This window comes from Pseudomonas linyingensis (assembly GCF_900109175.1).
Taxonomy (GTDB): Bacteria; Pseudomonadota; Gammaproteobacteria; order Pseudomonadales; family Pseudomonadaceae; genus Geopseudomonas; species Geopseudomonas linyingensis.
Window position 1 is genome coordinate 1 of record NZ_FNZE01000020.1, and the last position, 87,935, is coordinate 87,935.

84 protein-coding genes, 2 tRNA genes, 1 pseudogene and 2 riboswitches are annotated in these 87,935 nt (G+C 67.7%); of the genes and pseudogenes, 50 read left to right on the forward strand and 37 right to left on the reverse strand.

Annotated features, from left to right (window positions below; genetic code table 11):
- The coding region (locus tag BMZ19_RS19200; protein WP_139214714.1) for an IS3 family transposase at positions 1 to 327 on the forward strand (327 nt) is incomplete at its 5' end.
- Positions 328 to 584: 257 nt separating this feature from the next.
- Here BMZ19_RS19200 and BMZ19_RS19205 read toward each other — a convergent pair.
- The 5 genes from BMZ19_RS19205 to BMZ19_RS19225 all read right to left on the reverse strand — a co-directional run bounded on the left by BMZ19_RS19205 (position 585) and on the right by BMZ19_RS19225 (position 9,274).
- The gene (locus BMZ19_RS19205) at positions 585 to 1,829 is read right to left on the reverse strand and encodes a ribonucleotide-diphosphate reductase subunit beta (protein ID WP_090313194.1); all 1,245 of its coding nucleotides are present in this window, start codon (positions 1,827 to 1,829) and stop codon (positions 585 to 587) included.
- A 235-nt stretch (positions 1,830 to 2,064) separates the two neighbouring features.
- A complete protein-coding gene (locus BMZ19_RS19210; protein WP_090313195.1) occupies positions 2,065 to 4,917 on the reverse strand; it encodes a ribonucleoside-diphosphate reductase subunit alpha in 2,853 nt (950 codons plus the stop codon).
- A 590-nt stretch (positions 4,918 to 5,507) separates the two neighbouring features.
- On the reverse strand, positions 5,508 to 6,239 hold the full coding sequence (locus BMZ19_RS19215) for a 4'-phosphopantetheinyl transferase family protein (RefSeq protein WP_090313196.1): 732 nt from the start codon (positions 6,237 to 6,239) through the stop codon (positions 5,508 to 5,510).
- 29 nt (positions 6,240 to 6,268) lie between these two features.
- A complete protein-coding gene (locus tag BMZ19_RS19220) occupies positions 6,269 to 7,660 on the reverse strand; it encodes an adenylate/guanylate cyclase domain-containing protein (RefSeq protein ID WP_090313197.1) in 1,392 nt (463 codons plus the stop codon).
- 159 nt (positions 7,661 to 7,819) lie between these two features.
- On the reverse strand, positions 7,820 to 9,274 hold the full coding sequence (locus BMZ19_RS19225; protein ID WP_090313198.1) for a TrkH family potassium uptake protein: 1,455 nt from the start codon (positions 9,272 to 9,274) through the stop codon (positions 7,820 to 7,822).
- A 167-nt stretch (positions 9,275 to 9,441) separates the two neighbouring features.
- On the opposite strand from BMZ19_RS19225, the gene BMZ19_RS19230 reads away from it, so the two are divergent.
- Complete coding sequence (locus tag BMZ19_RS19230) at positions 9,442 to 9,813, forward strand: YkgJ family cysteine cluster protein (protein WP_090313199.1); 372 nt, start codon at positions 9,442 to 9,444, stop codon at positions 9,811 to 9,813.
- A gap of 40 nt (positions 9,814 to 9,853) precedes the next feature.
- The gene (locus BMZ19_RS19235; RefSeq protein ID WP_090313200.1) at positions 9,854 to 10,438 is read left to right on the forward strand and encodes a nitroreductase family protein; all 585 of its coding nucleotides are present in this window, start codon (positions 9,854 to 9,856) and stop codon (positions 10,436 to 10,438) included.
- Here the strand turns inward: BMZ19_RS19235 and BMZ19_RS19240 are convergent.
- From BMZ19_RS19240 to BMZ19_RS19260, 5 genes are all read right to left on the reverse strand, one after another.
- Complete coding sequence (locus tag BMZ19_RS19240; protein ID WP_090313201.1) at positions 10,409 to 11,737, reverse strand: sensor histidine kinase; 1,329 nt, start codon at positions 11,735 to 11,737, stop codon at positions 10,409 to 10,411. The two genes, BMZ19_RS19235 and BMZ19_RS19240, sit on opposite strands and share 30 nt — an antisense overlap.
- 70 nt (positions 11,738 to 11,807) lie before the next feature.
- Positions 11,808 to 12,260 (reverse strand): Spy/CpxP family protein refolding chaperone, encoded by a 453-nt coding sequence (locus BMZ19_RS19245; RefSeq protein ID WP_090313202.1) that lies wholly within the window; start codon positions 12,258 to 12,260, stop codon positions 11,808 to 11,810.
- A gap of 106 nt (positions 12,261 to 12,366) precedes the next feature.
- Positions 12,367 to 13,059, reverse strand: a complete 693-nt coding sequence (locus BMZ19_RS19250) for a response regulator transcription factor (protein WP_090313203.1) — start codon at positions 13,057 to 13,059, stop codon at positions 12,367 to 12,369.
- 43 nt (positions 13,060 to 13,102) lie between these two features.
- Positions 13,103 to 13,402 (reverse strand): YciI family protein, encoded by a 300-nt coding sequence (locus tag BMZ19_RS19255; RefSeq protein WP_090313204.1) that lies wholly within the window; start codon positions 13,400 to 13,402, stop codon positions 13,103 to 13,105.
- A 1-nt stretch (position 13,403) separates the two neighbouring features.
- Positions 13,404 to 14,000, reverse strand: a complete 597-nt coding sequence (locus BMZ19_RS19260) for a septation protein A (RefSeq protein WP_090313205.1) — start codon at positions 13,998 to 14,000, stop codon at positions 13,404 to 13,406.
- Positions 14,001 to 14,066: 66 nt separating this feature from the next.
- Here BMZ19_RS19260 and BMZ19_RS19265 point away from each other — a divergent pair, with 66 nt between their 5' ends.
- The 5 genes from BMZ19_RS19265 to rluB all read left to right on the forward strand — a co-directional run bounded on the left by BMZ19_RS19265 (position 14,067) and on the right by rluB (position 18,480).
- Entirely contained in the window at positions 14,067 to 14,927 is an 861-nt protein-coding gene (locus tag BMZ19_RS19265) for a PHP domain-containing protein (RefSeq protein WP_090313206.1), read from the forward strand.
- 9 nt (positions 14,928 to 14,936) lie between these two features.
- Positions 14,937 to 15,566 (forward strand): L-threonylcarbamoyladenylate synthase, encoded by a 630-nt coding sequence (locus tag BMZ19_RS19270; RefSeq protein ID WP_090313207.1) that lies wholly within the window; start codon positions 14,937 to 14,939, stop codon positions 15,564 to 15,566.
- Between the two features lie 141 nt (positions 15,567 to 15,707).
- Positions 15,708 to 16,457: a segregation and condensation protein A gene (locus BMZ19_RS19275; protein ID WP_170847814.1), complete on the forward strand. Its 750-nt coding sequence runs from the start codon at positions 15,708 to 15,710 to the stop codon at positions 16,455 to 16,457.
- Positions 16,454 to 17,260, forward strand: a complete 807-nt coding sequence (scpB, locus tag BMZ19_RS19280) for an SMC-Scp complex subunit ScpB (protein WP_090313209.1) — start codon at positions 16,454 to 16,456, stop codon at positions 17,258 to 17,260. Before BMZ19_RS19275 ends, scpB begins: the two co-directional genes overlap by 4 nt.
- A gap of 128 nt (positions 17,261 to 17,388) precedes the next feature.
- A complete protein-coding gene (gene rluB, locus BMZ19_RS19285; protein ID WP_090313210.1) occupies positions 17,389 to 18,480 on the forward strand; it encodes a 23S rRNA pseudouridine(2605) synthase RluB in 1,092 nt (363 codons plus the stop codon).
- Between the two features lie 83 nt (positions 18,481 to 18,563).
- Here rluB and rdgC read toward each other — a convergent pair whose 3' ends face one another.
- Positions 18,564 to 19,484: a recombination-associated protein RdgC gene (gene rdgC / locus BMZ19_RS19290; RefSeq protein WP_090313211.1), complete on the reverse strand. Its 921-nt coding sequence runs from the start codon at positions 19,482 to 19,484 to the stop codon at positions 18,564 to 18,566.
- A gap of 189 nt (positions 19,485 to 19,673) precedes the next feature.
- Here rdgC and BMZ19_RS19295 point away from each other — a divergent pair.
- From BMZ19_RS19295 to BMZ19_RS19320, 6 genes are all read left to right on the forward strand, one after another.
- Positions 19,674 to 19,749, forward strand: a tRNA-Val gene (locus tag BMZ19_RS19295).
- Positions 19,750 to 19,764: 15 nt separating this feature from the next.
- Positions 19,765 to 19,841, forward strand: a tRNA-Asp gene (locus BMZ19_RS19300).
- A gap of 188 nt (positions 19,842 to 20,029) precedes the next feature.
- A complete protein-coding gene (gene bamJ, locus BMZ19_RS19305; protein ID WP_090313212.1) occupies positions 20,030 to 20,737 on the forward strand; it encodes a BamJ family beta-barrel-assembly machinery protein in 708 nt (235 codons plus the stop codon).
- 498 nt (positions 20,738 to 21,235) lie between these two features.
- Positions 21,236 to 21,565 (forward strand): helix-turn-helix transcriptional regulator, encoded by a 330-nt coding sequence (locus BMZ19_RS19310; RefSeq protein ID WP_090313213.1) that lies wholly within the window; start codon positions 21,236 to 21,238, stop codon positions 21,563 to 21,565.
- A complete protein-coding gene (locus tag BMZ19_RS19315) occupies positions 21,562 to 21,930 on the forward strand; it encodes a hypothetical protein (RefSeq protein ID WP_090313214.1) in 369 nt (122 codons plus the stop codon). The genes BMZ19_RS19310 and BMZ19_RS19315 overlap by 4 nt, the downstream gene beginning before the upstream one ends.
- Positions 21,927 to 22,403, forward strand: a complete 477-nt coding sequence (locus BMZ19_RS19320) for an SEL1-like repeat protein (RefSeq protein ID WP_090313215.1) — start codon at positions 21,927 to 21,929, stop codon at positions 22,401 to 22,403. The genes BMZ19_RS19315 and BMZ19_RS19320 overlap by 4 nt, the downstream gene beginning before the upstream one ends.
- A gap of 33 nt (positions 22,404 to 22,436) precedes the next feature.
- Here BMZ19_RS19320 and BMZ19_RS19325 read toward each other — a convergent pair.
- Both BMZ19_RS19325 and BMZ19_RS19330 read right to left on the reverse strand, forming a co-directional pair.
- Positions 22,437 to 23,174 (reverse strand): annotated as a pseudogene (locus BMZ19_RS19325) (EAL domain-containing protein); the annotation flags it as partial.
- Between the two features lie 116 nt (positions 23,175 to 23,290).
- Positions 23,291 to 25,375: a carboxy terminal-processing peptidase gene (locus tag BMZ19_RS19330; RefSeq protein WP_090313217.1), complete on the reverse strand. Its 2,085-nt coding sequence runs from the start codon at positions 25,373 to 25,375 to the stop codon at positions 23,291 to 23,293.
- 184 nt (positions 25,376 to 25,559) lie between these two features.
- Between BMZ19_RS19330 and BMZ19_RS19335 the strand changes: the two genes are divergently transcribed.
- Entirely contained in the window at positions 25,560 to 26,522 is a 963-nt protein-coding gene (locus tag BMZ19_RS19335) for an NAD(P)H-quinone oxidoreductase (RefSeq protein ID WP_090313218.1), read from the forward strand.
- A 59-nt stretch (positions 26,523 to 26,581) separates the two neighbouring features.
- Here BMZ19_RS19335 and BMZ19_RS19340 read toward each other — a convergent pair whose 3' ends face one another.
- From BMZ19_RS19340 to minC, 6 genes are all read right to left on the reverse strand, one after another.
- Positions 26,582 to 27,235: an HAD family hydrolase gene (locus tag BMZ19_RS19340; RefSeq protein WP_090313219.1), complete on the reverse strand. Its 654-nt coding sequence runs from the start codon at positions 27,233 to 27,235 to the stop codon at positions 26,582 to 26,584.
- A gap of 16 nt (positions 27,236 to 27,251) precedes the next feature.
- Complete coding sequence (locus BMZ19_RS19345; protein ID WP_090313220.1) at positions 27,252 to 28,541, reverse strand: M18 family aminopeptidase; 1,290 nt, start codon at positions 28,539 to 28,541, stop codon at positions 27,252 to 27,254.
- A 90-nt stretch (positions 28,542 to 28,631) separates the two neighbouring features.
- Entirely contained in the window at positions 28,632 to 29,267 is a 636-nt protein-coding gene (locus BMZ19_RS19350; protein ID WP_090313221.1) for an RluA family pseudouridine synthase, read from the reverse strand.
- 61 nt (positions 29,268 to 29,328) lie between these two features.
- A complete protein-coding gene (gene minE / locus BMZ19_RS19355) occupies positions 29,329 to 29,583 on the reverse strand; it encodes a cell division topological specificity factor MinE (RefSeq protein ID WP_090313222.1) in 255 nt (84 codons plus the stop codon).
- On the reverse strand, positions 29,580 to 30,395 hold the full coding sequence (gene minD, locus BMZ19_RS19360; RefSeq protein ID WP_090313223.1) for a septum site-determining protein MinD: 816 nt from the start codon (positions 30,393 to 30,395) through the stop codon (positions 29,580 to 29,582). The genes minE and minD overlap by 4 nt, the downstream gene beginning before the upstream one ends.
- Before the next feature lie 54 nt (positions 30,396 to 30,449).
- Positions 30,450 to 31,199, reverse strand: a complete 750-nt coding sequence (gene minC / locus BMZ19_RS19365; RefSeq protein ID WP_090313224.1) for a septum site-determining protein MinC — start codon at positions 31,197 to 31,199, stop codon at positions 30,450 to 30,452.
- Between the two features lie 131 nt (positions 31,200 to 31,330).
- Here minC and BMZ19_RS19370 point away from each other — a divergent pair, with 131 nt between their 5' ends.
- Positions 31,331 to 32,254 (forward strand): lipid A biosynthesis lauroyl acyltransferase, encoded by a 924-nt coding sequence (locus BMZ19_RS19370; RefSeq protein WP_090313225.1) that lies wholly within the window; start codon positions 31,331 to 31,333, stop codon positions 32,252 to 32,254.
- Between the two features lie 22 nt (positions 32,255 to 32,276).
- Here the strand turns inward: BMZ19_RS19370 and BMZ19_RS19375 are convergent, their stop codons facing one another.
- From BMZ19_RS19375 to BMZ19_RS19390, 4 genes are all read right to left on the reverse strand, one after another.
- Positions 32,277 to 33,137, reverse strand: coding sequence for a pirin family protein (locus BMZ19_RS19375; RefSeq protein ID WP_090313226.1), 861 nt, complete (start codon positions 33,135 to 33,137; stop codon positions 32,277 to 32,279).
- Positions 33,138 to 33,239: 102 nt separating this feature from the next.
- A complete protein-coding gene (locus BMZ19_RS19380; RefSeq protein ID WP_244517285.1) occupies positions 33,240 to 33,995 on the reverse strand; it encodes an MlaA family lipoprotein in 756 nt (251 codons plus the stop codon).
- Positions 33,996 to 34,008: 13 nt separating this feature from the next.
- On the reverse strand, positions 34,009 to 35,304 hold the full coding sequence (locus BMZ19_RS19385; RefSeq protein ID WP_090313228.1) for a serine/threonine protein kinase: 1,296 nt from the start codon (positions 35,302 to 35,304) through the stop codon (positions 34,009 to 34,011).
- Between the two features lie 260 nt (positions 35,305 to 35,564).
- Positions 35,565 to 35,909: a pilin assembly protein gene (locus tag BMZ19_RS19390; RefSeq protein WP_090313229.1), complete on the reverse strand. Its 345-nt coding sequence runs from the start codon at positions 35,907 to 35,909 to the stop codon at positions 35,565 to 35,567.
- Positions 35,910 to 36,038: 129 nt separating this feature from the next.
- On the opposite strand from BMZ19_RS19390, the gene ppc reads away from it, so the two are divergent.
- The 7 genes from ppc (at position 36,039) to BMZ19_RS19425 (ending at position 43,742) form a co-directional block, all read left to right on the forward strand.
- A complete protein-coding gene (ppc, locus tag BMZ19_RS19395; protein ID WP_090313230.1) occupies positions 36,039 to 38,675 on the forward strand; it encodes a phosphoenolpyruvate carboxylase in 2,637 nt (878 codons plus the stop codon).
- Positions 38,676 to 38,839: 164 nt separating this feature from the next.
- The gene (gene adk / locus BMZ19_RS19400) at positions 38,840 to 39,487 is read left to right on the forward strand and encodes an adenylate kinase (RefSeq protein ID WP_090313231.1); all 648 of its coding nucleotides are present in this window, start codon (positions 38,840 to 38,842) and stop codon (positions 39,485 to 39,487) included.
- A 162-nt stretch (positions 39,488 to 39,649) separates the two neighbouring features.
- The gene (gene tsaB / locus BMZ19_RS19405; protein WP_090313232.1) at positions 39,650 to 40,324 is read left to right on the forward strand and encodes a tRNA (adenosine(37)-N6)-threonylcarbamoyltransferase complex dimerization subunit type 1 TsaB; all 675 of its coding nucleotides are present in this window, start codon (positions 39,650 to 39,652) and stop codon (positions 40,322 to 40,324) included.
- Position 40,325: 1 nt separating this feature from the next.
- Complete coding sequence (locus tag BMZ19_RS19410) at positions 40,326 to 41,186, forward strand: DUF72 domain-containing protein (protein ID WP_425287188.1); 861 nt, start codon at positions 40,326 to 40,328, stop codon at positions 41,184 to 41,186.
- 75 nt (positions 41,187 to 41,261) lie between these two features.
- Positions 41,262 to 42,107: a DMT family transporter gene (locus BMZ19_RS19415; RefSeq protein WP_090313233.1), complete on the forward strand. Its 846-nt coding sequence runs from the start codon at positions 41,262 to 41,264 to the stop codon at positions 42,105 to 42,107.
- Between the two features lie 61 nt (positions 42,108 to 42,168).
- Positions 42,169 to 42,942, forward strand: a complete 774-nt coding sequence (locus BMZ19_RS19420) for a class I SAM-dependent methyltransferase (RefSeq protein ID WP_090313234.1) — start codon at positions 42,169 to 42,171, stop codon at positions 42,940 to 42,942.
- Positions 42,943 to 42,977: 35 nt separating this feature from the next.
- Positions 42,978 to 43,742, forward strand: a complete 765-nt coding sequence (locus BMZ19_RS19425) for an NYN domain-containing protein (protein WP_090313235.1) — start codon at positions 42,978 to 42,980, stop codon at positions 43,740 to 43,742.
- Position 43,743: 1 nt separating this feature from the next.
- Here BMZ19_RS19425 and BMZ19_RS19430 read toward each other — a convergent pair whose 3' ends face one another.
- Entirely contained in the window at positions 43,744 to 44,550 is an 807-nt protein-coding gene (locus tag BMZ19_RS19430; RefSeq protein ID WP_090313236.1) for a formate/nitrite transporter family protein, read from the reverse strand.
- 267 nt (positions 44,551 to 44,817) lie between these two features.
- Between BMZ19_RS19430 and BMZ19_RS19435 the strand changes: the two genes are divergently transcribed.
- Positions 44,818 to 45,144, forward strand: a complete 327-nt coding sequence (locus BMZ19_RS19435; RefSeq protein WP_090313237.1) for a ComEA family DNA-binding protein — start codon at positions 44,818 to 44,820, stop codon at positions 45,142 to 45,144.
- 67 nt (positions 45,145 to 45,211) lie between these two features.
- Here BMZ19_RS19435 and BMZ19_RS19440 read toward each other — a convergent pair whose 3' ends face one another.
- Both BMZ19_RS19440 and BMZ19_RS19445 read right to left on the reverse strand, forming a co-directional pair.
- Complete coding sequence (locus tag BMZ19_RS19440; RefSeq protein ID WP_090313238.1) at positions 45,212 to 45,661, reverse strand: bacteriohemerythrin; 450 nt, start codon at positions 45,659 to 45,661, stop codon at positions 45,212 to 45,214.
- Positions 45,662 to 46,053: 392 nt separating this feature from the next.
- Positions 46,054 to 46,503, reverse strand: coding sequence for a bacteriohemerythrin (locus tag BMZ19_RS19445; protein WP_090313239.1), 450 nt, complete (start codon positions 46,501 to 46,503; stop codon positions 46,054 to 46,056).
- Between the two features lie 237 nt (positions 46,504 to 46,740).
- Positions 46,741 to 46,965, forward strand: a riboswitch (cobalamin riboswitch).
- 124 nt (positions 46,966 to 47,089) lie between these two features.
- Between BMZ19_RS19445 and btuB the strand changes: the two genes are divergently transcribed.
- The 11 genes from btuB to cobC all read left to right on the forward strand — a co-directional run bounded on the left by btuB (position 47,090) and on the right by cobC (position 57,876).
- On the forward strand, positions 47,090 to 48,928 hold the full coding sequence (gene btuB / locus BMZ19_RS19450; RefSeq protein WP_090313240.1) for a TonB-dependent vitamin B12 receptor: 1,839 nt from the start codon (positions 47,090 to 47,092) through the stop codon (positions 48,926 to 48,928).
- A 56-nt stretch (positions 48,929 to 48,984) separates the two neighbouring features.
- The gene (locus BMZ19_RS19455; RefSeq protein ID WP_090313241.1) at positions 48,985 to 49,557 is read left to right on the forward strand and encodes a hypothetical protein; all 573 of its coding nucleotides are present in this window, start codon (positions 48,985 to 48,987) and stop codon (positions 49,555 to 49,557) included.
- On the forward strand, positions 49,554 to 50,171 hold the full coding sequence (cobO, locus tag BMZ19_RS19460; RefSeq protein ID WP_090313242.1) for a cob(I)yrinic acid a,c-diamide adenosyltransferase: 618 nt from the start codon (positions 49,554 to 49,556) through the stop codon (positions 50,169 to 50,171). Before BMZ19_RS19455 ends, cobO begins: the two co-directional genes overlap by 4 nt.
- A 112-nt stretch (positions 50,172 to 50,283) precedes the next feature.
- Positions 50,284 to 51,579, forward strand: a complete 1,296-nt coding sequence (locus BMZ19_RS19465; protein ID WP_090313243.1) for a cobyrinic acid a,c-diamide synthase CobB — start codon at positions 50,284 to 50,286, stop codon at positions 51,577 to 51,579.
- Positions 51,580 to 51,625: 46 nt separating this feature from the next.
- Positions 51,626 to 52,315: a 5,6-dimethylbenzimidazole synthase gene (bluB, locus tag BMZ19_RS19470; RefSeq protein ID WP_090313244.1), complete on the forward strand. Its 690-nt coding sequence runs from the start codon at positions 51,626 to 51,628 to the stop codon at positions 52,313 to 52,315.
- Positions 52,312 to 53,220, forward strand: coding sequence for an adenosylcobinamide-phosphate synthase CbiB (gene cbiB, locus BMZ19_RS19475; RefSeq protein WP_090313245.1), 909 nt, complete (start codon positions 52,312 to 52,314; stop codon positions 53,218 to 53,220). The genes bluB and cbiB overlap by 4 nt, the downstream gene beginning before the upstream one ends.
- The gene (cobD, locus tag BMZ19_RS19480) at positions 53,213 to 54,211 is read left to right on the forward strand and encodes a threonine-phosphate decarboxylase CobD (protein WP_090313246.1); all 999 of its coding nucleotides are present in this window, start codon (positions 53,213 to 53,215) and stop codon (positions 54,209 to 54,211) included. The genes cbiB and cobD overlap by 8 nt, the downstream gene beginning before the upstream one ends.
- Entirely contained in the window at positions 54,208 to 55,659 is a 1,452-nt protein-coding gene (locus BMZ19_RS19485) for a cobyric acid synthase (RefSeq protein ID WP_090313247.1), read from the forward strand. Before cobD ends, BMZ19_RS19485 begins: the two co-directional genes overlap by 4 nt.
- 32 nt (positions 55,660 to 55,691) lie before the next feature.
- On the forward strand, positions 55,692 to 56,213 hold the full coding sequence (gene cobU, locus BMZ19_RS19490) for a bifunctional adenosylcobinamide kinase/adenosylcobinamide-phosphate guanylyltransferase (RefSeq protein ID WP_090313248.1): 522 nt from the start codon (positions 55,692 to 55,694) through the stop codon (positions 56,211 to 56,213).
- Positions 56,210 to 57,265: a nicotinate-nucleotide--dimethylbenzimidazole phosphoribosyltransferase gene (gene cobT / locus BMZ19_RS19495; protein WP_090313249.1), complete on the forward strand. Its 1,056-nt coding sequence runs from the start codon at positions 56,210 to 56,212 to the stop codon at positions 57,263 to 57,265. The genes cobU and cobT overlap by 4 nt, the downstream gene beginning before the upstream one ends.
- A complete protein-coding gene (gene cobC / locus BMZ19_RS19500) occupies positions 57,262 to 57,876 on the forward strand; it encodes an alpha-ribazole phosphatase family protein (protein WP_090313250.1) in 615 nt (204 codons plus the stop codon). The genes cobT and cobC overlap by 4 nt, the downstream gene beginning before the upstream one ends.
- Before the next feature lie 43 nt (positions 57,877 to 57,919).
- Here the strand turns inward: cobC and BMZ19_RS19505 are convergent, their stop codons facing one another.
- The 10 genes from BMZ19_RS19505 to BMZ19_RS19550 all read right to left on the reverse strand — a co-directional run bounded on the left by BMZ19_RS19505 (position 57,920) and on the right by BMZ19_RS19550 (position 70,675).
- On the reverse strand, positions 57,920 to 58,741 hold the full coding sequence (locus BMZ19_RS19505) for a DUF4824 family protein (protein ID WP_090313251.1): 822 nt from the start codon (positions 58,739 to 58,741) through the stop codon (positions 57,920 to 57,922).
- A complete protein-coding gene (locus BMZ19_RS19510) occupies positions 58,738 to 59,811 on the reverse strand; it encodes a DUF2157 domain-containing protein (protein ID WP_090313252.1) in 1,074 nt (357 codons plus the stop codon). The genes BMZ19_RS19505 and BMZ19_RS19510 overlap by 4 nt, the downstream gene beginning before the upstream one ends.
- A 193-nt stretch (positions 59,812 to 60,004) precedes the next feature.
- Positions 60,005 to 60,454 (reverse strand): azurin, encoded by a 450-nt coding sequence (gene azu, locus BMZ19_RS19515; RefSeq protein WP_090313253.1) that lies wholly within the window; start codon positions 60,452 to 60,454, stop codon positions 60,005 to 60,007.
- Between the two features lie 284 nt (positions 60,455 to 60,738).
- Positions 60,739 to 62,544 carry an allophanate hydrolase gene (gene atzF, locus BMZ19_RS19520; RefSeq protein ID WP_090313254.1) on the reverse strand — a complete coding sequence of 602 codons (1,806 nt, stop codon included), beginning with the start codon at positions 62,542 to 62,544 and terminating at the stop codon, positions 60,739 to 60,741.
- Between the two features lie 153 nt (positions 62,545 to 62,697).
- On the reverse strand, positions 62,698 to 66,309 hold the full coding sequence (gene uca / locus BMZ19_RS19525) for an urea carboxylase (protein WP_090313274.1): 3,612 nt from the start codon (positions 66,307 to 66,309) through the stop codon (positions 62,698 to 62,700).
- 234 nt (positions 66,310 to 66,543) lie between these two features.
- Entirely contained in the window at positions 66,544 to 67,179 is a 636-nt protein-coding gene (locus tag BMZ19_RS19530) for an urea amidolyase associated protein UAAP2 (RefSeq protein ID WP_090313255.1), read from the reverse strand.
- Positions 67,180 to 67,189: 10 nt separating this feature from the next.
- Positions 67,190 to 67,918, reverse strand: coding sequence for an urea amidolyase associated protein UAAP1 (locus tag BMZ19_RS19535; RefSeq protein WP_090313256.1), 729 nt, complete (start codon positions 67,916 to 67,918; stop codon positions 67,190 to 67,192).
- Positions 67,919 to 67,930: 12 nt separating this feature from the next.
- The gene (locus BMZ19_RS19540) at positions 67,931 to 68,722 is read right to left on the reverse strand and encodes an ABC transporter ATP-binding protein (RefSeq protein ID WP_090313257.1); all 792 of its coding nucleotides are present in this window, start codon (positions 68,720 to 68,722) and stop codon (positions 67,931 to 67,933) included.
- Positions 68,719 to 69,534: an ABC transporter permease gene (locus tag BMZ19_RS19545; protein ID WP_090313258.1), complete on the reverse strand. Its 816-nt coding sequence runs from the start codon at positions 69,532 to 69,534 to the stop codon at positions 68,719 to 68,721. The genes BMZ19_RS19540 and BMZ19_RS19545 overlap by 4 nt, the downstream gene beginning before the upstream one ends.
- Positions 69,535 to 69,607: 73 nt before the next feature.
- A complete protein-coding gene (locus BMZ19_RS19550; RefSeq protein WP_090313259.1) occupies positions 69,608 to 70,675 on the reverse strand; it encodes a putative urea ABC transporter substrate-binding protein in 1,068 nt (355 codons plus the stop codon).
- A gap of 62 nt (positions 70,676 to 70,737) precedes the next feature.
- Positions 70,738 to 70,847: riboswitch (guanidine-I (ykkC/yxkD leader) on the reverse strand.
- 242 nt (positions 70,848 to 71,089) lie between these two features.
- Here BMZ19_RS19550 and BMZ19_RS19555 point away from each other — a divergent pair.
- From BMZ19_RS19555 to BMZ19_RS19625, 15 genes are all read left to right on the forward strand, one after another.
- Complete coding sequence (locus tag BMZ19_RS19555) at positions 71,090 to 71,824, forward strand: adenosylcobinamide-GDP ribazoletransferase (protein WP_280142184.1); 735 nt, start codon at positions 71,090 to 71,092, stop codon at positions 71,822 to 71,824.
- A 153-nt stretch (positions 71,825 to 71,977) separates the two neighbouring features.
- Positions 71,978 to 75,292 carry a transglutaminase family protein gene (locus tag BMZ19_RS19560; protein WP_090313260.1) on the forward strand — a complete coding sequence of 1,105 codons (3,315 nt, stop codon included), beginning with the start codon at positions 71,978 to 71,980 and terminating at the stop codon, positions 75,290 to 75,292.
- Between the two features lie 106 nt (positions 75,293 to 75,398).
- Positions 75,399 to 77,897, forward strand: coding sequence for a circularly permuted type 2 ATP-grasp protein (locus BMZ19_RS19565; RefSeq protein ID WP_090313261.1), 2,499 nt, complete (start codon positions 75,399 to 75,401; stop codon positions 77,895 to 77,897).
- A complete protein-coding gene (locus BMZ19_RS19570) occupies positions 77,894 to 78,826 on the forward strand; it encodes a transglutaminase family protein (RefSeq protein ID WP_170847813.1) in 933 nt (310 codons plus the stop codon). Before BMZ19_RS19565 ends, BMZ19_RS19570 begins: the two co-directional genes overlap by 4 nt.
- 137 nt (positions 78,827 to 78,963) lie before the next feature.
- A complete protein-coding gene (locus BMZ19_RS19575; RefSeq protein WP_090313262.1) occupies positions 78,964 to 79,815 on the forward strand; it encodes a mechanosensitive ion channel family protein in 852 nt (283 codons plus the stop codon).
- Between the two features lie 133 nt (positions 79,816 to 79,948).
- Entirely contained in the window at positions 79,949 to 81,229 is a 1,281-nt protein-coding gene (locus BMZ19_RS19580) for an amidohydrolase family protein (RefSeq protein ID WP_090313263.1), read from the forward strand.
- A gap of 300 nt (positions 81,230 to 81,529) precedes the next feature.
- Positions 81,530 to 82,006: a cytochrome P460 family protein gene (locus BMZ19_RS19585; RefSeq protein ID WP_090313264.1), complete on the forward strand. Its 477-nt coding sequence runs from the start codon at positions 81,530 to 81,532 to the stop codon at positions 82,004 to 82,006.
- A 108-nt stretch (positions 82,007 to 82,114) separates the two neighbouring features.
- Positions 82,115 to 82,585: a Na+/H+ antiporter subunit E gene (locus BMZ19_RS19590; protein WP_090313265.1), complete on the forward strand. Its 471-nt coding sequence runs from the start codon at positions 82,115 to 82,117 to the stop codon at positions 82,583 to 82,585.
- On the forward strand, positions 82,582 to 82,854 hold the full coding sequence (locus tag BMZ19_RS19595; protein WP_090313266.1) for an MrpF/PhaF family protein: 273 nt from the start codon (positions 82,582 to 82,584) through the stop codon (positions 82,852 to 82,854). The genes BMZ19_RS19590 and BMZ19_RS19595 overlap by 4 nt, the downstream gene beginning before the upstream one ends.
- On the forward strand, positions 82,847 to 83,149 hold the full coding sequence (locus BMZ19_RS19600) for a cation:proton antiporter (protein ID WP_090313267.1): 303 nt from the start codon (positions 82,847 to 82,849) through the stop codon (positions 83,147 to 83,149). The genes BMZ19_RS19595 and BMZ19_RS19600 overlap by 8 nt, the downstream gene beginning before the upstream one ends.
- A complete protein-coding gene (locus BMZ19_RS19605) occupies positions 83,146 to 83,409 on the forward strand; it encodes a Na(+)/H(+) antiporter subunit B (protein WP_090313268.1) in 264 nt (87 codons plus the stop codon). Before BMZ19_RS19600 ends, BMZ19_RS19605 begins: the two co-directional genes overlap by 4 nt.
- Complete coding sequence (locus BMZ19_RS19610) at positions 83,406 to 84,059, forward strand: MnhB domain-containing protein (protein WP_090313269.1); 654 nt, start codon at positions 83,406 to 83,408, stop codon at positions 84,057 to 84,059. Before BMZ19_RS19605 ends, BMZ19_RS19610 begins: the two co-directional genes overlap by 4 nt.
- On the forward strand, positions 84,059 to 84,361 hold the full coding sequence (locus tag BMZ19_RS19615) for an NADH-quinone oxidoreductase subunit K (RefSeq protein ID WP_090313270.1): 303 nt from the start codon (positions 84,059 to 84,061) through the stop codon (positions 84,359 to 84,361). Before BMZ19_RS19610 ends, BMZ19_RS19615 begins: the two co-directional genes overlap by 1 nt.
- On the forward strand, positions 84,354 to 85,802 hold the full coding sequence (locus tag BMZ19_RS19620) for a complex I subunit 5 family protein (protein ID WP_090313271.1): 1,449 nt from the start codon (positions 84,354 to 84,356) through the stop codon (positions 85,800 to 85,802). Before BMZ19_RS19615 ends, BMZ19_RS19620 begins: the two co-directional genes overlap by 8 nt.
- Positions 85,799 to 87,310: a proton-conducting transporter transmembrane domain-containing protein gene (locus tag BMZ19_RS19625; protein WP_090313272.1), complete on the forward strand. Its 1,512-nt coding sequence runs from the start codon at positions 85,799 to 85,801 to the stop codon at positions 87,308 to 87,310. Before BMZ19_RS19620 ends, BMZ19_RS19625 begins: the two co-directional genes overlap by 4 nt.
- A 102-nt stretch (positions 87,311 to 87,412) precedes the next feature.
- Here BMZ19_RS19625 and BMZ19_RS22285 read toward each other — a convergent pair.
- The coding region (locus tag BMZ19_RS22285) for a hypothetical protein (RefSeq protein ID WP_212633255.1) at positions 87,413 to 87,935 on the reverse strand (523 nt) is incomplete at its 5' end.

Below are 87,935 nucleotides of genomic sequence, written 5' to 3' on the forward strand. Positions count from 1 at the left end.
CTATGGCGGCGCAAGCAGCCCAAGGGGGTGATCGTGCACAGCGACCGTGGCAGCCAGTACTGCTCGGCGGCTTACCAGGAACTGATCCGAGCCCATCACTTGCGATGCAGCATGAGCGCGAAGGGCAACTGCTACGACAATGCCTGTGCGGAGAGCTTCTTCCACAGCCTGAAGGTCGAATGCATCCACGGCGAGCGTTTCATGAGCCGCGCCCAGATGCGTGAAACCGTGTTTGAATACATCGAAACCGACTACAACCGCCAGCGGCGTCACAGCACGTTGGGGCACATCAGCCCGGAGGCCTTCGAGGCCCGGATGAGTGCTTAAACCCGTGTCCACGACTGCTGGGCAAGATCATTTTTCTTAGCCACGGGGTTAGTGTGGTTTTTGTTAGGGTAAGTACTATTTGTATGATCGCGCTTGTGGCGATTCCGCTGGCAATTCCTATGAAGATATTAAGCGTATAGTCCATTTCGTGCTCTCATAAAAAAGCCCCGCACAAGGCGGGGCTCTGGTCCTTACTCGCTGCCCCAAACATCCATTTCAGGTAAAGCGCTCTATCTTTCGGCTGTCGCCGCCCGGAATCAATCCCAAGCCAACGCCCCACCCGTCTGATACTCGGTCACCCGAGTCTCGAAGAAGTTCTTCTCCTTCTTCAGGTCCATAATCTCGCTCATCCACGGGAACGGGTTGGTGGTGCCCGGGTATTCTTCCTTGAGGCCGATCTGGGTCAGGCGGCGGTTGGCGATGAACTTGAGGTAGTCCTCCATCATCGCCGCGTTCATGCCCAGCACGCCGCGGGGCATGGTGTCGCGGGCGTATTCGATCTCCAGCTGGGTGCCCTGGAGGATCATCTGGGTGGCTTCGTCCTTCAGCTCGGCATCCCACAGGTGCGGGTTTTCGATCTTGATCTGGTTGATCACGTCGATGCCGAAGTTCAGGTGCATGGATTCGTCGCGCAGGATGTACTGGAACTGCTCGGCGACGCCGGTCATCTTGTTGCGGCGGCCCATGGAGAGGATCTGGGTGAAGCCGCAGTAGAAGAAGATGCCTTCCAGTACGCAGTAGTAGGCGATCAGGTTGCGCAGCAGCTCCTTGTCGGTCTCGACGGTGCCGGTGTCGAACTCGGGATCGGAGATGGCGCGGGTGTACTTGAGGCCCCAGGCGGCCTTCTTCGCCACCGACGGCACCTCGTGGTACATGTTGAAGATCTCGCCTTCATCCATGCCCAGCGACTCGATGCAGTACTGGTAGGCGTGGGTGTGGATCGCTTCCTCGAAGGCCTGGCGCAGGATGTACTGGCGGCACTCGGGGTTGGTGATCAGGCGGTACACGGCCAGTGCCAGGTTGTTGGCGACCAGCGAGTCGGCGGTGGAGAAGAAGCCGAGGTTGCGCATGACGATGCGGCGCTCGTCCTCGGTCAGGCCGTCCTGGCTCTTCCACAGGGCGATGTCCGCGTTCATGTTGACCTCTTGCGGCATCCAGTGGTTGGCGCAGCCGTCGAGATACTTCTGCCAGGCCCAGTCGTACTTGAACGGTACCAGCTGGTTGAGGTCGGCGCGGCAGTTGATCATGCGCTTGGCGTCGACGGTGACGCGGGCGCCTTCGCCTTCCAGCTCGGCCAGGCCTTCGGCGATGTCGAGCTGGTCGAGGGCGGCCTTGGCGCGGGCCACGGCGGCGGAGTCGTCGGCGGACACGGCGCGGGCGTCGTGCACGGCGGCCTCGGCGGCGTTGTCGAGCTTGTCGGCGGCTGCGCTGGTGGCAGCCTTGGCCGCGGCCGGCTTGGCTACGGTTTCTTCTTCGGTATCGAATTCATCCCAGCTCAGCATGATGCTCTCCTGCCTGGTTGAGCGGACCGACATTCATCGGCCTGTATGGATAGACAGTAAATTGATTCTATGACGTTGCACGTGGTGCGCAAGACGAAAACGGGGCCGTTGGTCTGGGGAGGGCCTGGCCTGGTTGATCCCTCTCCCTGGCCCTCTCCCGAGCGGGAGAGGGTGGGCAATCGCTACTTCGCCGCGAGCCTCCCCGGCGCGATGCCGCTCCGGGGAGACGTCCGCCTTACTGGCAGGCTTCGCAGTCGGGGTTGTCGATGCTGCACGCCTGCGGCACCGGCGCCGGCTTCGGCTCGGCCGAGAGGCTTTCGTCGATCACCGAGGACACGGCGTTGAGCTTGCCGGTGTTGATGGTCGACTTCTCGGTGCTGGTGGCGGCCAGGGCACGGAGGTAGTAGGTGGTCTTCAGACCGCGGTACCAGGCCATGCGGTAGGTCACGTCGAGCTTCTTGCCCGAGGCGCCGGCGATGTACAGGTTGAGCGACTGGGCCTGGTCGATCCACTTCTGGCGGCGGCTGGCGGCGTCGACGATCCAGCGGGTTTCCACTTCGAAGGCGGTGGCGTACAGGTCCTTGAGGTCCTGCGGGATGCGCTCGATCTGCTGCACGGAGCCGTCGTAGTACTTGAGGTCGTTGACCATGACCGGGTCCCACAGGCCGCGGTCCTTGAGGTCGCGTACCAGGTAAGGGTTGATCACGGTGAACTCGCCGGACAGGTTCGACTTCACGTACAGGTTCTGGTAGGTCGGCTCGATGGACTGCGACACGCCAACGATGTTGGAGATGGTCGCGGTCGGCGCGATGGCCATGATGTTCGAGTTGCGGATGCCCTTCTGTACGCGGGCACGCAGCGGCGCCCAGTCCAGCGACTCGGTCAGGTCGACGTCGATGTACTTCTGGCCGCGGGCCTCGATGAGGATCTGCTGGGAGTCCAGCGGCAGGATGCCCTTGGACCACAGCGAGCCGTCGAAGCTGGAGTAGGCGCCACGCTCGTCGGCCAGGTCGCAGGAGGCCTGGATCGCGTAGTAGCTGATCGCTTCCATCGACTGGTCGGCGAAGGTCACCGCGGCGTCGGAGCCGTAGGCGATGTGCTGCAGGTACAGCGCGTCCTGGAAGCCCATGATGCCGAGGCCGACCGGGCGGTGCTTGAAGTTGGCGTTCTGCGCCTGCGGCACCGAGTAGTAGTTGATGTCGATGACGTTATCGAGCATGCGCACGGCGGTCTTCACGGTGCGCGCCAGCTTGGCGTTGTCCAGCTTGCCGTCGACGATGTGGTTGACCAGGTTGATCGAACCCAGGTTGCAGACGGCGATCTCGTCCTTGTTGGTGTTCAGGGTGATCTCGGTGCACAGGTTGGAGCTGTGTACCACGCCGACGTGCTGCTGCGGGCTGCGCAGGTTGCACGGGTCCTTGAAGGTCAGCCACGGGTGGCCGGTCTCGAACAGCATGGACAGCATCTTGCGCCACAGGTCCTTGGCGGCGATGGTCTTGTGCAGCTTGAGCTTGCCGTAGCCGGCCATGGCTTCGTAGTACTCGTAGCGCTCTTCGAAGGCCTTGCCGGTCAGGTCGTGCAGGTCGGGCACGTCGGACGGCGAGAACAGGGTCCAGGAGCCGTCGTCGAACACGCGCTTCATGAACAGGTCGGGAATCCAGTTCGCGGTGTTCATGTCGTGGGTGCGGCGACGGTCGTCACCGGTGTTCTTGCGCAGCTCGAGGAATTCCTCGATGTCCAGGTGCCAGGTCTCCAGGTAGGCGCAGACCGCGCCCTTGCGCTTGCCGCCCTGGTTGACCGCCACGGCGGTGTCGTTGACCACTTTCAGGAACGGCACGACGCCCTGGCTCTTGCCGTTGGTGCCCTTGATGTAGGAGCCCAGCGCGCGCACCGGGGTCCAGTCGTTGCCCAGGCCGCCGGCGAACTTGGACAGCAGGGCGTTGTCGCGGATGGCGTCGTAGATGCCGCCCAGATCGTCCGGCACGGTGGTCAGGTAGCAGCTGGACAGCTGCGGGCGCAGGGTGCCGGCGTTGAACAGGGTCGGGGTCGACGCCATGTAGTCGAACGACGACAGCAGGTTGTAGAACTCGATGGCGCGGGCTTCGCGATCCTTTTCTTCGATGGCCAGGCCCATGGCCACGCGCATGAAGAACACCTGCGGCAGTTCGAAGCGGATATCGTTCTTGTGGATGAAGTAGCGGTCATACAGGGTCTGCAGACCGAGGTAGGTGAACTGGCCATCGCGCTCGTGGTTGATGGCGGCGCCCAGCTTGGCCAGGTCGTAGTCACGCAGCTTGGGATCGAGCAGTTCGAACTCGATGCCTTTCTCGATGTACACCGGCAGGGCCTGGGCGTACAGCTCGGCCATCTCGTGGTGGGTGGCGCGCTCGGCGACGCCGAGGAAGCCCAGCGCTTCGGCGCGCAGGGTGTCCATCAGCAGGCGGGCGGTGACGTAGGAGTAGTTCGGCTCGCGCTCGACCAGGGTGCGCGCGGTCATCACCAGAGCGGTGTTGACGTCCTGCTCGGAGACGCCGTCGTAGAGGTTCTTCAGGGTCTCGCGCTGGATCAGGGCGCCATCGACTTCGGCCAGGCCTTCGCAGGCCTCGGCGATGATGGTCTGCAGGCGGCCGAGGTCGAGCGGGCTCTTCTCGCCATTGGCCAGGGTGATGCGGATGCTCGGGTGCGGCTGGGCCACTTCGCTGCCGGCGCTGCGCTTGCGTTCCTGGGAACGGGCTTCACGGTAGATCACGTAATCGCGGGCGACCTTCTGCTCGCCGGCGCGCATCAGGGCCAGTTCGACCTGGTCCTGGATTTCCTCGATGTGGATGGTGCCGCCGGACGGCATGCGACGCTTGAAGGTGGCGGTGACCTGCTCGGTCAGGCGCGCGACGGTGTCGTGGATGCGCGACGACGCGGCGGCATTGCCGCCTTCCACGGCGAGGAACGCCTTGGTGATGGCCACGGTGATCTTGTCGTCGGTGTAGGGCACGACAGTGCCGTTACGCTTGATTACGCGCAACTGGCCCGGGGCGGTGGCTGCCAGATCCTGGCTGGCCGTCGGGTTCTCGCGGGTGGTGTCGGTGTGCATCGGAGTCTCCGCAGTTCTGATTTCGGTTTGGACGCTTGCCGCCGGACGCCACAACACCACGTGGGGGCGGGCGGAGGCGACGGTACCTGTCAAGCGTCGATTTTTACTCAGTCCCTGCCAGGACGGATGAGCGAGCCATCCTGAGGGCGGGGCACAAGATATAGTGTTTAGTCTTCGTCGGCGTTTTCCGCCAGTTCTATGCGTTGGGAGAGACTAGCAAGCCCGGTCTGGTGGGGGCCGCAACAGGGTCTCAATCGCCACGTGATGACTGTCAAAGAGCTGGCGTTTTGTGCGCAGAAAAAACTTGTCGTACACAACATGTTGTGGCTGTAGCGCTTTGGCGCTACAGCATAGTGCGTGGTTGGCGGTCGTGCAAACGGCGGCTGTGGATAGTGTTGTGGATAACTTGTGGGCGGGCTGTGTGCTTTTCTGGCGGCCCTGGCGCAACCCGCAGCCCTGCTGCATCGGTGCCGTTCGTCGCCTTGCGGCAGCTTGAAAAGGAGCTGCCCGGGTGGCGAAGGGCGCGCAAGTTAACACAATATCTAGTGTGTTGGCAGGCTTGGAAAAACGCGCCGATTGTGCGAGGCGGGTCAGTCGGCGGGGATCGCCACCAGGCTCAGCAGGCGCTCCTCGTGGCGGACGAACTGGCCCTCCAGGCAGCTGCCGAGGCGCCATTCGGCGCTCAGATCCTCGCGCAGTTGCAGGCGTACCCGGCCGTTGTCGGCCTGTTCGACCAGCGCGGCGGCATGGAAGTAGAAGCGTCGCTGCACCAGCGGATAGAGCGCCTTGAACAGGCTCTCCTTGAGCGAGAAGCACAGGGTCAGGTGAAGCGCGCGTTGCTCGGCAGGCAGTTGCTGGAAGTGCTGCAGTTCGGCGGGGGTGAGGATCTGCTCGGCCAGGCGTTCGGCGCGTTCAGCCGTCAGCAGGGGTTCGGCATCCAGGCCCAGCCCGCGCCAGGCGTCGCGGTGGCCGACCAGGGCGGCGGCCCAGCCGTGGCTGTGGGTGATGCTGCCGGTGATGCCGGCCGGCCAGCGGGGCGCGTTGTCCTCGCCTCGGAGCGGGAAGCTGGCGGTGCCGCTGAGCTGGCACAGGGCGCTGGCGGCGCACAGGCGCCCGGCGAGGAATTCGCTCTGCCGCTTGCGGGCGGCCGTGGCGATGCCGGGGGGCGGCGTCAGCCGGCTGCGGGCGAAGTCGTCGGGAGCGAGCTGCGCAGAGTCGAAGCGGCAGCTGTGCAGGATCAGGCCGGGCAGCGCCTGCGGCAGCGGCCAGTCGGTCTGGAGGGCGCTGCAGCAGGCGGGCAGGGTGGGGTTGGGCGCGGACATGCGGGCAGTATGGCGCAGCGCGACGTGGATCAGTAGATGACCTTGTCGCGCAGCTTCTCGGCGGCCTGCTGAAGGGCGAGGATGACCCGCTCCTTGTCGTAGTTCTGGATGCTGTTGGTGTCCATGTACATGGAGAAGCCCGGCAGCTCGTGCTCGAGGAAGCTGGCGGCGGCGCCGAGGTCGCGGCGGAAGTCGACCACCTGGTAGATCTGCACCGGCCGGGAGAAGCCCTTGACGCTGATCTGGCCCTTGTCGCGGCACATGATCACGTCCTTGATCATCGAGTAGGTCTCGTGGGAGATGAGGATCTCGCCGGAGTCGGAGGCGCTTTCCAGGCGGCTGGCGAGGTTCACCTCGCGACCGATGATGGTGTAGTCCATGCGCGTGTCGGCGCCGAAGTTGCCTACGGTGCAGTAGCCGGTGTTGATGCCCATGCGGATTTCCAGCGGCTTGGTGATGCCCTGGCTGCGCCACTGCTGGCGCAGCACCTTCATGTGCTTGCGCATGGCGATGGCCATGGATACGGCGGCCACGGCGTCCTTCTTGGCGCCCTGGGTGGTGGGGTCGCCGAAGAAGACCATCACCGCGTCGCCGATGAACTTGTCGATGGTGCCGCCGTACTTCAGGGCGATCTTCGACATCTCGTTGAGGTAGGTGTTGAGGACGTCGGTCAGCGCCTCGGCTTCCAGTTCCTCGGACAGCTCGGTGAAGCCCTTGATGTCGGAGAAGAACACGGTGAGCTTCTTGCGCTGGGTTTCCAGCCGCACGCTCTTCTTGCCGCTGAAGATCGATTCCCAGACTTGCGGCGACAGGTACTTGGCCAGGCTGCTGGCCAGGCGTGCGGCCTTTTCCTGCTCCTTCTTGACCTCCTCGCGGGCCACGTCCAGGCGGATGGCCTGCTGGTGGACGAGGAAGGCGGCGATGCACACGTAGAGCAGGGTGAACAGGATGCTCACCGCGGAGACCAGCGCCGGGGTGGCCAGCTTGAGTTCGGGGGCGACCGCCACGAAGCTGAGCACTGCGCCGATCAGGGCGCCGAGCAGGGCGAGGGTGAGCGAGCGCAGGCCGCCAAGGATCAGGGCGCTGAAGCTCAGGGTCAGGACGAACATCAGGCTCGGCACCAGCGAGAAGCCGAGCAGGGTCATGCCGGTGCCGGCATGCACGGCGTCGATCAGCAGCAGGGTCCGATCGGTCTGCTGCGGATGGCTGAGCTTGAAGCGCTGGCTCAGTTGGTGGGCCAGGTGCGGGTAGAGCAGGGTGTAGGGCACCAGCCAGAGAATGTCGTAGCCGAAGTGCTGGCTGTAGGTGCCGGCGGCGATGCTGGCGGCAGCGGCCAGATAGGCCAGGGTGCGGGACTGGTATTCGCGCAAACGAGGGTCCGGCAGTCGCATGGCCGAACGCTCGCGGGTCAAGAATTTCATCTGGTCGGGGACTTCCCTGACTGGTGCCCGCACCTCTGGTGGGTGCTGCGGGCTGGACAGGCCACGGGCAATGCGTGGCGGACGGGCGATCTTAGCCGAGGCGCCGGCGAGACGCAAAGTGCACCTTGGGTGGGCATCCTTGCTGTCGCAGACTGCCCGTCAGTGGCGCCAGAACGCCGGGGTCAGCAGCACAAAAATGGTGATGATCTCCAGGCGGCCGAGCAGCATGCCGACCGACAGCAGCCACTTGGCGCTGTCCGGCAGGCTGGCGAAGTTGCCGGCCGGGCCGATGATCGGACCGAGGCCCGGGCCGACGTTGCACACCGCGGTGGCGGCGCCGGTCAGCGCGGTGATCCAGTCCAGGCCGATCAGCGCCAGGCCGAGGGCGATCACGCCGATGGTGATGGTAAAGAAGAAGGACAGGGTGACCAGCGAGCGGACGATGTCCTCGTCGATCGTATGGTTGTTGTACTGCTGCTTGATCACTGCGCGCGGGTGGATCATCTGCTGCATGTTGGCCTTGAGCATCACGTAGGCCACCTGGAAGCGGAAGATCTTCAGGCCGCCTGCGGTGGAGCCGGAACAGCCGCCGACGAAGGTCAGGTAGAAGAACATCAGCACCGCGAAGCCGCCCCACTGACTGTAGTCGCCGAGGGCAAAGCCGGTAGTGGTGACTACCGAGACCACGTTGACCGTGACGATGCGCAAGGCATCCAGCCAGGCGTGCTCGGAGTGGAGCCACAGCCAGGTGGCGAACGCCAGGCAGGTGATCAGCAGGAAGCCGAGGAAGCCGCGTACCTGCTGGTCGCGCAGCAGTGCCTTGCGATGGCCGCGCAGGAAGGCGACGTACAGGGTGAAGGGCAGGCTGCCGAGGAGCATGAGCACCACCGCGACCCAGTGCACCGATGGCTGCGGCCAGTGCGCCAGCGAGGAGTCGGAGGTGGAGAAGCCGCCGGTGGAGATCGAGGCCATGGAGTGGTTGATCGCCTCGAACGGCGTCATGCCGGCGATCCAGAAGGCGAGGAAGCCGAGCAGGGTCAGTCCGACATAGATACAGAGGATGTACTTGGCCACCATGTGCGAGCGCGGCATGACCTTTTCTGACCAGTCGGAGGATTCGGTCTGGAACAGGCGCATGCCGCCGACGCGCAGCAGCGGCAGCACCGCCACCGCCATGCCGATGAAGCCGATGCCGCCCAGCCAGTGCAGCATGGAACGCCAGATCAGCAGGGCCGGCGAGGCATTGTCGAGGCCGCTGAGCACGGTTGAGCCGGTGGTGGTGATGCCTGACATGGTTTCGAAGAAGGCGTCGGTATAGCTGATGTGGTGGATGAACACCATCGGCAGGGCGGCGAACATGCATACCACCACCCAGCTCGAGGTGGTCAGCATGTACATGTCGCGCGGGCGCAGCTGAACATTTTGCGGATAGCCGGGCAGCACCATGGCCAGGCCGCAGCCGACGGTGATCAGGGTCGGCCAGAGAAAGTCCGACAAGCCTTCCGGCGTGCCCATGCTCAGCAAGGTGATGATCGGGATGATCATGCTGAATGCCAGGGTGATCAGGAAAATACCCAGGAGGAAGGCGATCAGGCGCAGGGTCGGCAGGGCCATGGGCAGGGGGGGCTTCGCAGGCGTTAAAGGGCGGCATTCTGCGCGTCTGTGCAGGCGCTGTAAACGGCCGGAAAAATTTCTGCCGGACGGACTTTCCAGCGCGATTGGCCACTCGCTAGAATCCGCGGCTCCCGCCGGCAGTCGCCGGTTTCCGCGGTATTGCACCGATGTCCGACAATAATCCCTGCCTCACGTGCGGCGCCTGCTGCGCGCACTTTCGTGTGTCCTTCTATTGGGGCGAATGCCAGTCCGCCGGCGGCGTCGTTCCGGACGAACTGGTCGAGCAGATCACTCCCCATCACGCGGCCATGCGCGGCACCACCAGCAAGCCGGCGCGTTGCGTCAGCCTGCTGGGCGAGGTCGGCTGTGGTGTGCGTTGCACCATGTACGAGCAGCGTTCCTCGCCCTGTCGCGAGTTCGAGGCCTCCTGGGAGTATGGCGAGCACAACCCGCGCTGCGACGCCGCCCGCGCCGCCCACGGCCTGCCACCGCTGACCCCGCCGCTGGAGCCGGATATGGCCCCGGATCGCGTGGCCTGAGGGTAGAATCGCGGCTTTGTGTTCCTACTGGAGAAACCCCATGGAGGCTCTCGAAGCCCTGCTCAATCGTGTCTCGGTGGCACGCCTGGACGAGCCGGCGCCGACGCCGGCGCAGCGCGAGCTGCTGTTTCGTGCCGCGCTGCGCGCGCCGGATCATGGTCAGCTGCGACCCTGGCGCTTTCTCACCGTGGAAGGGGCAGCCCGCGAGCAGCTCGGCGAGTTGTTCGCCCGTGCCCAGCTGACGCGCGATCCGGATGCGCCGGCTGCAGTCATCGACAAGGCGCGGGCCATGCCGCTGCGTGCGCCGCTGCTGGTGGTGGCCATCGCCTGCATCAAGGCGCACCCCAAGGTGCCAGAGTCGGAGCAACTGCTGGCCGCCGGCAGTGCGGTCCACGGTTTGCTGCTGGCGGCGCATGCCCAGGGCATCGGCGCCATCTGGCGCACCGGCGAGCTGTCCTATGACGCCACGGTGCATGCCGGGCTGCACCTGGCGGACAACGAGCGGATCATCGGCTTCGTTTATCTGGGCACGCCGCCGGCCGAGCTGCGCAAGCCGCAGCCGCTGGAGCCGGCGGACTTCGTCACGACCTGGTCGTCAGAATTCGGCGCTGACGTTCAGGGGTAACTCCAGGCGGGCGACAAAGCCGCCCTCCGGATGATTGGCCAGCACCAGCTGGCCGCCATGGCGCTGGGCGGCGCGGCGGGCGATGGCCAGGCCGAGGCCGTGGCCTGCGCTGGCCTGGCCGGGCGCGCGGAAGAACGGCTCGCCAAGCTGGGCCAGGTGCTCGCTGGCGACGCCGGGGCCGTGGTCGCGAACCTCGATCAGCAGCAGGTCGCCGTCGCGGCGGGCGCCGACTTCCAGCGGCTGCCCGGCCGGGTTGAAGCGCAGGGCGTTGCGCAGCAGGTTGTCCAGCGCGCGCTCGAGCAGGTCCGGCCAGCCCTGCAACTGCAGGTCGGCGGGTACTGCGATGCGCAGTTCCTGCTGCGGCGCCAGCAGCCGTGCATCCTCACGCAGCTTTTCCAGCAGCGCCGCCAGGTTGACCGGCTGGCGCTGGCTACTCTCGGCATCCACTCGGGCCAGGACCAGAATCTCGCTGATCAGCGCTTCCAGGCGATCGCACTCCTGCACCAGGCGTGGCCACAGGCGCGCGCGCTCCTCGTCGCTGGCCCGCTCGGCCAGGGCCAGGGCGATGCGCAGGCGGGCCAGGGGCGAGCGCAGTTCGTGGGAGACGTCGCGCAGCAACTGGCGCTGGCTGCCGATCAGGTCCTGCAGGCGTGCGCCCATGCGGTTGAAGTCGCGGGCTAGGGTGCCCAGCTCGTCGCGCCGGGATGCCAGGCGGGCCAGGCTGTGCTGCTGGTAGGTGGTCTGGCCGAGATCGTGCACCGCCCCGCGCAGGCGGTTGAGCGGGCGGGTGATCGACAGGGTCAGCAGCACGCTGAGAAAGGTCAGCACCACCACGGCGATGACCAGCGCGCTGAGTGGCCAGAGCAGGCTGTCGCGGTGCCAGGTGGCCAACTCGGGATGCGGGATGCGGTAGATGAACAGATAGGTCTGTTCGCTCTGCGGACTGGTGTAGTCCTCGGTCAGGCGGCGCCAGGGCAGGCGATGACCTTCGCGACGTGCCTCGAAGGCGGCGGCGCGGCGCGGGAAGGTGCCGGGCACGACCAGTTGGCCGGTTTCGTCGAGCACCTGGATATCCACGCGATGGCGATGCCGGTGGCGTTCGAGGAACTCCTGGGCGGCCTCCGGCCCCTGCTGTTCGAAGCGCTGGCTCCATTCGGCGGCTACACCACGAATGCCGGGATGCTGGGCGAGGATCCAGGCGTCCTGGTTCAGGGCGCGGCCGAGCAGCAGTGACAGGCCGGCCACCAGGGCAATGGCCAGCCAGAAGGTGGCGAAGATGCGCCAGAACAGGGTGCGCATGCGCGGATCCGTTTTCGAGGTTGGAATGAAAAAAACGGGGACATCCTGGCGAATGCCCCCGTCGGGGATGTTACTGGGCGGCCTTCTTGTCGCGCTCGGCCTTCCAGGCTTCGAACTCGGCGCGTTCGGCGCGGCGCGCCTCACGCTCTTTCTGCATCTCGTCGAAGCGCTTCTGCTGCTCGGGCGTCAGCGCGTCGCGGATGATCTTGGTGGCCTTGTCGCGGTTGTCCTGCAGCTCCTTCTGCATGGCGGCTTGGTCGGCAGCCGGCAGCTTGTCCAGGTAGCGCTGGGTGATCTCGTGTCTGGTCTTTACCTGCTCGCGCATCTGGCTGCGGATCTGCTGGCGCTGCTCGGCGGTGAGGTCCATGCCCTTCATCATCGTGTGATCGCCGTGGTACATGTGGCCGCCATGGTGGCCGTCACCACGCATGTGGCGCGAGCCCATGTCGTCCGGGTCGGGAGCGGCGATTGCCAGGGCCGGCAGGGCGGCGGCGAGGAGCAGGGCGGAGAGGGTCTTGCGCATGGTCTGTTTCCTTCTCGATGGCGGCTAGGTCGCCGGATGAGTTCAGTCTAGGGCGCGCAAGGTCAACCGCAGTCAGTCAAGGGTAAAGGGAGGGTAAAGACGCTTATCAGGGCGCGTAGTAGTAGCCGCGCCCGCGGCTGGCGAGGATGCGCGGGCGGCCGTCGGTGTGCGGCCCGAGCTTCTTGCGCAGGTTGCTGACGTGCATGTCCAGGCTGCGGTCGTAGAGGGTCAGCTTGCGGCCGAGGGCGAGCAGGGCGAGGGTCTGCTTGTCCAGCGGCTCGCCCGGTTGCTTGAGCAGGGCTTCGAGGATGTGGCTTTCCGAGACGGTCAGGGTGATTTCCTGCTCGCCGAGCATCGCCACCCCGCGGTTCGGGCTGTAGCTCAGGTCGCCCAGCTCCAGACGGATATTGCCGGTCGTGTCGGAGCTGCCGCCGCTCTGCGTGCGGCGCAGCACGGCGCGCAGGCGCGCGGTCAGTTCGCGCGGGTCGCAAGGCTTGGCCAGGTAGTCGTCGGCACCCAGCTCCAGGCCGAGGATGCGGTCCAGCGGCTCGCCGCGGGCCGACAGCATCAGCACCGGCAGCTCCGGATATTCGCCGCGCAGCTGCTTGAGCAGTTCCAGGCCGCTGCCGTCGGGCAGCATGACGTCGAGCACCACGGCATCCGGCGTCCGTTCGGCAAGGGCGTCGCGCGCATGGCTGCCGTCGTGGCAGGCGCGCACCCGGAAGCCCTCCTGGCCGAGCCAGGCAGCCAGCAGGTCGGTGAGTTCGCGGTCATCGTCGATCAGCAGCAATTCACTCATCGCTTTCTCGGGGCTGTGCAGGATGATGAGCGGGGCGTGCCATTCAGGGCAGGGTCTGGCGGAACGGCTTGACCACCACCTCGGCATAGACCCCGGCGGCGCAGAAGGGGTCGGCGTCGGCCCAGGCGCGGGCGGCTTGCAGCGAGTCGAATTCGGCGACGATCAGGCTGCCGGTGAAACCGGCCGGGCCCGGATCGTTGCTGTCGATGGCCGGGTGCGGGCCGGCGAGGACCAGGCGGCCGGCGTCCTTGAGGGCGTTGAGGCGCTCGAGGTGGGCCGGGCGGTTGGCCAGGCGGGCGTCGAGGGAGTTGGCAGCGTCGCTGGCGATGATGGCGTAGAGCATGTCAGTCCTTGGAGGCGGATTGTTCGAGGGCGCTGTCGTGCATGTGGCGGGCGAGGAACACGCCCTGGCCGAGCAGGAACAGCAGGGTCAGGCCGAGGCTGCCGAACACTTTGAAGTCGACCCAGAACTCGTGGAAGGTGAACGCCACATACAGGTTGGCCAGGCCGCAGACGATGAAGAAGGCTACCCAGGCCAGATTCAGGCGACTCCACAGCGACTGCGGCAGCTGCACGGCATGGCCCATGATGCGCTGGATCAGCGGCTTGTCGCCGATGAACTGGCTGGCGGCGAAGGCGAGGGCGAACAGCCAGTTGACCACCGGTGCCTTCCACTTGAGGAAGGTTTCGCTGTGGAAGGCCAGGGTCATGCCGCCGAACACCAGGCAGGCGAGCAGGGTGAGCCACTGGCCCTTCTCCAGCTTGCGCTGGGTGGCGAGGATCAGGCCGTAGACCAGCAGGGAGGCGCCGATCAGTACGGCGGTGGCGCTGAATACGCCGCCGACGCTCAGGCTGTGGCCAGCCAGCTCGATCACGCGGGGCTCCATCTTGTAGGTGATGAAGAACAGGATCAGCGGGATGAAGTCGATGAATTGTTTCACGGCACACGCCACGGGCAGGATGAGGGGGCATAATAACAGACCACCCAAGACGGAAAAGCATCGCCCATGTACGTTGACCTGCACTGCCACAGTACCGCCTCCGACGGCATGCTCACGCCTGCCGGTGTGGTGACGCGGGCGCATGAGCGCGGTGTGGGCGTGCTGGCGTTGACCGATCACGACACCCTCGACGGCCTGCCGGAGGCGCGCGCCTGTGCCGCCGCGCTGGGCATCGAGTTGGTCGATGGCATAGAGCTGTCCTGCACCTGGGCGGGGGCGACCATCCATGTCCTCGGCTACGGCTTCGCGCCCGACGCACCGGCCCTGCAGCGCGCCATCGCGGCGCTGCACGAGGGGCGCTGGGCGCGCTCCGAGGAGATCGACCGGCGCCTGGCGGCCAAGGGCATGCCTGGCTGCCTGGAGGGTGCCCGTATGGTGCAGCAGGAGCGCGGCGAGAGCGGCAATGCGCCGTCGCGGCCACACTTCGCCGAGTTCATGGTGCGCGCCGGCTTCGTCAAGGATCACGCCCAGGCCTTCCAGCGCTGGCTGGGCGCCGGCAAGCTGGGCGACGTCAAGCAGCACTGGCCGACTCTGGAGAGCACCCTGGACACCCTGCGCGACTCCGGTGCTTCGATCAGTCTGGCGCATCCGTGCCACTACGACTTTACTCGAACGAAAAGACGCAAGTTGGTGGCGGCCTTCGTCGAGGGCGGCGGGCATGCGCTGGAGGTGTCCAACGGCCCGCAGGTGGACAGTCAGGTCGGCATGCTGGCCAACCTCGCCCGCGAATTCGGTCTGCTGGCCAGCGCCGGCAGCGACTTTCACGGGCCGCGCCAGTGGTCCGAACTGGGCAGCTACCGTGCGCCGCCGGCCGATGTGGCGCTGCTCTGGCCGCGCCTGACGCGACAGGAACACCCGATTGCATAAGGAATAGCAATGAGCCAATTCTTCCAGATCCACGCGGAAAACCCGCAGGCACGCCTGGTCAAACAGGCCGTGGACATCATTCGCGAGGGCGGCGTGGCGGTCTATCCGACCGACTCCTCCTATGCCCTCGGCTGCCAGATCGGCAACAAGAGTGCGATCGACCGTATCCGCCACCTGCGCCGGCTGGACGACAAGCACAACTTCACCCTGCTGTGCCGCGACCTGTCGCAGCTCGGCGAGTACGCCAAGGTCGACACCAGCGCGTTTCGCCTGCTCAAGGCGCACACCCCGGGGCCCTACACCTTCATCCTCGACGCCACCCGCGAGGTGCCGCGCATGCTGCTGCACCCCAAGCGGCGCACCATCGGCCTGCGCGTGCCCGCCAACCCCATCGCCCACGCCCTGCTGACCGAGCTGGGCGAGCCGCTGATGAGCGTGAGCCTGATCATGCCCGGCGACGAGCAGCCGCTGAGCGATCCCGAGGAGATCCGCGATCGCCTGGACAAGCTGGTCGACCTGATCGTCGATGGCGGTTACGGCAGCCTGGAGGCGTCCACGGTGATCAGCCTGGTGGGCGGCGAGCCCGAGGTGCTGCGCGTCGGCTGCGGCGACCCGGAGCCGTTCCAGGTGCCGGCCTGATGCGTGCGAGCGTGCCCGGTGAGTGACGGCGCGATCGCTGGCGAGGCCTGCGCGGCTCAGCCCCGCCCCGAGCAGTTGGCGCTGGTCTATGGCCAGGCCTTCACCGAGCTGCCGCAGGATCTGTACATCCCGCCGGATGCGCTGGAGGTTTTCCTCGAGGCCTTCGAGGGGCCGCTCGACCTGTTGCTGTACCTGATCCGCAAGCAGAACATCGACATCCTCGACATCCCGGTGGCCGACATCACGCGCCAGTACATGGGCTATGTCGAGCTGATGAAGACGGTGCACCTGGAGCTGGCCGCCGAATACCTGGTGATGGCGGCGATGCTCGCCGAGATCAAGTCGCGCATGCTGCTGCCGCGCTCCAGCGAGGCGGTGGAGGACGAGGAAGATCCGCGGGCCGAGCTGATCCGTCGCCTGCAGGAGTACGAGCGCTTCAAGCAGGCCGCCGAGGAGCTGGACGATCTGCCGCGGGTCGGTCGCGACCTGCAGGTGCCGCTGCTGGCGGCGCCCCAGGCGCGGGGGCGCATGCTGCTGCCGGAAGTCGGCCTGGACGAGCTGCTGCTGGCCATGGCCGAGGTGCTGCAGCGCGCCGAACTGTTCGAGAGCCACCAGGTCACTCGCGAGCTGCTGTCCACCCGCGAGCGGATGAGCGATGTGCTCGCGCGCCTGCAGGGTGGCGCCTTCGTCGCCTTCGTCGAGCTGTTCACCGCTGAGGAAGGCAAGCTCGGGGTGGTGGTGACCTTCATGGCTATCCTCGAGCTGGTCAAGGAGTCGCTGGTCGAGCTGGTGCAGAACGAGCCGTTCACGCCGATCCATGTGCGCCTGCGTGGCGAGGTGCTCGCAGTGGGGCTGTCCGAACAAAGCGTTGTCGAGAGTATTGCCGAATGAACCTTGCCGATCCGCGCCAGTTGGCGACCGTGCTCGAGGCCATCCTGCTGGCGGCCGGCAAGCCGCTGCCCCTGGAGCGCCTGGCCGAACTGTTCGACGAAGCAGAGCGGCCCTCGCCGAAACTGCTCCGCGAGGCGCTGGGCCTGCTGGGCGGCTCCTGCCTGGGGCGCGGCTTCGAGCTGAGCGAGGTGGCTTCGGGCTACCGTCTGCAGGTGCGCGCGCGCTTTGCGCCCTGGGTCGGCCGCCTGTGGGAAGAGCGTCCGCAGCGCTATTCGCGGGCGCTGCTGGAGACCCTGGCGCTGATCGCCTACCGCCAGCCGATCACCCGCGGCGAGATCGAGGAGGTGCGCGGCGTGGCGGTGAACAGCAATATCGTCAAGACCCTGCTCGAGCGCGAGTGGATCCGCGTGGTCGGCTATCGCGAGGTGCCCGGTCGGCCGGCGATGTTCGCCACCACCCGCGGCTTTCTTGACCACTTCAACCTGAAGAACCTCGACGAGCTGCCGCCGCTGGCGGCGCTGCGCGAGCTGGAGCCGCGCCTGCCGGCCGAGGATCTCGATCCCGACGTCCCGGCCGGTCTGCAGGCGCGTGCCGACCTGGTCCTGGCCGATGGCGAGGAGTCGCTGGTGCAGGCCGAAGAGCCACGCAGCGAAACCAACTTCCGCAGCCTGCTGGCCGAGCTGGATGCCATGGAGCAGGGCTTGAAGAGCGACTTCGACGATCTGCCGCTGGCGCCGCTCGAGGACGAGGGCGGCGATGTGGTCGTCGCCCGCCAGGCCGAGGACGAACTGCAGGCCGACTGAAGGCCTGTGTTGGGGCGGCCCGGCCGGTCGCCTCGCGGGTGCGCCCAGGCGTCCATATGAGTACAATACCTGCCCGCTCTTTCCTAGAGTCAGTTCACAGAATCCGGTTACACCGGGAGGTGCCCAGAATGAACGAAGAACACAACTCCGCCGAAGTCGGCGAAGAATACCGCCCCGCTGGCGAAAAGCTGCAGAAAGTGCTGGCGCGCATGGGCGTCGGCTCGCGCCGCGACGTCGAGGAGTGGATCACCCAGGGGCGCATCAAGGTCAACGGTGCCCAGGCGACCCTTGGCCAGCGCATCGGCTATAGCGATGCCATCGCCCTCGACGGCCGCCTGCTGCGCCGCGAGGAAGATGAAGTGGTGCGCCGCGTGCTGATCTACAACAAGCCCGAAGGCGAAGTGTGCACCCGCTCCGATCCGGAAGGTCGTCCCACCGTGTTCGACCGTCTGCCGCGTCCGAAGAGCGGTCGCTGGATCAATATCGGTCGTCTCGACATCAACACCACCGGCCTGCTGCTGTTCACCACCGACGGCGAGCTGGCCAACCGCCTGATGCACCCGTCCTACGAGATGGACCGCGAGTACGCCGTGCGCGTGCGCGGCGAAGTCACCGACGAGATGCTCGAGAACCTGAAGAACGGTGTGGTGCTCGAGGATGGCCCGGCGCGCTTCACCGACGTCAAGGAAGCCCCGCAGGGCGACGGCTACAACCGCTGGTTCCACTGCGTGGTGATGGAAGGTCGCAACCGCGAAGTGCGTCGCCTGTGGGAATCTCAGGGGCTGGTGGTCAGCCGCCTGAAGCGCGTGCGCTTCGGTCCGGTGTTCCTCACCTCCGACATGTCGGTCGGCCGCTGGCGCGAAATGGACCAGATCGAGGTGGATATCCTCGCCGGCGAAGTCGGTCTGCGGCCGATGGCCCTGCCGGGCATGAAGGGCAAGACCCGCGAGAAGCTCGATCGCCAGCAGCGCAAGTCGGCCAAGCCGGTCGTTGGCGAGCGTGCCCGCTCGAGCCGTGGTGAAGGTCGTGGCCAGGGTTCGCAGGTCGCCGAGCGCCCTGCCGACGTCAAGCGCGGCCAGCGTCCGGCCAAGGGTCGCGACGAGCGCTCATCGCCGAACCTGACCGAGCGTCCTTCGCGCAAGCCTGCCGCCGCGCAGCCGGCCAAGCGCCGTCCGCAGCCGTCCGGTGACGGCCAGCGTCCGGGGTTTCGCAGGAAGTAAGCCGGCGCCAGCCAGCAGGCATGGCTGAATGAAGAAGGCGACCCGCGGGTCGCCTTCTTCGTGTCCGGCGTTTGCCGGTCCGCTCAGACCCCCTGGGGGATTTCCTCGCCGCCGAGGGCTTCGATCAGCTGCGGCAGGAACTCGACGAAGGTCAGCATCATCAGGGTGAAGCTGGCGTCCTGCTGGGCCAGGGCGTCGTCGCCGCCGTCCTGCTCGGCCTGGTCCTGCAGCAGGTCCTCGAAGCGCAGGCGCTTGAGGGCCAGCTTGTCGTCGATCAGCAGGGACAGCTTGTCCGACCAGGCCAGGCTCAGCTTGGTCACCAGCTTGCCGGCGGCCAGGTGGTTCTGCACCTCGTCGCTGCCCAGATCCTGACGCTTGCAGCGCACGATGCCGCCGTCCTCGTGGGTGTCGCGCAGCTCGCACTCGTCGAGCAGCTGCAGGCCATTGCTGGCGTGCTGGCTCTTCATCCAGTCGGTGAAGGTGGCGGTGGGCGCGATCTTCACGCTCAGCGGGCGCACCGGCAGCGAGCCAAGGGCTTCGCGCAGGGTGGAGAGCAGGTCCTCGGCCTTCTTCGGGCTGGAGGCGTCGACCAGGATCAGGCCCTGCTGCGGCGCGATGGCCGCAAAGGTGGTCTGGCGGCGCAGGAAGGCGCGCGGCAGGAAGCTCTGTACGATGTCATCCTTGAGCTGGTCGCGCTCCTTCTTGTAGACCTTGCGCATCTGCTGCTCTTCGATCTCGTCGACCTTCTCCTTCAGCGCATCGCGCACCACGCTGCCGGGCAGGATGCGCTCTTCCTTGCGTGCGGCAATCAGGAAGAAGTCCTGGCTGACATGGGCGAGGGGGGCGTCGGCACCCTTGCCCAGTGGAGCGACGAAGCCGTAGGTGGATAGCTCCTGGCTGGCGCAGGGGCGGGCCGGCTTGCTGGCCAGGGCCGCTTCGAGCTTCTCGGCGTCCAGTTGCAGATCCTGAGTGAGGCGATAGACGAGCAGGTTGCGGAACCACATGGCGGCGGGATACTCCTCAAGCAAAGGAGACCATTATTCCCCTTGGCGCGTCTGCCGGCCACCGTGGATTGCGGCAAGTGTTTGGTTTGCCTCGAAAATTTATTTCAGAAAACACTTGCCAGGTGCGAGTTTGATCCCTAGAATGCGCACCACTTCGAGAGCAAACGCAAGCAAGCGAATGCACTGAATGGGTGATTAGCTCAGCTGGGAGAGCATCTGCCTTACAAGCAGAGGGTCGGCGGTTCGATCCCGTCATCACCCACCACTCTCGAGGTTACGCGCAGCGGTAGTTCAGTCGGTTAGAATACCGGCCTGTCACGCCGGGGGTCGCGGGTTCGAGTCCCGTCCGCTGCGCCATTTTTTCTCCCCAAAGTGACAATTCAAGCCCGTATCCCCCTCCAAAGTTCAACGCGGAATGTCGCGATTTGAACTTTTCGTCGTTTCTGCATTCCAACTTTTCCCAGCCATGGCAGCCGTCGCGCCGGCCTGCTAAGCTCGCGCTTTTCCGAGTTTGCCGCTGTGGCACCCATCACTAAGGAATATGCATGAAACATCATCGGTTGGCCGCTGCGGTGGCTCTGGTCGGTCTGGTCCTCGCGGGTTGCGACAAGCAGGCCGCAGAGAAGGAGCAGGAGCTCAAGACCCCGGCACAGAAGGCCTCCTACGGTATCGGTCTGAACATGGGCCGCAGCCTGACCCAGGAAGGCATGGATGACCTCGACTCCAAGGCGGTGGCCCTCGGTATCGAAGATGCCATGGCGAAGAAGGAGCAGCGCCTGAGCGACGAGCAGCTGATGGAGGCCTTCGGCTTCCTGCAGAAGCGTGCCGAAGAGCGCATGACGGCGATTGGCGATGAAAACGCCAAGGCCGGCAAGAAGTTCCTCGAGGAGAACGGCAAGCGCGAGGGCGTGATCACCACCGCTTCCGGCCTGCAGTACGAAGTGCTGAAGAAGGCCGATGGTGCGCAGCCCAAGGCTGATGACGTGGTCAGCGTGCACTACGAGGGCAAGCTGGTCGATGGCACGGTATTCGATAGCTCCATCCAGCGCGGCGCGCCCATCGATCTGCCGGTTGGTGGCGTGATTCCCGGTTGGGTCGAAGGCCTGCAGCTGATGCACGTCGGCGAGAAGTACAAGTTGTACATTCCTAGCGAGCTGGCCTACGGCGCGCAGAGCCCGAGCCCGATGATTCCGGCCAACTCGGTACTGGTGTTCGAACTGGAGCTGCTGAGCATCCAGCCAAAGGCCGAATAAGGCTGATCGGAACACCTGCAAACGCCCCGCTAGTCGGGGCGTTTCTGTTTCTGTCGGTAACACCCTTGACGCCGGTTGTGGAAAAGAGCGTGGTGGATGTGCCCGGTGGTTATGCACATCCGAAGTCGCCACCTGCGGTGCTGTCAAGGGGGTTGGTGCGTTCGATTTGAATATTTTTAAGGGTTTGATTTGTAAAGGCTTTTTTTGTTGAGCAAAAAATACCCGATCTGTCTGGAGGCCTCATTTCATGGGCTCTTGGGGGAGTCATCCAGTTATTGTTCACAAGGTTATCCACAGCTTTTGTGGGTAACGCCGGCAAGCCCTGTAGCCATGCGCTCTGGCGGGGCGTCGGCGGTGGTCGAGGGGGGTAGAGAGCCAAAGACAGCTCCCGGGAGATGGCTTGCTCGGGCAAGGATGAACAGCGCTGGCGTGTGGCTGCCGCAAGGGAGGCCATGGCCTGTTAAAATGAAACAAGTTATCGATATAGGCGGTAAAAGCATGAACGTACAGGTGATCGAGCGCGACGGACAGGCGGAGTACGCGGTGCTGCCATGGGCCGAGTATCAGGAGCTGCTGGTCGCGGCTGGGCGCCAACCGGCGGCCCGTGCCAGCGTGCCGGTATCCCTGGAGCCGCCGGCCTTCGATCTGGCCAATCTGCGCCGCCTGCGCGAGGCGCGCAATCTGGCTCCGGAGCAGCTGGCGCGTGCGATCGGTATCAGCCCGCATTACCTGGCGATGATCGAAAGTGGCGAGCGCGAGCCCGACCAGGCCATCCACCGGGCGCTGGTCAGGGTGTTTGCCGCGCCAGCCGAAGGGCAACCGGGTTGATCCTGCGGATCAGCCGCCAGCACTGGCAGGCGCTGATTGACGAGCTGGACGATGCGCGTCGTCAGCGACACCTGCTGACCTATCGCTCGCTGATCGAGCGTCTGCAACTGCCTACGCCGGCGATGACCACGCTCACCGCCGCCCTCGAGCATCTGGCCATGCTGGATGCGCAGGCCGGTCAGCCGCTGCGCAGCGCGCTGGTGATCAGTCAGGGGGCCAGCCGCTTGCCGCGTCCGGGGTTCTTCGAGCATGCCACACGCCTCGGCCGTTTCAACGGTGCGCCGGACGGTACCGCGGCGGCTGCCTGGCATGCCGCGGAAGTGGCCCGGGTATTCGACTTCGAGTTTAGGGCGCCGCTGCAATGATCAATCTGTTGTGGCGTCTGCGTGCCCTGACCGGCTACTGGCTGGCGCGGCGCTTGTTCCACTGGCCGTGGTTGCTGCGTCAGCCGCGTGCCTGGGGCTGGATGGAGGGGCAGTTCGCGCGCATGGCCAAGCTCGGCGATGCCGGGGCTCAGGATTTCTATGGGCATGTGCTGCTGTTTCGCGGTGAGGGCCTGGCGGCGCGCGAGGAGGGGCTGCGTCTGTTGCGTCAGGCGGCGGCCCAGGGGCAGCTCAAGGCGGCCTTCCAGCTCGGCGTGCAGGCGCTCAAGGGCAGTGCCCGACAGGCCCCGGATGCGGCCGAGGCGCGGCGCTGGTGGCAGCAGGCGGCCGACGGCGGTCACCCGCTGGCGGCGCTCAAGCTGGCGCAGTTGCTGCGCGAGGGGGCTCCGGGGCTGCCTGCCGATCCCGAGGCCGCCGAGCGCCTGGCCACGCGGGCGCGCGAGCTGGGCCTGTAAGCCTCAGGCGTTGGCTTACAGGCGGATCAGTGGCTCTTTAACCGGCTGCTCCTGCGGTCGGCCGAGCAGGTAGCCTTGCACCAGGTCCACGCCCATCCGCTCCAGCAAGTGCAATTCCTCGTGCAGTTCCACACCTTCGGCGATCACCCGGGCGCGGGCGGCCTTGGCCATCTGCAGGATGGAGCCAACGAATTCGCGCTTGAGCGGGTCGAGGTGGATGCCGTCGATGAAGTGGCGGTCGATCTTGACGATATCCGGGCGCAACTCGGACCACAGGCGCAGGCTGGAATAGCCGGCGCCCAGATCATCTAGCGCGATGGAAAAGCCCATGGCGCGGTAGTGGTGCAGGGCGCGGTCGAGCAGGTCGAAGTCCTCGATTGGGGTCTGCTCGGTCAGCTCGATCACCACCCGTTCCGGTGCGATGCCGCAGCTCTGCAGCAGCTGCAGGGTGCGTCCGGACTGGTGGCCTGGTTCGACCAGCGATTCCGGCGAGACGTTCAGGTACAGCGTGTGGTGGCCGCCGTGGCGGCTGTAGCGGGCGCAGGCACGAGCGCGGCAGGCCACTTCCAGCTCGCTGAGCCGGCCAGCTGAGCGAGCTACCGAGAACAGCGCCAGCGGGGCATGCAGGGGGCTGTTCGACGGCCCCCGGCTGAGTGCTTCGAAGCCGTGAATGCGTCGGGAGGCGAGCGAGAAGATCGGCTGGAACAGGGTGTTGAGCAGGTTGTGGGCAAGGATTCGCTCCAGTTCGCTCAACTGTTCGGTGGTGGTCATGCAGTGCTCGGCAGTCAATGAAAAAACGCCCCGGCATTGGTCGGGGCGTGGTGATTTCACGACTAAATTGTGACTGCCTGATGACAGGGGCGGCTGACGGGTCTCCGTCGGTCGTCTCAGTGACGGGCGATGGCCGTATTGAGGTTGAGGTAGTCCAGCAGGATGCGCCCCGACTCGGCGAGGAAGGCATCCTTTTCCGGCGGCAGTTTGTCCTCTTCTTCGCTGCTGGCCAGTTCCTCATCCTCGTCCTTGAGTTCCTTCAGCAAGGCTTCGCCCTTGGCGCTGCGGCGGGCATTCTCCAGGGCCAGTTGGCGGCTCTCGATGGTGCTCTGCTGGGCGCGGCGTTTCTCTTCGTTGAGGCTGACCACCGTCTCCTGCATCAGCTGCTGGCTCAGTTCGAGGCGCTGGCGGGTGAACAGGAAGTCCGGGTCCTGCGTCGTGCGGGTGGCGTGGCGGGCCTGCAGCTCGGCGAGGAACGGGCGGAACGGATTGGCTTCCTCGTCGATGGCCGGCGCGATGCGGTCCCATGGCATGGCCGCCGGCAGAGCGCTTTCGCCGATTTCCTTGACGTCGACCGTGGATGGGTAGGGGATATCCGGCAGCACTCCCTGATGCTGAGTGCTCTGCCCGGAAACCCGGTAGAACTTGGCCAGGGTCAGCTTCAGTTCGCCATGGTTGAGCGGCTGGATGGTCTGCACCGTACCCTTGCCGAAGGTCTGGCCGCCGAGGATCAGTGCGCGGTGGTAGTCCTGCATGGCGCCGGCGAAGATTTCCGAGGCCGAGGCCGACAGGCGGTTGACCAGCACGGCCATCGGGCCGTTGTAGTGGGTGCCATTGTCCTCGTCGGTCAGCACGTCGACGCGGCCGTCGCTGTTGCGCACCAGCACGGTCGGCCCCTTGTCGATGAACAGGCCGGTCAGTTCGTTGGCCTCCTGCAGGGAGCCGCCGCCGTTGTTGCGCAGGTCGATGACCACGCCGTCGACCTTCTCCTGCTTGAGCTCGCCGAGCAGCTTGCGCACGTCGCGGGTGGTGCTCTTGTAGTCCGGGTCGCCGCTGCGATAGGCCTTGAAGTCCAGGTAGAAGGCGGGGATTTCGATCACGCCGAGCTTGTAGTCGCGGCCTTCGTGCTCGAGCTTGAGCACCGACTTCTTGGCGGCCTGTTCCTCCAGCTTGACGGCCTCGCGAGTGATGGTCACCACCTTGCTGCTCTGGTCGTTCGGTGCGTTGCTCGCCGGGATCACCTCCAGGCGTACTTGCGAACCCTTCGGCCCGCGGATCAGCTTGACCACCTCGTCCAGGCGCCAGCCGATCACGTCGACCATTTCCTTGTCATCCTGAGCGACGCCGACGATGCGGTCGGCCGGCTGCAGCTGCTTGCTCTTCTCCGCCGGTCCGGCGGGGACCAGGCGCACGACCTTGACGTGTTCGTTGTCGCTCTGCAGCACCGCGCCGATGCCTTCCAGCGACAGGCTCATGTTGATGTCGAAGTTTTCCGCGTTTTCCGGCGACAGGTAGTTGGTGTGCGGGTCGTAGGTCTGCGCGAAGGCGTTGATGTAGGCCTGGAAAATGTCCTCGCTGCGGGTCTGCGCCAGACGCTTGAGCTGGTTCTTGTAGCGCTTGGTCAGCAGCTCCTCGATCGCCTTGGGTTCCTTGCCGGCGATCTTCAGGCGCAGCACCTCGTCCTTGACCCGCTTGCGCCACAGCTCGTCGAGTGCCTTGCTGTCCGCGGCCCACGGCGCCTTCTCGCGGTCGATCTCGAGGCTTTCGTCGGCGCTGAAGTCGAACTGCTCTACGCCCTTGTCGAGCAGGGCGAGGGCGAACTGCAGGCGTTCCTGCATGCGTTCGAGCTGGCGCTTGTAGATGACGAAGCCGGGCTGCAGCTCGCCGCTCTTCAGGTAGTCGTCGAAGCGATGGCGCCAGGCCTCGAAGTCGGCAATGTCGCCGGCGGTGAAGTAGCTGCGCGCCGGGTCGAGACTCTTCAGGTAGTCGTCGAACATCTGCGACGAGCGGGCGTCGTCCAGTGGCGGCTTGTTGTAATGATGACGCTTGAGCAGCTCGACCACGTTGAGACTGGCGATGGTCTGATCGCGGTCGGGCTGCAGGCCGTCCCAGGGGTTGCTGAGCGTGGCCAGAGCCGACAGCGGCAGGGCGCTGGTGGCCAGGGCGATGGCTAGGGCAGTGCAGGACAGAGTGCGTTTCATGAGTTATATGCGTCGCAGAGTGTTACGCCGTTAGGCAGCGTAAGTGGCACCTAGTTCCATGGTGCCATCATGAACGTGCGCCCGAAGGAGAGGAGGAGGCTGACGCGGGGGCAGTTTCCGGGTCACAATCCGGGCAGATTCCGGCGGCCAAAGGGCGGCGGGCTTTCAACAATATGGAGGTAGCGTGAACGCATTGCAAGGTATCGACGGACAGCTGGAATGGAGCATGCAGCCGCGCCCGGTGTGCGATGTGGGGCAGATTCGCATTCGCGTGGCCGCAGCCGGTCTCAATCGCGCCGATCTGCTGCAGCGCAACGGCCTGTATCCGCCGCCGCCGGGGGTGACCGAGGTGCTCGGCCTGGAGTGCGCCGGGGTGGTCAGCGAAGTGGGTGCCGGCAGCCGCTGGCGCGTCGGTGACCGCGTGTGTGCGCTGCTGGCCGGTGGCGGCATGGCCGAGGAGGTGGTGGTGGATGCGCGCCATGCCCTGCCGGTGCCCGAAGGCCTGAGCCTGCAGGAGGCGGCGGCGCTGCCGGAGGCCTACGCCACCGCCTGGCTCAACCTGTTCCAGCTGGCGCACCTGCAGCCGGGCGAGAAGGTGCTGCTGCACGCCGGCGCCAGCGGCGTCGGCTCCGCCGCCATCCAGCTGTGCAAGGCCTTCGGCAGTCCGTGCTGGGTGAGCGTCGGCTCCCACGAGCGGGTCGCCTATTGCGAGGCGCTGGGTGCCCAGGGCGGCGTGGTGCGCAGCGAGGATCTCGACGGGCTGCGCGATTACGCCCCCTTCGACGTGATCCTCGATCCGGTCGGGGCCAGTTACGCCGAGCTCAACCTCAAGCTGCTGGGGCAGGGCGGGCGCTGGGTGATCATCGGCCTGATGGGCGGGCGCAAGGCGCAGCTGGATCTCGCCCAGCTGCTCGGCAAGCGCATCCAGATGATCGGTTCGACCCTGCGCAGTCGCGATGCCGATGCCAAGGCCCAGCTGATCGCCGAGCTGGAGCAGCAGGTCTGGCCGCTGTTCGCCGAAGGCCGCCTGAAGCCGCAGCTGGAGCGCAGCTACCCGATAGGCGCGGCCGAGGAGGCCTTCGCCGCGCTGGCCAGCAACGAGGTGCAGGGCAAGCTGGTGCTGGTGGTGGACGACAGCTTGAGCTGAGTGAGAGTGGCAGCAGTGGAACGACAAGGGGCGCCGCGGCGCCCCTTGTCGTTGGCGGCTCAGTGCCAGTCGAGGATCTCCCAGCCCTGCTGCGCGGCATGCGCGCGCAAGGCCGGATCCGGGTTGACCGCATGGGGATGCTCGACGTGGCAGAGCAGCGGCAGGTCGTTGCGCGAGTCGGAGTAGAAGTGCGCACCGACCAGCGTCTCGCCCTCGGCCTCCAGCCACTGCGCCAGGCGCTGGATCTTGCCTTCGCGGGCGGTGGGGATGCCGCTGATGTGGCCGCTGTAGTGGCCGTGCTGCAACTCCAGATCGGTGCCCAGCACGTCCTCGATGCCCAGGCGCTCGGCGATGGCGCGGACCAGGAAGGATGGCGTGGCGGAGATGATCAGGATGCGCTCCCCGGCGGCGCGATGGCGGGCGACGCAGCGCATGGCGTCGCTGTGGATCAGCGGCTCGATGACCTCCTCGACGAACGGCCCGGCGATGTAGTCGACCTCAGCCGGAGTCCGCCCGACCAGCGGCTGCAGGCTGAAGGCGAAGTAGTCCTCCAGGCTGATCTGCAGCTCGGCGTACTGCGCCACCAGTTCCTGCTCGCGGGGGACGAAGGAGTCGCGGTCGAGCCAGCCGAGGTCGGCCAGGTGCGCGGTCCACAGGCTGGGGCTGTTGCCGTCGATCAGGGTGTCGTCGAGGTCGAAGATCGCCAGAGTCAATTCGCGTGCTCCCTCATCAGGCCAGTTCGGGGCTCTGATAGAAGGCGCTCAGCACCTTCACCAGATGGACCAGGTCGTAGCTGCCGGCCAGCTCGCGGATCGAGTGCATGGCGAAGGTCGGCAGGCCGATGTCGATGGTGCGCACGCCGAGCCGGCTGGCGGTGATCGGGCCGATGGTCGAGCCACAGCCGAGGTCGCTGCGGGTGACGAAGCACTGCACCGGCACGCCGTGCTCCTCGCACAAATGGCGGAAGAAGCCGGCGGTTTCGCTGTTGCTGGCGTAGCGCTGGTTGTTGTTGACCTTGATCACCGGGCCGCCGTTGAGGCTCGGACCGTGGTTGCCATCGTGCTTGTCGGCATAGTTGGGATGCACGCCGTGGGCGTTGTCGGCGGAGACCAGCAGGGAGCGTTGGATTGCGCGCACGTAGCTTTCCTCGTCGCCGAGCAGGCGGCGCAGCACCTGCTCCAGCAGCGGGCCGTCGGCGCCGCAGGCCGAGCAGGAGCCGATTTCCTCGTGGTCGGTGCACACCAGCACGCAGTTTTCCTCGTCGCCGGCGGCCAGCAGGGCCTTGAGGCCGGCATAGCAGGACAGCAGGTTGTCCAGTCGCGCACCAGTGATGAATTCCTGTTCCAGGCCGATGACTGCGGCGCTCTGGGTGTCGTAGAAACTCAGCTCGAAGTCGAGCACCGCGTCCACCTGGAGGCCGTGCTCGTGCTCCAGCTGCTTGGCGAGCAGGGCGCGGAAATCGCGCTGCTCGCCGGCTGCCAGTTGGGCGAGGATCGGCGGCAGTTCGGTCTGCTTGTTGATTTCCCAGCCCTGGTTGGCCTCACGGTTGAGGTGGATGGCCAGGTTGGGGATCACCGCGATGGGTGCCTTGAAGTCGATCAGGCGGCTGTGCAGCTTGCCGTCCTGTCTGAAGGTGACCCGTCCGGCCAGCGACAGGTCGCGGTCGAACCAGGGGGCGAGCAGGGCGCCGCCGTAGACTTCCACGCCCAGCTGCCAGAAGCCCTGGCGCGTCAGTTCCGGCTGCGGCTTGACGCGCAGGCAGGGACTGTCGGTGTGCGCACCGACGAGGCGCAGGCCACCCTCCAACGGGGTGCGGCGGCCGAGCTGGATGGCAATCAGCGAGGAGTCATTGCGGGTGACGTAGTAGCGTCCGCCGGCCTGCGCCTGCCACGGCTCGCGCTCGTCGAGGCGCTGGTAGCCGGCGATCTCGAGGAGACGGGCCAGGCTGGCGGTGGCATGGAAGGGCGAGGGTGAGGCCTTGAGGAAATCGATCAGGCCCTGGTTGAGTTCTTCGCGCATGACAACTCCGGCGGCGGTGGTCCGCGGAGTTTACCGGAATATGGGCGGTTGCCGCGCAGGAGCAGATCGGTCTGCGCCTGCGCGGAGGGTTCAGAACGGCGCCGGGCTCTCGAAGCGCATGCGCTCGCCGCTCTGCGGGTGGGTCAGGCACAGCAGGCTGGCGTGCAGGCACAGACGCTCATGGGCGGCCAGCGCCTGCTCGTGGGCGTACAGGCGATCGCCGAGCAGCGGGTGGCCGATGGCCAGCATGTGCACGCGCAGCTGGTGCGAGCGGCCGGTGATCGGCGTCAGCTCGACCCGGCACCAGTCGCCGCAGCGCTCGACCACGCGCCAGAAGGTCAGCGCATGCTTGCCCAGCTCATGGTCGACGATGTGCCGCGGCTTGTTCGGCGGGTCGTAGCGCAGCGGCAGCTCGATGCGCCCGCTGTCGGTGGTCGGCTGGCCCCAGCACAGGGCGGTGTAGGCCTTTTCCGTCTCGCGATCATGGAACTGCCGCGACAGTTCGCGGTGGCTGTCGGCGTCGCGGGCCAGCACGATCAGCCCGGAGGTTTCCCAGTCCAGGCGGTGGACGATGCGCGCCTCCGGATAGCCATTGTCCTGCAGGCGGGTGACCAGGCAGTCGCGGTTGTCCTCGGCGCGACCGGGCACCGAGAGCAGCAGAGTCGGCTTGTTGATCACCAGCAGTGCGGCGTCCTGGTGAACGATTTCGATATTCGACAGCGGCATGGAAAATCCCATAAATGAAAACGGCGACCCGCAGGCCGCCGTAGTACACGCCTCTATCCGATCAGCGATCGGGCAGGGTGATGTTGAGCTCGAGGATCGAGCAGGTGCCCTGGTTTTCCAGAGCCACCTGGACCTGGTCCTGGTCGATGGGCACGTACTTGCGGATCACCGCGATCAGTTCTTCCTGCAGCGCCGGCAGGTAGTCCGGCTGGCCGCGGCTGCCGCGCTCGTGGGCGACGATGATCTGCAGGCGCTCCTTGGCGATGGAGGCGGTATTGGTCTTCTTGCGGGCGAGGAGGAAGTCGAAGATGCTCATTCGCGCCCCCCGAACAGACGTTGCAACAGGCCCTTCTTCTGCACTTCAAGGAAGCGGTGCTTCACTTCCTTGCCGAGCAGGCGGTCGACGGCATCGCTGTAGGCCTGACCGGCGTCGCTCTGATCGTCGAGGATCACCGGCACGCCCTGGTTGGAGGCCTTGAGCACCGCCTGGGACTCGGGAATCACCCCGAGCAGGCCGATGGAGAGGATTTCCTCGACGTCGTCGACGCTGAGCATCTCGCCGCGGGCCACGCGCTCGGGGTTGTAGCGGGTCAGCAGCAGGTGTTCCTTGATCGGCTCCTCGCCCTTTTCTGCGCGCTGCGACTTGCTGGCGAGCAGGCCGAGGATGCGGTCGGAGTCGCGGACCGAGGACACTTCCGGGTTGGTCACGACGATGGCGATGTCGGCGAAGTACATCGCCAGGTGTGCGCCCGTCTCGATGCCGGCCGGGGAGTCGCAGATGATGTACTCGAAGTCCTTCTTCAGTTCCTCGATGACCCGCGCCACGCCCTCCTTGTTGAGGGCCTCCTTGTCGCGAGTTTGGCTGGCGGCGAGCACGTAGAGGTTGTCGAGGCGCTTGTCCTTGATCAGGGCCTGGCTCAGGGTCGCTTCGTTGTGGATGACGTTGATGAAGTCATACACCACGCGACGTTCGCAGCCCATGATCAGGTCGAGGTTACGCAGACCGACGTCGAAGTCGACGATCACGGTCTTGTGCCCGCGCAGGGCAAGGCCGGTGCCGATGGCGGCGCTGGAAGTCGTTTTGCCTACGCCACCCTTGCCGGAAGTTACAACGATAATTTGCGCCAAGGTGTTTACCCCAAATGAATGGTTTCAGATCCCTGAATTTGCCGGGAGTATCCGTTAAAGACGGGTGATGTTCAACACGTCTCCCGACAGGCTGACGTGCACTGGTTTGCCCCACTGCGGACTGCGGCGCAGGTCCTCGGCGACCTTGTAGCGGCCAGCGATGGAGAGTAGTTCAGCGGTCAGTTGCTGGCAGAAAATTCGCGCCTCGGCATTGCCGCTGGCACCGGCCAGAACGCGGCCACGCAGCGGGCCGTACACATGGATATTGCCGTCGGCGAGAAGTTCCGCCCCCGGGCTGACCGTCGACAGCACCACCAGGTCGCCGCCGCGGGCGTAGATCTGCTGGCCGCCGCGCACCGGACGGGTAATGACCAGGGTCGGTTGCAGCGGCGGCTCTGCCGGTGCGGCCTCTTCGACCGGTTCCTCGGCCGGCTCTGGTGTCTGCGGCTCGGCTACCGGCCGTTCGCGGCCGCTGGCCGACGGCAGCAGCGGCAGACCCAGTTCGTCCGCGGCCTGGATGTCGCCGGGACGACTGGCGCGTGCGCCGAGGGCCAGCAGACCGTGGCGACGGCAGATATCCAGCAGGGCACCGAGATCCAGCTCGGCATCCGCGGCCGTCAGTTGCTCGAGACCGAGCAGTACGGGCGTGTCGTTGAAGAAGCTGGGCGCCTTGGCGACCTTGTCGGCCAGTTGCCGGTCCAGGCGCGCCAGGTCGTTGCGGGCGAGCTCCAGCACGGTGACGGCGAGCATGTTGCCCTTGAGCCGGAAGATGGGGTCTTGGTCGGTCAGATCTGCTTGATTCATGGTGATTGCAGCCAGGGAGATGCCGGGACTTATAACGACATCACCTCGTGCCCGCAAGTTGCAGCCGCGGCTGATTCGCTGCGGCGTGACGAGGTAGAATGATCCGCTCGTTCGCCTGACTGGATGTGCTGATGGACCGTCCCCGCTTTCGTGCCGCTTTTCTTCATCCGCGCTACTGGCTGCTGTGGCTGGGCCTGGGGGTGCTGTGGCTGGTGGTGCAACTGCCCTATGCGCTGTTGCTGAAGCTGGGGCGCGTCCTGGGAGCGTTGATGCTGCTGGTGGCGAAATCGCGTCGACGGATCGCCGCGCGCAATCTCGAGCTGTGCTTCCCCGAGCTGTCGGCGGCCGAGCGTGCCCGCCTGCTGCGCGAGAACTTCGCCTCCAACGGCATCGCCTTCTTCGAGATGGCAATGAGCTGGTGGTGGCCGTCGGCGCGACTGGCGCGGCTGGCGCACGTCGAGGGCCTCGAGCACCTGCAGGCGGCGCAGCAGGAGGGACAGGGGGTAATCCTGATGTCCCTGCACTTCACCACTCTGGAGATCGGTGCATCGCTGCTCGGCCAGTTGCACACCATCGACGGCATGTACCGCGAGCACAAGAACCCGCTGTTCGACTATATCCAGCGCCACGGCCGCGAGCGGCACAATCTCGACGCCAGCGCCATCGAGCGCGACGACGTGCGCGGGATGCTCAAGGTGCTGCGCGCCGGGCGGGCGATCTGGTATGCGCCGGACCAGGATTACGGTCGCAAGCAGAGCATCTTCGTGCCGCTGTTCGGCGTGCCGGCCGCCACCGTCACCGCCACCAGCAAGTTTGCCCGCCTGGGCAAGGCGCGCGTGGTGCCCTTCACCCAGCAGCGCCTGGCCGACGGCTCCGGCTATCGGCTGACCATCCATCCGCCGCTGGCCGACTTCCCTGGTGACAGCGAGGAGTCCGATTGCCTGCGCATCAACCAATGGATCGAGCAGGCGGTGCGCCAGTGCCCAGAGCAGTACCTGTGGGCCCACCGGCGTTTCAAGACGCGCCCTGAGGGGGCGCCGAAGCTCTACGCCTGAGAGGACATGGTCAGCACGGCGCTCACGCGAAGCGCCCGTTGCGAAAATCGGCCAGCGCCTGCTCGATCTCCGTGCGGCTGTTCATCACGAACGGCCCGTGCTGGACGATCGGCTCATGCAGCGGGCGGCCGGCGATCAGCAGTGCCCGGCCGCCGCCAGGGCTGGTCAGGTGCAGGCTGTCGCCATCGCCGAGGCGCGCCAGCTGGCCGCTGGCAATGTTCTGGTCGCGCTGGCCGCGCACCATCAGCTCACCCTCGAACACGTAAAGCAGCACGGTGTGGCCGCGCGGCAGTTCGGGCATCACACAGGCGCCGGCAGGCAGGCGCAGATCGAACAGTTGTGGCTCGGTATGTGGGCGTTGCACGGCGCCGGCCTGTTCCTGCTCGCCTTCCTTGAAGCGCCCGGCGATCACCGCCACCTCGACACCCCGTACGGTGGTCAGGTGCGGAATCTCCTCCGCGGCGAAGTCGCGGTAGCCGGCCGGGCCCATCTTGTCCGCCGCCGGCAGGTTGAGCCAGAGCTGGAAGCCGAACAGGCGACCCTGCTCCTGCTCGGGCATCTCGCTGTGGACGATGCCGCGCGCCGCGGTCATCCACTGCACGCCGCCGGGCTTGAGCAGGCCGCGGTGGCCCAGATGGTCCTCGTGGCGCATGCGCCCCTCGAGCATGTAGGTCACCGTCTCGAAGCCACGGTGCGGATGCGACGGGAAGCCGCCGATGTAGTCGCGGGCATCGAAGGAGTCGAAGGCGTCCAGCATCAGGAACGGATCGAAGCGCTCCAGGCCGGGGCCGCCGATGATGCGGGTCAGGCGCACGCCGTCGCCATCCGAGGTGGCGCGGCCATTGTGCAGGTCGAGGACGTCGCGATAGTGGGGGTAGCTCATGGCGCAGCTCCTTGGTGACTTCACGCCATGCTAGTTCAGTTGTCCGGATGGATGGTTGCGCATTCCTTGTGCAAACCATCAAGCAAGTCGATAGGTCGTCGATCACTCGCGAATCTGCAGGCGCCGCGCCTCGGTGTAGACGTAGCGCACCTTCTCGTACTCGAATGGCGAGTTGAGCTGTCCGTAGCGGAAATCGTTGATGTGCCGGCGGTCGACGGCCATCAGTCCGTAGTAGGCCGTGCCCTGCTCGGTGAGGCCGGCCGCCGCGGCGGGGTTCGCCCCGCTGCCGAGGGCGGTGTCGAACACCAGACCGCCGGTATCGCGCAGGTTGGCGGGGCCGAGCAGCGGCAGCACCAGGTAGGGACCCTCCTCGGCGCCCCAGTAGCCGAGGGTCTGGCCGAAGTCCTCGCTGCGCCGCTCCAGGCCCATGCGGCTGGCCGGATCCCACAGGCCGCCGACGCCGAGGGTGGTGTTGAACAGCAGGCGGGCGGTGGTGGTCATGGCGTCGCGACCCTGCAGCTGCAGCAGGTGGTTGGCCAGGCTGGGCAGTTCGCCGAGGTTGGCGAAGAAGTGGCTGACTCCGCTGCGTACGACGCGCGGGGTGACGAAGCGGTAGCCGTTGACCAGCGGCAGGTAGACCCACTCGTCGAAGCGCTGGTTGAAGTGGTAGACACGGCGGTTCCACTCCTCCCAGGGATCGTTGTTGACCAGCGCCACCAGGGTGGCGCGCTCGAACTCGCGCTGGTCGAGCTGGGGGTTGAACTTCAGGCGCTCCAGCGGCTGGGTGAAGCCATCGGCGTCGGTGGTCTGCTCGGCCAGGGCGCTGACGCTGGTGGCGAGCAGGGTGGTCAGCAGCAGGCGGCGGAGGGCATCAGTCACGGAAGAACTCCAGAATGGCCTGGGTGTTGACCCGGTAGTTCAGGTTGCCGCAGTGCCCGCCGAGGGGGAACAGGGTCAGACGTGCGCCAAGGGTGCGGCGCAGAAAGCCGAGGTCGCCGGGGCCGAGGATCAGGTCGTCGCGGTTGTGGAATACGCTGATCTTGTCGCTGCCGGCCAGATAGCTCTGCAGCGAGTAGAGGCTGACCTGGTCGATCAGCTGCAGCAGGCTGTTGCCGTCGCCCTGGTCGCGCCAGTAGGGCAGCAGCTGCTCGCGGATATAGCACTCGAAGTCGCAGAGCAGGGCGCGCTTGAAGAACGGCGTCAGGCTGGTGCCCTCGTCCATCGGGTAGGTCGGCGGGATGACCACCCCGCGGCGGTTGATCAGGTCCGAGGTGAAGGAGATGTCGGCGGCGGCGAAGCGGAAGGCGGCGCCGATCAGCATGGCCATTTCCTCGTCGGACAGGCGCTGTCGCGAGCTCTGGAAGTCGTAGAGCATCGCCGCGTCGATCTCCACCACGCCGCGTTCCTCGAAGTAGCGCGCCAGCTTGCCGAGCACCAGGTCGTAGAAGGTGCGGGTGTTGTCGATGCCGCGGACCTCGGTCTGCACCAGACGGTCGAGGTTGCTCACCGAGGTGAGCAGGTTGACCGGCGGGTTGATCAGTAGCACGCGGCGGAAGTTGAACGCCTGGCGGCTTTCGTCGAGATGGCTGACGAAGGCGGCATTCAGGCCGCCGAGGCTGTAGCCGGTCAGGTAGTAGTCGGTTACCGGCAGGTCGTGCTGCTGATCGCGGATCCTCTCCATGACCCGGTACATGTCGACCGCATCACGGTCGGAAATGCCCGGCGTGGCATGCCGCGAGGCGGCGGCCATGAAGTCGTAGCTGGTCGGCGATGACAGCTGCACCACGTGGTAGCCGGCCCCGTAGAACAGACGCTTGAGCTCTTCGGTCTTGATGTTGGCGAAATGCGCGCCGGTGCCGGAGATGATGAACATCAGCGGCGCAGGGCCGGACTGGCGGGCCAGGCGGTATTTCAGCGTCTTTACCGGCCAGAAGTTGTCCGGCAGTTCGCGACGTGGGCGCAGGCGCAGGCTGTAGTCGGCCTGATCGATGTCGGCATCGTCCGGCAGGCTGGGGCGCAGTTCCGGCGGGGTGGTAGCGATGGTCGCCTCGAACGGATTGGCCAGCGGGAAGCCGTAGCTTGCGGCGTCGATCTCGTTGACCGCCGCCTGGGCGCAGCCCAGCCAGAGGGTGGCGAGGAGCGCGAAGAGGCGTGAAGCAAGGGGCATGCAGTAGCAACCTTCCGCAGATCGGATTTTGGGCATGGGTGAGTCTGACCCGCAGCCTCCGGCCGAGTTGCGCTGGAGTTCGCAGGATTCGGACCGGCGGACCCGGCGCGGGTCGTGCTGGACAGTGTGTCACCTGTACCGGGAAAGGGAAGTCGCCGCGGTTTTTTCGGCAAAACGGCAGGCACACCCTTTGGCCGGAGCGGAGATATCCGGACCGGCGAAAGCCCCGTTTAGGGACTGTAACTACGTACAGCAGTTACTCAGTAGTCGCTATCCTCGTCGCGACTGTTCAGCTCATGCAGGTGCTTGCGGGCGAGGGCCAGAAAGCGCGGGGTCAGGCCGATATCCTCGTACAGCGGATCACCCTGCTCGTCGGTGGCGACCACCTTGCTGCCCTTCACATAGGGGAAGCTCCCCTCCAGCTCCTGCAACGCCACGCCGACCAGCTCGCTCAGCAGCTCCTCGGGGCGACGCTTGGGGTACATTTCGCTGAGGGCGGCCACCCGGGCGGCCGACTCCACGTCGAGCGGAATGCTGTAGATGGTCTTGCTCAGCTTGCCCTTGGCGCTGAGCTCCCATTCACTCACCAGATCGCGGATTTTCATGCATGCCTCCGGCCTTGGACTGCGGTCGGTAACGGGGATGTCTTTAGAATGAGCCTAGACTGCTCTTGGGTCTCTTGCCGCAAGGCAAGCAGTGCCGGGCAGGCAAGGGACACTGGAAGGAGAGCGAAGATGGCGGAAATCGATGCGCGCTTGCGCGAGGACGTCCACCTGCTGGGCGAGCTGCTGGGTGAGACCTTTCGCGCCGAGCGCGGCGCGGACTTTCTCGACAAGATCGAACGCATCCGCAAGGGGGCCAAGGCGGCGCGGCGCGGCTCGCCGGCCGGCGCGCAACAATTGGCGCAAACCCTCGATGCACTGGCTGAGGACGAGTTGCTGCCGGTGGCGCGGGCGTTCAACCAGTTCCTCAATCTGGCCAACATCGCCGAGCAGTACCACCGCATCCGTCGCCGCCGGCCGGACGAGCCGTTGCCGTTCGAGGAACGGGTGTTGGGCGAAGTGCTCCAGCGCCTGCAGGCCGCCGGTCACAGTTCGCAGAGTCTGGCGCAGCAGATCGCCGGTCTGGATATCGAGCTGGTGCTCACCGCCCATCCGACCGAGGTGGCGCGGCGCACCCTGATCAAGAAGTACGACGATATTGCGGCCTGTCTGGCTGCGCAGGATCATGCCGATCTGTCCGTGCGGGAGAAGGCCCAGGCGCGTCGCGAGTTACGCCGGCTGCTGGCCGAGGTCTGGCATACGGAAGAAATCCGTCGCAGCAAGCCGACCCCGGTGGATGAGGCCAAGTGGGGCTTTGCGGTGATCGAGCATTCGCTGTGGAGTGCCCTGCCGGGCTTCCTGCGCGGCGTCGACGAGCTGCTGCATGACTGCTGCGGGACCCGTCTGCCGCTGGAGGCGGCACCGATTCGCTTTGCCTCGTGGATGGGCGGCGACCGCGACGGCAACCCCAATGTCACGGCGCAGGTTAGCGCCGAGGTGTTGCTGCAGGCACGGCGAATCGCCGCCGAGCTGCACCTGCGCGACGTCGAGCGACTGATCACCGACCTGTCCATGCACCAGGCCAGCCCGGCGCTGCGCGAGCGGGCCGGCGACGCACCCGAGCCCTACCGCGCGCTGTTGCGCCAGCTGCGCACGCGTCTGTTCGCCACCCGCGACTGGGCGGCTGCAGCGTTGCAGGACGGCCAGGCCCCGGGCGCCGCGGTGCTGCACGACAACGGCGAGCTGCTCGAACCGCTGCTGCTGTGCTACGACTCGCTGGTCAGCTGCGGTCTGGGCGCGATCGCCGACGGCCCGCTGCTCGACAGCCTGCGCCGCGCCCACACCTTCGGCCTGTTCCTGGTGCGCCTGGACATCCGCCAGGATGCCGGGCGGCATGTCGCGGCGCTCGACGAAATCACCGCCTACCTCGGTGTCGGCCGCTACGCCGAATGGGACGAGACGCAGCGCCTCGAATTCCTCCAGCGCGAGCTGGACAATCCGCGCCCACTGCTGCCGGGACACTATCGGCCATCCGCCGACACCGCCGAAGTACTGGCCACCTGCCGGGTGGCGGCGCAGGCGCCGTCAGCGGCGCTGGGCTCCTACGTGATTTCCATGGCCGGTGCGCCGAGCGATGTGCTGGCGGTCGAGCTGTTGCTCAAGGAGGCCGGCCTGCAGCGGCCGCTGCGCGTGGTGCCGCTGTTCGAGACGCTGGACGACCTGGAGCACGCCGGGAGTGTGATCGATCGCCTGCTGAGCGTGCCTGGCTACCGAGCGCGCCAGGCCGGGCCGCAGGAAGTGATGATCGGCTACTCGGACTCGGCCAAGGATGCCGGTACGCTGGCAGCAGCCTGGGCGCAGTACCGCGCCCAGGAGGCGCTGGTCGAGGTCTGCGCTCGCCATGGCGTGGAGCTGCTGCTGTTTCACGGTCGCGGTGGTACCGTGGGACGTGGCGGCGGACCGGCGCATGTGGCCATCCGCTCGCAGCCGCCGGGCTCGGTGGCCGGGCGTTTTCGTGTCACCGAGCAGGGCGAGATGATCCGCTTCAAGTTCGGCCTGCCCGGCGTCGCCGAGCAGAACCTCAGTCTCTATCTGGCAGCGGTGCTGGAGGCCACTCTGTTGCCACCGCCGGCGCCGACCGCCGAATGGCGGGCGCTGATGGAGCGTCTGGCTGCCGACGGGGTGGCGGCCTATCGCGCGGTGGTGCGCGAGCATCCGCAGTTCGTCGACTACTTTCGCCAGGCCACCCCGGAGCAGGAGCTGGGACGCCTGCCGCTGGGCAGCCGCCCGGCTCGTCGGCGTACCGGCGGGGTGGAAAGCCTGCGGGCGATTCCGTGGATCTTCGCCTGGACCCAGACGCGCCTGATGCTGCCGGCCTGGCTCGGCTGGGAAACCGCGCTGGGGCGGGCGGCGGAGCGGGGCGAGATGCGTCTGCTGCACGAGATGCGCGAGCACTGGCCGTTCTTCCGGACGCGCATTGACATGCTCGAGATGGTGTTGGCCAAGGCTGATGCGGGGATCGCCCGGCTATATGACGAACGTCTGGTCGAGGAAAACCTGCGCCCGCTGGGGCAGCAGCTGCGCGACCTGTTGTCGCAGGCCGAGGGCATGGTGCTGGGGCTGACCGGCCAGGCGCAGCTGCTCGGTGGCGACTCCGTGCTGCGCGAGTCGATCAGTGTGCGCGATGCCTACCTCGACCCGCTGCACCTGCTGCAGGTCGAGCTTCTCGCCCGTTCGCGCCGGCTCGCCGAGCATGCCGAGAGCCCACTGGAGCAGGCTCTGCTGGTGAGTGTGGCGGGCATCGCCGCCGGGCTGCGCAACACCGGCTGAGCTGCCGCCAAGCGGCGTCCTGCTGTCTTGTGTCGGGCCGGGTAGCTGTGTATTTTGGTCTGCTTTTTCACCGCCCCATTTCATGCTAGGGCGCAAACAAAAATTTCGAGATTGGCCCGAAGAGGCGAATCCAAGATTTTCTACATCCTTTCTGGAGCAACAAGATGCGTGTGATTCTGCTGGGGGCACCGGGTGCCGGCAAAGGTACTCAGGCTCGCTTCATCACCGAAAAGTTCGGCATTCCGCAGATCTCCACCGGCGACATGCTGCGTGCCGCGGTCAAGGCCGAGAGCCCGCTGGGTCTGCAGGTCAAGGAAGTGATGGCCAGCGGTGGCCTGGTTTCCGACGAAATCATCATTGGCCTGATCAAGGAGCGCATCGTCGCTGACGACTGCGCCAACGGCTTCCTGTTCGACGGCTTCCCGCGCACCATCCCGCAGGCCGAAGCCCTGCGTGACGCCGGCGTGGAAATCGACCACGTGCTGGAAATCGCCGTGGAAGATGCGGAAATCATCAGCCGCATGTCCGGTCGCCGCGTGCACCCGGCGTCGGGTCGTACCTACCACCTGCAGTACAACCCGCCGAAGGTGGCCGGCAAGGATGATGAAACCGGCGAAGATCTGATCCAGCGCGAAGACGACCTGGAAGAAACCGTGCGCAAGCGCCTGGACGTGTACCACGCGCAGACCCTGCCGCTGGTCGGCTTCTATCAGGAGCTGGAAGGTGCCGCCGGCAAGCCGAAGTACTCGCGCGTCGAGGGTGTCGGCAGCGTCGAAGAGATCACCGCCAAGGTGCTCGCCGCGCTGAGCTGATTCGCTTCGTGCTGCAACCGACGGCCCGCCCTGTGCGGGCCGTCGGCGTTTCAGGGCCGGCTGCGCATGGCGTGCGGCCCGGCCGGCGGTGGCCTGCGCACGCCGCGGCGATCCACGGCTGCTACAATGCGCGCCCGTTTTCCATCGTACCGGACCTCTGTCATGACCACCCTGCTGGCCCTGGATACCGCCACCGAAGCCTGTTCCGTCGCGCTGCTGCACGAGGGGCGGGTCTACAGCCGCTATGAGGTGATCCCGCGCCTGCATGCCCAGCGCGTGCTGCCGATGGTGCAGGAAGTGCTGGCCGAGGCCGGCATCGCCCTCGGCGCCGTGGAGGCCATCGCCTTCGGCCGCGGTCCGGGCGCCTTCACCGGCGTGCGCATCGCCGTCGGCGTGGTCCAGGGCCTGGCCTTCGCCCTCGGCCGCCCGGTGCTGCCGATCTCCAACCTCGCGGTCATGGCCCAGCGCGCCCATCGCGAGCAGGGTGTCAGCCAGGTGGCCACCGCCATCGATGCGCGCATGGACGAGCTGTACTGGGGCTGCTATCGCCTCGAGGGCGGCGAAATGCGTCTGGCCGGCGTCGAGGCGGTGCTGCCGCCGGAGCAGGTCGCGCTGCCGCGCGGCGCCGAGGGCGAGTGGTTCGGCGCCGGCACCGGCTGGGCCTTCGCGGCGCGCATCCCGGTGGCGGTCGGCGGCATGGATGCCGGGCTGCTGCCGCATGCCGAGGACCTGCTGACTCTCGCCACCTTCGCCTGGGCGCGGGGCGAAGGCGTCGACGCCGAGCAGGCGCAGCCGGTGTACCTGCGTGACAACGTGGCCACCCCGAAGAAGGGCTGAAGTGGCCGTGCTGCCGTACTTTCTCGGCTGCCCGTCGTGGAACGAGCCGGCCTGGCGCGGCGAACTGTATCCGCCGGGGCTGGCCAGTCGCGATTTCCTGCCGGCATACTGCCGGGTGTTCAACGCCGTGGAAGGCAACACCACCTTCTATGCCCGGCCGGCGGCGGCGACCCTGGCGCGCTGGGCGCAACTGATGCCCGAGCACTTCCATTTCTGCGCCAAGCTGCCGCGCGACATCAGCCACGGAGGCGACCTGCGCGACAACCTCGCCGCCGCGCGCGACTTCCTCGAGCTGCTGACACCGCTGGGCGCGCGGGTCACGCCGCTGTGGCTGCAGCTGCCGGCCAGCTTCGCTCCGTCGCGCCTCGCCGAGCTGGCGGCGTTCATCGACGGCTTGCCATCCGGGCGCAGCCTGGCGGTTGAGGTTCGCCATCCGGCGTTCTTCGCCCGTGGCGAGGAGGAAAGGGCGCTCAACCGCCTGCTGCTGGCGCACGGCGTCGAGCGCATCGGTCTCGACTCGCGGGCGCTGTTCAGTTGCACCGCGCGCAGCCCGGCGGTGTTGCATGCGCAGAGCAAGAAGCCGCGGCTGCCGCCGCGCCCGGCGGCGTTCACCCAGGCGCCCCAGGTGCGCTTCATCGGCCACCCGGAACTGCAGGCCAACGATCCCTTCCTCGCCCCCTGGCTGGACAAGGTCGCCGGCTGGATCGAGGAGGGCCGCACGCCCCACGTGTTCCTGCACACCCCCGACAACCACCGCGCCCCCGAGCTGGCGCGGCGCTTTCATGCGCAGCTGATGGTGCGCCTGCCGGGGCTGCCGTCGTTGCCAGAGAGTGGCATGGGCGAGCAGCTCGGGCTGCTGTAGGGGCTGTCCCCCTCTGCCATTGCCCGGCGCTTTCACGCTACCCTCGCCACACCACCACGGACCGGAACCTCTTCCATGCCCCTGCCGCGCCTTGCGTTGCTCGTCGCCTTGGCCATGCTGGCCTTCGCCGCCAACTCGCTGCTGTGCCGCATCGCGCTGCGCGACGGGCATATCGACGCCGCCAGCTTTACCGCCCTGCGTGTGCTCGGCGGCGCGCTGGTGCTGTGGCTGATCGTTCGTGTGCGCGCCGCCCCGGCGCCGCGTGCCCTGGCCGGCAGCAACCTGTCGGCGCTGGCGCTGTTCGTCTATGCCGCCGGGTTTTCCTGGGCCTACCTGCAGCTGGCCGCGGCCACCGGAGCGCTGCTGCTGTTCGGCGCGGTGCAGGCGAGCATGATCCTCTGGGGCCTGTGGCGTGGCGAACGGCTGGCGCTGGGGCAGAGCTGCGGCCTGTTGCTGGCCTTCGGCGGCCTGGCCGTGCTGCTGTTGCCCGGCGCCAGCGCGCCGCAGCTGTTGCCGGCGCTGTCGATGCTGCTGGCCGGGGTGGCCTGGGGTGTGTATTCCCTGCGTGGCCGTGGCGTCGGCGATGCCACGGCGAACACCGCCGGCAACTTCATCCGCGCCCTGCCGCTGGCGCTCCTGCTGGGGCTGCTTGGCCTGCCGTGGGCGCGGCTGGACGGGGCCGGACTGGTGTATGCGCTGCTCTCCGGCGGCCTGGCCTCGGGCGTCGGCTATGCGCTGTGGTACGCGGTGCTGCCGGCGCTGCGCGCCACCCAGGCCGCGACGGTCCAGCTCAGCGTACCGCTGATCACCGCGCTGTTCGGCGTGCTGCTGCTCGGCGAACCCTTCGACCTGCGTCTGCTGCTGGCCTCGGCGCTGCTGCTCGGCGGGGTGGCCTGGGTGCTGCTGGGGCGTGCGCGATAGGGCGGGCCGCTGCGTTATTTGGCAAAATGGCCTCCCCACCGTCCCCAGTCCGGAAGTCCCGATGTCCGCCAGCCCTGTTCGCATCCGCGTCGAAGCCCTGAGTCCCGTCCACGAACTTGCCGCCGGGCAGTGGGCCGAGCGCCTGGGGCTTGGGGATGCGGACGAGGCCGAGTTCGCCCTGCAGCTGGGCGACGACGGTCTGCAGCTGGCCGAACTCGGCCCCGATGCGCCGGGCCCGGTACGCGTCGACTTCGTCGCAGGCGCCGCCGCCCACCGGCGGCTGTTCGGTGGCGGCAGTGGACAGATGATCGCCAAGGCCGTTGGCGTGCAACCCGGCGTGCGCCCGCAAGTGCTGGACGCCACCGCCGGTCTGGGGCGCGACGCCTTCGTGCTGGCCAGCCTGGGCTGCGCGGTCAGTCTGATCGAGCGCCAGCCGCTGATCGCCGCGCTGCTCGAGGATGGCCTGGCGCGTGCCGCCCGCGCCCCCGAGGTGGCGCCCATCGTCGCGCAGATGCGCCTGCTGACCGGCAACGCCGTGCAGATCATGGGCGACTGGCAGGGCGAGCCGCCGCAGGTGATCTACCTTGACCCGATGTTCCCGCACCGCGACAAGAGTGCGCTGGTGAAGAAGGAGATGCGCCTGTTCCGCCCCCTGGTCGGCGACGACCTCGACGCTCCGGCGTTGCTCGAGGCGGCCCTGGCCCTGGCCAGCCACCGCGTGGTGGTCAAGCGCCCGCGCAAGGCGCCGTGCATCGACGGGCCCAAGCCGTCCTACCAGCTCGAAGGCAAGTCCAGCCGCTACGACATCTACCCGAAAAAGGCCCTGAAGGGCTAGGCTGAGGCCTACGGGAACAAGGAAGGAGGCGGGATATGCAGGACGTCCGCGTAGCGCTGTTCATCGATGCCGACAACTCGCCGAGCCGCAAGATCGAGGCGATCCTCGCCGAACTGGCGGTACTTGGCATGGTTTCCATCCGCCGTGCCTACGGCAACTGGAAGAGTCCGCGGCTGGAATCCTGGGTGGCGGTGCTGCACGAGCACGCCATCCAGCCGGTCCAGCAGTTCGACCTGGTCAAGGGCAAGAACGCCACCGACATGGCCATGGCCATCGACGCCATGGACGTGCTGCACGGCAAGCCGGTCGAGGTGTTCTGCCTGGTGTCCTCGGATTGCGACTTCACTCCGCTGGTCACCCGCCTGCGCGCCGAGGGCAAGCAGGTGATCGGCTTCGGCGAGCGCAAGTCGCCGGAACCCTACGTCAACGCCTGCTCGCGTTTCGTCTTTCTGGACGACATCCCGGTCGAGGTGACCATTCAGCCGCTGAAGAGCGCCGAGGGTGCCGCCTCGGCCGGAGCGGGCGTGCCGGAGGTGGCCTGCCGGCTCACGGGGCATGAACTCAAGGGCAACAGCAAGCTGATGAGCCTGCTGCGCAATGCGGTGGCCTTCGCCGCCGACGACGAAGGCTGGGCGCATCTCAGCCTGGTCGGCGCGCGCATCGCCAACCAGGCCTCCTTCGACCCGCGCAACTACGGTTATGCGCGACTGGTGGACCTGTTCGCCGCCATCGACCTGTTCGAGATCAAGCGCGTGGGCAACCACCCGCAGGTGCGCTACAAGCGCCGCCAGCAGGTTTGAATCAGCTCGCCGGCGGGCGACGCAGGTAGGCCAGCCAGTAGACCCCGGCGACCAGCAGCGTGCCGCCGACGATGTTGCCGGCGGTGACCACGGCCAGGTTGCGCGCCGCAGCGGCCAGCGACAGGCTGCCCTGCCCATCGAGGGCCAAGCCATAGGGCAGGAAGAACCAGTTGGCGATCGAGTGCTCGAAACCGAGACTGACGAAGGCGGTGATCGGAAACAGGATGGCCAGCAAGCGATCGGTCAGGCTGTGGCCGCCCATCGCCAGCCACATGGCCAGACACACCAGCACGTTGCACAGGATGCCGCGAGCAAAGGCGGCGCCCAGCGTCAGCTCCGTCTTGCTGCGGGCGATCCCCAGCGCCGTTTCTCCCACGGCCCCGCCAGCCAGGGTGGCGCTGTCCGCCCACAGCACCAGCAGTACCGTGCCCAGGCAGCCGATGACATTGCCCAGGTAGACCAGCAGCCAGTTGCGCAGCAGTTCACGGCTGGTGATCAGTCGGCTGGCCCAGGCCATGGCCAGCAGGTTGTTGCCGGTGAACAGCTCGGCGCCGCCGATCACCACCAGTACCAGGCCGAGACAGAAGCCCAGGCCGCCGAGCAGGCGGGTGATGCCGATGCCCAGTTCGCTGCCCGTCACCACCACGGTGAACAACAGCGCGCCCAGGGAAATGAACGCCCCGGCCAGCACCGCCAGCACCAGCAGGGTCAGGCTGTCGGCACGGGCCTTGGCTACGCCCATTTCCGCGACCCGCTGGGCGATCTGCTGCGGCTGGTAGGCGTCGCTGAACAGATGTCGCATGGCCATGGGCATGCACCTTGTCGGGGAAGGGGGTATTGGGACTGTAGCTCAGCCCGTTGGCATGACGGCGGGCGGTACTTGCCGCGATGGCGTGCTTCGATTCTTTCGCTGCGGTCGACTGCGCAACTGCCAGGCGCGTCACTCAAATGCACAATCGCGCACACTTTGTAAGGTTGTAGCTTTGACATCCTGCGCGGCTGATTTAGCTTCGGTGGGCCGCCGGGAATAGCGGCGGTCCCTTCCCATCTGAATCTGACAAAGGAATTGTCGATCATGTCGAAACTGCGTCTTTCCTCCCTGCTGTTCGCACTGCTCAGTGGTTTTTCCGTGACCACCATGGCCGCCGAAGCGCCTGCCGCACCCCAGCCGGTGGTGGTGCAGGCCCAGGCCGCCGTGCCGGTGACCCGGATCGATCTGAACAGTGCCGATGCTCAGACCCTGGCCCGCGAACTCAATGGCATTGGCGAAGCCAAGGCCCGGGCGATCGTCGAGTACCGCGATGCCAAGGGGCCGTTCACCTCGGTGGATGAGCTGCTCGAGGTGAAGGGAATCGGTGCGGCCACGCTGGAGAAGAATCGCGAGCGTTTGAGTGTGAACTGAGTTTTCACCGTAAACGAAGAGGGCCGGTCATCTGACCGGCCCTCTTCGTTTACGGGGTCCGCAGCAATCAGCGGAAGAACTTGCCCAGCATGCGGGCGACGAAACCGCCCTCGATGTTGCGCTTCACGAAGGAGACATAGTGTTTGTCGTCGCGCTTGATGTGGTTGGTCAACCACAGGCCGATATCGGTGCGGATCTCCCGGGCCACGCGGAAGGTATCCTCGCCCTGGACCAGACGGTCGCTGTAGGACTTGGCGCGGGCCTTGAAGGCTTCGTGGACCTGATGATGCGGCTCCAGCATCGGGTAGCCGGCCTTCTCCATCAGGCTTTCCTCGAAGGTGTTGTGCGAGATGGCGTAATCGATCAGCGACTTGATGACGTGCTCGACTTCATCCGCATTGTGCGTCTTGATAGCGTGATCGATTTCTTCCAGATATTCGAAGATGCGCTTGTGTTGCTCGTCGATGATGTCAATGCCGGTTTCGAATTCAGTAGTCCAAGTGATGACAAAGCTCATGGCTCGATCCCTCTCGTATGAACAATGAATCTGGCTGCTGTGGTGCCCTGGATATCCGGCAGCGGGCGGACCTTTGCTGGTCGCCACGGATCAGCGGAAACTGCCTGAAGTCCCGCTCGGGCACGCACATCCTGATGGTGGTCGTGCTGGCAGGCAGCGGGTCAGCAGTACTGCGTGGCAGGCATCCGGGGTGCCCGTTTTCGCGTGGAGTGGGGTGGGGCGGCGGCAGGCCGGGGGTGGATGCGGTTCATGTAATTCGTCCTGTTATTGTTGTTTTATTGTGTTTTCTGGCTGTGGCTTTTGTTGTTTTGACTAGCAGGTGTTTCAGGGGTACGGGGGTGTTGTTTTCAGGTCTTGCTGCCTGTTGGTTCGGTGCGATGGCGCAGGGCTGATCAGCCGAAGAACTTGCCCAGCATGCGCGAGACGAAGCCGCCGTCGAGGCTCTTCTTCACGTAGGGCACGTAGTGCTTGTCGTCGCGCTTGATGTGGTTGGTCAGCCACAGGCCGATGTCGGTACGCACTTCACGGGCCAGTCGGAAGTGGTCTTCGCCGCCGGCCAGACGGGTGCCATAGGCCTGGGCGCGAGCCTTGAAGGCTTCATGGACCTGATGATGGGCGTCCAGCATCGGGTAGCCGGCCTTTTCCATCAGGCTTTCTTCGAAGGTGTTGTGCGAGATGGCGTAGTCCAGCAGGGCCTTGACCACATACTCGACTTCGGCAGTCGATTGAGCCTTGATGGCATGGTCGATTTCGGTCAGGTATTCGAAAATCCGCTTGTGTTGCTCGTCGACGATATCGATGCCGGTCTCGAACTCGGGTGACCAGGAAATGACAAAGCCCATGTAGATATACCTCGTGCAGAATATTGCATGCAGTTGCTGCGGGTGGGTCGAAAGATTCCGCGCCTTGGCTAGCGCTTGTGAATCTTTAGTAGCACGAGGCCATGCTAAAGGCCATGAGGTGTATGCGGTCTTTAGGGCGATTCGGTGTTTTTGTGACGTGCATCACGTATGTAATTTTAGGCAAGTGTTCTCTTCAGGTTATGCGAAGCGTTTGACGCATTGTCCCCGACCCTCTACCCTCGCAGCCCTGCTTCAGGTGCCCCCCAGCCAAGGCTTGGTGGGGTGAAACAGGGAAGCCGGTGCGTGTATGAAATGTCATACACAAGGCCGGCGCTGCCCCCGCAACGGTAGGCGAGTCAAGACGTCGCTATTGGCCACTGTGCTCAGGCATGGGAAGGCGCGACTTCGGGAACTTCTGTTCCACTCGCAAGCCCGGAGACCGGCCTGTCGCATCCACGGTATCGCGGAGGGCGCTACCCGTCGGGTGGGCGGCTTTCCTTGTTTATTCCGTCTGTTCGTCGTCATGTCCTCTGCATGCCTCCTGCAATCCTGATCGCGCGGGTGAGCGCGATGCAGAGAGTGAGCGATGAGCAAAGTTGTTCTGACCCCGGCAGCCATCCTGCTGTGCGGTGTATCCCCCTTTTCCCTGGCGGCCGAAGCGCTGCCGATCGAGCCGCTGCTGGTGACCGCCAGTCGCACCGCGCAGACCGCCAGCGAGTCGCTGGCGGCGGTGACGGTGATCGACCGCGCCGAGATCGAGCGCAGGCAGGCCGCCTCCGTGCCTGAACTGCTGCGCAGCGTGCCGGGGGTGTCGCTGGCTAACAACGGTGGCCCCGGCAAGAGCACCTCGCTGTTCCTGCGCGGTACCGAGTCCGACCACGTGCTGGTGCTGATCGACGGCATCAAGGTCGGTTCGGCCACCAGCGGCAGCGCCGCCTTCCAGGACCTCCCGGTGGAACTGATCGAGCGCATCGAGATCGTTCGCGGCCCGCGTTCCAGTCTGTACGGTTCGGAGGCCATCGGCGGGGTGATCCAGATCTTCACCCGCAAGGACGGCGGTGCCGGCCTGCGGCCGTTCCTCTCCCTGGGTACCGGTACCCACGACAGCCACAGCGGCAGCGCCGGACTGTCCGGTCGTGCCGGGGCGAGCTGGTTCAACCTCGGTGTCTCCGCCAGCGACACCGATGGCATCAACGTCAAGCCGCGCAGCGCCAGCGGCTACGAGGACGACAGCGACGGCTATCGCAACCTGTCCGCCTCGCTGCGCGCCGGCCATCGCTTTGCCAATGGCCTGGAGCTGGACGGCAGCTTCCTGGAGGCAAAGTCGCACAACGACTACGACTCGGTAAGCCGCCGGCGCACCGCCGGTTTTGGCGCCAACGCCGATGGCGTGCAGAAGGTCGCCGGACTGCGCGCCCGTTTCGCGCCGCTGGAGCCCTGGCAGGTGACCCTGCAGGCCGGGCGCAGCGAGGACAAGTCGGACGCCGCTCAGGACGGCGCCTTCTACTCGCGCTTCGACACCCGCCGCGACTCGCTGTCCTGGCAGAACGATGTGACCCTGGCCGCGGGCCATACCCTGGTGCTGGGCGTCGACCACCAGCACGACGAGGTCAACGGCAGCACCGCCTACGCCGAGGATTCGCGCGACAACGACGGCTACTTCGTCCAGTACCTCGGCGGTGCTGGCCGCCATGACTGGCAACTGGCGCTGCGCCGCGACGACAACCAGCAGTTCGGCGACCACGAGACCGGCAGCCTCGCCTGGGGCTATGCGCTGAGCGATGCGCTGCGCGCCTATGCCAGCTACGGCACGGCGTTCAAGGCGCCGACCTTCAACGAGCTGTACTTCCCCGACTACGGCAACCCCGAGCTGGATGCGGAAACCTCGCGCAGCCTGGAACTCGGCCTGCAGGGCCAGCCGGCCTGGGGCCACTGGCAGCTGGCCGCCTTCCGTACCCGCGTCGACGATCTGATCGCCTACGACGCCAGCATCGAGGCGCCGAACAACGTCGACCAGGCGCGCATCCGCGGTGTCGAGGCCGGCCTCGGCAGCCAGTGGCTGGGGTGGGACTGGAACGCCAACCTGACCCTGCAGGAGCCGGAAAGCCGCGGCGGCCGCTACAACGGCAACGAACTGGCGCGCCGCGCCCAGCAGATCCTCAATCTCGACGTCGACCGCGCCATCGGCCGTTTCAGCGTCGGCGCCAGCCTGCACGCCGAGGACCAGCGCTACGACGACCTGGCCAACCAGAGCGAACTCTCCGGCTATGCCAGCCTCGACCTGCGCGGCGAATACCGCCTCGATGACGAGTGGCGCCTACAGGCGCGGGTGACCAACCTGCTGGATGCCGACTACGAGACCGCCGCCGGCTACAACCAGCCGGGCCAGGCGGTGTATTTCACCGTGCGCTACCAGGCGCTCTGAACCACCGGCGCCCCGTGCGAGCGGGGCGCCGCATCCTTGCCCTCAGGAGTTCCCCCATGCTCGACCTTTCCCCCCGTAGCCGCCTGGCCATCGGCATCGCCCTGGCGCTGCTGATGGCGGTGACCCGCGGTCACCACTTCAGCGACATCAACCTGCCCAGTGCCTCCTGGGCGGTATTCTTCCTCGCTGGCGCGCTGCTGCCGGCGCGCTGGGCCTTCCCGGCGCTGTTTCTCGAGGCGGTCGCCCTCGACCTCGCCGCCGTCACCTGGGGCGGCGTGAGCAACTGGTGCGTCACCCCGGCCTACTGGCTGCTGCTGCCGGCCTACGCCGCGCTGTGGTTCGGTGGCCGCCTGTACGCACGTCTGCATCGCGACGCCTGGACTAGCCTGGGCAGCCTGCTGGCCTGCCTGCTCGCTGCCAGCTTGGTTTGCCACCTGCTGTCCAGCGGCGGCTTCTACTTCTTCTCCGGTCGCTATCCGGAGGCGAGCCTGGCCGGCTTCCTGCCGCGCATCGCCGCCTACTACCCGCAGTCGCTGCAGGCGCTGGCGCTGTATGTCGGCCTGGCCGCGCTGCTGCTGGCGGCTGCGCATGTCTTCAAGCAACTGCGTCGCGCCGAGGTGAGCCGATGAGCGCGCCGGACGAAATCGCCCGCGACGAGCGCCACAAGGCGCGCATGCAGCGCAAGAAGGCGGTGGTCGACGCCAGGATCGCCGAGGCCAGCGCCGAGCGCGGTCTGCTGCTGGTCAACAGCGGCAACGGCAAGGGCAAGAGCAGCGCCGCCTTCGGCATGCTGGCGCGCACCCTCGGTCACGGTCTCAAGGCCGGTGTGGTGCAGTTCATCAAGGGTGCGGCGAGCACCGGCGAGGAAGCCTTCTTTCGCCGCTTCCCCGACGAGGTGCGCTATTTCGTGATGGGCGAGGGCTTCACCTGGGAGACCCAGGATCGCCAGCGCGACATCGACAAGGCCGAGCAGGCCTGGGCGGTGGCCCGCGAGCTGCTGCAGGACCCGCAGATCGCCCTGGTGGTGCTCGACGAGCTGAACATCGCCCTCAAGTACGGCTACCTCAAGCTGGACACGGTGCTGGCCGACATTGCCGCGCGCCCGCCGCTGCAACACGTGGTGGTCACTGGCCGCGGTGCGCTGCCGGGGCTGATCGAGGCGGCCGACACGGTCAGCGAGATCGGCCTGGTCAAGCACGCCTTCCAGGCCGGGGTGAAGGCGCAGCGAGGCGTGGAATTCTGATGCGCCTCGCAATTGCGGCGGCAGGTGCGAATTTATTCGCGATAAACGGGTCACTCAAAGTAACCCGGTCGCACATGAGTGTGCGTCTGCCCTTGTGTGCCAGGAGGCTCCCATGAATGCTGTTTGCCACTGTCCAGCCCTGCTGATCGCCGCCCCGGCCTCCGGCCAGGGCAAGACCACCGTCACCGCCGCCCTGGCCCGCCACTATGTCAATCGGGGCCTGCGCGTGCGGGTGTTCAAGTGCGGCCCTGATTTTCTCGATCCAATGATCCTCGCCCGCGCCTGCGGTGCGCCGGTGGATGCGCTGGATCTGTGGCTGGTCGGCGAGGAGAAGTGCCGGCGGCGCCTGTGGCGGGCGGCCAACGAGTCCGACCTGATTCTCATCGAGGGCGTGATGGGCCTGTTCGACGGTACGCCCTCGGCCGCCGATCTGGCGCGCCGCTTCGGCGTGCCGGTGCTGGCGGTGATCGACGGCTCGGCGATGGCGCAGACCTTCGCTGCCATCGCCCACGGCCTGGCCAGCTACCAGAGCGATCTGCCGTTCGCCGGCGTGCTGGCCAACCGGGTCGGTAGCCCCCGCCACGGCGAGATCCTCCGCGACTGCCTGCCGGCGCATCTGCACTGGTTCGGAGCGCTGCCGCGCGATGCCGCGATCGAGTTGCCCAGCCGCCATCTCGGCCTGGTGCAGGCCGCCGAGCTGGCCGATCTCGACGCCCGCCTGGATGCCGCCGCCGCCGCGCTGGCCGAGAGTGCCGTGCTGAGTCTGCCGGAGCCGGTCGAATTCGCCGCACCGGAGCCCATCGCCTATTCACCACTGCTGCAGGGCGTGCGCATCGGTGTGGCTCGCGACGCTGCCTTTGCCTTCGTCTACCCGGCCAACCTCGAGCTGCTGAGCGCACTGGGGGCCGAGCTGATATTCTTCTCGCCGCTCGACGACCACCAGCTGCCGCAGGTCGACAGCCTGTACCTGCCGGGCGGCTACCCGGAGCTGCATCTGCAGCAACTGGCCGAAAACGTGGCGATGCGCGTGGCGATCCGTGCCCATCATGCGGCCGGCAAGCCGATCCTCGCTGAGTGCGGTGGCATGCTCTACCTGCTCGATGGCCTGACCGACCTCGACGGCCAGCGTGGCGAGTTGCTCGGCCTGCTGCCGGGCGAGGCGCGGATGCAGTCCAGGCTGGTGACCCTGGCCATGCAGGAGGTCGAGCTGGACGGCGAGCGGCTGCGCGGGCACAGCTACCACCATTCGACGATGGACTGTGCGCTGGAACCCATCGCCTACGGCGAATGCCCCAACTACCGGCGCGTCCGCGAACCGCTGTATCGCAGTGGCCGGCTGACCGCCAGCTACATCCATTTTTACCTGCCCTCGGCGCCGCGCGCGGCAGCCGCGTTGCTGCGCCCGTAACCCCTCTGGAGATCCTGCCGGCCCCGCGCCTGCGACCCATCCGCCAATGACCGACGAAAACACCAGCAAGCCGCAGGAAGCTGCGATTAACTCCCACGCCTTCAGCGAGGCGGAGCGCGCCGCGGTCTACCGCGCCATCGCCGAGCGCCGCGACATGCGTCACTTCAGCGGCGGCAGCGTGGCGCCCGAACTGCTGGCGCGCCTGCTGAATGCCGCCCACCAGGCGCCCAGCGTCGGCCTGATGCAGCCGTGGCGTTTCATCCGCATTACTTCGGTGGAGCTGCGCCGGCAGATCAAGGCGCTGGTGGAGGCCGAGCGGGTGCGCACCGCGGAGGCGATGGGCGAGCGCTCCAGCGAGTTCATGCGCCTCAAGGTCGAGGGCATCGAGGACAGCGCCGAGCTGCTGGTCGCCTGCTTGATGGACGGCCGCGAGTGCTACATCTTCGGCCGCCGCACCCTGCCGCAGATGGACCTGGCCTCGCTGTCCTGCGCGATCCAGAACCTCTGGCTGGCCGCCCGCGCCGAAGGCCTGGGCATGGGCTGGGTGTCGCTGTTCGATCCCGTGGCGCTCGGCGAGCTGCTCGGCCTGCCGGAGGGCGCCGAACCGCTGGCGCTGCTCTGCCTGGGACCGGTCAGCGAGTTCTACCCGCGGCCGATGCTGGTGGAGGAGGGCTGGGCCGAGGAAAGGCCGCTGGCCGACATGCTGTTCGAGAACCACTGGGGCCGGCAGCCGTGAGCCTGGGACTCAGCCTGCTGGCCGGCGTGGCGCTGGACGTGGCGCTCGGTGAGCCGCGCCGCCGCCATCCGCTGGTGGCCTTCGGCCGTCTGGCCAATCGACTGGAAGCGCAGTTCAACGGCCACGGCCGCGGCTGGCGCAGTCATGGGGTGACCGCCTGGTGCCTGGCGGTGCTGCCGCTGACCGCGCTCACCTGGTTGCTGGTGCAGCTGCCGCTGCTCGGCGGCCTGCTGGAAATCCTCGCCCTGTACGCCGCGCTCGGCCTGCGCAGCCTGCACGAACACGCGCTGCCGGTGCTCGATGCCCTGCGCCGCGGTGATCTGCCGGCAGCGCGCGCTGGCGTGGCCAGGGTGGTCAGCCGCGATACCTCCGCGCTGGATGAAAACGGCGTGGCCCGCGCCAACACCGAGTCGGTGCTGGAGAACGGCAGCGACGCAGTGTTCGCCGCGCTGTTCTGGTTCGCCATGGCCGGCGCGCCGGGCGTGGTTCTGTATCGGCTGAGCAACACCCTCGACGCCATGTGGGGCTACCGCACGCCGCGCTTCGAGCGCTTCGGCTGGGCGGCGGCGCGCATCGACGACGTCCTCAACTACCTGCCGGCGCGCCTCACCGCGCTGACCTACGCGCTGCTCGGCCAGAGCCGCCGCGCCCTGGGCTGCTGGCGCCGCCAGGCGCCGCAGTGGGACAGCCCCAACGCCGGCCCGGTGATGGCTGCCGGCGCCGGCGCGCTGGGCGTCGAGCTGGGCGGCGCGGCGATCTACCACGGCGAGGTTCACCAACGCCCGACCCTCGGCGAGGGCGCGCCGGCGGATGCCGAGAGCATCGCCGGGGCGCTCAGCCTGCTGCGCCGCGGCGTGCTGCTCTGGCTGGTGCTGATCCTGCTCGGAGGCGGGCTGCATGCTTGAGCACGGTGGCCGCCTGCGCGCCGCGGCGCAGCGCTACGGCATTGCCCTTGGCGACTGGCTGGACCTGTCCACCGCCATCGCCCCCGAGCCCTGGCCGCTGCCGCCGCTGGCTGTCGAGGCCTGGGCACGTCTGCCGGAAGACGATGACGGCCTGAGCGCGGCTGCCTGCGCCTGCTATGGCGCGACCCACTCGCTGCCGGTGGCGGGCAGCCAGGCGGCGATCCAAGGGCTGCCGCAGCTGCTGCCGCCCTGCCGGGTGGGCGTGCTCGAGCCGAGCTACGCGGAGCACGCCCAGGCCTGGCAGCGCGCGGGGCATCGGCTTGTCCGCCTGGACGCCGTCGACATCGACCAGCGGCTCGACAGCCTCGATGTGCTGGTGCTGGCCAACCCCAACAATCCCAGCGGCGAGCTGTTCGCCGCAGAGCAGCTGCTCGACTGGCACGCACGGCTGTACGCCCGTGGCGGCTGCCTGCTGGTCGACGAGGCGTTCATGGACTGCACCCCCGAATTCAGCGTGGCGGCCCACGCCGACAAGCCGGGGCTGATCGTGCTGCGTTCGTTCGGCAAGTTCTTCGGCCTGGCCGGCGTGCGCCTGGGCTTCGTGCTCGCCGAGGCGGCGTTGCTCGAGCTGCTCGCCGAGCGCCTCGGCCCGTGGACGGTCAGCGGCCCGGCGCGGGCGCTCGGCATCCAGGCGCTGGCCGAGTCCAGCGCCGCGGCCCGCCGGCTGCGCGCCCTGCGCCTGCAGGCGGCCGGGCAGCGGCTGGCACAGCTGTTGGCCGCCCACGGCCTGCAGCCGGACGGCGGCACGGCGCTGTTCCACTGGCTGCGCACGCCGCGCGCGGCAGAACTGCACGACTTTCTCGCCCGTCGCGGCATCCTCGTGCGCCTGTTCGACCAGCCGGCCAGCCTGCGCTTCGGCCTGCCGGCGGACGAGGCGGGCTGGCAGCGTCTGACGCAGGCGCTGGTCGACTACCAGAAGGAAACGACATGACCACCCTGATGGTGCAAGGCACCACCTCCGACGCCGGCAAGAGCACCCTGGTGACCGCGCTGTGCCGCTGGCTGGCGCGCCAGGGTGTCGCCGTTGTGCCGTTCAAGCCGCAGAACATGGCGCTCAACTCAGCGGTGACTGCCGACGGCGGCGAAATCGGCCGCGCCCAGGCGGTGCAGGCCCAGGCCGCGAATCTGGCGCCGCACACCGACATGAACCCGGTGCTGCTCAAGCCCTGCAGCGACATCGGCGCCCAGGTGATCATCCATGGCCGCGCCGTCACCAGCATGGACGCCGTCGCCTACCACGACTACAAGCGCGTCGCCATGCAGGCGGTGCTCGAGTCGCACCAGCGCCTGGGTGCGCAGTACCGGGTGGTGATGGTCGAGGGCGCCGGCTCGCCCGCGGAGATCAACCTGCGCGCCGGCGACATCGCCAACATGGGCTTCGCCGAGGCGGTGGACTGCCCGGTGATCCTCATTGCCGATATCGACAAGGGCGGCGTGTTCGCCCATCTGGTCGGTACCCTCGAGCTGCTCTCCGCAAGCGAGCAGGCGCGCATCCAGGGCTTCGTGATCAACCGCTTCCGCGGCGACCTCGCCCTGCTGCAGCCCGGTCTCGACTGGCTGGAGGCGCGCACCGGCAAGCCGGTGCTGGGCGTGCTGCCGTACCTGCACGACCTGCACCTGGAGGCCGAGGATGCCATCGACGTGCGTCAGGTGGTCAAGAGCGGCGAGCGCCTCCGGGTGGTGGTGCCGGTGCTGCCGCGGATCAGCAACCACACCGACTTCGACCCGCTGCGCCTGCATCCGCAGGTGGAACTGAGCTTCGTCGGCCCCGGCCAGAGCATCCCGCCGGCCGACCTGATCATCCTGCCCGGCTCGAAGAGCGTGCGCGCCGACCTGGCGTTCCTGCGTGAGCAGGGCTGGGAGCCGGTGCTGCAGCGCCACCTGCGCTACGGCGGCAAGCTGCTGGGCATCTGCGGCGGTCTGCAGATGCTCGGCGGTGTGATCGCCGATCCGCTCGGCCTGGAAGGCGCACCCGGCAGCAGTCGCGGCCTCGGCCTGCTGGCGCTGGACACCGTGCTGGAAGCCGACAAGCAGCTGCGCAACGTGCGCGGCCGGCTGGTGCTGGAGGATGCCGAGGTGAGCGGCTACGAGATCCACGCCGGCATCTGTCGTGGCGCCGCTCTGGAACGCCCGGCGGTGCGGCTGGACGACGGTCGCGGCGACGGCGCCCTGAGTGCCGACGGCCAGGTGCTCGGCACCTACCTGCACGGCCTGTTCGAGTCGCCCGCCGCCTGCAGCGCGCTGCTGCGCTGGGCCGGCCTGCGCGAGGTGGTCAGCCCCGACTATCATGCGCTGCGCGAACGCGACATCGAGCGCCTGGCCGATCTGGTCGAGGTGCACCTGGATACGGCGCGGCTGCGCGAACTCTGTGGCCTGTAACCGCGCGTCACACCCAACGAGAAGGGCTTTCCATGCTTGAACTGATCCTCGGCGGCGCCCGCTCCGGCAAGAGCCGCCTGGCCGAGCGCCTGGCGCTGGAGTCCGGCCTGGCGGTGACCTACATCGCCACCGCGCAGGCCGGCGACGGCGAAATGGGCGCGCGCATTGCCCATCACCAGTCCCGCCGTCCGGCCGAATGGGCGCTGCACGAGGAGCCCATCCACCTGATGCAGGCATTGGGCGACCACGCGGCGGAAAACCGCTGTCTGCTGGTCGACTGCCTGACCCTGTGGCTGACCAATCTGCTATGCCTTGATGAGGGCGCACAACTCGCCAAGCAGCGTGATGCCTTGCTGCAGCGCATTGGCGAGCTGCCCGGACGCATCATCCTGGTCAGCAACGAGACTGGTTTGGGGGTGGTGCCGCTGGGTGAGCTGACCCGTCGCTATGTCGACGAGGCCGGCTGGTTGCATCAGGCGCTGGCCGAACGGGCGCAGCGGGTCACTTTCTGTGTGGCAGGGCTGCCCATGGTTCTGAAGGGGGAGTCCCTATGAGCGAATACTGGTGGCAGGCGCCCTGCCAACCGACCGACCACGTGGCCCGGCAGAAGGCCGAACAGCGCCAGGCGCGGCTGACCAAGCCGGCCGGTGCGCTGGGCCGCCTCGAGCAGTTGGCCATCGACCTCGCCGCGCTGCAGGGCCGCGAGTGCCCGCACCTGGAGCAGCCGTGGATCGCCGTGTTCGCCGGCGACCACGGGGTGGTCGAGGAGGGCGTTTCCGCCTATCCGCAGGCGGTCACCCGGCAGATGCTGCACAACTTCGTCGCCGGCGGCGCGGCGATCAGCGTGCTCGCCCACCAGCTGCACGCACGGCTGGAGGTAATCGACCTGGGCACCGCCGGTGACGGCGAGCCGCTGGGCGGCGTGCACAGCTACGCCCTTGGTCCGGGCACCGCCAACTTCACCCGCGAGCCGGCGATGAGTAGCGAGCAGTGCCACGCGGCGCTGGCCGCCGGGCGCGCCAGCGTCGAGCGCGCGCGCCAGGTGCATGCCGGGCTGTACATCGGCGGCGAGATGGGCATCGGCAACACCACCGCCGCCGCGGCGCTGGGCTGCGCGCTGCTCGACCTGCCGGCGCTGGCGCTGACCGGTGCCGGCACCGGGCTGGATGACGCCGGGGTGGCGCACAAGCAGCGGGTGATCGACAGTGCCCTGCTGCTGCACCGCCACGATTGCAGCGAGCCGCTGGAGGCGCTGCGCCACCTGGGCGGCTTCGAGATCGCCGCGCTGGCCGGCGCCTTCGTCGCCTGTGGCCAGTATGGTCTGCCGGTGCTGGTCGACGGCTTCATCACCACGGTCGCCGCCCTGTGCGCGGTGCGCCTGAACCCCGGCTGCCGGCCGTGGCTGCTATTCGGCCACCGCAGCGCCGAACCGGGACATGCCCTGGTGCTGCAGGCGCTCAAGGGCGAACCGTTGCTCGATCTCGGCCTGCGCTTGGGCGAGGGCAGCGGCGCGGCGCTGGCGGTACCGCTGCTGCGCCTGGCCTGCAGCCTGCACGGCAGCATGGCCACCTTCGCCGAGGCGCAGGTGAGCGACAGGCCGTCATGATCGTCGACCTGTTGCGCCACGGCGAGACCGAACTGGGCGGCGGCCTGCGCGGGCGCATCGACGATGCGTTGACCGAGCGCGGCTGGCAGCAGATGCGCGCGGCGGTGGGTCCTGTGGCGCCCTGGCAGCGAGTGGTCAGCTCGCCGCTGCAGCGCTGCGCCGCCTTCGCCCGCGAGCTGGCGGCGCGCCATGCGCTGCCGCTGCAACTGGACGATGGCCTGCGCGAGCTGGATTTCGGCGCCTGGGACGGCCGCAGCGCCGCCGAGCTGATGGAGACCGACGCCGAGGCGCTGGGCCTGTTCTGGAACGATCCCTACGCCTTCACCCCGCCGGGCGGCGAGCCGCTGAGTGCCTTCGAGGCGCGCGTGCTCGCCGCCATCGAGCGGTTGCATGGGCAGTTCGCCGGTCAGGAGGTGCTGCTGGTCACCCACGGCGGGGTGATGCGCCTGCTGCTGGCCCGCGCCCGCGGCCTGCCGCGCTCCGATCTGCTGCAGGTCGAGGTCGGTCATGGCGCGCTGCAGCGCCTGCGGGTCGGCGCGGGGCTGCGGCTGAGCGAGTCGTCGACCGATGGCTCCCAGGCTTGTGCGAGGACGTCGGCCTGCGGGCGCTGAGTGTCCCGAGGAAATGCCCACGCGGCAGCGTGGGTACGCGCAGTCAGTCCTGTGAGGCTTCACTGACCGCCATGATCCACGGCTCCAGGCGTTGGCCGAAGGCGACCTCGATGCGGTAGCCGGGAGCCGCCGGGGTGTCGCGGGGCCGGCTCGACAAGCCGGCCAGTGCCCGGTGCCAGTGCCGGGGCACGTTGATCCGTGCGATGGACAGTTCGCTCAGGTGGCCGCGCAGCTGCGCTGGCTTGCCCCACCGACTGGGCCGCACCAACCCCCGGACTATGGCGTAGCGGCTGCGATCGGCGTAGCGCTGGCGCAGCTGGTCGCGGTCGAGCCCGACATCCACCGCATACAGCCGGGTGTCGCGCTTGAGATTGTCCAGCTCGCGGCTCTGGTAATCCAGGCGCTGCTGCAGCTGCTTGTCCTCGGGCAGGGCGGCGAGTGCCCGGCGGGCCAGCTCGACCCGCTCCTGCTGGCGGCGCAGCTCGTCGCGATAGGCTGGGCCGTCCAGTTCCAGCACCACCAGCACCTCGCGTGCGGCCTGGCGCCGGCAGCGCGGTTGGCAGTCCTCCGCGTCCGGGATGCGGAAGCCCAACTGGCGCGTCTGTGCCTCGCTCAACCACCTCGGCGAGCGGCTGCCGTCTTCCTCCCAATGGCCCGGCATGCGCCATTGCAACTGCAGGAGCAGGCCGCTGTTTTCCCGGCGCAGGTAGGCCGGCATCCCGCCCAGTTCGCGTTCGCTGAGCGCCAGGCGGCTGTCCGCCTCGCCGCTGCGGTTGTACCAGACGCCAGCGAGGGCGACGGCGTTGATCAGCAGGATCAGCGCCACCCCGGCGAGCAGGGCGTGGCGACGGTTGAGGCGGCTCATGCGCTGGCTCCTCCCTTGTGCGTGTGGCTCATGCGCAGGCGGCGCAGGACCACCAGGATCAGCACGGCGACCAGGCTCAGCAGCAGGAAAAACAGGTACTTGGGCAGGATCTCCCACCACCAGTCGAACAGCTTGGTGTAGAGGAAGATGACGAAGAAGGTCAGGCCGGTATTGACCACGTCCGGCCAGTCGCGGCGGGTGCCAAGCCAGATGGCCAGGCCGGCGCCGAGGAAGCCGAGCAGCTGGTACACACCCTCAATGAGACCGACCTGCCAGGACAGGTAGCTGGCCTCGCCCCAGTTGGCCAGCACCAGGATCGGCAGGAACAAGGCCAGCAGGCCGAACACCCGGTAGATCGGCGCGAAGCCGCTGAAGCCCTGCTGCTGCACCAGCAGCGGCACGGCGAAGATCAGCAGAGCTGCGGGGAAGAAGTGCTCGGGGAACTCGCCCATGCTCAGCCAGTAGACTCCGCTCCAGGTGCCGACCCGCGCGGCGACGAAGGCCAGCAGGCTGAGCAGCCCGGCGGCCAGCAGCAGGCGGGCGTCGCAGGCGTAGGCCAGCAGCAGGGCGAAGGCCGCCCAGGCCAGCAGGGCGTTGTCGGTCGGGGTGATGTTGAAGATCTGCCCGAGCATCACCGTGTTCAGCACCAGGCAGGCGAAGGCGACCATGGCTGCCAGCTTGCTGAAGTAGCCCGAGCTGTCGCGGCCGCGCACCCAGAAGGTCAGCAGCAGGCTGCCCAGGGCGGCGCCGAGCAGGATGGCGACCTGGGCGCTTTCGCCGAACAGGCCCCAGAACTGGTAGAACAGGAACAGCACGCTGGCGGCCATGGCCAGCGCGCCGAGCAGGGAGGCGATGCGCATGCTCAGCGACAGGCGCTTGGCCTGGCTGTCCTGGTCGATGTCGAAGTGGCTGCGGTAGTCGTCGAGCAGCTGGCGGTGGTGGGCGGCGAGCTGTTCCAGTTGCGCCGGGTCGAGGCTGAGCGCCTGCTCCTGACGCAGGCGCTGCAGTTCGCGGCGGAAGGCCTGGATGTCGTCGGCCCGCTGCTGGGCCTGGTCGCGGCTGAGTGTCATGGCGGATCCTTGCGGGGCACTCGGGGTGTTGGCTGCACTCTAGCGGCAAACGCGCGCGGCAACCACCGGGCCGCGGTCTGAGCGTCAGCGTCCTTCTCCATTCTCGTGGGGGGGAATGGGAGCCCGACCGCTGGGCCGGGGCTTTAGGCAGCAGGCCGGCCCGCTCAGTGCGGGCCGGTTCCAGAGCGGAGAGTCACTTCAGCATTTCGAGAGTGCCTTTCATGAGTGCGGCATGTCCTGGGAAGCTGCAGAAGAACATGTACTGCTCGCCGTCCTTGAGTTTGGCCACCTCGAAGGTCACCGAGTCCGACTCGCCGCCACCGATCACCTTGGTGTGGGCGATCACCCGCGTGTCGTTGGGCTTCAGGTAGTTGTTATCCAGCCCGGCGGCGACGCCGTCGGCCACGACGCCATCCATGTCGGCGCCAGTGCTCAGCACCCAGTTGTGGCCCATGACGTTTTTCGCCATCTGCCCGCTGTGGGCAAGGTTGACGGTGAAGGTCTTGCAGCTCTTGTCTACGCCGATGGCGTTGGTGCTGAACTGCAGCTGGTCGGCCACCTGGATGTCCACCGAGCATTCGGCCGCCCACAGGGGCGCACTGAACAGGCCAAGCAGGGACAGGGCAGCGAGTTTGCGAAACATACGAGCCTCCAGAGCAAGTTGGGCTTGACGCTCCGAGCGGGATGCGCCCAGCGAAGGGGGGAGTCCCGGGATCGGTGCAGAGCCGCGCGTCGGCGAGGCCGACACGGCAGGCAAAGGTGGTGAGCGCTCGATATTGAAGAATAGTCAAAGCGCCAGGGGTGCACTGGCCGCTGGTCAGTCCGCGGCGTCGGGGCGGGCGGCTGCTCGAGGCGATGGCGAAACGCGGCAGCCGGCCTCGTGTGCCGGCTGTCGCGCTGTGGCTTGGCTGGGGCCGGTGACGCGGCTCAGCGCGCCGAAAGCCACGCCCGCCAGCCGCCGCAGGAGGTGATGTCCTCGGCACCTGCCAGGCCGTAGGCGTCGCAAATGAAGCCGGTCTCCCAGCGGCCGTCGGCCAGTTCCACCTTGCCCAGACCCAGCGGCGCCGGGATGCCGGTGAGGAAGGAACCCAGCTCGCGGCTCGGCAGTTCCCAGACTTCCACGGCGATGGCCGCGCCGCCCTCGGCGACGCGGAGCATGCCCGGGCGCAGCGGCGGGCCGCCGGCCAGGGCGTACAGCTTGTAGCTGGGGGTGCTGCGGGTGGCTTCGAGCAGGCGGCCGCCGCGTTGGCGCAGCTGCCAGTTGAGCGCCAGACCATCGAGGTGCGCGCCACACACCACCACGCGGACCATGTCGTGGCGCGCGGCGCTGGCCGGTGCTGGCCGATCCATGGCGCGGCCACCGGCCAGTGGCAGGGCATGCTGACGCTGCACGGCGTCGGCGAGGCCGAGCAGGTACTGGTCGGTGAAGGCGCGGCCGAACAGGGTGACGCCCCACGGCAGGCCGTTGTTCATCACCCCGGTCGGCACCGCCACGGCGGCGTAGTCCAAGAGGTTCATGAAGTTGGTGTAGTAGCCCAGCTCGGAGTTGCGCAGCACCGGTTCCGCGTGCAGCTCGGCGAGGGTCACCGGGCGGCCGATGGTCGGGGTGAGCACGCAGTCCAGGTCGGCCATGAGCCTGTCGCACACCGCCTTGAGCGCCTGCAGGCGGTACTGGGCGCGGAACGCCTCCACCGCCGTGGCGCTCGGCGCCTTGGCCAGCACGGCACGGATCACCGGCAGCACCGCCTCGGGATTCGCCTCCAGCAGCTCGCCGGCCACACTGTAGCGTTCGGCCACCCAGGGGCCCTCGTAGAGCAGGCGCGCGGCTTCAAGGAAGGGCGTGAAGTCGATTTCCACCGCCTCGCCGCCGAGGGCTTCCAGCTGGCGCACGGCGCTCGCGAACTGCAGCGGGCCTTCGGCGCAGCCGAAGAACTGCAGGTCCTGGGCACGCGGTACACCGAAGCGAAATGGGCGCGGCGCGCCGAAGGCGCTGGCGTCGTTCCACAGCGGATTGGCGCGGCTGTACTCGTCGCGCGGGTCGAGCTTGGCGGTCAGCGCCAGCAGCGCACTGGCCTCGCGTGCCGTGGCGGTGAAGAAGGTCACGCAGTCCAGGGTGCGGCAGGCCGGCACCACCCCGGCGGTGGAGATCAGCCCCTTGCTGGCCTTGAGACCGACCAGGTTGTTCAGCGCCGCCGGCACCCGGCCGGAGCCTGCGGTATCGGTGCCGAGGGCGAAGCTGGCCACGCCCAGCGCCACCGCCAGCGACGAGCCGGAGCTGGAGCCGCCGGCCGGATAATCCGGGCGCACACTGTTGCGACACTCGCCGTAGGGCGAGCGGGTGCCGTTGAGGCCGGTGGCGAACTGGTCGAGGTTGGTCTTACCCAGCGGCACGGCGCCGAGGGCGAGCAGCTGCTCGACGATGGGCGCGCTTCTTTCAGGAGCGTAGGCGAAGGCCGGGCAGGCAGCGGTGGTCGGGATGCCGGCCAGGTCGATGTTGTCCTTGATGGCAAAGGGCACGCCGTACAGCGGCAGCTCGCTCGGCGCCTTGCCATCCAGCGCGGCCAGGTAGGGTTCCAGCTCCTCGGTGCTGAGCAGGTGGATGAACAGGTTGAATTGCGGATTGAGCGCTGCGGCCTGGTCGCGCAGGGCGGCGATCAATTGGCGCGGGGTGGTGCGGCCGTCGAGATAGGCGGCGCGCAGGGCGTCGAGGCGCAGGTCGTGGGTATGCTGCATGGGTATTCCTCCGTTGCGGCGGCGGGGCGACTGGCCCTCACCCCCGGCCCCTCTCCCGCTGGCGGGAGAGGGGGGATTCGTGTTGGGCCTGACACTTCAGGCTGGTTGCGGTCTGCTCCCTCTCCGCTCGGGGAGAGGGCTGGGTGAGGGGGCTCAGGCCTCCTCGAGCACCACCACCCGCTGGCCGGCGCGCACCGGCGAGCCGGGCTGCACGCGCACCTCGCGGACCACGCCGTCGCGTGGGGCGATGAGCGGAATTTCCATCTTCATCGACTCGAGGATCACCAGCACGTCGCCGACCTTGACCGTCTGGCCTTCCTCAACCTGCACCTGCCACAGGTTGCCGGCGATGTGGCTGTCAATGCCGTGCTGGCCGGCGCCGAGCGGGGCGTCCTCGCCGAGATCCGGGCCGACTTCCTCGCACTCGAAGTGCGCCTGGCCGGATGCAATCCAGCGCTGGCGCTCGGCGTCGAAGGCGGCGCGCTGCTGGCTGCGGAAGGCGGCGATGCCCTCGGCCTCCTCGTTGAGGAAGGCCTGGTAGTCGGCCAGCGCCAGCTCGCAGTCCTCGATGCGCAGATCGAAACGGCCGAGCGGGAAGTCGCGGCGGATCCGCAGCAACTCGTCGGCGGATACCGGGTAGAAGCGGATCTGGTCGAAGAAGCGCAGCAGCCACGGCTTGCCGCGGAAGGCCTCGACCTCTCGGTAGCGGTTCCACATCTGCAGGGTGCGACCGACGAACTGGTAGCCGCCGGGCCCTTCCATGCCGTACACGCACATGTAGGCGCCGCCGATGCCCACCGAGTTCTCGGCGGTCCAGGTGCGCGCCGGGTTGTACTTGGTGGTCACCAGGCGGTGGCGCGGGTCGAGCGGGGTGGCTACCGGCGCACCGAGGTAGACGTCGCCGAGGCCCATCACCAGGTAGCTGGCGTCGAAGACGGTCCTGTAGACCTCGTCGAGGTTGGGCAGGTCGTTGATCCGGCGGATGAACTCCAGGTTGCTCGGGCACCAGGGCGCGTCCTTGCGCACCGTGGTCATGTACTTGTCGATGGCCAGTTGGCAGGCCGGGTCGTCCCAGGACAGCGGCAGGTGGACGATGCGCGACGGCACCTTGAGATCCTGCGCGGCGCACACCGCGTCCCACAGGCCGGCGACCGTCTCCAGCAGGCGGGCCAGCGGCAGGGTTTCCGGCTGGTAGTGCACCTGCAGCGAACGGATGCCGGGGGTCAGGTCGATGACGCCGTCAAGCGCGGCGGCTTCCAGCGCCTGCATCAGCGCATGGCCGCGGAAGCGCAGCACCAGATCCAGCTCCGGCGCGCCGATCTCCAGCAGCAGGTGGGTGTCGCCGGACAGGCGGGCGACCAGGCGGGTGTCGTCGGCGCCGATGTCGAGGACGATGGGCGTCGTAGGGGCGAATTCATTCGCCGCTTTTGCCGCCCGCGCATAGGCGAATGAATTCGCCCCGACTTCTTCGCGGCGGGCCCAGGCCAGCGCGCGGGCGGTCTCGATGCTCACCGGCACGAAGCGCACCTTGTCGCCGGCCTTGAGCTGGCCGAGCTGCCAGAGGTCGGCCTCGATCACCGTCACCGGGCAGACGAAGCCGCCCAGGCTCGGGCCGTCCGGGCCGAGGATCACCGGCATGTCGCCGGTGAAGTCCACGGCACCGATGGCATACGGGTTGTCGTGGATGTTCGACGGATGCAGGCCGGCCTCGCCGCCGCTGTCGCGCACCCATTCCGGCTTGGGGCCGATCAGGCGCACGCCGGTGCGGCTGGAGTTGAAGTGCACTTCCCAATCGGTGGCGAGGAAGGTGTCGATGTAGGCCGGGGTGAAGTACTCCGGCGCGCCGTGGGGGCCGTAGATCACGCGGATCTGCCGCACGCCCGGCAGCTCGTCGCACAGTTCGGCCGCCAGCGTGGCGCCGGCGGCGGAATCGGCCAGTGGCGCCAGGTGCAGGACGTCGCCGGCGCGCAGGGCGCGGCCGCCGTGGCCGCCGAACTGGCCGAGGGTGAAGGTGCTCTTGCTGCCCAGATAGTCCGGCAACTGCAGGCCGCCGCGCACGGTCAGATACGCGCGCGCTCCGCTGCCTTGAATGGTGCCGAGGCTCAGGGTGCTGCCGGCCTTTACCAGCAGCGCGGTATGCAGCGGCTGCTCGATGCCGTCGAGCTGCACCGGAGTGGCCGCGCCGGTCACCGCCACCACCGCGTCGGTATTGAAGCGCAGGGTCGGCCCGCTCATGGTGATTTCCAGGCCGGCGGCGCCTTCCTCATTACCCAGCAGGCGGTTGCCCAGGCGCAGGGCGCGGTCGTCCATCGGCCCGGACGGCGGCACGCCGACCGCCCAGTAGCCGAGGCGGCCGGGGTAGTCCTGTACCGTGGTCTGGGTGCCGGCACCGAGCACCTCGAGGGTGGTGGCCCGGTAGGCGAGATTTTCCAGGCAGCGGGTCCACGGCGAGCCGCTGGCGAAGGGCGCATCCGCGAGGATCTGGCGCAGGTAGTCGCGGTTGGATTCCACGCCGTACAGCACACTGTCCGCCAGCGCCCGGTCCAGCTCGGCGCGGGCCAGATCACGGTCCGGCGCCCAGGCGATCAGCTTGGCGATCATCGGGTCGAAGTAGGGCGGGATCTCGCAGCCGGCCTCGACCCAGGTGTCGATGCGCAGGGCCTTGCCGTCGGCTTCGGGGAAGGCCACGGCGGTGAGCAGGCCGGGACTGGGCTGGAAGTCGCGGCCCGGGTCCTCGGCATACAGGCGTGCCTGGATCGCGTGGCCGCTGGGCGCGAGGCCCTTGGCCAGCTCGGCCAGCGGCGGCAGATCGCCGGCGGCCAGCTCGATCATCCAGCGCACCAGGTCGACGCCCCACACCTGCTCGGTGACGCCGTGCTCGACCTGCAGGCGGGTGTTCACTTCGAGGAAGTAGAAGCGCTGGGCCTCGCTGTCGTAGACGAACTCCACGGTGCCGGCGCTGCGGTAGTTCACCGCCCTGGCCAGCTTGATCGCCGCCGCGCAGAGTTCCTCGGCCATGCCGGCCGGCAGGTTGGGCGCCGGAGTCTCCTCCAGCACCTTCTGGTTGCGCCGCTGCACCGAGCAGTCGCGCACGCCGAGGGCCAGCACTTCGCCACGGCCGTCGCCGAACACCTGCACTTCCAGGTGGCGGGCGCGCTCGATGTACTTCTCGATGAACACGCCCGAATCGCTGAAGTTGTTCTGCCCCAGGCGCTTGACCGCCTCGAAGGCCTCGCTCAATTCCGCCGCGCTGCGGCACACGCGCATGCCGATGCCGCCGCCGCCGGCGGTGCTCTTCAGCATCACCGGGTAGCCGACCTGCTCGCCGGCCGCCAGTGCCGCATCGAGGTTTTCCAGCAGCTCGGTGCCTTCCAGCATCGGCACGCCATGCTGCTTGGCCAGCGCGCGTGCGGTGTGCTTGAGGCCGAACACGCGCAACTGCTCCGGGGTCGGGCCGACGAAGGCGATGCCGGCGGCCTCGCAGGCCTCGGCGAACGCCGCGTTCTCGGAGAGGAAGCCGTAGCCGGGGTGGATGGCCTGGGCGCCGCTCTTTCGGGCGACTTCGAGGATCTTGTCCACTACCAGATAGGTGGAAGAGGCCGGGCCTTCGCCGAGGCTGAACGACTCGTCGGCCTGCTGCAGGTGCAGGCTGGCGGCGTCGGCCTCGGAGTAGACGGCTACACCCTTCACATCGAGGGTGCGCAGGGTACGCAGGATGCGGCAGGCGATGGCGCCGCGGTTGGCGATCAGGAGTTTTTCAAACATGGAGGAGGCCACCATGCAGTGGCGGGTCGTCCCGCCGGAAATCTTCTGCACCACGGTCGTCCGTGGTTGGAGGCTCGGTGCGAGCTGGTATGGGTGCGTGCCCGGTTCGGCACGGTGCTGTTTGCAGAGCAATTAGCGGGCCAGTCGCGGTATTGCTGGCCTGCGACGCTATCCCGGCGGGATGGCCGCCCTACGAGCGTGCATTGCCGAAAAGCTGCACTGCCGTGGGGCGTTTCAGTCCCATACCAGCACCTCCGCCGGGGTCGGGTTCCAGCCGTTGCACGGGTTGTTGAGCTGCGGACAGTTGGAGATCAGCACGATCACGTCCATAAGCGCCTTCAGCTCGACGTACTTGCCCGGCGCGGAGATGCCGTCGGCGAAGGTCAGGCCGCCCTCGGGAGTGACCGGCACGTTCATGAAGAAGTTGATGTTGGCGCCGATGTCGCGCTTCTCCAGGCGGCCGTCGGTGAGGCTGGCGCGCAGGAAGTTGTCGCGGCAGCTGTGCATGTAGCGCTTGTCCAGCGCGTATCTGACCGTGTTGCTCTCCTGGGCGCAGGCGCCGCCGAGGGTGTCGTGGCGGCCGCAGGTGTCGGCGACGATGGTCAGCAGCGGGTTGCCGAGGTTGGAATACAGCACGCTGCCGGTGGTCAGGTAGACGTTGTTCTGCCGGCGCAGGGTGCGCTGCGGGTCGAAGCGCTCGCGCGGGTTTTTCGCGCTGAAGAACAGGGTGTCGACCGCCTGGTTGCCTTCCAGGTCGAGCAGGCGCACGGTCTGCCCGGCCTTCACTTCGCACAGGAACGGCTCGCCGGCCGGGATGGTGTGGCGGTACACGGCGGATTCGGGATGCAGGGGGCTTTCGATCAGGGACATGGGCCGGACCTCAGATATACAGGCGTTCGGTGTTGTGGAAGCCGCGGCCGTTTTCCGGACGCGAGGTGCGGCACAGCACGCTGATGCCGTCGCTGTCGACCTTGTGCCAGGTGAGTTGCACCGGCTTGGGCGAGTAGACCGGGTTGGGGTCCTGCGGGTGCTGCAGGGCGGTGAGCACCACCAGGGTATCCATCGGCGCGTACAGCTCGACATAGTCGCCGGCGCGCGAGTTGCCGGGCTCGAAGCGGAAGGCGCCGCCTTCGTCCACCGTGACCTTGCTGAACAAGTTGAGGGTCATCAGCAGGTCCTGCAGGTTGAGGTTCCACTTGCCCATCTCGACCAGCAGGTTGTCTGTGCCGTTGCGGAAGAAGCCGTTGCGCAGCTCCTGGTAGCGACCGGCGCCATACTTCTCGCGCACTTCCTCGGCATTCAGCACGCCGCCGAAGCTGTCGTGCCAGCCGCAGGTGTCGGCGGTGATCGCCGCGAGCACGCGGCCCATGTCGGAGTACAGGCAGTGGCCGGCGGTTAGCTTGGCGGTGTGCTGGCACTTCAAGGTGTCCGGCAGGTTGAGGCGCTCGCTCTTTTCAAAGGCATTGAGCAGCAGCAGGCTGACGTTGGCACCGCCTTCGAGGTCGGTGATGCGCAGCAGCTGGCCGCGCTTGAGCACGAAGGAGGTGTGGCCGCCGCCGGGGACGAGTTCCTCGTACAGGGTCGGGCGCAGGGTCAGGGATGCGGTCATGGGGGTACTCCTCTAGAGCGCGGATTGCAGGCCGGCGCCGATATGCGCGGGCAGGGCGTCGACGGCGGCGCGCGCGGCGCGGCGGTCGCTGTTCAGGGGGATGTCGTAGGTCACCCGCGCGCCGTAGGCGTTGGGCGCGTGCGGGTCGACGCGTACCTTGTCGAATACCAGCAGGCGCGTGCCGAGGCTGAAGCCCTCGGACAGGTCGTGGGTGACCATGAACACGGTCAGGTTGGTCTCGCGCCACAGCTCCAGCAGCAGAGCGTGCATGTCCTTGCGGATGCCCGGGTCGAGGGCGCCGAACGGCTCGTCAAGCAGCAGCACGCGCGGCTTCATCACCAGCGCCTGGGCGATGGCCAGGCGCTGCTGCATGCCGCCGGACAGCTGGGTGGCGTACTTGTCCAGCGCATGACCGAGGCCGACCCGCTTGAGGGTTTCGGCGGCCTGTTCGCGGGCCTCGCGCTTGGCAGAGCCGAACAGGCGTCCAAGCAACGGCGTGCGCGGCAGTTCCAGGCCGAGGGCGACGTTGTCGAGCACCGACAGATGCGGGAACACCGAGTAGCGCTGGAACACGATGCCGCGGCTGGCGTCCGGCTCGCCGGCCAGCGGCTGACCGTCGAGGAGGATCTCGCCGCGGCTGGGGCGCTCCTGGCCGAGCAGCAGGCGCAGGAAGGTCGACTTGCCGCAGCCGGAGGCGCCGACCAGGGTGCAGAACTCGCCTTCCCGGATGTTCAGGTTCAGGCGCTCCAGAACGACTTGATCGCCGTATTCCTGCCAGATGTTTTTCACGCTGATGAAACTCATGCCTTGGCTCCTTCGTACCAGGGGAAGGCCAGCCGGGTGAGCTGGCGCAGGCCGAGATCCATCAGCCAGGCGAGCAGGGTGATCCACAGCACGTAGGGCAGGATCACGTCCATCGCCATGTAGCGGCGCACCAGGAAGATGCGGTAGCCGAGGCCGTCGGTGGCGGCGATGGCCTCGGCGGCGATCAGGAACAGCCAGGCCGAGCCGAGCACCAGGCGCAGGGCGATCAGCAGGCGCGGCAGCAACTGCGGCAGCACCACGCGCAGGATCAGCGTCCAGGTGTTGGCGCCGAGGGTCTGCGCCTTGATCAGCAGCTCGACCGGGATTTCGCGGGCGCGCTGCTCAAGGTCGCGGGCCAAGACGGGAGTGATGCCGAGGACGATCAGCATCACCTTGGCCAGCTCGCCGAGGCCGAAGACGATGAACAGGATCGGCAGGATCGCCAGCGGTGGCACCATCGACAGCACGGTGAGCAGCGGCGACAGCGGCGCGCCCAGCAGCGGCAGGCTGCCGGCGGCGATGCCCAAGCCCAGGCCGACCAGCGCGGCGATGCCGATGCCCATGCCCAGACGGGCGAGGCTGGCGCCGGTGTCCTTCCAGAACAGGTAGTCGCCGCTGCGCTTGTCCGGGGTGAAGGCCAGGCGGTCGACGGCGGCGACCATCTGCGTGGCGCTGGGCAGCAGCTTGTCGTTGGGATTGTCGGCCAGCCGCGCCGCCGAGCCGCTGAAGTAGGCGAACAGCAGCAGGGCGAAGGGCAGCAGCACCAGCAGCGGGCGGCCGGCACGGTCCGGGTGACGGTTGATCAGGCGCATGGGAGTTTCTCTCTTGGCAGATTGCCCTCTCCCCCAGCCCCTCTCCCGCAGACGGGAGAGGGGAGGGAAGCCGTTACAGCTGGCCGTCCGCCGCGAGCTTCATGTAGCTCGGCTCGAAGCGCAGCTTGACGTTGTCGGCGTTGCCGGTGACCAGGCCGCCGGCGAAGCTCATGCCGATGGCCTCGGCATCGGCCGCGCCCTCGCCGAGCAGGCCGTGGGCGAAGGAGAATTCGGCGACCCGGGTCATGGTGTCCTGCAGCTGGGCGCTGCTGGCGAAGGCCACGGCATCCTTGGCCGAATAGAACATGCGGGTGGCGGCCAGCTGCGCCTCGAAGCCGGCCAGGTCGGTGCCGGAGGCCTTGGCCATGTGCTCGCGGGCGGCCTTGCCCTCGGCGCTGTCGGCGGCCATGGTGGCCATGATTTCGTACCAGGCGCCGGCCAGCGCCTTGCCGAAGGCCGGGTTGTCCTTGAGGGTCGCGCTGTTGACCACCATCAGGTCGATGATCTCGCCGGGAATCTGGCTGGAGTCGAACACCTTGCTCACCCCCGGGGTGGCGGCCACTTCGGCCAGCAGCGGGTTCCAGGTGGTGACGGCCTGCACGTCGTCGCTGGCGAAGGCGGCGACCAGGTCGGCGTCGGAGGTGTTGACCACGCTGAGGTCCTTCTCGGCGAGACCGACCGTCTCCAGGCCGCGGGCCAGCAGGTAGTGGGAGACGGACAGCTCGACCAGGTTGACCGGGGTGCCCTTGAGGTCGGCGAGGGTCTTGTTCTCGCCCTTGATCACGATGCCGTCGTTGCCGTCGGAGAAGTCGCCGACGATCAGCGCGGTGGAGTCGACGCCGCCGGCGGCCGGGATGGTCAGCGCGTCCATGTTGGTCATGGTGCAGCCGTCGAACTGGCCGGCGCTGTACTGGTTGATCGACTCGACGTAGTCGTTGATCTGCACCACGTCGATGTCGATGCCGTACTTCTTCGCCCACTTGTCGACGATGCCCTGGCTGTCGCCGTATTCCCACGGCATCCAGCCGGCGTAGATGGTCCAGCAGACGCTGAAGTGTTCCTTGGGAGCGGCCTGGCTGCCGAAGCTGATGGCGGCGGCGAGGCTGGCGGCGAGGGCGGCGAACAGACGGGGCTTGCGCATGGTGTACCTCCGGGGCGGTTGATGGCGGCAGGAGCGGGGCGGCGTAACTGGATACGTCGTTCGTCTCCCGGGCTTTTGTCCCGCCGTGTAACCTCGCTGGAGGTCGCCAACTCTCGGACCAGTCACCCGCGATCGTCTCGATCGGCGGGCCGGAACCCTAGTCGGCCATTTGCAAATTGTGGTGCCGCGACCCCGCTGGGGGTGGCTCCTGCACGAAAGGTTCCTAGCGAAAGGCGTGCCAGTTTTGCCCAGGCCGCGCCGGGCGCGGCCTGCAGCGCTCCGGATCGATTGCCTGCGGTCTGCCTGGGCGCAAGCCTGGTGCGCTGGCGCACCATGATGGCGCGTTTGGTGCCGTCGGCCGCTGCGGGTTAAGGTGGCGCCCCCGAGCCTGTTCGCCACCCCCGGAAGTCCCGCGTGAAAGTCCCGCTGCCCCTGCTAATCGCCCTGCAATTCCTCACCCGTCTGCCGATTCGCCTGCCCGGCATGCCCGCGCCCGCCGCGCTCGGCCGCTCGCTGCTGTGGTATCCGCTGGTCGGCCTGGGGCTTGGTGGCGTGCTGCTGGCGGCGGCCTGGCTGCTGTCGGGCGTGTTCGCCCCGCTGGCGGCGGCGCTGCTGCTGGCGCTGTGGGTGCTGGCCAGTGGCGGCCTGCATCTGGACGGCCTGGCCGACACGGCGGATGCCTGGGTCGGCGGTTTCGGCGACCGCGAACGCACCCTGGCGATCATGAAGGACCCCTGCTGCGGGCCGATCGCCGTGGTGACCCTGCTGCTGGTGCTGCTGCTCAAGTTCGCCGCGCTGTGGGCGCTGCTGGAAAGCGAGCAGTGGCTGGCCCTGCTGCTGGCGCCGTTGCTCGGTCGCAGCGCACTGCTGCTGCTGTTCCTCGGCACGCCCTACGTGCGCGCAGGCGGGCTGGGCAGCGCCATGGCCGCGCACCTGCCGGCGCGGGCCGGCTGGCGCGTGCTGCTGGCGGTGGTGGTGGCGACCCTGCTGTGCGGCTGGCCGGGGCTGCTGGCGCTGGCGAGCGCCGCGCTGCTGTTCGCCCTGTGCCGCCGCGCCCTGTTGCAGCGCATCGGCGGCACCACCGGTGACACGGCGGGCGCGCTGCTGGAGCTGCTGGAGGGTGTGGTGCTGGTGGCATTGGCGCTCTGAGCGCTGTTTTTGTGCATTGACTGAGCCGGTAGTGTGCAGGGTGCCACCTATTGGTGCTTTACTCTGCCGTCAGCTCCCGGCGAGCGCGCCGTTTGGATGTCGGCACAAGTCTTGCGTGGCCGGGCTATCGTCCAGGCTCGCAGGAGGCCCGCTGTGTCGATCCATGTCGCACTGCATCACGTCACCCATTACCGCTACGACCGTCAGGTCAACCTCGGCCCGCAGATCGTTCGTCTGCGCCCGGCCCCGCACAGCCGCACCCGCATCCTCTCCTACGCGCTTAAGGTGCAGCCGGAGGGCCATTTCATCAACTGGCAGCAGGACCCGCAGGGCAACTACCTGGCGCGCCTGGTGTTCCCGGAAAAGACCGGCGAGCTGAAGATCGAGGTCGACCTGGTCGCCGAGATGGCGGTGTTCAACCCCTTCGATTTCTTCCTCGAGCCCTACGCCGAAAAGATTCCCTTCGCCTACACCGCGGGCGAGCGCCTGGAGCTGGCGCCCTACCTGGCGACGCTGCCGGCCACCCCGCTGTTCGCCAAGTACCTGGCCGGCATCGAACGCACGCCGACGCCCAGCGCCGACTTCCTGGTCGCGCTCAACCAGAGTCTGTCCGCCGACATCGGCTACCTGATCCGCCTCGAACCCGGCGTGCAGACGCCCGAGGAAACCCTGCAGAAAGCCTCCGGATCGTGCCGCGACTCGGCCTGGCTGCTGGTGCAGCTGCTACGCCACCTGGGCCTGGCGGCGCGCTTCGTCTCCGGCTACCTGATCCAGCTGACCGCCGACGTCAAGGCCCTCGACGGCCCATCCGGCACCGAGGTGGACTTCACCGACCTGCACGCCTGGTGCGAGGTGTACCTGCCGGGGGCCGGCTGGATCGGCCTCGACCCCACCTCGGGCCTGTTCGCCGGCGAGGGCCACATCCCGCTGGCCTGCAGCCCCGAACCGTCCTCGGCGGCGCCGATCAGCGGCGGCGTCGACCCGTGCGAGTGTGAGTTCTCCCACGAGATGCGCATCGAGCGCGTCTGGGAAGCGCCGCGGGTCACCAAGCCGTACAGCGAGGCGCAGTGGCAGGCCATCGACGCCCTCGGCCAGCAGGTCGACGCCGATCTGCTTGCCGCCGACGTGCGCCTGACCATGGGCGGCGAGCCGACCTTCGTGGCCATCGACTACCCGGACGATGCGGAGTGGAACACCGCCGCGCTCGGCCCCAACAAGCGCCGTCTGGCCGCCGAGCTGTTCCACCGCATGCGCGAGCACTACGCGCCGCACGCGCTGGTGCACTTCGGCCAGGGCAAGTGGTATCCCGGCGAGCAACTGCCGCGCTGGTCGCTGAACTGCTTCTGGCGCAAGGACGGCCAGCCGATCTGGCGCGACGCCGCGTTGCTCGCCGACGAGGCCGCCGACTACGGCGCCGACGCCGAGCTGGCGGCGCGCTTTCTCGAAACCCTCGCCGGCCAGCTGGGCCTGAGTGGCGAGCACGTCTTCCCGGCCTTCGAGGACTGGCTGTACTACCTGTGGCGCGAGCGCAACCTGCCGAGCAACGTCACCCCCGAGGATGCCCGCCTGGGCGACCCGCTGGAGCGCGAGCGCCTGCGCAAGGTGTTCAGCGCCGGGCTCGGCGCAGTGGTCGGCCATGTGCTGCCGCTGGCGCGCAGCGACGATGGCGCGCGCTGGATCAGCGGCTCCTGGTTCCTGCGCGACGAGCGCTGCCGCTTGGTGGCCGGCGACTCGCCGCTGGGCTATCGCCTGCCGCTGGACGCGCAACCCTGGGTGCGCGCCAGCGACTACCCCTACGTGTCGCCGCTCGACCCCAACCAGGCGTTCGCGGCGTTGCCCGACAGCCGGGCCATCGAGCAGCAGCTACAGGCGCCGGCCAAGCCGGCGCGCGGCCGCAAGGTCGACAAGACCGACAAGCTGGCCGAAGCCGCGCCGGCGCCGTTCGAGTCCGCCGCCGACATCGTGCGCACCGCGCTGTGCGCCGAGCCGCGCGACGGTCGCCTGTACCTGTTCCTGCCGCCGCTGCAGCGCCTGGAGGACTACCTGCAGCTGGTCGCCGCCATCGAGGCGACCGCCGCCGAGCTGCGCTGCCCGGTGCTGCTGGAAGGCTACGAGCCGCCGGCCGACCCGCGCCTCAGCCACTTCCGCGTCACCCCCGATCCGGGGGTGATCGAGGTCAACATCCACCCGGCGGCGAGCTGGGCAGAGCTGGTCGAGCGCACCGAATTCCTCTACGAGGCGGCGCGGCTGACCCGGCTGTCGTCGGAGAAGTTCATGATCGACGGCCGCCACACCGGCACCGGCGGCGGCAACCACTTCGTCCTCGGCGGCGCCACCCCGGCCGACTCGCCGTTCCTGCGCCGTCCCGACCTGCTGCGCAGCCTAGTCAGCTACTGGCACAATCACCCGTCGCTGTCCTACCTGTTCAGCGGCCTGTTCATCGGCCCGACCTCGCAGGCGCCGCGGGTGGACGAGGCGCGCAACGACGCGCTGTACGAGCTGGAGATCGCCTTCGCGCAGATCCCCGAGCCGGGCGCCGATTGCCCGCCGTGGCTGGTCGATCGCCTGCTGCGCAATCTGCTGGTCGACCTCACCGGCAACACCCACCGCGCCGAGTTCTGCATCGACAAGCTGTACTCGCCCGATTCGTCCTCCGGCCGCCTCGGCCTGCTCGAGCTGCGCGCCTTCGAGATGCCGCCCCATGCGCGCATGAGCCTGGCCCAGCAGGTGCTGCTGCGCGCGCTGGTGGCGCGCTTTTGGCATCAACCCTACCGTCCGCAGCGCCTGGTGCGCTGGGGCACCGAGCTGCACGACCGCTTCCTGCTGCCGCACTTCATCGAGCAGGACTTCAACGACGTGCTGCACGAACTCAACGAGTACGGCTACGCGGTGCGCGCCGAGTGGTTCGCGCCGCACTTCGCCTTCCGCTTCCCCAAGCTCGGCGACTTCGCCGTGCAGGGCATCGACCTGGAGCTGCGCCAGGCGCTGGAGCCCTGGCACGTGCTGGGCGAGGAGGGCGCGCCCGGAGGCACCGTGCGTTACGTGGACTCCTCGCTGGAGCGCGTGCAGGTCTGCGTCAGCGGCATGGCCCCGGACCGCTACGTGCTGACCTGCAACGGCGTGCCGGTGCCGCTGTGCTCCACCGGCAAGGTCGGCGAGTTCGTCGGCGGCGTGCGCTACCGCGCCTGGCAGCCGGCCAACTGCCTGCAGCCGACCATCGGCGTGCACGCGCCGCTGGTGTTCGACCTGGTCGATACCTGGATGCAGCGCTCGCTGGGCGGTTGCCAGTACCATGTCGCCCATCCGGGCGGGCGCAACTACGAGACCCTGCCGGTCAACGCCTACGAGGCGGAAAGCCGGCGCCTGGCGCGCTTCTTCCACCACGGCCATACCCCGGGCAAGCTGGTGCCGCGTGCGCCGGTGGTCAACCACGAACTGCCGATGACCCTGGACCTGCGTCGCGTGTGACGCCCAGCCAGCCGCAGGACGGGTTGGCGGGTTGTCGCCGTTGGCCTGCCCGACCCTGCGGACTGCGCGGCGTTACCGCGCTGTCAGGAAGATCGCCGAGTACCCCATGTCCGACCTGCTAGCCGACTACCCGCGCAACGCCGCGGCCTATCACGAACTGCTCGACGCCAAGGGTGCGGTGCGTCCGCACTGGCGGCAGCTGCTCGCCCATCTGCAGCGCTGCTCGCCGGCGCAGTTGCGCCAGCGTCAGGCCCTGCTGGCCCGGCAGATCCAGGAAAACGGCGTGACCTACAACGTCTACGCCGAGCCCGACGGCGCCGACCGGCCGTGGGAGCTGGACCTGCTGCCCAACATCATCCCGGCCGAGGAGTGGGCCGAGCTGGCCGCCGGAGTGGCGCAGCGGGCGACCCTGCTCAACGCGGTGCTGGCCGACATCTACGGCCCGCAGCAACTGCTCGCCGAGGGCCTGCTGCCGAGCGACCTGGTGTTCGGCCACGACAACTATCTGTGGCCCTGCCAGGGCCTGCAGCCGCCGGGCGGCACCTGGCTGCACGTCTACGCGGTGGATCTGGCGCGCTCGCCGGACGGCCGCTGGTGGGTCACCGCCGACCGTACCCAGGCGCCGTCCGGGGCGGGCTACGCGCTGGAGAACCGGCAGATCGTCTCGCGGGCGTTTCCCGAGCTGTACCGCGACCTGCGCGTGCAGTACCTGGCCGGCTACTTCCGCACCCTGCAGGACACCCTGGCGCGCCAGGCACCGAGCGACGGCGAGACGCCGCTGGTGGTGCTGCTGACCCCGGGGCGCTTCAACGAGACCTACTTCGAGCACCTCTACCTGGCGCGCCAGCTCGGCTATCCGCTGGTCGAGGGCAGCGACCTGACCGTGCGCGACAGCACCGTCTACCTGAAGACCCTCGGCGGGCTGAAACGCGTGCATGCGCTACTGCGCCGCCTCGACGACGACTTCTGCGACCCGCTGGAGCTGCGCACCGACTCGGCGCTGGGCGTGCCGGGGCTGCTGGATGCGGTGCGCCAGGGCCGCGTGCTGGTGGCCAATGCCCTGGGCAGCGGCGTGCTGGAATCGCCCGGCCTGCCGGGATTTCTGCCGCTAATCTGCGAAAGGCTGCTCGGCGCGGAACTGCAGCTGCCGTCCATCGCCAGCTGGTGGTGCGGCGAGCCGCCGGTGCTGGAAGAAGCGCTGGAAAAGCTGCCCGAGCTGCTGATCCGCGCCGCCTTTCCCTCGCAGCACTTCGCCCCGCAGTTCGGTCCCGAGCTGGATGCCGGTCAGCGCGCGGCGCTGGCCGAGCGCCTGCGCCAGCGGCCCTACGCCTATGTCGGCCAGGAGCGTCCGCTGCTCTCGCAGGCGCCGATCTGGCAGGCCGAGAGCGGCCGTCTGGAAGCGCGCCCGATCGGCATGCGCGTGTTCGCCGTCGCCGGTCCCGACGGCTACCGGGTGATGCCCGGTGGCCTGACCCGCGTGGCGGCCAGCGCCAGTGCGCGCACCCTGTCGATGCAGTGGGGCGGGGCGAGCAAGGACACCTGGGTGCTCGGCGAGCGGCACATCGGCAGCGAGCCCTGGCAATGGGGGCGTGTGCTGGGCGTCGGGGACGTGGTGCGCAGCGACCCCTACCTGCCGTCGCGGGTGGTGGAAAACCTGTTCTGGTTCGGCCGCTACTGCGAGCGCTGCGAAGGCGGTGCGCGCCTGCTGCGCATCCTGCTGGCGCGCTATGTGGATGACGATGACGACCCGCAGGCCCTCAACGCGGCGCTGACCGTGGCGGAAACCCTCGGCCTGCTGCCCCCGGTCGGCGACGAAGATGCCAGCCTGGAGACGCGCCTGCTGCAGGCGGTGCTCGCCAAGGACTGGCCGGCCAGCCTGTACGTCGCCCTGCAGCACCTGCAGTGGGCCGCCGCCAGCGTGCGCGGCAAGCTGTCGCGGGAGAACTGGCAGGCGCTGGTGGAGCTGCACAAGGAGGCGCAGGGGCTGGACAGCGAGGAAGCCGACCCCGGTGCGCTGCTGGAATTTCTCGATCGCCTGCTGATGTCGATGGCGGCGCTGTCCGGCTTCGCCCTCGACGACATGACCCGCGACGACGGCTGGCGCTTCCTGATGATCGGCCGGCGCATCGAGCGCCTGCAGTTCCTCGCCGAGAGCATCGCCGACTTCGTCGCCGGCCCGGCGGCGCAGGACCAGTCGGCGCTGGCCTGGCTGCTCGAGCTGGGCAACAGCAGCATCACCTATCGCACCCGCTACCTGGCCGCGCCACAGCTGATTCCGGTACTCGACCTGCTGGTGCTCGACGCGCAGAACCCGCATGCCGTGCTGTTCCAGCTGCGTTCGCTGCTGCGCTCGCTGGCAAGCCTCGGCGAACGCTTCGAGCTGAGCGAGGAGGCGGGCCTGCAGTCGCTGACCGCCCGCCTGGCCGCCTTCGATCTGGGGCCGCTGGAGTACAACCCGCTGGCCAGCGCCGGCAGCACGGCGGTTCTGGCGGTACTGGCCGCGCAACTGCTGGAGGTCGCCGCCGCGGCCGGACAGCTTTCCGATCACCTTGGCCTGCGCTTCTTCGTGCACGTCGACGCCAGCCAGCAGACCCAGTCTCTATGAACAGTGCAGTTGTCATTAGCGGCGCCCACTACCGGATTGTCCACGACACCCACTACCACTACTCGGCGCCGGTATCGCTGGCCCAGCAGCTGGCCCACCTGTGGCCGCGCGAGAGTCCCTGGCAGCGCTGCCGCAGTCGCCAGCTGAGCGTCAGCCCCGAGCCGACGCGGCGTGTCGACGGCCTCGACGTGTTCGGCAACCCGCTGACCCGCCTGGCCTTCGAGCGCCCCCACGACGAACTCAAGGTCTGCGCCCGCCTCGACGTGGCGGTGCTGCCGCGTCCCGCCCTGCAGCTGGCCGACTCTCCGGCCTGGGAGCGGGTGCGCCTGGAGCTGAGCTATTCGGGCAAGCGCCTCGGCGTGGAGGAGCTGGAGGCGGCGCGCTTCCGCTTCGAGTCGCCCTACGTGAACCTCAAGCAGAACTTCGTCGCCTGGGCCGACGACTGCTTCGTTCCCGGCCGGCCGCTGCTGCTGGCGGTGCAGGCGCTGATGGCGAAGATCTTCAGCGAGTTCACCTACGATGCCGCCGCCACCCAGGTGGCCACCCCGCTGGCGCAGGTGCTCGAGGAAAAGCGCGGGGTGTGCCAGGACTTCGCCCACCTGATGCTCGCCTGTCTGCGCTCGCGGGGCCTGGCGGCGCGCTACGTCAGCGGCTACCTGCTGACCCAGCCGCCAGCCGGCAAGCCGCGGCTGATCGGTGCCGACGCCTCGCACGCGTGGATCGCGGTGTGGTGCCCGCAGCTCGGCTGGGTCGACTTCGACCCCACCAACAACCTGATCCCGGCGCTGGAGCACATCACCCTGGCCTGGGGCCGCGATTTCGGCGACGTCTCGCCGCTGCGCGGGGTGATCCTCGGCGGCGGCAGTCACGATCCCGAGGTCAGCGTGACGGTGATGCCGCTGGAAGAGGCGCTGGCGCGGGGCGTGTGAGGGGTATCCGTTGGGGGCAGGGCGGCTTGGCAGCTGCCGACGCAGCGTGCGCCGTCCCGGCGACGCTGCTGGCGTAGCGGTTTTCCGGGTGCGTGCTAGCGTTTCAGGAGTCAGCCCCTTCGCGCAGGTTATCCACCGTGGACGAAAACAATCTGATCAGTGCCGGTACCGAAAAGGCCAGCCAGCTATGGCAACTGGTCGCCGACTACGGTGCGGCCTTCGCCGTGAAGATTCTCGCCGCCATCGCCTTCTGGGTGGTCGGTCGCTGGCTGATCGGCGTCGCCGTCGGCCTGGTGCAGAAGACCCTCGGCAACCAGCGGGTCGACCCGACTGTGCTGCGCTACCTCGGCTCGTTCATCACCGTCACCCTCAACATCCTGCTGGTGATCGGCATCCTCGGTTATTTCGGCGTGCAGACCACCACCTTCGCCGCGCTGATCGCCGCGGTCGGCCTGGCCATCGGCATGGCCTGGTCGGGGCTGCTGGCCAATCTGGCCGCTGGTGGCTTCATCATCGTCCTGCGCCCGTTCAAGGTCGGCGACTTCATCAGCGCCGGCGGGGTGACCGGCACGGTCACCGAGATCGGCCTGTTCGCCACCACCATCACCACCCCGGACAACGTGCTGACTCTGGTGGGCAACAACAAGATCTTTGCCGACAACATCCTCAACTACACGGCCAACCCGTTCCGCCGCGTCGAGCTCAAGGCCCAGCTGTCCGGTGCCACCGACTGGAAGGCCGCCGCCGCCCTGCTCAAGGAACGCATCGCCAGCCTCGACAACGTGCTGGCCGATCCGCCGGTGGAGGTGGCAATCCTCGACTTCAACCTGGTCGGCCCGGTGCTGGCCGTGCGCCCCTTCTGTCACAACGACCACTACTGGCAGGTCTACTTCGACACCAACCGGGTGATCAAGGACGCTCTCGGCGAGGCCGGCTTCCCGGCACCGATGCCGGCGCAGATGGTGATCATGCAGCAGGCTGGCGGTTAACGGCGCTGCACAGTGCCGATCCTGCTGGAGTGAAGGCGCGGGGATGGGCCGCGCCCATGGCAATCGTGGCCAGTCCCTGCAATGCTCGGCTCGAACGCTCCACCCCTGGGGCGCCCACTGCAAGGAAGCCCCCGTGCTCGATCTCATTGTCCGCAACTGCACCCTGCCCGATGGCCGCAGCGGCCTCGACATCGCCATCCGCGACGGCCGCATCGTCGCCCTGCAGCCCCTACTGGCCGCCAGCGCCGCCGAGGAGCTGGACGCCGCAGGCCAGTTGGTCAGCCCGCCCTTCGTCGACGCCCACTTCCACATGGACGCCACCCTGTCCTACGGCCTGCCGCGGGTGAATGCCTCCGGCACCCTGCTCGAAGGCATCGCCCTGTGGGGCGAGCTGAAGCCGCAGCTGACCCAGGAGGCGCTGGTCGAGCGCGCCCTGCAGTACTGCGACTGGGCGGTGGCCAAGGGCCTGCTGGCGATCCGCAGCCACGTCGATGTCTGCGATCCGCGCCTGCTGGCGGTGGAGGCGCTGCTGTACGTGAAGGAGAAGGTCAAACCCTGGCTGGACCTGCAACTGGTCGCCTTCCCGCAGGACGGCCTGCTGCGCAGCGCCGGCGCGCTGGACAACCTCAAGCGCGCGCTGGACCTGGGCGTCGAGGTGGTCGGCGGCATCCCGCACTTCGAGCGGACCATGGCCGACGGCGCCGAATCGGTGCGCATCCTCTGCGAACTGGCCGCCGAGCGGGGCCTGCGCGTCGACATGCACTGCGACGAGTCGGACGACCCGCTGTCGCGGCACATCGAGACGCTCGCCAGCCACACCCAGCGCCTCGGTCTCGGCGGTCGGGTCACCGGCTCGCACCTGACCTCGATGCACTCGATGGACAACTACTACGTCTCCAAGCTGCTGCCGCTGATCGCCGAGGCCGGCGTCGCCGCGGTGGCCAACCCGCTGATCAACATTACCCTGCAAGGCCGCCACGACAGCTACCCGAAGCGCCGCGGCATGACCCGCGTGCCCGAACTGCTCGCCGCCGGCATTCCGGTCGCCTTTGGCCACGACTGCGTGATGGACCCTTGGTACAGCCTGGGCAGCGCCGACATGCTGGAGGTTGCCCACATGGGCCTGCACGTGGCGCAGATGACCGGCCAGAACGCCATGCGCGCCTGCTTCTCCGCGGTGACCAGCACCCCCGCTGCGATCCTCGGCCTGGACGGCTACGGCCTGGAGCCCGGCTGCCGCGCCGACCTGGTACTGCTGCAGGCGCGCGACCCGATCGAGGCGATCCGCCTGCGCGCCACCCGCCTGGCGGTGGTACGCGGCGGGCGCATCGTCGCCCGCACGCCCCCGGCAGTGGCCAGCCTGACACTGCCGGGGCGGCCGGCGACGGTGGACTGGCAGACGCTCCGGCCCTGACGTCTCGGCACGGGCGGGCGAGTCGGTCGACCAGCCAGGGCCTGTTTTGACAGGGATCTGTGGCGCTCCTACGCTGCTGATGCATCGACTCGATGCATGAGTGTCCAGGCCGGCCGCAAGCAGGGTGTCGTTTGTCCCTGCGGTGTGTGCGGCGGGTGCGGTTGTCGGGGTGTCGAGGCGGTGTTCCAGGGCGATTCCCGTGGGGGGCGAGTCGAGTCGCCTTTGTTCGGGCAATCCAGGGTCGGTCCGTTCTCGGTGGCTGCGCTGCGGCCCCGGCCGACCCGCAACGAGGAACACGTCATGAAATCGCTGCTGTTTGCCCTGTTGACCGTGCTGCCCGCCTCCGCGGCGCTGGCCGCGGACCCCGAGGTTCCCTATCCGAGCGGCTACCGGCATTGGCAGCACGTCAAGAGCATGGTGATCGAGCAGGGCCACCCGCTGTTCGATGCTTTCGGCGGTATTCATCATATCTATGCCAATGCGTCGGCTCTGGAAGGCTACCAGGCCGGCAAGTTTCCCGATGGCGCAGTCATCGTCTTCGACCTGCTGGAGGCCAATCGCGCCGACAGTGCGGTGACCGAGGGCGCGCGCAAGGTGGTCGGGGTGATGCACAAGGATGCGCAGAAGTACGCCGCCACCGGCGGCTGGGGCTTCGAAGGCTTCGCCGGCGGCGACCCGTCCAAGCGCGCAGTTGGCGCCAACGCGGCGACCGCCTGCTATGCCTGCCACGCTCCCGAGAAAGACCGCGACTACGTGTTCAGCCGTCCGCGCGATTGAGCCGTCTCGGCGCACAGCGGTGATGGCCTTCTTCGGCGTTGCGCGCCTGTGCGCCGCGGGCCACGTCGTGCTGATTGGCGGCGGCGAGCATCTCAGGACTGCCGCGCCATGATCCGCGCCATGCTCCAGCGCAGCCTGCTGTTCGCCCTGCTCTGGTGGGTGCTGGTGGAGGGGCGCCCGGACAGCTGGGGCCTCGGCCTGCTCGCGATCTGCGCGGCCCTGTGGGCGAGCCTGCGCCAGCTGCCTCCCGGCTCGAGACGCCTCAGTCTGACGGGGTTGCTCGGCTATCTGACCTTCTTCGTCAGCAACTCCGTGCGCGGCGGGGCGCAGGTCGCGTGGATGGCATTGCGCGGTCGCCAGGCGCTGCAGCCAGCCATACTGGAGTGGGAGATGGCCTTGCCGCCCGGTGCGCCCAGCGTGCTGTTGCTCAACACGCTGGGGCTGATGCCCGGCACCCTCGGAGTGGAGCTGACCGATGACCGCTTGCGCATTCATGTGGTCGATGAGCGTCTGCCGATCCTTGCCGAGGTGGCGGTACTGGAAGCGCACATTGCGCGGATGTTCGGAGTCGGCACATGACCGGATTGGAAATGCCCGTCGCGCTGTTCCTGCTTGCCAATCTGCTGGTGGCGCTGCTGGTTGCCGCGCACGGCCCGACCGCCGCCGACCGCATGCTGGTGGCACTGCTGTTCGGCACTACCGGGGTGGGCATCCTCGTTCTGCTGGCCCGCGCCGGGGGAAGGGGAGCGCTGGTCGACGTGGCGCTGGTCATCGCGCTGCTGGCCGCGATCACCGGCATCGCCTTCGCCCGGCGCGCCTGGCATGACAAGGAACACCCCGATGCTTGAAATGGCGAGTGGCGGCCTGCTCTGCATCGGTGCCTTCTTCTTCTTCGCCGGCACCCTCGGCCTGCTGCGCTTTCCCGACGTCTACTGCCGGCTGCACGCGCTGGCCAAGGCGGACAATCTCGGCCTCGGCTGCCTGCTGCTGGGGCTGGCGCTGCAAGCGGACAGTCTGGCTGCGGCCCTGAAACTGCTGCTGATCTGGCCGCTGGGGCTCGCCGCCAGTGCCGGGGTCAGCTATGCGATCGCCCGCCGTGCCGATGCGCTGGGCATCGCCCCGTGGCGGAGGAAGGACCCGTGAGCCTCGCCCTCGGCTTCGACCTGCTGCTGGCCAGCGCCCTGCTGTGGAGTGCCTGGCGCGCCCTCACCACGGTCAGGCTGGACCACGCGGTGGTGGTGTTCATCGTCTTCGGCCTGCTGATGGCGCTGGCCTGGGCGCGCCTGCAGGCCCCGGACATCGGTCTGGCCGAGGCGGCCATCGGTGCCGGGCTGAGCGGCGCGCTGCTGCTGGATGCCTACGGCGCGCTGCGCCGACGCGAAGCCGAGAGGAAGGCGCCATGAAGCGGCTGGTGGTCATCGCCGCCGCCCTGGCCTTCAGTCTGGCGCTGATCGCTACCCTGCTCGAATTGCCCGCGGCGACGATCGACCTGCGCCCGGCCGTGGCGGAGAACCTGGCGGCCAGCGGCGTGGCCCATCCGGTCACCGCCGTGCTGCTCAACTACCGCGGCTACGACACGCTGCTGGAAATCGCCGTGCTGCTGCTCGCCCTGTTTGGCATCCTGGCGCTTGGACTCGAGCGGCAGGTCTGCACCCTGCGCGCTGCCGAACGGCCGTTGCAGTTGCTGGCGCGCCTGGCCTCTCCGCTGATGGTCGTCGTTGCCGTCTACCTGCTGTGGGCCGGTGCCTGGCGACCGGGCGGGGCCTTCCAGGCCGGAGCTGTGCTGGCGGCCGCGGCCGTGTTGCTGCATCTCACCGAACTGCTGCCGGGCTGGCTGCAGCCGAGCGCCAGACTGCGCTGGGGGTTGGCCGGAGGCTTCCTCCTGTTTCTCGGCGTGGCGACGGCCATGCTGGCCCGCGGGGCACTGCTGGAGTACCCGCCGGCCCATGCCGGAGCGCTGATCCTGTTGATCGAAGCCGGTCTGACGTTCTCCCTCGGCCTGATCCTCGCCGGCCTGTTCCTGTTCATGACCTGCGACGAGGGGGGCGACTGATGACCAGCGGCCTGCTGTTCGCCATCGTCGGGGTGCTCCTGTTCACCATGGGCGGCGCCGGCGTGCTGCTCCTCGACCACCTGCTGCGGCGCATCCTCGCCTTCAACCTGATGGGCAGCGGCGCCTTCCTGGTTCTGGTCGGCCTTGCCCAGCGCCACGACGTGGCTGATCCGGTACCCCAGGCCATGGTCCTTACCGGCATCGTCGTCGCCGTGGCCGCCACCGCACTGGCCCTGGCCCTGGCGCGCCGCCTGCATGCACTGACGGGGCGCATGGAGCTGCCCGAGGCGGACGATGACTGACCCCGGCGCGTTGATGGTCTGGCTGATCCTGCTGCCGCTCGCCTGGGCCTGCCTGGCCTTCCTCCTCGGCTCTGGGCGTGGCGCGCAAGCGGCGATCATCGGCCTGGGGCTGCAACTGGGGCTGACCCTGTTGCTGGCGGTCATGCTGTCGGGCGCTGGCGCGGCCAGCCATGCCGTCGGCGGCTGGCCGGCGCCGCTGGGCATCGCCCTGGCGGCGGACGGCCTGTCGGTGCTGATGTTGCTGCTCACCCAGCTGATCGCCCTGCCGCTGGCCGTCTATGCGCACGCCTACTTTGCCGCCGGCAGCGTGGAGGGCCGCTACTTCTGGCCGCTGACCGGCATCCTGCTGGCCGGCCTCAATGGGTTGTTCCTCTCCGCTGACCTGTTCAATCTCTACGTGACCCTCGAACTGGTCGGCCTGTCCGCCGTCGGTCTGGTCGCCGCAGGCGGCGGGGTGAGCCAGGTCGCCGCCGCGCTGCGCTACCTGTTCGCCGCCCTGGTCGGTTCCGGCGCCTATCTGCTCGGCGTGGCGCTGATCTATGGCGCCTACGGCACGGTATCGCTGGAAACCCTCGGGCCGCTGGTCGTGGCCGAGGCGCCGCGCGCGGTGTGGCTCGCCGGCGGCCTGATGCTGGTCGGGCTGATGCTCAAGACCGCACTGTTTCCCTTCCACTACTGGCTGCCGTCCGCCCACGGCGGCGCGCCGGCGCCGGTTTCCGCGCTGCTGTCGGCGCTGGTGGTCAAGGCGTCGTTCTACCTGATCCTGCGTCTGTGGCTGGACCCGTTCGGCGCCCTGGTGGCACGCGCCGAACTGCTCGCCTGGCTGCCGATGACGCTCGGCTCGGCAGCGATCCTGTGGGGCTCCTGGAAGGCGATCCGCGCCCCGCGCATCAAGATGCTGATCGCCTATTCGACCGTGGCGCAGCTCGGCTACCTGTTCCTGATCTTTCCGCTGTTGGGCACTGCCGGGGCGCGGCAGGCCGGCATGATGCATGTCTTCGCTCACGGCCTGGCCAAGGCCGCCATGTTCACGGCGGCAGGCGTGCTGATCAAGGTTACCGGGCAGGATACGGTGGCCGGATTGGCCGGGGTGGCAGGGCGCCGCCCCTTGAGTCTGTATGCCTTCGGGCTGGCCGGCATCACCATCATGGGCCTGCCGCCCTCGTCGGGCTTTCTCGCCAAGTGGCTGCTGATCGAGGCGGCGCTGCAACAGGGACACTGGATCATCGCCCTGATGGTGCTGGTCGGTGGTCTGCTGGCGACGGCCTACGTGTTCCGCGTGCTGCGCCAGGCCTTCCTGCGCGCGCCGCGGGCGGGCGAGCTGGTGGCGGTGCCGCGTACCCTGGAGCTGATGGCCTTCGTGCTGGCGGCGGCGAGCGTGCTGCTCGGACTGCGCGGTGTCGAGCTGATGGCGCTGCTGTCCATCGGGAGCGCGGCATGACCAGCCACGAGTTGTTGCCGCTGGCGGTGCTGGCCTCGTCGCTGCTGCCCGGCCTGCTCATCTTCGTCCTGCCGGAAGCCCGCCACGGCCTGCGTACGGCGCTCAACCTGTTTGCCGCGATTACCAAGCTGGTGCTGGTCGGCATCCTGATCGCCGGCGTGCATGCCGGCGAGGCCTACCAGGTCCGCTTTGCCGTGCTGCCCGGCCTCGATCTGGCCCTGAATGCCGATGCCCTGGGCATGCTGTTCATCACCCTGTCGGCGATTCTCTGGCTGTTCACCACCCTGTACGCCATCGGCTACCTGGAGGGCAAGCCGCACCGCAGCCGCTTCTTCGGCTTCTTCAGCGTCTGCGTCACTGCCACCATGGGCATCGCCATGGCCGCCAACCTGTTCACCTTCTTCGTCTTCTACGAGCTGCTGACCCTGTCCACCTTTCCCCTGGTGGTCCATAGCGGCAACGCCAAGGCGTTGCGGGCGGGCGCCATCTACCTGGCCTACACGTTGATCGGCGGCACGCTGCTGCTGACCGGCATCGTCTGGCTGAACCACCTGCTGGGGCATACCGAGTTCGCCCACGGTGGCATCGCAGAGGCCCTGGAGGCCGAACATGGCGGCGAGCTGAGGATCATCTTCCTGCTGCTGATCGTCGGCCTCGGCGTCAAGGCCGCGCTGGTGCCGCTGCACGGCTGGCTGCCCCAGGCCATGGTCGCCCCCGCGCCCGTCTCCGCCCTGCTGCACGCGGTGGCTGTGGTCAAGGCCGGCGCCTTCGGCATCGCCCGCGTCGTCTACGAGGTCTATGGCGTCGAACTCACCCAGTCCCTCGGCCTGCTCACCCCGCTGGCGATCGCCGCGGCGATCACCATCGTCTGGGGCAGCCTGCGCGCGCTGTTCCAGGACGACCTCAAGCGGCGCCTGGCCTACTCGACGGTGAGCCAGGTGTCCTACATCGTGCTCGGCGTCGCCCTGTTCGGCCCCATCGGCAGCATCGGCGGCCTGGTGCACCTGGTTCACCAGGGCATCATGAAGATCACCCTGTTCTTCTGCGCCGGCAACTACGCCGAGGCCCTCGGCATCCACAAGGTGAGCGAGATGGACGGCGTCGGCCGGCGCATGCCGCTGACCACCCTGGCGTTCAGCATCGCCGCCCTGAGCATGATGGGCGTGCCGTTCACCGCCGGCGCGGTGAGCAAGGCCTGGCTGATGGAGGGGGCGACGGTGGCCGGCATGCACTGGGCGATCTGGGTGCTGTGGGCTTCCAGCCTGCTCAATGCCGCCTACTTCCTGCCGATCCTCTGGCGCGCCTGGTTCCGCCACAGACCCTTCGCCTGGCCGCACGAGCCGACCCACACGCGGCAGTGGTACCACACCGCCTGGCTGCTGCTCATGCCGCCGCTGGTCACCGCCACCGCGGTGCTGGCCGCCGGCCTGTTCGCCGACACGGCCTGGAGCCCGCTGGCCTGGGCGCAGCTAATAGCCGAGCGGGAGTACCGGCTGGAAATACCGTGAGGTCACGGATGGGCTGATATGCGAATGCAATCGCACTGACGACAGGGTTGGAACAGGGTTGCTCACCACTTGTGGGGAGAGTCCATATGCGCATTGTTATACTTACTCGGGATTAAAGTTTTTGGTTTCATAGGGGCTTTCACTAATATTAAATTCTTTTGCTTTCCATGAGTTTTCTGGTTTGTACATGGCTATTGATAAAAATGCAGGATTTTCTTGGAATCCAATAAAATAGCTTAGGGTCGCGTAGCGCCCATCAATGCTTTTTTCTGACAGCAGTTTGTGAAAGCGATAATCCCCATATTTTTCGAGTTTGGCAGAGATATTTGATTTTTCAGCAAGCCCTTGAGGTGTGCTCCAGTAGGTTTTTCCGGGATAAAGATGGTCGACTGCTTTTTGAAATTTTTTGGCTGCGATCATTTTTATGAAATTTTCGGGAATTTCGTCGTAGTTTTCCGCCGCAAAGGCGTTGGCACTAACTGATAGAAAAGCGGAAAGAAATATTGGTGCGATTGCTTTCATGCTGGCTTTGATCTTGCCCAGCAGTCGTGGACACGGGTTTAAGCACTCATCCGGGCCTCGAAGGCCTCCGGGCTGATGTGCCCCAACGTGCTGTGACGCCGCT

Excerpts from the sequence above, each read along its gene's own strand:
- BMZ19_RS19205 (WP_090313194.1), bottom strand. The coding sequence starts at position 1,829 with ATGCTGAGCTGGGATGAATTCGATACCGAAGAAGAAACCGTAGCCAAG.
- BMZ19_RS19210 (WP_090313195.1), bottom strand. The coding sequence starts at position 4,917 with ATGCACACCGACACCACCCGCGAGAACCCGACGGCCAGCCAGGATCTG.
- BMZ19_RS19215 (WP_090313196.1), bottom strand. The coding sequence starts at position 6,239 with ATGTCCGCGCCCAACCCCACCCTGCCCGCCTGCTGCAGCGCCCTCCAG.
- BMZ19_RS19220 (WP_090313197.1), bottom strand. The coding sequence starts at position 7,660 with ATGAAATTCTTGACCCGCGAGCGTTCGGCCATGCGACTGCCGGACCCT.
- BMZ19_RS19225 (WP_090313198.1), bottom strand. The coding sequence starts at position 9,274 with ATGGCCCTGCCGACCCTGCGCCTGATCGCCTTCCTCCTGGGTATTTTC.
- BMZ19_RS19230 (WP_090313199.1), top strand. The coding sequence starts at position 9,442 with ATGTCCGACAATAATCCCTGCCTCACGTGCGGCGCCTGCTGCGCGCAC.
- BMZ19_RS19235 (WP_090313200.1), top strand. The coding sequence starts at position 9,854 with ATGGAGGCTCTCGAAGCCCTGCTCAATCGTGTCTCGGTGGCACGCCTG.
- BMZ19_RS19240 (WP_090313201.1), bottom strand. The coding sequence starts at position 11,737 with ATGCGCACCCTGTTCTGGCGCATCTTCGCCACCTTCTGGCTGGCCATT.
- BMZ19_RS19245 (WP_090313202.1), bottom strand. The coding sequence starts at position 12,260 with ATGCGCAAGACCCTCTCCGCCCTGCTCCTCGCCGCCGCCCTGCCGGCC.
- BMZ19_RS19250 (WP_090313203.1), bottom strand. The coding sequence starts at position 13,059 with ATGAGTGAATTGCTGCTGATCGACGATGACCGCGAACTCACCGACCTG.
- BMZ19_RS19255 (WP_090313204.1), bottom strand. The coding sequence starts at position 13,402 with ATGCTCTACGCCATCATCGCCAGCGACGCTGCCAACTCCCTCGACGCC.
- BMZ19_RS19265 (WP_090313206.1), top strand. The coding sequence starts at position 14,067 with ATGTACGTTGACCTGCACTGCCACAGTACCGCCTCCGACGGCATGCTC.
- BMZ19_RS19270 (WP_090313207.1), top strand. The coding sequence starts at position 14,937 with ATGAGCCAATTCTTCCAGATCCACGCGGAAAACCCGCAGGCACGCCTG.
- scpB (WP_090313209.1), top strand. The coding sequence starts at position 16,454 with ATGAACCTTGCCGATCCGCGCCAGTTGGCGACCGTGCTCGAGGCCATC.
- rluB (WP_090313210.1), top strand. The coding sequence starts at position 17,389 with ATGAACGAAGAACACAACTCCGCCGAAGTCGGCGAAGAATACCGCCCC.
- rdgC (WP_090313211.1), bottom strand. The coding sequence starts at position 19,484 with ATGTGGTTCCGCAACCTGCTCGTCTATCGCCTCACTCAGGATCTGCAA.
- bamJ (WP_090313212.1), top strand. The coding sequence starts at position 20,030 with ATGAAACATCATCGGTTGGCCGCTGCGGTGGCTCTGGTCGGTCTGGTC.
- BMZ19_RS19310 (WP_090313213.1), top strand. The coding sequence starts at position 21,236 with ATGAACGTACAGGTGATCGAGCGCGACGGACAGGCGGAGTACGCGGTG.
- BMZ19_RS19320 (WP_090313215.1), top strand. The coding sequence starts at position 21,927 with ATGATCAATCTGTTGTGGCGTCTGCGTGCCCTGACCGGCTACTGGCTG.
- BMZ19_RS19330 (WP_090313217.1), bottom strand. The coding sequence starts at position 25,375 with ATGAAACGCACTCTGTCCTGCACTGCCCTAGCCATCGCCCTGGCCACC.
- BMZ19_RS19345 (WP_090313220.1), bottom strand. The coding sequence starts at position 28,541 with ATGCGCGAAGAACTCAACCAGGGCCTGATCGATTTCCTCAAGGCCTCA.
- BMZ19_RS19350 (WP_090313221.1), bottom strand. The coding sequence starts at position 29,267 with ATGCCGCTGTCGAATATCGAAATCGTTCACCAGGACGCCGCACTGCTG.
- minE (WP_090313222.1), bottom strand. The coding sequence starts at position 29,583 with ATGAGCATCTTCGACTTCCTCCTCGCCCGCAAGAAGACCAATACCGCC.
- minC (WP_090313224.1), bottom strand. The coding sequence starts at position 31,199 with ATGAATCAAGCAGATCTGACCGACCAAGACCCCATCTTCCGGCTCAAG.
- BMZ19_RS19370 (WP_090313225.1), top strand. The coding sequence starts at position 31,331 with ATGGACCGTCCCCGCTTTCGTGCCGCTTTTCTTCATCCGCGCTACTGG.
- BMZ19_RS19375 (WP_090313226.1), bottom strand. The coding sequence starts at position 33,137 with ATGAGCTACCCCCACTATCGCGACGTCCTCGACCTGCACAATGGCCGC.
- BMZ19_RS19385 (WP_090313228.1), bottom strand. The coding sequence starts at position 35,304 with ATGCCCCTTGCTTCACGCCTCTTCGCGCTCCTCGCCACCCTCTGGCTG.
- BMZ19_RS19390 (WP_090313229.1), bottom strand. The coding sequence starts at position 35,909 with ATGAAAATCCGCGATCTGGTGAGTGAATGGGAGCTCAGCGCCAAGGGC.
- ppc (WP_090313230.1), top strand. The coding sequence starts at position 36,039 with ATGGCGGAAATCGATGCGCGCTTGCGCGAGGACGTCCACCTGCTGGGC.
- adk (WP_090313231.1), top strand. The coding sequence starts at position 38,840 with ATGCGTGTGATTCTGCTGGGGGCACCGGGTGCCGGCAAAGGTACTCAG.
- tsaB (WP_090313232.1), top strand. The coding sequence starts at position 39,650 with ATGACCACCCTGCTGGCCCTGGATACCGCCACCGAAGCCTGTTCCGTC.
- BMZ19_RS19415 (WP_090313233.1), top strand. The coding sequence starts at position 41,262 with ATGCCCCTGCCGCGCCTTGCGTTGCTCGTCGCCTTGGCCATGCTGGCC.
- BMZ19_RS19420 (WP_090313234.1), top strand. The coding sequence starts at position 42,169 with ATGTCCGCCAGCCCTGTTCGCATCCGCGTCGAAGCCCTGAGTCCCGTC.
- BMZ19_RS19425 (WP_090313235.1), top strand. The coding sequence starts at position 42,978 with ATGCAGGACGTCCGCGTAGCGCTGTTCATCGATGCCGACAACTCGCCG.
- BMZ19_RS19430 (WP_090313236.1), bottom strand. The coding sequence starts at position 44,550 with ATGGCCATGCGACATCTGTTCAGCGACGCCTACCAGCCGCAGCAGATC.
- BMZ19_RS19435 (WP_090313237.1), top strand. The coding sequence starts at position 44,818 with ATGTCGAAACTGCGTCTTTCCTCCCTGCTGTTCGCACTGCTCAGTGGT.
- BMZ19_RS19440 (WP_090313238.1), bottom strand. The coding sequence starts at position 45,661 with ATGAGCTTTGTCATCACTTGGACTACTGAATTCGAAACCGGCATTGAC.
- BMZ19_RS19445 (WP_090313239.1), bottom strand. The coding sequence starts at position 46,503 with ATGGGCTTTGTCATTTCCTGGTCACCCGAGTTCGAGACCGGCATCGAT.
- btuB (WP_090313240.1), top strand. The coding sequence starts at position 47,090 with ATGAGCAAAGTTGTTCTGACCCCGGCAGCCATCCTGCTGTGCGGTGTA.
- BMZ19_RS19455 (WP_090313241.1), top strand. The coding sequence starts at position 48,985 with ATGCTCGACCTTTCCCCCCGTAGCCGCCTGGCCATCGGCATCGCCCTG.
- cobO (WP_090313242.1), top strand. The coding sequence starts at position 49,554 with ATGAGCGCGCCGGACGAAATCGCCCGCGACGAGCGCCACAAGGCGCGC.
- BMZ19_RS19465 (WP_090313243.1), top strand. The coding sequence starts at position 50,284 with ATGAATGCTGTTTGCCACTGTCCAGCCCTGCTGATCGCCGCCCCGGCC.
- bluB (WP_090313244.1), top strand. The coding sequence starts at position 51,626 with ATGACCGACGAAAACACCAGCAAGCCGCAGGAAGCTGCGATTAACTCC.
- cobD (WP_090313246.1), top strand. The coding sequence starts at position 53,213 with ATGCTTGAGCACGGTGGCCGCCTGCGCGCCGCGGCGCAGCGCTACGGC.
- BMZ19_RS19485 (WP_090313247.1), top strand. The coding sequence starts at position 54,208 with ATGACCACCCTGATGGTGCAAGGCACCACCTCCGACGCCGGCAAGAGC.
- cobU (WP_090313248.1), top strand. The coding sequence starts at position 55,692 with ATGCTTGAACTGATCCTCGGCGGCGCCCGCTCCGGCAAGAGCCGCCTG.
- cobT (WP_090313249.1), top strand. The coding sequence starts at position 56,210 with ATGAGCGAATACTGGTGGCAGGCGCCCTGCCAACCGACCGACCACGTG.
- cobC (WP_090313250.1), top strand. The coding sequence starts at position 57,262 with ATGATCGTCGACCTGTTGCGCCACGGCGAGACCGAACTGGGCGGCGGC.
- BMZ19_RS19505 (WP_090313251.1), bottom strand. The coding sequence starts at position 58,741 with ATGAGCCGCCTCAACCGTCGCCACGCCCTGCTCGCCGGGGTGGCGCTG.
- BMZ19_RS19510 (WP_090313252.1), bottom strand. The coding sequence starts at position 59,811 with ATGACACTCAGCCGCGACCAGGCCCAGCAGCGGGCCGACGACATCCAG.
- azu (WP_090313253.1), bottom strand. The coding sequence starts at position 60,454 with ATGTTTCGCAAACTCGCTGCCCTGTCCCTGCTTGGCCTGTTCAGTGCG.
- atzF (WP_090313254.1), bottom strand. The coding sequence starts at position 62,544 with ATGCAGCATACCCACGACCTGCGCCTCGACGCCCTGCGCGCCGCCTAT.
- uca (WP_090313274.1), bottom strand. The coding sequence starts at position 66,309 with ATGTTTGAAAAACTCCTGATCGCCAACCGCGGCGCCATCGCCTGCCGC.
- BMZ19_RS19530 (WP_090313255.1), bottom strand. The coding sequence starts at position 67,179 with ATGTCCCTGATCGAAAGCCCCCTGCATCCCGAATCCGCCGTGTACCGC.
- BMZ19_RS19535 (WP_090313256.1), bottom strand. The coding sequence starts at position 67,918 with ATGACCGCATCCCTGACCCTGCGCCCGACCCTGTACGAGGAACTCGTC.
- BMZ19_RS19540 (WP_090313257.1), bottom strand. The coding sequence starts at position 68,722 with ATGAGTTTCATCAGCGTGAAAAACATCTGGCAGGAATACGGCGATCAA.
- BMZ19_RS19545 (WP_090313258.1), bottom strand. The coding sequence starts at position 69,534 with ATGCGCCTGATCAACCGTCACCCGGACCGTGCCGGCCGCCCGCTGCTG.
- BMZ19_RS19550 (WP_090313259.1), bottom strand. The coding sequence starts at position 70,675 with ATGCGCAAGCCCCGTCTGTTCGCCGCCCTCGCCGCCAGCCTCGCCGCC.
- BMZ19_RS19565 (WP_090313261.1), top strand. The coding sequence starts at position 75,399 with ATGTCCGACCTGCTAGCCGACTACCCGCGCAACGCCGCGGCCTATCAC.
- BMZ19_RS19570 (WP_170847813.1), top strand. The coding sequence starts at position 77,894 with ATGAACAGTGCAGTTGTCATTAGCGGCGCCCACTACCGGATTGTCCAC.
- BMZ19_RS19585 (WP_090313264.1), top strand. The coding sequence starts at position 81,530 with ATGAAATCGCTGCTGTTTGCCCTGTTGACCGTGCTGCCCGCCTCCGCG.
- BMZ19_RS19590 (WP_090313265.1), top strand. The coding sequence starts at position 82,115 with ATGATCCGCGCCATGCTCCAGCGCAGCCTGCTGTTCGCCCTGCTCTGG.
- BMZ19_RS19595 (WP_090313266.1), top strand. The coding sequence starts at position 82,582 with ATGACCGGATTGGAAATGCCCGTCGCGCTGTTCCTGCTTGCCAATCTG.
- BMZ19_RS19600 (WP_090313267.1), top strand. The coding sequence starts at position 82,847 with ATGCTTGAAATGGCGAGTGGCGGCCTGCTCTGCATCGGTGCCTTCTTC.
- BMZ19_RS19610 (WP_090313269.1), top strand. The coding sequence starts at position 83,406 with ATGAAGCGGCTGGTGGTCATCGCCGCCGCCCTGGCCTTCAGTCTGGCG.
- BMZ19_RS19615 (WP_090313270.1), top strand. The coding sequence starts at position 84,059 with ATGACCAGCGGCCTGCTGTTCGCCATCGTCGGGGTGCTCCTGTTCACC.
- BMZ19_RS19620 (WP_090313271.1), top strand. The coding sequence starts at position 84,354 with ATGACTGACCCCGGCGCGTTGATGGTCTGGCTGATCCTGCTGCCGCTC.
- BMZ19_RS19625 (WP_090313272.1), top strand. The coding sequence starts at position 85,799 with ATGACCAGCCACGAGTTGTTGCCGCTGGCGGTGCTGGCCTCGTCGCTG.